Origin of the sequence: Enterococcus sp. DIV1639a (genome assembly GCF_050530445.1) — a bacterium.
Lineage (GTDB): Bacteria > Bacillota > Bacilli > Lactobacillales > Enterococcaceae > Enterococcus_B > Enterococcus_B hirae.
Window position 1 is genome coordinate 813872 of the sequence record NZ_CP172886.1, and the last position, 115343, is coordinate 929214.

The window sequence follows — 115343 nt, forward strand, 5'->3', positions numbered from 1 at the left end:
TTGATCGGTGCCGATGGGGAAGAAGATAACAAAACAGTCATGGAATTGATTTTGGAACTTATGGGACAACCCAAAGATGCTTACGACCATGTCAACGATCGTGCAGGACATGATTTACGTTATGCAATTGATTCGACAAGGTTACGTGAGGAGCTAGGTTGGCAACCTGAATTTACCAACTTCCGTGATGGTTTAGCTGATACAATCAAATGGTATGAAGAACACCAAGATTGGTGGAAGAAAGAAAAAGAAGCTGTGGAAGCAGCCTATGCCAAAAATGGTCAATAAATGATGATAAGCCGGATTTAAGGAACTCTCAAAAAATTTGGGTAAAAAAGACACGCATGAAGTTGTAAAACGTGCAGAAAAAAATTAGTATAAAAATAGGAATTGTTTATTGGCAATTGTAAGGGGAGCTGTGACAGATGTTGCAGACCCCTTTTTAAAACAAAAAAGAGGAGAGATCAGAATGTTCTTATTAACCGGAGGAAATGGTCAACTTGGAACGGAATTACGCCATTTATTAGATGAAAAAGGAATGGCTTATGTGTCAACTGATGCTGCTGAGCTGGATATTACTGATGCAGAAAAAACAATGGAGTATATTACAAACTTAAAGCCAGAAATTATTTTTCATTGTGCAGCGTATACAGCCGTTGATAAAGCAGAAGAAGAAGGCAAAGAATTAGATGAGAAGATTAACGTTGATGGAACTAAAAATGTGGCATTGGCTGCAAAAGCAGTGAATGCTAAATTAGTATATATCAGTACGGATTATGTCTTTGATGGCAAAAAGAAAGACCAAGAATACCGCGAAGACGATCCAACTAACCCATTGAATGAGTATGGTCGCACAAAATTACTAGGGGAACAAGCAGTTCAAGAAATCTTAGAAGACTATTATATTATCCGTACTTCATGGGTATTTGGTGTTTATGGACATAATTTTGTCTTTACAATGCAACGTTTAGCCGAAACGCATGATCGTTTAACTATTGTCAATGATCAATATGGTCGCCCAACTTGGACTCGAACACTTGCTGAATTTATGGTATATGTGATTGAAAAACAAGCACCTTATGGCGTATATCAGTTATCCAATGAAAATAGCTGTTCATGGTATGAATTTGCCAAAGAAATCTTAAAAGATACGGATGTCGAAGTAGCACCAGTCACTTCAGCAGAGTATCCACAAAAAGCAGTTCGCCCACAATATTCTGTGATGAGTCTAAAGAAAGCAGAAGATCTAGGCTTTGTCATTCCGACATGGCAAGAAGCATTAGCAAAAATGTTGGAAGCAGCTGAAAGTTTGAAATAGCAAACTTGTTTTTCCGTAAAAAAAGAACAAACTAGAAATTGGAGAATCGCATGGAAAAACAAACAAGACGCGCGCAACGAACAGCCGTGAAGCCTGAGCGCACAGATCATTCTGTTCTTGATGTCTTTCTAAAACTTCGTTACCTCATCGGATTGCTAGTCATTGTAGTTATTGTGACGTTTAATTTGAATGGTAGTTCATTGGGTGTATGGGATAAATATGTATCGCAACGAGATGACGGAAAGAAAACTGATGTCATCTTCGGGCAAAATAGGGAAGTTCGTTCAGATGAATGGCTCGTGCAAACACCTTTTTATCTTTCACAAGCTGAAAATGACTATCCTTTAGTAAATCCCGATTATTCCTTAAATGGACAAAATATGATCATTGCTTATAATTCTCCTGTTAAAGATATCACAGTTATTGGTAAACCATTCAATTGGGGATTCTTTTTCTTGGGAAGAGATCGTGGGCTTTCGTTTTATTGGGCAATGAAATTAGTGGTCATGGTTTTATTGGGGTATGAAGTTTTAATGATTTTGACAAAAAGAAAAAAAGCTTTATCACTCGTAGGCGCCTTTGCCTTAACTTTCTCACCAGCAGTCCAGTGGTGGTTCATGCAACACGTGGGAGATTTGATTTTCTTCACATTAGGACTAATGGTTGCTTTTTATCATTATTTTTACCAACATCAAAAAAAATGGGTACGAGCAATGATGATGAGTTTGATCGTCATATTTGGTCTAGGCTTTATCCTGGTGATTTATCCAGCCCATCAAGTTATGCTTGCTTATTTACTTGTCTTTTATTTTGTTGGGTTATTGCTCTATTATGGGAAGCGAATCACTTGGGATTGGTTTGATGCAGTACTGATCATTGGGGCAATATTATTTATAGGTGGCGTACTGATCCACTTTTGGTTAACCTCTAAAGATGCGTTACTGGCTTCTTTAAATACCTTATATCCAGGAAAACGAGTAAGTACAGGAGGAAAATGGCATTTAGGAGAGTTCTTTTATTTTCTGACAAACTGGAAAATTTCGTTTAAAGATATCAATTTTTCTAATAATTCTGAAGTTGCTCTGTTTTATCATTTCTTCCCGACCGTCTTTTTAGCAAGCCCATTTGTTTTATTCGGTAAAAAAAATAGTGAACAAAAACTGTTTGGACGGATTTTAATGCTCTTTTGTCTGTTTTCAATTTATTGGATTACTTTAGGATTACCAAAATGGCTCACTGAACTCACTTTATTATCTTACGTGCCACCTTTTAGAGCAATCTTAACCTTTAGTTTTGCAGCTTGCCTCTTAACCATATGGTTTATTGCCTATATTTGGCAAGAAGATGTGATCCCAACATGGTATAAATTTTTCCTATTGTTGGCGAACGCGGGAATCTTTACGTATGCTTTGGTCAATTCCAAAATGACAAAATACTTTACCGAATTTGAGATCACCATGATCGTGATTGTTGGTACGTTAATCCTGGCATTTATTCTGTTTCGACGTTGTCGATTGTTCTATCTTTCGTTTATCGCTTTGATTGTAGCTTCAGGTTTCTTTGTGAACCCAGTTGTAGAAGGAACTGGTGCGATCTTTGAAAAGACTCTGGCAAAAGAGATAAAAGCAATTGATCAGGCAGATCCACAACAAGTATGGTTAACAGAAGATGAGCTGTATAACTTTACACCAACATTAGGCGTAAAAGCTTTTAATTCGGTACGCTTTTATCCAGACATGAAGGCATGGGCTAAAATTGATCCAGATAAAAAATATGAAAAATATTATAATCGATATGCCCACACACGTGCCTTTATTGCTAAAGAAAAAACTTCATTTGTTTTAGATCGTCCAGATATGTTTTCTGTGACCCTCAACTTTAAAGATGCTGAAAAGCTTGGAATCAAATACGTGGTCAGCAAACGCCCGTTAACTGATTATAATCAATTGTACCAAGCACAATTCACTCAACTATACGGTCCTGATAAAGATGGTTATATGATTTTTGAAGTAACCTATCCTGAAAACGATCCATCTACAGCCAATAATGCTGTGAATAATACGGATAACCAAGTAGATGAATGGTCGTATACAGGCGGTTGAGAAAGTAATTATTAGGTATTGAGTAATTGATATGGGAGTGTAAGGAAGTAAATTTCTTTACTGCTTCTTCTGAAATTGCTCAGTACCTATTTTTAGGTTCCATGTTTTTTCTTTTAAAAAGACTGGATGAAGCACTAAAAGTGAGTTTTTTATCAATTAATCTAAAAATAGCATTGCCGTTTGTTTTTAAAAAACAGTATAATAAAACAGTATGAAAGGAGGATGGAGATTATTCAGACGGTTATTGGAAAATTAATAAATAAAATGAGTGTTGGATTACTGATTCTATTTCTTTCTGCTATTTATTTTGTATGGACAGCAGGCCTAGGCAATGCTCAAGCGCTTTTTTTATATGACAACAGTGCGCAATTTGTTACGTTTGGCATTGTCATTTTATTTATTTTAAACGTATATAAAGGACGAAGATCTGACTTTATTTTTTTAGCAGCGGCAATGCTTATTTATTTTTTGTTTGATCATTTCCGTGAAGTAAGAGCAAGTTCTATGAATGTAGATCTTTTGATCCCGCTAATCATAGTCTTTTGTTTGACGGTTAAATGGATTCAGTTTGATAAGTTAGATCGTTCGATTTTTATTTTAGTATGTTATGTCTTTCTTGGCATTACGTTATACCGCATTTTTACTGAAATAAAAATTCCTGATGGTGAAAGTATTTGGTTGCCTGATAATAAAGTTTCCGATATTTGGATCAACACGAATACGATTGGTAGTACTTTAATGACCCTCTCCTTACTGATCAGTGGGTTTGCCAGTTCATTTGAGCGCTGGTATGTTCGGGTATTCGTTGGATTTCCGAGTGTGATTGCTGGGATTATTGGTATCTGGGTCTGTCAATCAAAAGGTGCTTTAGTTGCGATGATCGTATTTGTTTTACTGGATATTTGGCCAAAACAATTGTTCAAAATAATACGAGCGCCATTTTTAGCCTACATGATTGTCACGATTTTTGCGTTGCCAGTTTCTTACTTAGCAGCTCATTCCGAGCATCTAAATCTCTTTACTGGTCGTGAAGAAATTTGGTTGAAATTCTATGAGACTATTTCAGAAAAAAGCGAACAAGTCTGGGTTGGAATGAAACCGTTCATTTTTCAACGTGGAAATCAATTTTTAGGAAATCACAATAGTTATAATTCATTTTTAAATCTATATGGATTGCTGGGTGTCATCATCGCAGGAGTACTAGTCTTAATCTATGTAGGTCGATTGACCTTAAAAGCAGATTTATCGAATGGACAAGTAACCTTTTTATGGGCATTCTTTGCAGTGATGATCCAATCCTTTATGGAAGATACTTTAACTTCTTTTCCGTGGGTACCTATCATCTATCTGTTATTGGGAATGGCAAGTCACCGATATGATGATTTAAAAAACGTTGCAAACAAGCGGAAAATAGCGAATCAACAAACGAGGGAAACGACAGACGGCTCTCTATCAAGAGTGGCACGCCGACATTAAATATTTAGATAAGAGCTAGTTGAAACAAGTTATTCTTGGGTCAGCTAGCTTTTTGCTTCATTGCAATTAAATTATTTCTTATGTAAAATAAAAATGTTAGCGTAAAGTTGCTTAATAGAAAATTAAGAAACTAAGAATATCACAGTCCGTGAGTAAAAGTGTGGTAAAATGGCACATGACTGTAATTAACAGAATTTGCTTGGAGGAACACAAATGTTTAAAGATCTGTTTTTATTTATGAAGGATATCTACCAGAATAGAAAGCTCTTGCTTCAGTTTTCAGTGAATGACTTTAAGTCTCGCTATGCGGGCTCTTTTTTGGGAATTTTATGGGCATTCATTAATCCTGTCTTTACCGTATTGATTTATTGGTTGGTCTTTGGTTTTGGATTAAAGGCAGCGATGACAGATGGAAAATATCCTTTTATTGTTTATTTGATTACGGGAATGATCCCATGGTTCTTTTTTTCTGACGCGTTTACATCAACGACGTTAGTTTTCAGAGAATACACTTATTTAGTAAAAAAAGTTGTATTTAATATCCGCATTTTACCAACTACGAAAATTTTATCGAATCTATATGCACATCTTTTCTTTATTTTCGTTGGTTTAGTGGTGGTTATTGGACATGGAATCTATCCAACTTGGATGACGCTCCAACTGATTTATTATTTATTCTGTATGTGTGCTTTTTTAACCGGCTTAACATGGTTGACAGCATCGATTCAACCATTTCTACCAGACATCATGCAATTGATCACGATTGTCCTACAGTTGGTTATGTGGACATTGCCAATCCTTTGGAGTCCAAGTCAGTTCAATCCAGTGATCGTTCAAATCTTAAAACTAAACCCACTTTATTATGTCGTGCAAGGATATCGTGAGTCTTTCTTAGGACAAGCTTGGTTCTGGGAACACGGAATGTATACTCTCTATTTCTGGGTATTTACGCTAGCTATCTTCGTTATTGGATCTGCTGTGTTCCGTAGATTGAAACCACATTTTTCAGATGTGCTGTAAGGAGTATGAATATGACTGAATATGCGATTAAATTAAAAAACATTACAAAATCTTATAATATGTACGCAAAACCATCTGACCGTTTTCGTGAAGCATTGAATCCCTTTAAAAAATCTTACCATGACGTTTTTTATGCGTTGAAAAATATCAATGTGGAAATTAAAAAAGGGGAAATGATCGGCTTTGTCGGAGAAAATGGTTCAGGAAAATCTACCATGCTCAAAATCATTACTGGCGTTTTGACGCCCACATCTGGAACAATGGAGATTGAAGGAAAAATATCTGCACTATTAGAACTAGGTTCTGGGTTCAACCCCGAATATTCTGGCTATGACAATATTTATTTGAATGGCATGGTGTTAGGTTTTTCTCGTGAAGAAATCGATGGAATGGTCGGAGACATCATTGAATTTGCTGATATCGGCGAACATATTTACCAACCAGTAAAAACATATTCCAGTGGGATGTTTGTTCGTTTAGCCTTTGCGGTAGCTATTAATGTCAATCCAGATATCTTGATTGTCGATGAGGCTTTAGCTGTAGGGGACCTTGAGTTCCAGTTGAAATGTATGGAGAAATTTACTGAAATCAAGAACTCAGGTAAAACGATCTTATTCGTCTCCCATGACATCAGTTCGATCCGCCGTTTTTGTGATCGATCCTATTGGCTAAAAAATGGTGAAGTAGTTGAATATGGGGATACCATGGATGTCACAACAAACTATGAAAACTTTTTAAAGAAAAAATCAGTCAAAACAGTTGATCGAAATAAAAATCAAATGGAACGTTTTGCAGCGCCTGACATCGTTGATGTACTGAGTGCGGAATTATTGGATAAAGAAAAAAATCCTGTTGACGTGCTTGATCAAGGCGAAACACTGTATGTCAAAGTAACCTATGAAGTAAAAGATGATTCGATCAAGAATCCTGTTTTAGGGATTGCCTTACGGACCGTCGATAATTTTTACGTTTGTGGTTTAAATACACTGTTGGACGGCATCAAAATCCCTTGGAAAAAAGGCAAAAATGTTTTCTATTTAGAATATGAAAAACTAGGCCTGCTAGCTGGTGAATATTATTTTGATGTGGCAATTTTTGAAGAAAATGCCACCGTACCTTTAGTTTACAAAACAAAATATATGAACTTATTTGTTAATGGTTCATATATTGGGGAAGGAATCGTGGTCTTAGACCATAAATGGGAAGAAGGTTATCTAGCCGATGAAGTATGATTTTGAAATGGACTTAGATGAACAAAGTAGTGTAGGGAAAATTGCTGCCCAAATTAAACCAGGCAGCAAAGTCTTGGAATTTGGACCGGGAAACGGCCGATTGACCAAACATTTAATCGGAGCCAAAAATTGTCAAGTAAGTATCGTCGAATTAGATAAAGAATTATTCGATTTTGTCAGTGAATTTTCACAAGATGGTTTTTATGGAGATATTGAAAGTTTTGAGTGGGCAAACTATTATGCAGGGCAAACCTTTGATTATATCCTTTTTGCCGATGTTTTAGAACATTTAGTGAACCCAGCTGAAACATTAAAAAAAGTGAGAGAATTTCTCAATGAAGATGGAGAAATTTTAATCACATTTCCGAATTTAGTCCATAATTCTGTGCTGATCCATTTATTCAACAATGAGTTACCATGGGCTTCTTATGGCTTATTAGATGAAACACATAATTCTTTTTACACACACGAAGGTTTTAAAAAAGTGTTTGAAAAAGCTGGTTTATCTATTAATATTGAGGATTACCTTTACTTAGCTGTCGGAGACACAGAATTAAATTCAACTTATGAAGAATTACCCGAAGCAGTTCGCTATGAGTTCAAAATGCGACCTTTCGGAGAAGTTTATCAATACTTCTTTTCTTTGAAAAAACACACTGAGAATAGTCACATCTCACAACCACAAAATTCGAATTATGTTCGAATGGTGGAAGTGATCCAAAAGACTGCAAACAAAGAAGTCTCCCAAAAATATCCTTTCAACAATTATACGGGAGAAAACCAAACATTGACTTTTCCAATTGCCGGGAATGTCGAATCGGTCATTTTTAAATTTGCTGATCAACCAAGTTTTATCGAATTTAGCGGGGAGTTGGCGGGGAACAAAATTGATTTCATCCAATCTAATGCAGTAATCAAAACACAAAATGATTGCTATTTATTTGATGGTGAAGTAACGCCACAATTTACTCTATTTGATGTCGCAGGTCAAGAATTGACGATCCATTGTCATTATCGGTTTATCGGGGAATTGACACAAACCATGAAAGAACTACTTGAGGCAGTCAAACCTTTAGCGCAGATCGAGCAACGTCTAATGGCACAAATCACTTCGCTGAAAAAAGAAAATGAACAAGTGCGATTGACAAATGAAAAATTAGATAACGAATTACAGATGACGACTGACCGTTATTGTAAACTGATAACTGAGGAAGAATTCGCGATTAAACCAAGAAACCGCAAGCTTCGATCGAAAGAAACAGCAAAGAAAATTCAAGCAAAGGCGATTTCTCTATGCGTGGATAGCAAGCATTGGGATCCAGAAACGAAAATTTTGACAATCAATGGTTGGGGAATTTCTAACGCACAACGTCAGCCGTTATCCTATAAGTTATCTGTGAACCAAGCACCATTTTTTCAAGCCTTGCAGTTTGAACGGCCAGAAGTAAATGAGGCGGAACAATTGCCAGCGGGAACAAAAGCTGGTTTTGAATTGCAAATAAGATGTGAACGAGAAAAATCTTTTTTAATTGAAGCTGTTGCTGAAAATGGCGAATCCTGGTTTATCGAGATATAAGAACGAACTTATTTTTAATAAAGGAGAACAAAAGCTCGTGCAAAAAAAAGAGATTGCTGTATTTATAGACCGAATTACTCGTGAAAGAGCAACTGGGGATTTATTGATTGTTGGCTGGGCGGTCGATGAGGTGACGAAAGAAATTCCGATCATTAAAGTCGATAAGGACAAAGTATCTGCCGAAGTCACCAATGTTGTTCGTTTGGATATCAATCATTTATACAATCTGGATGTGAAAACACCAAGTGGTTTCAACATCCGATTATCTGGAAGAATGAAAGGTAAAGCGATTTTAGATTTCCAAACAAAATCCCATCAAAATGGGATTGCGGTGAAATTGAATGGTCGTTATCCATATGACGATGGCCTTGAAACAAACTGGGAAAAGAAAAAAAGATTGCTTCAAAAAGGATTCAATTATGCACGGACACACGGAGTGAAAAAAGCGATCCGACGTGTCAAATTTGAAATGAAACCCGCTTCTGTTGATTACACCGAATGGATCAAACGTCATGAACAGTTTGATCTCCAAAAGCAACGTCAAGATGCTAAAGGATTTGAATATCGTCCCTTAATCTCAGTACTTATGCCAGTCTACAATGTCGAAATCAAATGGCTGGAAAAATGTATTGATTCTGTTTTAAAACAAACGTATGATCACTGGGAACTATGTATCAGTGATGATGCATCAACTGATCCTAAAATCAGAAAATGTTTAGAAAAGTATCAAGCTAAAGATCAACGAATCAAAGTCGTTTTTAGAGAAAAAAATGGGCATATCAGTCTAGCGACCAACTCTGCTTTGGAAATGGCAACAGGAGAGTTCATAGCGTTGTTAGATAATGATGATGAACTACCGCCTTATGCGTTGTTTGAAGTCGCAAGCGTCTTGAATCAGCGTCCTGAACTTGATGTCATTTATAGCGATGAAGATAAGATCGATGCAGAAGGTCAGCGTTTTGATCCTCATTTTAAAGCGGATTGGTCACCAGATACTTTAATGGGCAATAATTATATTTCACATTTAGGGGTTTATCGTACCAGCTTAGTTAAAGGAATCGGTGGATTTAGAAAAGGATATGAAGGTTCTCAAGATTATGACTTGGTACTACGAATAACTGAGCAGATCCCAGCTGATCACATTTATCACATTGATAAAGTACTGTATCACTGGCGCACGATTCCGGGATCTACTGCCAGCAATGGTGAAGCGAAGAGCTATATTTATGATTCTGGAGTCAAGGCATTGACTGATGCACTCGATCGTAGAGGAATTAAAGGAAAAGTTCGTCCTGGACGAATCTCTGGCTTCTACGAGGTCAATTATGAAGTGCTGCAAGAAGACTTAGTTAGTGTCATTATTCCCACTAAAAACGGATATGATGACTTAAAATTATGTATCGACTCAATTATTGACAAAACAACCTATTCCAACTATGAGATCATTGTTGCTGATAACGGTAGTACCGATCCTAAGATGCAGGAACTATTTAAGGAATACCAGCAACGACTAAACGAACGTTTTATAGTGGAATTGATCGATATACCTTTCAATTATTCTAGGATCAACAATCTAGCGGCAGAAAAAGCAAGTGGCAAATATTTATTGTTCTTAAACAATGATACGGAAGTTATTGAGCCTGAGTGGATGACCAATATGGTTGCCTATGCGCAATTTGATCGAATTGGCTGTGTCGGTGCCAAACTTTACTACCCAGATGATACGACACAACATGCTGGTGTGTTAGTTGGTATTGGTGGCGTTGCTGGTCATGCGTTGAACAACTATGACCAAACACACTGTGGTTACTTTGGTCGGTTAGTCATCGATGTCAATTACTTAGCGGTAACAGCTGCCTGTATGATGGTCAAAGCCAGTGATTTTCATGCGGTCCATGGCTTTGATGAAACATTAGCAGTCGCTTTCAATGATGTGGATTTATGCCTGAAAATTTATGAGCTAGGTCGATATAACGTTTATGCCCATCAAGTTGAACTTTATCATTTTGAATCAAAATCAAGAGGCTATGAAGATACGCCTGAGAAGCAAAAACGTTTTGCAGGTGAGATAAAGAAAATGCAAGTGAAATGGCCAGGATATATCAACCATGATCCTTTTTATAACGATAATCTGACAAAAGAAGGAATTGGAGATTTTTCATTAAGACCAGATTAATTAAGAAATGAAAATAGAAACTATCATGCAATCAGTTAAGAAAGCATGGTAGTTTTTTTTTCGTAAAATGAGATATTAAAAGCAAGCGTTATAATTGTAGAGCAGTAGTTTTTTGTAATTCTGTTACAATTTGTTTATTCACTAGGCTTTTAAACCCTGCTATGGTAAGATAATAGGTGCATTATTTTGTGATTAGGAGTGTATATATGAATAAAAATGGGGAATGGAGTGCTGCAAGACGAATATTCATTATTTTAATGGATGTTTTGATGTACAATGTAGCCATATATAGCAGTTTCTTACTGAAATTTCATGGGGAAATACCCATGCGGAATTTTGAAACTTTTCAACATTCAGCAATCTTTATTTCTGTTATATTTATTGCCTTGAATATCTTATTGGGCGTATATGTTTTTTATAATCGAACGGTCAGCGATATCGTGTTTGTCACGGTTATTGGTCAAGTCTTAATGACATTGGGGATCATGGTCGTCACCTTTGCTGGACGCTGGTTTGCTTTCCCACGAGGCGTAATTTTACTGTCATTTGTGCTAGCGACCATTTTATTGAGTCTTTACAGAATATTAATTTATAAGTTGTACTTGAAAGTCAGTCGTGATAAGAAAGTCGTGATCGTTGGATCAGAAAAAGATGTGGCACCGGCCATACAAAATTTCAGTTCTAAAAAAAATAATAAGCATAAAGTAGAAGCGGTTGTCATCGATCACTACTATGAAAATGTGAAAAAAATGATTGATCAAATGGATATCGTCTATCTGGCTTCACATATTGAAGAAGCAGAAAAAGTAAAAATCTATCAACTAGTGACAAAAAATGAGAAGAAATTATTTCTCAATACGACATTTGAAAACTTAACGATGATCAATCCAAACATCATGAACTTTGAAGATGAAAGTATTATTGAAGCTTCAGGATTCAGAATTCCACCAGAATATGAATTATTCAAGCGGTTGTTTGATATTATCGTTTCGTTGATTTTACTGATCATAGCCTCACCTTTCATGTTATTAACTGCTATTTTAGTAAAAGTTACTTCACCGGGTCCGGTTATTTATAAACAAATTCGGATCACTAAAAATCAAAAAGAATTTTCAATCTATAAATTTCGCTCGATGACTGCGACTGCAGAAGCCAAATCAGGACCTGTTTTGGCTAAGAGCAACGATGCTCGTGTCACTCCAGTGGGTAAATTTATCCGAGCAGTTCGTTTTGATGAATTACCACAAATCTTTAATGTATTAAAGGGAGACATGTCGATCGTTGGTCCTCGACCAGAACGTCCTTTCTTTGTTGATCAATTCAATGCGGAAAATCCTTATTACTATTTGAGACACAATGTACGTGCTGGGATAACGGGTTATGCGCAAGTTTATGGGAAATACGTATCAGATTACAACAGTAAATTACGGTTTGATTTACTTTACATCAAGAAATATTCTTTATTGCTCGATTTAAAAATATTATTACAAACCATTAAAATTCTTTTTGATAAGATGTCTTCTCAAGGCTTGGAAGAAGATGAGAATGTTCATTCATTGGCAGAGATTGCTTTTCCAAAAGAGAAAATCTTTCGCTAGTTGAGAGGTAGTGAAAAATGAGTAACCCAAAATTTAGTATCGTCATACCCATTTATAATGCTGAAAGCACGATTGCTCGTACGATCGCATCTTTAAAAGAATTTGATTTTACTGATTATGAAGTTTTGTTAATCAATGATGGTTCGACAGATCAAACGGAAGCAATCATTACGAGACTTATTGAGAACGACCCTAAATTTCGACTGATCACAACGGCTAATCAAGGGCCTGGTTTAGCTAGAAATGAAGGGATTATGCAAGCCCAAGGAACTTACATCTTATTTTTTGATGCGGATGATACGCCGAAAAAAGAAGTTTTATCTGATTATGACAAGCTTTTAGCTAAACATCCAGACACCGATTTGATCGTTAGTTCGTTTATCTTTCGAACGATGGACGGAGAACAGATTATTTCAGAAAAAGAAAATTTAGTGACGGAGCATCATTATCAAAGTCATGATAGTTTTATAAAAGACATGTATCGATTAATGAACGATCAGTTGATGTATGTAGTTTGGAATAAATGTTATCGAAGGGATATTTTAAAACAGAATCAGCTTCTTTTTAAAGGATACAATAGCTGTGAAGACCGTATTTTTAATTTGCATTATTATAAATATTGTCAAAATGTCCTGATGAACCCGAAAATTTCTTATATCTATGAATTTGAAGGTGGCAAAGGAATCACGAATCAGTACCGTCCCAATAAATTTAGTACCTTCAAAGAGTTCTACCAATTAGCAAATGAAGTGACGAATGAAGTCGATAAGCCAGGAATGGCAGCTCTCCATTTAAAAGGAACGACGTCGGTCATCTTTTCTATCTATGGCACTTCGACACGGACAGCAAAAGAAAAAAAAGCTGAAGCAAAGCAAATATTAACGGATCCAACTATTGTTGAGGCGAAAAAAATTGCTTGCACCGACTCTACAGTAAAAAAAGTAACGAAGCAATTGTATAACCTGCCTTGTTCATTCTTTTTAACTGCTGTACGCATCGGAAGTTTTGTTGAAATAAAGATGCCAGGATTGATGGCAACACTAAAACGAGTGTATTAAATAAGCGACCGGAATAGCAGGGTGATATCATTTGCTTTTCAATCGAAATAAAAAAGCAGTGACAGCTGTCATGGCTTTATTCTCACATTTATAAAAGTGTTAGGATAAAAGTTTCTTCTAACACACTATTTATTCGAGTTTGGGTCTTTAGGTTTTCCTTTTGACCCACACTCTTTTTTTGCAAATTTAGACAGATTCTATTTCGGATAAAAAAATAGTTATGATAAAATAAAAATAGAGGGAGCTGTAAGTATGTATAGTAATGATCCTGAATTAAGAAATGTCCAGCAGGTAGTGTTAGAAATCGCTCAATATTTTGTCGATTTTTGTAATAAACACGACCTACTTTGTTATTTTTGTGGCGGTGGCTGTATTGGCTCTATCCGTCATCAAGGTTTTATTCCTTGGGATGATGACTTGGATTTTTTTATGCCTAGACAAGATTATGAAAAAATAAAAGAACTATGGCCAAAATATGCTGATGTTGAACGCTATCCGCTATTGGTTGCTTCTGAGAATTACAATGATCATAATTCATTTATGACCATTCGAGATGCAAATACCACATTTGTCAAAACGTATCAAGAAGGAATGGCTATTCCTCATGGTATACCGATTGATATTTTTCCTTTGGACGGTGCGCCTGAAAAAAGTGCGCAACGAAAAATCCAAAAAATGTGGGCGCTCGTTTATGCATTGTTTTGTTCTCAGGTTGTGCCCGAAAAACATGGGGGAATGATGGCAACAGGTAGCAAGGTGCTTTTAAGTACGTTCTCTTCGCCCAAAATCCGCTATAAGATTTGGCGTTTTGCAGAAAAACAAATGAGTAAGTACTCATTCGGATCGACACCTTATGTCACAGAATTATGTGTCGGACCTAAATATATGGGAAATATTTACCATTTGGAAGATTTTAAATCAGCGATTGTTGTTCCCTTTGAAGAGACAAAAATGCCAATTCCTGTTGGGTATGACCGCTATTTGAAACAGGTCTTTGGTGACTACATGCAATTGCCCCCTGAAGAAGAACAACAGCCTCATCATGAAGCTGTTCTTGTTGATACTAAAAAAGCTTACAAAGTAAACGATACAGTATGAAGGAGAAAAGAGATGAAACGGATTTTTTCTGGTGTACTTTTATGTACATTATTATTAAATAGCTCTATTTCCAATACTTATGCAATTGAAAATATAGCTAAAACTTCTCAATCTAGTCAAGAACAGAAGGCTATGAATAAAGTGGGAACTGAAGAAAAGCAAATGAACGACTCGTCTGATTCAGCAACACTTACCACAACTAACGATACAAAACAATCGGATAGTTCGACAACTACGGAAACATCTACGGCTGAGACTTCTTCGACAGAATCCAGTATGACCAGCAGCTCGACAATCCCCACTCAAGAAAGTACCAGCACTTCGGGTTCCGAGACCGCCAATTCTACGAGTGATTCTACCCAGGACCAGACAGATGCCAATCAAGTTGATCCAAGAGAAGATGCTGAACTCGGGAAAAGAGGGACAAATCATAAAAAAGGTACTTATGCCATGCAACCGTCTGGAAATCAGTATGGGATTATGTCGAGAATGATGTATCCTGATAATGTATATGCAGATAATCCCAATTTACCAAGAAAAGACTTCATTGATGTCGCTAGTTGGAATGGGACAATCTCTGTTGCTGAGTATCAAAAAATTAAAAGTTACGGGGTAACGGGAGTAACCGTCAAGCTCACCGAAGGAACATCATATACTAACCCGTATGCGCAAAGCCAAATCAACAATGCTAAAGCTGCGGGGCTTAGTGTGTCTGCTTATCATTACAGCGTGTATACATCTGTTCAAACAGCTCAGGCAGAGGCAAAATATTTTGCACAAGCAGCGTCAAAATTAGGTTTGCCCAAAAATACGATCATGTTTGATGATGCAGAAGATCCCAACTTGATTTCCGAAGGACGTGATACACAAAAAAATGCTTTGGCTTTCAATCAACAACTAAAAAATCTTGGGTATTCTAATGCTGCACTATATCTTAGTAGAGGTTGGCTAGATAGTGGGTACATCAATCCTGCTCCCTTTAATAAAGAACGTATATGGGTCGCACAATATCCTTATACACCAACACAATCGATGCAGTGGAACAATGATTATGGTGCTTGGCAGTGGTCGTCTCAAATGTTTTTCCCAGGTTTGGCAAATTATCAATCTCGTCCTTTTGACATGTCGATGATTTACAGTTCTTTTTTTGGAACACCAAATACAGGAACCGGACCTGACCTAAATAAATATTATACGACAAATCCTGGAAGAGTCATCGTCAAGAAGGATGATTGTTTTTACAATGATGTGAATTTTACCAGTCCTGGAATGACTGTTAAAGAAAATACTTTAGTTACTGTGAAAAGTATTCAAACAACCGCTAGTGGGATTCCACGCTTATTTACAGATCACGGTTATTTAACAGCAAATAAATCATATGTTGTAGCGGCTCAAAGCAATATTGATTCTTATTTTACAACGAATCCTAAAAAAGTCCGTTTGAAGACCGATGATTATTTTTATGCAGATACAGCTTTTACCCAGCGTTTGAATAAAGTCACGAAAGGTACAGTGGTGGAAGTAGAAAGCTTAGCTTACACGGACTCTGGTATTTTCCGATTAAAAACAAAAAATGGCTATTTGACTGCGAATAAAAATTTGGTCGAACAGTATCGTGATATCTCTGATATGTACTATATGACAAATCCAGGACAAGTCATTGCTCAGACAAATGATCGTTTTTACCAAGATGTCGAGTTTACAAAACCAGGAGAATCAGTCTCAGCTGGTACGGTCATCAAAGTAACGGGAATTGAAAAAACAAAGAGTGGAATACCTCGATTAAAAACAAATAAAGGCTTTTATACAGCAAATAGAGATTACGTGATCGCAACTGTAGCATCAATTGATAATTACTATACGAAAAACCCTGTTCGAATCGTCATGAAAGCCAATGATACTTACTATCGAGACACAGACTTTCTCCATAAAGGAAAAGCAGTGACGAAAGGGTCGCTTGTATCTGTTACAGGTGTCGTATACCGTGAAGGTCAAGTACCGCGATTGCTTACGCCCGATGGCTATTTGACGGCTAATAAAGAGTATGTGCAAGAAGTGCCAGATAATATCTCAAACTATTATTATAGTAATCCAGGATATGTGGTCATGAAGACAAATGATACGTATTATCATGATGTCAATTTCAGTCAAAAAGGGGAGGCAGTCTCTAAAAATGAATTGATTGAAGTGCAAAATGTGGTATTTACAAGTGGTGGAATCCCACGGTTAAAAACGGCAAAAGGCTATTTGACAGCAAATAGAGGTTATGTAACACAATTAGTGAGTGACAGTGATAATTACTTTATCGAAAATCCAAGAAAAATTGTTATGTTGAGGGATGATCGCTATTATTCTGACATAGACTTTAAACAACCAAGTACCGCAATTGCGAAAGGTACGGTGATCGATGTCTTAGGTATCGAGTATACAGCTGGTGGAATCCCACGATTAAAAACCAATAAGGGATATGTTACAGCTAATAAAGGGTATGTTACAGCTGCTGCGAATGCAAATGATAATTATTTTGTGACGAATCCTAAAAGAGTTCAACTGTTGATGAATGATTACTACTATAAAGATCTCAGTTTTACGCAAAAAGGAGCAGCAATTAGCAAAGGAACGATCGTAGAGATCCAATCAATCGAATATACCCCATCAGGACCTCCACGATTAAAAACAGCTGATGGTTATGTGACTGCAAATAAAAAGTATGTTCAAAAAGTAAACTAAAAATAAATAAATCAACACATCAATCGAATGTTCTATCATTCTTTTGATGTGTTGTTTTTTTGTATAATACTTATATTTCACCGAGGCTCAGTGGAAAACATTGAAAGTTATTGGCAGTTGTGAGAAAATGTAAAAGGTTAAATATGGTTTTTATTGAACGGATAGTGAAATAATAGGTAAGTTTTCAATACCTATTTAGTATAAATACACATAAAAGAAAGGAATTTATCTCATATGATTACAGCTATAATTATTGCCGGTGGCGTTGGCAAACGAATGGGGCAGGATATACCAAAACAATTTATTAATATCGAGGGGAAGCCCATCATTATTTATACATTGGAGTCATTCCAACACCATCCACAGATTGATCGAATTCTTGTTGTATGTAAATCAGGTTGGGAAGAAACCATGTGGGCTTATATCAAAGAGTTCAATATCAGTAAAGTCCAATGGGTGATTACTGGCGGATCTAAAGGACAAGAATCAATCAATAACGGTGTACAATTTTTAAAAGATTATTCAGAGGATGATGACACAATTATCATTCATGACGGGATCCGTCCATTGGTGGATGAACTCGTCCTATCAGATGTGATTGTGAAATGTAAGGAATATGGAAATGGTGTGACTTCATTACCGTATAATGAACAGATTTTTATTAAGAAAACCGAAGAAACGACACAACAATATGTGGATCGTAATACGTTACGACGTGTTTCAACTCCACAAGCATACCAATATGGTAAATTACTTTCTGCTTATAATCGGGCGGTCAAAGAAAATATTGGAATGACAGACTCATCTTATACCAATACGATGATGGTGGACTTAGGTGAAACCTTGTATTTTGCGGCTGGTTCTGATAAAAATATCAAATTGACCACAACCGATGATTTAGAGCTTTTCAAAGCATATTTAAAAATGAAAGATTAGGTGAAGAGGATGTCTTTAATAAATAATCCACTATATAAAGATGATTTGCTGAAGGTAGTCGAACATACTCCTGATTTAAAAAGTTTGGATGGTCAATCTTTACTCATGATTGGTGCCTCAGGTATGATTGGTTCTTTTTTAGTCGATACGTTAATGTTAGCAAACCAGTATTTAGGGGTTAATATTAAAGTATATGCAATGGGAAGAAATCGTCAAAGATTGGAAGAACGATTCTCTCCGTATATCTCTGATCAAAATTTTGAGATCATCGAAGGAGACGTGACAGATCCGTTGCCTTTTTCTATTAAGGCTGACTATATCATCCACGGTGCAAGCAATACCCATCCAAAAGCTTATGCAACCGATCCAATTGGCACGATTATGACGAATCTTGCAGGTACAGAACAAGTATTGAAACATGCTGTAGCAACAGAACCGAAAAGAGTGCTTTTCCTTTCAACTGTAGAGATCTATGGCGAAAATCGTGGAGACGTTGAAAAGTTTTCGGAAGATTATTGTGGTTATATTGATTGCAATACTTTACGTGCCGGCTATCCGGAAGGTAAGAGAGTCAGTGAGTCCCTTTGTCAGGCATATATTGCGAAGCATCAATTAGATATTGTGATTCCAAGATTATGCCGTACATTTGGCCCAACGATGTTGTTATCTGACTCTAAGGCTTCTTCTCAATTTATCTTGAATGCAGTGCATGAAGAAGATATTGTATTAAAGAGTGAAGGAAACCAGTATTTTTCCTATATTTATGTAGGTGATGCTGTTTCAGCGATGCTTCATCTCCTTATTCACGGTCAGATTGGAGAAGCTTATAATATCTCTAATGACAGTTTTGATTTGCATCTAAAAGAGCTTGCTCAAAAACTTGCTGAAATTAGTGGGAAGCAAGTCATTTTTGAATTACCTGATGCAATTGAACAACAAGGCTTTTCTAAAGCAAATACGGCTATTTTAAATAATGAAAAAATTAAAGATACTGGCTGGTTCCCGATCTTTAGTCTAGAAGAATCACTGAAGCATACAGTACAGTTAGTTAAGGATGAAATACATGTGTGAAATTAGTATCATCGTACCTGTTTATAAAGTTGAAAAATATTTAAAAAAATGTGTAGATTCCATTCTCGCTCAGACTTTTTCCGATTTTGAACTGATTTTAGTGGATGACGGTTCACCTGATAATAGTGGACGTATTTGTGATGACTATGCAAAGAAGGATGCTCGTGTACGGGTCGTCCACAAACAAAATGGTGGATTGAGTAGTGCAAGAAACGCGGGAATCGAAGTAGCCAAAGGAAAATATTTGGGCTTTGTTGACAGTGACGACTATATCGCAGAAGATATGTATGAACTTTTATATAAAGCAATCATCAAAGAAGAGGCAGACTTATCGATCTGTGGTATTTATGATGTTTACGAGGGAAAAGATCCGATAATCAAACCCACAATCAAAAAAACAGTAACCGCTGAAGAAGCGTTATTATTAATTTTACAAGGAAATATCATCTCTGTTCATGCAGTGAACAAACTCTATAAGCGAGAACTGTTTTCAACTATCCGCTATCCAGAGGGAAAATATCATGAAGATTCTTTTATTATTGTAGATTTATTGAATCAATGCCACAAAGTAGCCATTGACTCTGAACAAAAGTACTATTATTATCATCGTCTTGGAAGTATCAATACAGAAAGTTTTTCAGAAAAACAATTTGAATTTATTGAAGCTTGGGAAAACAATGAAATAAAGCTCAAAGACCGAAGTCAAGAAATCAAAAAAGCAGCACATCAACGTGTTTGTTTTGCTAACTTTTTAGTTCTCGATAAGATTATAGTAGCAAACGTAACGGATCGTCCGGAAACAAAAGAAATCGTAAGTTATTTAAGACATAACTTTCGATTCATTATGGAGAATGAGATTTTTACCAAGAGTCGTAAGTTTTCTACATTACTCTTAATGATTAGCTTACATTTATATAAGTTTCCAGTAGAATTTAGAAGGAAACATATAACTAAAACTAAAGATTAACCGTTACGGTGATTGATCTTTTATACTAATGGAGGATAAAATGTTTACTAAATTTTCAAAGCAATTCCATAGTATAGGACAAAAAATAGCATTGCCCTATATTGTTTTTTTTGAGCTTGTCTTAATCTGTCGGATGGTTAGTGTTTATTCCACACTACCACCAAAAATCGATTCCATCTTTTCGATGATTATCATGTTATTATCAGGAGTCATTTTCCTTAGCCACTTTTTACCAATGATTCTCGAAAAAAAGAAAATAAAAATTGAATATTGGTTAATTGTTTTTATAGTGATTCTAGCAATCAGTACATTGTTGAATCGAGAATATGCTTTCACGGAAAACATCAAACTGATTATTTGGCAATGTATCTTTTTCTTTTGTGTATTTGAAGTGGGAAGAGAAAATAACAAAAAACTATTTACTGTGTTTGAAACGATTCTTTTAGTTGTTTGGTCTGCACTTGTCCTATTTTCTCTTTATTTGTTTTTTGCTCGTGTAAGTTTTTCTACGCCAGTTAAATCATTGTATTATGGCATGCGAATCGGTTTTTTTGAAAATCGTCTTTATGGGATTTTTGTTGATCCAAACTATGCGACAACTATTTCATTGGTTTGTATTATTTTTGCCCTTAGAAAAGCTATTTTTAATCAAAAGCTATGGGTGAAAGTTCTTTCTATTTTTGTTATGTTTGTTCAATTTAGCTATATTTCTCTCTCAGGTTCAAGATCTGGTATGATCCAATTGGTAGTTGCGGCCTTTTTTGGTGTTTTCTTCTTTTACTTATTTTATCAGTCGAAAAAAAATCAATCGTTAGTATTGAAAGTAGTAGGAGCAACAGTCCTAGCTGCGATTAGTTCAGCCGTTGTTTTTGGTGGCGTATCATTGATGAAAACAGGTTACGTCAATGTAGCAAACCGTGTGGAAATCACAAGTCCTAAGGTCGTTGACTTTTTTGAAAAAGATTCAGAGAAAAAAATTCCTGACGAAAAATTGGTCACTACCGAAAGACCGGATGTTGTTGAAAATAAAGATATTTCTAACAGTCGTTTTGCTTTATGGAAAAGTGCAACTGAATTGATGCGACTTGAACCCATTTTCGGAACAACACCAAAAGGTTTTGTGGCAATTGCCAAAGCTAAAATCCCAGAGACTCATATTGCTAAAACGGGGCAAACACCTCACAGTGCCTTTTTCTATCTATTAGCAGCAACTGGTATCTCTGGAACAGTTGTTTTTGTCCTGTTTTTACTATCAAAAATGTGGCAGTCTTTGCGGATTCTATTTGCTACAAAGCAAAAAAATTATCTGGAATTTCTGATAGATAATCAAATTGTGTTGATCATCTTAGTCTCTAGTTTATTGATTACTGAAATTATACTAACTAGACGTTCTGCAACATTTATTTTCTGGTTGTATTTAGGAAAACTTCAATATGATTTCGATCAACAAAAACAATTGAACAGACTGGAAAAATAATTAAGGTAATAGGAAAAATCCTTGCAGAGAAACAAAGGATGCAAGGATATTTTCTATTATTGGTCAATTTGATGATCAAAGGCAAATAAATATTCCCGTTCGTTAGTAAAAAATTTAATTGGATATAGGAGACTTCTTATGAGAGAATTAACAATGGCAGAGGTACAAAAAAAAGCAGTTGATATTTTAGTTTATATTGATAAAATCTGTCGTGAAAACAACCTAAAATATACCATATTTTATGGAAGTCTGATTGGTGTTGAACGCCATCAAGGTTTTATCCCTTGGGATGATGATATTGATATCGTGATGCCCCGACCAGATTATGAAGAATTGCTTTTGATCTTAAAAAATGATACAAATTACAAGTTGTTGTCCTTTGAAACAAGAGAAAATTTTAGATATCCATTTGCAAAAGTGATTGACCCAAAAACTGTAGCTAAAACAAAGCAGTTTTTTAGTGGGGAAGAACCTGATTTAGGCGTTTTTGTTGATATTTTTCCTATTGACGGCATTCCAGATTCTGCTACAGAACGTCAAGCTCTAAGAGAGACAACAGAGAATTATCGTCTAAACTTAATGGACACTTTGGGATTAGCTTATGCTCGAAGCTTTGATTTTTTGAAAGCAGTCGTAAAATTAGTAGTGCGTTATCCTCATCATAAAAAATTATTGAAAATCGGAGATAATGTCTATTGGCAAAAAAAATACCAAGAAGCTGCTAAAAAAATTCGATTTGGAGATACGGACACATGTGGTTATTTAGAATGGATTCATATTGATTGGGGTGTTTTTCCAACGCAATGGTTTACTGAATATGAAGACGTCGAATTTGAAGGACACAAAGTAATGGCTATCAAAAATAGAGGAGATTTTCTTACATTGCGTTACGGAGATTACATGACAATGCCACCGGAAAATGAACGCGTGACACACCATCCGTATAACTTTTACGAAAAATAGCCTCTCGAAATGGTTACAAAAAGTAAGACGAAACAACAAAGCAGCATCTTTAATACTATATCTTAGAAGGAGTGAAGTAAATGCGTGAAAAACTGCAAACAACTGTTGTAATGGCTACATATAATGGCGAAAAAAATATTATAGAACAGCTCAATTCTTTGAAAAATCAATCTCAAAAAATTGATGAAGTTATCATAAAAGATGATTGTTCAACTGATCAGACAGTCAATATTGTACGAAGATTCATTGAAGAAAATCAGTTACAGGCTACCTGGCAATTGATTGTTAATGAAGAAAACGTTGGATGGCGAAAAAACTTTTTTAAACTGCTGGATTTAGCAAGTAAAGATGTTGTGTTTACTTGTGACCAAGATGATATTTGGCATGAAAAAAAGATTGAAGAAATGAGTCGTACTTTTGCGAATCAACAAGTTCAAGTTTTAGTATCAGATTATCATGAATTAGTAGAGCCAGGTGGTTTAGCAGAAGAGTTAAAACGGGTTGATACAGAAAAAATAGAGGGACAATCAGAAGAACGAGTGGTTTTTAATGAAAACAACTTATTCCTAAGACGTCCAGGCTGTGTCTATGCTATTCGCCAAAGCTTTATTGCGAATGTGATGCTTTATGCTTCAAGAATGGAGAATGCAGTCCATGATATGTCCATGTGGGGAAGTGCTGTTTTAAGCAATGGGTTATTTCTCTTAAGAAAACCGTTGATTGAATGGCGTAAACATGGTCAAAGCTCTTTTAAAAAAGAAATTGACCAAGCAAACAAAGTAACAGCCTACCAAAAAAGACTAAATACGTTACGGCGAAGATTGCAACGTGTACATGCAGCCAATAACTATTTAGCTAATTTAACTGATATAGATGATTTTGAGAAGAAACAAAAAATGCTCTTGTCAATGATTGATGAACTAGAAATGCGTATTGCTATATTAGAAAAGGAACAGTTATCAACAATTCTTGCTTCTTTCTTCCGCTATAAGCGTAAATTTTATTTTGGTACTGATATCTATCATCTTATAAAATATAAGTCAGGAAAGTGAGGTATCAGCATGAACCATAAAGCAAAAGCTGTCGCAAAAAATCTATATTATACCGTAGCAGCTAACTTTGCTACATTAGGTATTTCTGTCCTTTTAAATTTATTTGTTCCAAAATTATTAGGAGTGACTGAATATAGTTATTGGCAACTCTATGTCTTTTATTCTTCTTATGTAGGATTCTTACATTTTGGTTGGATTGATGGTATTTACTTGAAAATCGGTGGAGAAGAGTACAAAGACATTGATAAACGTTCTTTAGGATCACAGTTTTGGTATTTAGCGATATTTGAATTTTTTGTTTCGATTTTCGTTATTTTATGGGCTTACTTCTTTATGCCTGGAGAATACCAAGCACTGATCTTGATTTTGACAGCTGTTGTTTCTGTAGTGACCATCGTTAAAACATTTATTCTCTATATTTTCCAATCAACAAATAGGATTAAAGAGTATGCCCAGTTATCAAGAAATGATCGCTATTTATATGTTGTCTTAATCGGTATATATTTTGCCACTGGTGGGCGGGAATTTTACTGGTTGATCATTATGGATATCATTTCAAAATTAGTGATTACAATTTGGGGAATGACCCGAATAAAAGATATGCTACAAGTTAAAATGATTGGTCTAAAAGAACTAGTACCTGAAATCTTAGATAACATTAATATTGGTAGCAAATTAATGTTGAGTAGTATTGCCAGTATGTTAATTATGGGTACGATCCGTTTCTTTGTTCAACAACAATGGTCAATCCAGACTTTTGGTAAATTATCTTTTACTTTAAGTATCTCTAATATGTTTTTGACCTTTATCAATGCGGTGGGGATCGTCATGTTCCCGCTTTTAAGAAGAACAAATCGAGATCGTCTTTCTTCTTTATTTCAAACACTAAGAGGTGTATTTGTTCCTTTGACGTATGCTATTTTGATTTTTTATATTCCAGCAAAAATCGTTTTAGGCATGTGGCTACCTGAATATGAAGTTAGTTTAAGATTCATGGGGATCTTATTTCCAATCGTTATCTATGAAGGAAGAATGTCCTTATTAATCAATACCTATTTGAAGACATTGCGTAAAGAAAAAACGATTCTAATGGTAAACGTCTTGACGTTGACCTTATCCTTACTTCTTTCTCTATTCGTCATTTTCATCATAGGGAATTTAAACTTAACTGTCGGATTAATACTTGCTAGTTTAGCATTCCGTTGTAATTTAGCTGAATTTTTCTTGTGTAGAGATATGAATATTAAAATTGGTGCTAAAATGTTTTTAGAAACCTGTCTAACTTTATTATTCATTTTTAGTAATCTTTGGTTTGATGGCACTTATATGAGTATGGTTGCCTATATTGTGATATATATCATTTATTTAGTGATTGTCCATCGTGGTTTTTTGAGCGACTTAAAAGATTTGCGATACTTAGTCAAAGATCATTAATATAAAGAAGACAGTGAGGGACTGTGACAAAAGACTTGTCACAGTCCCTTATTCTTGCAAAAGGTGATAGAGAAATACATCCTTGACCAACTTCTGCCAAGGCAATAACAAAGAAGCAGCGTTTAAATAAGAAAAATATTATCTACTATTAGAATATTTTATGCATGGTATGGTTTTCTTGTTAGACAGGAGATAACTATTGGAAAGGGAACAATTAGTCTATGATCGCTCTATTTAGGGCATATATATAAGATAGTATTCTCAGAATAAACGTGTTACACTAAACTTATCTTTTATGTAAATCAATAATTGGAGTGAAAATAGTGGAAAAAATATTGATTACCGGTGGGGCTGGTTTTATCGGTTCTACCTTAGCCAATCACTTAGGTAAAGAAAATGTAGTGATTGTTGTTGATGATTTATCAATGGGAAAAGTAGAAAATCTTGAGATGGATAGAAACATCACGTTCATCGAAGGTGATGTAGCGGATTCAGTATTGATGGAAGAAATCATCCGTGCCAATCAATTTGACTACATTTTCCATTTAGCGGCAGTTGCTAGTGTGGCAGATTCGGTTGCCCGGCCAGTAGAAACACATCGAGTTAATTTTGAAAGTGTGCTGATGCTGTTAGAATTGATCCGGAAATATCAACCAAACTTAAAACGAATCGTATTTAGTTCTTCAGCAGCAGTTTATGGGGATGAACCAACTTTACCAAAAAAAGAGGAATCCATTATTCGTCCATTAACCCCTTATGCAATCGATAAGTTTGCAGCTGAACAATATGTTTTGGATTACTGTCATTTATATGATGTTCCAGGAAGTGCAGTTCGTTTCTTCAATGTTTACGGACCAAACCAAAACCCAAATTCACCTTACAGTGGTGTGATTTCAATCTTAGTTGATCGTTATAAAAAACAATTAGCGGGAGAAAAAACGTCATTTACTTTATATGGAGACGGTAGCCAATCAAGAGACTTTGTCTATATCGATGATGTGATCCAAGCTTTACTTCTGGTAGCTAACAAAGAAGCGGCTTTAGGCGAACAATTTAATGTCGGAACGGGAAAAGCAACTACATTATTAACATTGATCCAGACGATTGATCAAATTTTAGAGACGGAATTAGCTTTAGAATATCAGCCAGAACGTTCAGGAGATATTCACGATTCATTAGCAGATATTTCTAAGATTCAGTCTATTGGTTATCTACCAAAATATGATGTATTAAGTGGTATGAAAAGCTATTTAAAAACTGAAATATAGTGAATAATAAGAGTCGACAGTTCTTATTCGTACACTTGAAAAGTGGATGGAACGAAATCTTAAACTTTGAGAAATAGAACTATGATAGTCGGCTAAATACAGTCGCCATGCAAAAGTCAGATAACATTCTAACTTTTACATGGCGATTTTTTTAATAAAAAAATTTTTGAACTATGACGTACTTAATTTTTGGGACGATAATCTTTTTCGTTTTCAGGATTAATTTTCTTCTAATATCTTGGACCCTTCAATTAAATTATAAATTCGATTTCGCAAGTCTAGAGCAGTTAATTTTATTTTTTTATCTGATTGGTCGTTGCTTTCCATGACAACCGCATCTTTCAAATCACGTTTGAAAACAGCGACTGAATGGAAACGATTGATGTTTCCTTGTGCCAAAACATAATCATTACCACAATAGACACCACCACGATATGGGTGGCCAGTAGGACTGGGTTTCCATAATGTAAAAAGTAATTTCTGTGGGATCATTTTACCTGATAAAACTTTAGTGAAAAACGTATTTAAATCAAGCACCGACATACTGATATTTCCAGTCCCTAATTCATTATGGATCGCTGTTTGCGATTCAGTTAATGGCTTCCAGTAATCATCACTAGCAGACATCTGATAGGAAACGGCATGATGCGGAGAGTTTTTGACTTGATCATAAAAAGCGGTCTGTTTCAAATCCAAAGGTTTGATAATCTCGTTCTCTACTAATTTTTCATAAGGTTGGTGAGTTAAGTTGATTAAAATACCCGCTAAAATTGTAAAGTTTAATGGTTCATAACGATAAGTATGGTAGTCAACTAATTTTAGATGTTGAACCGCAAATTGAACGACTTCTGTATCTGATAATGGGGTAGTAGGTTTAGCTGTAGGTTTCAACCCAGATCTCATATAAAGTAGATCTTCAATGGAAATCTTTTGACTATTCGGAATTTGAGGATAAAACTTAGCCAATTTCGTATTCAAAGAAAGGTGTCCTAATTCTACTTGTTTGAGAATTAACAGAGCTGTCATCGCTTTTTGAATCGAGCCAATTTGATAGTAAAGATAAGGGCGGTTTAACTGATCATTTTCTTTGTTTGCATAACCATAGCCACGCTCAAAAATCACATGATTATTTTTCTTTACATAAATTGAGCCAATGTAATCATGTTTAATTAACAGGTGGTTGATTTTTTCTGATAATTTTTTTTCTTCAGGTGTAAGCGATAATGTCTGTTTAGGTTTTAGTGAATCGGAATCATTTCTAGCTTGTTCTTTCGTATAAATACTCCATCCTATAATCATACCGGTGGAAAGTACGCTGATACTGAGCAATACTAGAATGATAGAGAAAAAAGGAAATGCCCCTTTTTTTGCATGTTTGTCTTTTTTTATCATTGTGTCATAAGGTCCTTTCATTTTCGCTCATAGTTAAAATAACTATTGTATTCATTGATATTAATTTTAATCTGTTTTCATTTGATTTACTACTTACAATTTTGATAGAATATTTAAATAAATTAATTCACGTCAATCAAAATATCATGTATAATAGATGAAGTTACGAAGTTGATAGTAAGGAGGAGTTGTTTTGTCAGAAAACAAACAACGTCCAGAAGAGAAAAAAAACAGATCAGACCAATCTGCTGAAAAGAATGCAGTCATTAATCAGAGAAAAAATTTGCGAAAAAAAGAAGAAAAAATCGTTGGTAAAATCATTTTAGTGATCGTTTTGACGTTGCTAATCATTGGAGGCGTCCTTGGATTCACCATTTACCGCTATGTGGATAGCGGGTTGAAACCATTGGATCCTAAAAATGATCAACTTGTTCAAATTGAAATACCTAGTGGTTCATCAAATAAACAAATAGGTGAGATACTCGAACAAGATCAAGTGATTAAAAGCGGCATCGTGTTCAATTACTATACTAAATTTAAAAATATGACTGGCTTTCAAGCTGGATATTATCAAATGGCACCAAATATGACTTTGGATGAGATCGGAAAACAATTGCAAGAAGGTGGCACCTCAGAGCCAACTAAAGTAGCAGATGGCAAAATCGTGATACCGGAAGGATACGACATTGAACAAATTGCTGCTAGAGTAGCGAAAGTCACTGGAAAAGATAAACAAGAATTTTTAGATTTGATGAAAGATGAAACGTTTTTCAATGAGCTTTATAAAAAATTCCCAGATTTATTGGACAGTGCGAGCAAAGCTCAAAATGTCAAATATCGCTTAGAAGGTTATTTGTTCCCGGCTACTTATGATTACTACAAAAAAATGTCGTTGAAAGATTTAGTCGTTCAAATGGTAAACAAGACAAATAGCGTGTTACAGCCTTATTTTACAACCATCAAACAAAAAAATATGACGGTTCAAGAAGTCTTGACGTTGGCTTCATTAGTTGAAAAAGAAGGGATTAAAGAAAACGATCGTAAAAACATCGCCCAAGTATTTTTCAACCGTATCAAGGCAGATATGCCTTTACAATCAGATATCTCTGTTTTATATGCCTTGGGAGAACACAAAGAAACGGTATCTTATAAGGATACGGCTGTCGACTCTCCATATAATCTATATACGAACACAGGCTATGGTCCTGGACCATTTGATAACCCTAGTGAAGCAGCTATCGAAGCCGTATTAGAGCCGTCTCAAAATGATTACTACTATTTTGTGGCAGATATCAAAAAAGGCGATGTTTATTTTGCAAAAACTTACGAAGAACATTTGGAATTAGTTGATAAATATGTCAATAATTCGTAGAATAGTATTTGTATCATCGACTATTTATTTAAAATAGAAAAACATTTACATTTTAGGAAAAGCGTGGTAATCTTTTTTGGATTATATTCCTCAAAAGATTACTTTTTGCGGTATTCCATAGATCAAGAAGGAGACGTTATACATGGTTGAGAAAGTTTACCCGATGACTCTAGAAGGCAAAGCCAAACTAGAAGAAGAATTAGAACAATTAAAAACAGTTAAACGCGGAGAAATCATTGAACGCATTAAAATCGCTCGTGGATTTGGTGATCTATCTGAAAACTCAGAGTATGAATCTGCTAAAGATGAACAAGCGTTTGTTGAAGGTCGAATCACAACAATCGAAAATATGATTCGTTTTGCTCAAATCATTGACAATGACGGTGTTGATGCAGATGAAGTATCAATTGGTAAGACAGTGACATTTATTGAATTACCGGATGGTGAAGAAGAAGAATACACAATCGTAGGAAGTGCAGAAGCTGATCCATTTTCTGGTAAAATTTCTAATGATTCACCAATTGCTCAAGCTTTGATTGGTAAATTAGTCAATGATGAAGTAACGATTGCTACCCCTGGTGGCGATATGTTAGTTAAAATCGTTAAAGTAGAGCAAGCATAAGAAATACTTGAACAAAAATGAAGTTGTGACATCTACAACTTTGAGCAATAAGCCGAAGAATCAGAAAATCGTTTCTCCGATTTTTGGGATTCTTCGGCTTATTTATTTTTCTAAGGAATGAGTGTCCAGAACCATTTGACTTAGGACAAACTTTACATCTCAAGTCCTATAGTATATTTCTAAAAAAATAGCTATGATAGAATGAGAATGTGCATGAAAGGAGAATAAAGATGAATAGTTCTTGGCGTTTTTTTATCGTAGTCGAGGCTTTATTATTACTATTTGCAGTTTGGCAAATTGTGAACAACGTAGAATTACTTCTTCTCGTATTGTTTGGTGCATTGAACATATATTTAGCATTAAGAAAATATCCACGATCTGGATTTCGAAATTTTCAATTGATTATAGGGAGTTTGATCGTTTTCTTTAGTTTAGTCAATAGCCCTGCACTATGGTTGATGGCAGTATTTGCGATCTTGTTTATCGGACTAAAAGGGGTTGAAATTTCTGGGATTGATCTAACAAAAAATACCTTTTGGCGAAAGAAACAGATGATCATGGTACAAACCGATCAATTAAAAACACATAATAATGAACGAAAAAAACAACAATTATTTGGAAATCAACGTATTGGTAATGATGTTTATGAATGGGATGACATCAATATTGCTTTAATTTCAGGGGATACGATCATTGATCTTGGCAATACATTGTTACCAAAGGATGATAATATCGTTATTGTGCGAAAAGGAATTGGCAGAACGAGAATTTTGGTACCTTTAGGGATTGCCATCAGTTTAGAGCATGCGACACTTGTTGGAAATGTTTTATTTGAAGAGGAACAATTTTCATTAAAAAATGAATCCATCAAAATTTATAGTAACGATTATGATGAAAACCCAAGACGGTTAAAAATCATCACGAATACATTACTTGGTGACGTTGAGGTGATACGTGTATGATGAGCAGATTATCAAAATTAATGATGGCAATCTATGCCTCAGCGGCTTCTTTTTTAATCATCTTGTTTTCGTTGTTCACTTATTTTTATGCAAGTAACCAAACGAATTGGTGGCGTGCCATTTTAAGTGCAAGACTATTGTATGTGCCGCTGATTTTTCATTTGTTTGCTATTGCCTTAGGTGTCGGATTAGTGGTTTTTTTGATAGTATCACTTATCCAAAAAGCAAAGTATGGTAAAATTGAAGAAAAATTAAGAGCATTATCTTCTGGTAATTATGAGTCTAGTCATTTGAATGAACCCATTCCCAGTGCAAATGATGATATTTATGTACAAGATATTGATAAAGAAATAACCAAAATAAAAGAAAAAATGATTGAAGTTTCTAGTGAACTACAAATTATCACTAGCAGACCCCAGTATGTGGATGGACAGACAAGAGAGGAAATCTTAGAACTAGAAAGGCATCGTTTAGCCCGGGAACTCCATGATTCTGTCTCACAACAATTATTTGCAGCGATGATGATGATGTCTGCTTTAACAGAACAAGCCGAAAAAACAGATAGTTCAGAAATATTTCGCAAACAATTACGTATGGTTGCTGATATCATCAATGCTTCTCAATCTGAAATGCGTGCGCTCCTACTTCATCTTCGCCCAGTGAATCTGGAGGAGAAGAGTTTGAAACAAGGAATTGAGCAATTATTAAAAGAACTACAAAATAAAATTCAAATTTCATTGAAATGGGAGATCGAAGACGTAAAATTGTCCAATTCGATTGAAGATCATCTTTTTCGTATCGTGCAAGAATTATTATCCAATACCTTACGTCACGCTAAAGCAAATGAATTAGAAGTTTATTTACACAAAATCAATAATAACTTATTGTTACGAGTGATTGATGATGGTACCGGGTTTAATATGAACGAAACGAAAACAGGTAGTTATGGATTAAATAATATTAGGGAACGAGTAGCAGGTATTGGTGGAACAGTTAAAATTATTAGTTTTAAAGGACAAGGCACCAGTATTGAGATCAAAGTTCCTTTGATCAAGGAGGCATAATTGAAAATGATACAAGTATTACTCGTAGATGATCATGAAATGGTTCGCTTAGGAGTATCCTCTTATTTATCGATTCAAGAAGACATTCAAGTGATCGGTGAAGCAGAAAATGGTCGAGAAGGCTATGAAAAAGCAATGGAATTACGACCTGATGTGATTTTGATGGATCTTGTTATGGAAGAAATGGATGGGATTGAATCAACTAAAGCTATTTTAAAAGACTGGCCTGAAGCAAAAATAATTATTGTGACCAGCTTTATCGATGATGAAAAAGTTTATCCAGCCATTGAAGCTGGTGCAGCGGGATATCTATTAAAAACTTCTACCGCTCATGAAATTGCAGATGCGATCAGAGCAACTCAAAGAGGGGAACGAGTGTTAGAACCTGAAGTAACAACAAAAATGATGGAAAAAATAAGTAAGAGAAACGAGCCAATTCTTCATGAAGAATTGACAAAACGCGAAAATGAAATCCTGATGCTGATAGCAGAAGGAAAAAGCAACCAAGAGATTGCAGATGAATTATTTATTACTTTAAAAACAGTCAAAACCCATGTCTCAAATATATTAGCAAAATTAGAAGTAGAAGACCGAACGCAAGCAGCTATTTATGCTTTCAAACATGGATTAGTTAAATAAATTGTTTATTCTACAAAAGAAAGCTTACTTTCGTTTTTAGAAAGCCTTTGCTATACTTAAATAAAATAGGTAAGGGAGGAAGCAAGTGAAACAAAATTTTGCAATTGTCGGGCTTGGACGATTTGGTGGCAGTATTTGCCGAACCTTAGTTGAAGCAGGACAAGAAGTATTAGCTATTGATAGCAATGAAGATCGAGTCAATGAATATATGAATATCGCTACTCATGCAGTTGTAGCAAATGCACAAGATGAAATGACATTGCGTTCACTAGGAATCAGAAATTTTGATCATGTGATCATTGCAATCGGTGAAGATATCCAAGCAAGTATCCTCGTTACATTAATGGTCAAAGAGATGGGAGTTCCCAACATCTTAGCTAAAGCTCAAAATGAATATCATGCAAGAGTGTTAGAAAAAATCGGAGCAGATCGTGTGGTTCACCCGGAAAGAGATATGGGGATTCGTATTGCTCATAATCTTGTTTCAAAAAATATATTGGATTACTTAGAACTATCGGATCAATTTTCTCTTGCAGAAATTCGAGTTTCTAATCCCAAATTTTTTAATAAAACATTAGCGGAGCTGAATTTTAGGCAACGTTATGATCTAACAGTTGTAGCAATTCGACGCTTTGATCGTTCGGTCGTTGTTTCACCTTCAGCAGATGAATATGTCAGAGAAAATGATAATTTATTAGTAATTGGGGAAACCGAAGATGTAGATATATTAGACGATAAAATGAATCAATAAGGAGATGCAGGAATGAAATTATCAGTAACAGATAATGCACGTAAATGGTTCGAAGAGGAAGTAACCATCCCTGAAAATTATGGGATTCGTTTTTTTGGGAAAGTCTACGGCAAGACAGAAGTACATGATGGTTTTTCTATCGGAATGTCTGTCGAACAGCCTGAACGACCAATCAAAGAAGAAACCATTGACGGGATGCTGTTTTTTATTGAAGAAGCAGATGACTGGTTTTTCAAGGGGTATAATCTTGTTGTTGATTATGATGCATCTTTAAATGAGCCAACTTATCATTTCAAAGAACAATAAAACAAAGGAGCGTTTCTTTAGCTACCATTAGCTTGGAAAACTCCTTTTTTATATTTACCTCTTTTTTCATAAGACTGAGTCACGAAACACTTGATTACAATTAGTAATAGAAGGGATGCGTAACTAAGATGGCAGAAAAAATTATTTATTTAGATCGAGGATTTAGACAAGAATTTATTGATAAAATGACTGAATTAGCGCCTAATTATGTCATAAAAACTGAGCTTGAACCTACAGATTTGATGAATGTTGAAATTAGTTTAGGGTGGAATCGCCAATACGAAAAAGAGCTATTAGCATCTCCAGGGTTAAAATGGGTACATTCGATCTCGGCAGGGGTAGACACTTTACCACTAACGGCATTTTCTGAAAAAGGGATCTTACTTTCAAATGGTAGTGGTATTCATAGTGAATCAATAGCTGAACACATCATGGGAGTGATTTTAGGCTATTCTCGAGGGCTGTTCCAAGCACAAAAAGCACAAGCAAAGAAAGAATGGTTAGGAACTCATGTCCATTATCAGCCATTAGAAAAACAAAAATTATTGATCATCGGAACGGGGCAAATCGGCAAGATGGTTGCTGATAAAGCAGACAGCTTTTCTATGGTCAGTTATGGGATAAATACTACCGGGCATCCAGTAGAAGGATTCAGTCAAACGTATTCCTTAAACGAAGTGGAAAAAGTAGTAGCTGATATGGATATCATTGTAAATATTTTGCCTCTGACAGAGCAGACTAAGGGCTTCTTTAATTATGAATTATTCAAAAAATTCGCTTCCCATGCGTTATTCATCAACGTTGGACGTGGGGCTTCTTTAAAAACAGCTGATTTAGTTCAGGCATTAAATGAAGAACAACTCGCCTTTGCAGCATTGGATGTTTTTGAAGAAGAACCATTACCTGAAAAAAGCCCATTGTGGGAAATGGATCAAGTATTGATTACGCCGCATACCGCTGGCTTAACCTCAGATTTTCAAAATAAGTTAATGACAATCTTTCTAGCCAATCTTAAAAGCTATGTCACAAATCAAGAGCTTAAGATAAATGAAGTGGCATTACAAAAAGGATATTGATCCTTACTTAGAAAAATAGTTGACATTAAAAAACGACTTTCTTTGACTAGCGTTGCCGCCTAATCGAAGAAAGTCGTTTCCTATGTTTGACATTCGTGAACTACATCATTTGGCTTTTTGGCCAGCCTTTTACCGCCTGTGCAAAAATAAAAAGTCCTGCTATTGCGATAAAAGCACTTGTGTCAAAAGCCGGTAAGAAAATCATTAAGATCGTGGCTAAGACTGTTGGTAGGGTGATTGAATAGATCATCGTTTTTAAACAATCAAGAAAAGAAGCGCCAGTCAAACGTAAACGCGCATAAATATAAGCTGCAAAATTAGCTAAAAGTAAAGTAACGATCAAATTCAAAAAGCTTGGATAAATAGAAATTAAGAAAGTCACTATCTTGATCCAAAATGGAATTGTTGCTTCACTTAAGGTTGTACGCAATTGTTTTCCTGTTAGATTTTTTAAGGCATCATTTTTATAGTCAAGTTCAAGTGAGTTATTGTTTAGAAAAGTAGTACCGGTATTAGGCAAAGCTACGACGAGTTTATTTTTTAGTAGTCCAACACTAAGAAAATTTCCGACTAAGTCAGAAGTAATATCTTTTTCAGATCGTTTGCCTTCCGGATCAAAAGTAAAGATGATAGAATTTGTTTGATAGATGAAACCTTCATGATCTGCTGCATCAATTTTCCCGTTTTTTATGGAAAAATCTGGAATCTTGGTGGCAATTTTCTGACCATCTTGTTTGATGTTTTCTAGCACTTGAAACACTTGATAGGAAATAGGCAAAGCCATGATGATGCTAAGGACCAAAAGATAAAGAACCGATTTAGCGAACGGGGTTTTTCTAGCATTTTTGAGCTCTTTAAATTGCGTGAATGAGCTGATAATTAATTGTTTTGTTGTCATAGTTACTCCTTCTATACATAATGTCATCATTAGCAATTCTAGCGAAGTCTTAGAAGAAATACAAGGGGAAATACCAATTGGCAATCTTCCTTTAAGGTTCATGTGAGAACCTGCTTTTATAAAAAATAACGATAATGTTAAAATTTGCTAGTTGCAAAGATGAATTTAAGGAATAAAGATGAAAACAAGCGACAAATAAGGTATGATGAATAAGAATTGATTAGTAAGGTAGGATGAACGATGAATTTTTATTATCGAGTGAGACAATTTTTAGAAGAAAAAGGTTACTGGGAAATATTTATTTACCTATTTTTTGGTGGTTTAGCAACAGTCGTGAATATCGTTACTTTTGCAATTGCATTACAGATGCTCCATCTAAGTATGCCGATAGCAAATACTATTTCTTGGATTTGTTCTGTTTTATTTGCTTTTGTAACGAACAAATTATGGGTATTTCATTCCAAGTCACCTAATTTTTTTCATTTAGTTATTGAATTTAGTAAATTTTTGTTCTATCGGATTCTTTCTTATGGTATGGATATGGGTTCCATGTTGCTGCTGATTCAGGTGATGCACACAAATGATTATGTGGCTAAGATTATTACCCAAGTCATCGTGGTAGTCGCCAATTATGTCTTTAGTAAATTGTTTATTTTTAAAGGGACAACCATTATTGAGGAAGAACTTCCTGAAAAAGAGAAGTAAAATCCACAGTAGGCATAATTTTTGAAGAATTCCTTGCTCTTTGTTACTCTTTGTAGTGTAGACACTATGAACAAACACATTGAGGAGGAATTTTTTTATGACTTACACATTACCAGATTTACCATATGCATTCGATGCGTTAGAACCTTATATCGATGAAGAAACGATGCACTTGCATCATGACAAACACCATAATACTTATGTAACAAATTTAAATGCAGCGATTGAAAAACATCCAGAACTAGGTGAAAAAACAATCGAAGAACTACTTTCTGATATGGATGCTGTCCCTACAGATATCAAGACTGCTGTACGTAATAATGGTGGCGGACATGCAAACCATTCTTTCTTCTGGAAAATCATGGCACCAAATGCTGGTGGCGAACCAACTGGTGCAATTAAAGAAGCGATTGATGAAGCCTTTGGTGATTTTGCAACATTTAAGGAAGAATTTAAAAAAGCTGCAGCTGGCCGTTTTGGTTCAGGTTGGGCTTGGTTAGTGATGGAAAATGGTAAATTAGCGATCACTTCAACAGCCAATCAAGATTCACCATTAATGGAAGGCAAAACACCTATTTTAGGTTTAGATGTTTGGGAACATGCGTATTATTTGAAATATAAGAATGTACGACCTGATTACATTGAAGCTTTCTGGAACGTTGTGAACTGGGAAGAAGTAAACAATCGATTATCAACTGCCAAATAATCATTTTCAAGCCTAAAAAAAAGAATGAAAAATAAATTGAGCAAGTCTTGCGAGCGTTTTCTAAATTCGGTATAATATTTATGCAAGGTTTCTTGCAAGAACTTTTTTGGAGGCTATACATTTATGGAACATGGAACAGTTAAATGGTTCAACAATGAAAAAGGATTTGGGTTTATTACAGTAGACGGCGGAGACGATGTGTTCGTACATTTTTCAGCAATTCAAGGAGACGGCTTCAAGAGCTTAGAAGAAGGTCAAGAAGTTGAATTTGCAATTGTTGAAGGCGCACGTGGCCCTCAAGCTGCTGAAGTGACTAAATTATAATAACTTGTTGAAGAAAAGCCCGCTTAGCGGTCTATTCAAATAATAAAAAGAAGATGGCGTCTGCCATCTTTTTTTTATTTTATAAAAACCCAAGTTAGTTATTCGTTGACTAGTTTCTTGATTTTTTGGCTTAATAGATAAATCTGCTCACTAGACATATCAGTCGGAGCGACTAAACACGGGATTGTTTCTTCATAGGTCAGGATCTTTAACGGCATATCGGTTGTTCGAATGATTAAGTCTGGCTCAAACAAAAGATCATTTGTAAAAACCACATTTAAGTAAACTCGTAATTGTTCTTGTAACATACTCATATAACTCAGTTCAATACTTAGTGGCAAGTCACTTTCGTACTTTATCTTTATTTCTTTATCAAAGTATGTTGGAGAAGTAATGATCATAAAAGCTTCGATCAAATGACAGGATTGTACCCAATACAGCTCTTGTTGCTGTTTTTGGAATTGGGAAGCTAATTGATTGATTTCTCGATTGAATGCTGGGTAATTTTCTTCTACAAAGACTGATAAGTCATATTTAATTAATGGTGGAAAATCGGTGGAACAACAGCCCGCTCATCCCGTTGGCAAAGATCGTACTATTTAGTAATTTTTTCTTTACGTTGATTTGTGTAGATTTAAACCCAATTTCATAAATATAGCTATAGAAACTATTTTGAAATTGTTTGATCGCTGTGGCTTTTTTTAGATGGAATTTCATGGCTCGTTCTAAGTGATCGTCTTTTAAATAAAAAGCTGGGCGTGCTTGTAACCAAAGAAATAAAAATTGGACTTCCAAAAGATCGAGCTTGGCTTTCACGCTCATTCGTTTAAGGAAATGGATAATCTCTTCAAAGCTATCCCAAATCTCTTCTGTAAAATCAGGAAGTTCTCTCTGATTCATCTGATTTCCTTGTGCTGATCGGACGAAAGTGATAGCAATAATAAAGCACCATTCAATCATTTTCAGTTTATTTGGTTTTTGTTTTGTCAGCTGAAAAGCATACTCAATCCCTGCAAAGGTTTCATGAAAATCAACGGTTGGAAAGGGCCAAACGACCCCTTGATAGTATTGCCACAAAAATAAATAAATAAGATAACGGACTTGTGGTTCACTACCTTTGAGATACACGAAGCCTTTTGAAGTCTTTAATTGTAATTGATAGGTAGTAAGCAACTGATTGATTCGAGTAAGATGTCTTCTTAAGGAGGGAATACTAATCTTTTGCTCTGTGGCAAAGGAAACCAGATCAACTCTAGGTTGAAGACAAAGGTCTTTTAACAATTGAAAGATGGCGGAATGTTCCAAGATTTTTAGTAGTAATAGTTGATACTCACTGATCGTTCCAGAAAAAGTGAAGCCTTTTGTACTTTTTGTGATGTGATCGTCAGATAAAACCTTAAGATAGTCACATTGATGAAGCACAGAACGTTTGTCACAATGAGCTGTTTTCGATAATTCCTCTAACGTACAAGTAACTTGTGAGCGATATAAGTTGTCCAAGATCGTTAATTGGACTTGGATATTCCTTTCTAACATGACAGAGAAATTCATTTATTTTTCCCTCCTATATTTTTATACTCGAAATTTTCCGAATGACAAATTATTAAATTTTGTCATTTTTTTTTACGAAAAATGAGAAAAAAATTTATTATAATCATTTTTTATAAAAATTAGCCAAAAAAATAAGTGAAAAATACGTTATTTTAATTTGGGCTGCTAGTTTTTTTCATGAATGGATATATAGAGAAATTCCTTAATGACATTATAATTTATCCAAGCATAAAAACGAAATGTTATGCAATATTTTTACATATTTGCTACAGTTCCTTTTTATTTTTAAAATAATAAAGTTATTTTAAAAAGATTAAAACTTAATAATAGATTTTTAATTTAATGATTGCTAAAATCTTTGTAACTTAAGTTAACTGAAGTTTTTTCAGAAAGATATCTTTTTGACAAAAAGAAAGGAGGCCAGTTCCTAGCGGAAATAATTGTTGTTAGTGATTGATTAAGTGGGGGATAAAGCATAAGTAAATAATGGAAGCATCTAAGGGGGAAAAAATGAAAAAGGATTATAAAAAAAGTATGGATCAAAAAGCTAGAGCTAAACGTCGATCCAAAAAATACTTATTAGTAGGAACGTCTATTGCTGCAGGGATGCTGTTGGGGACAGCACCTATTTCAATTGCTACACCGTTGTTTACTGTGGGTTCACAACAAGTATATGCTGACTTGATTAGTGGCCAGTTGTTCAATAATCTAACGACGTCTAATACCAGTGGAACAACAGCAAGTGCACCTTTTCCATTGGCTGGAACGACTCGTAATGTTGATTTTGTTATTTCAGCTAATAATGGGATTGATCTAAGTGTTCTAAATGGCTCGAGACGAGCAGTTTTAGCAATCCCAACTGAAATGCAAGGTTTAGTTAATCCAAATGGGACGGGTACTTTCCAAACAGATATTTTGTTACCAGGAGAAGAACTACAACCACTATTGTCGATTGTAGATGGGGCGGTAACTACCCTAGTGTCTGCTGTTGAAAACATTGTTAACCTTAACCCGTTGGCATCAGTCAATTTAGATGAAGTGTATGCTCAACTAGCATTATTAGAGAACCTTAGTACATTGACGTCAGCTGAAGTAGCATTGAATCTTCAAATGCAAGGGGACGAATATATCTATGGTGAATTAGATGGTTCATTAGAAACAGTTATTCGAGAAGGGCTGACTGAAATTTTAGATGGAATCAATGATGCTGTCCAAGCAATCCAAGCGACACCGAATGCAGGAAGCGGTGCTCTTGGTACGATAGCAGCAGGTACGATCAATACAGCGTTGTCCGCAACGATTAAACCAGCGTTTAATCTTACTTTTGCTACTGCAACAGGTTTAGTTGGTGTGGGGTCATCATTGATTGGAACATTAGCTGATGCGAGCGTATTAGGTGAAACGACGGTCACGATTCCGACATTGATTCAAGATCCTAATTATAGTGATTTAGCGGCAGCCGGAGTAGATATGTCTGTTCCTTATGAAGCTGGCTTCGTTGGAAATATTGTAAAAGCAGATGTTTTATCTATCGATATCGCCTCTAGCTCTGATGGCTATTCGCCAGTTTTTTATCAAGCTGCTGAAGTAACACCACCATATAATGTTGTAGTTACAGGGAACTCAACTGATGGTTATGAAGTAACTGGGATGGCAGATCCTAATGCAACAGTTCGTATTTATGATCAAGAGAATAATTTGATTGCAGAAGGACAGGCTGATGAAAATGGAAACTTTACGATTCCAATTGCAGCCACAGATGTGTCACCTTTAGAAGACATCCAATTAATCGCGTATGATGAAAATGACAATCCAAGTTTACCAGCTGCTGCTGTGATCCCAGACGATGAAGAAGCCGACGCCGATGCGGATGCTGATGCGGATGCTGATGCGGATGCTGATGCTGACGCGGATGCTGATGCTGATGCCGATGCGGATGCGGATGCTGATGCGGATGCCGATGCGGATGCTGACGCCGATGCGGATGCTGATGCGGATGCCGATGCCGACGCTGATGCGGATGCCGACGCTGATGCGGATGCGGATGCTGACGCTGATGCGGATGCCGATGCTGACGCCGACGCTGATGCTGATGCCGACGCCGACGCCGACGCTGATGCCGATGCTGACGCTGATGCGGATGCCGATGCCGATGCCGATGCCGATGCCGATGCTGACGCTGATGCAGATGCTGATGCGGATGCTGATGCCGATGCCGATGCAGATGCCGATGCTGACGCTGATGCTGATGCTGATGCTGACGCCGATGCCGATGCCGATGCTGATGCTGACGCTGATGCCGACGCTGACGCGGATGCCGATGCCGATGCTGACGCTGACGCGGATGCAGATGCAGATGCCGATGCCGATGCAGATGCCGACGCTGATGCTGACGCCGATGCGGATGCAGATGCCGATGCTGACGCTGATGCGGATGCCGACGCTGATGCTGACGCCGATGCGGATGCGGATGCCGACGCAGATGCGGATGCAGATGCTGACGCCGATGCCGACGCTGATGCAGATGCCGACGCTGATGCTGACGCCGATGCGGATGCGGATGCCGATGCCGATGCCGATGCTGATGCCGACGCCGATGCTGATGCCGACGCCGACGCCGATGCCGATGCAGATGCCGACGCCGATGCTGATGCCGACGCCGATGCCGACGCCGATGCCGATGCAGATGCCGACGCCGACGCCGATGCCGATGCCGATGCCGACGCTGATGCCGATGCTGATGCGGATGCAGATGCTGACGCGGATGCAGATGCTGACGCCGATGCGGATGCCGATGCTGATGCCGACGCCGACGCTGATGCCGACGCCGATGCCGATGCTGATGCCGACGCCGACGCCGATGCCGATGCAGATGCCGACGCTGATGCCGATGCTGATGCCGATGCTGATGCTGACGCGGATGCAGATGCTGACGCAGATGCGGATGCCGATGCTGATGCCGACGCCGATGCCGACGCTGATGCCGACGCCGATGCCGATGCTGACGCCGATGCCGATGCTGACGCTGACGCAGATGCTGATGCTGATGCCGATGCGGATGCTGATGCGGATGCCGATGCGGATGCGGATGCTGACGCTGATGCTGATGCTGATGCTGACGCCGATGCCGATGCTGATGCTGACGCCGATGCCGATGCCGATGCGGATGCCGGCATGGGAAGTGCAGGAAATGGTACAGATACGGATCAGAACGGCGACCCAGGAATGGTGCCGATCAACACTTCTGGTGGATCAGGTTCAAATCCACCACAATTACCTTTGCACTATGGTGGGACAAGTCATACAAAACCATTGAATTACCATGACGGCTCAACACTAAAAATGTATCCTAAAACCTCTGATACGGTAAGTTCATCTGTTTCTTGGCTAGGTGGCTTAGTATCGTTGATTTCGGGAATGGGTATTTGGAAAATGAAAAGAAATAAAAAGAATAACTAATAATTAACGGAGAGGTTATAACTATAGAAATAGATTTAAAAATCATAATGGATGTAGTTATAACCTCTTTATTCTTGATAGGGGTGAGTCTATGCCAGTTCAAACAGATAAAAATGATTTAGCAACCATCCAAGAAGTACTTGAAAAAGTAGTCATTCATACGGAGAAAAAATTATTAATCGTATCCGTAGGAGATTTTAGTAAGCGTGGTAAGACTTATGAATTTTACGGAAACAATCTAAAAACAATTTGGAATAATTTTCTAACAGCTTATCGAACCTATCATTTTGAGACAGAAACGTATCTGAGGTTGGATGTAGTGACGAAAGAAGAGCAAGTTGATTTTCAACAAGTCAAAGAACGGTTAAACAAAATAAAAAGGAATAATTACATCGATTTTAATTTGCGAATAGATGGAATCAGAAAAAGAAGTTTTTTAAAAGAAGAATTAGTAGCAAATGCAATCATTAAACCAAGTAAAGCACATATAGTTGGAAAAAATCATCCTGAGTTACACATTGATTCCCAAAATTACCGTGGCTATGTTAAGCGTAAATATGGACGTGAAGAAAGTGATTTGAGCTACTTAGAGCGTTCAAAGTGTTATTTTTTTGAAACAGCCTCCTTCTATTTTGAAAATGGTGAAGTATTCCCTTTGAAAGATTATGGCAATGGCAATCAAGTCAGAGAAGTGACTACAGAAAATCTTGATGATATTACGGAACTAGTGATTGAACAAGGAACGAATTATTTAACCAAACAGTTGACTCCTACTGGTAAATTCATTTATGGCTATTATCCTTGCTATGATCAGTTACTAAAAGGGTATAATTCGGTTCGCCATTTTTCATCTTTGTACGCATTAGCTGAATCGGCAGAATATTTATCCGACCAGGAATTGATGCAACGAGTCAAAGAAGGATTACTATGGGGATTGGAAAATCTTACTTCTGAAGTCAATGGTCAGCTGTTGATTAAAGATTACTTGAATAAAGAAGTAGAGTATAAGTTAGGAGCCCAGGCGACAGCAATCTTGGCTTTAGCAAAATATTCAGAAGTGACTAAAGAGACCATCTTTCATAGTTCCCTTAGTCGTTTAATCACGACTGTTTCAGAAAAATTTATCACTCCAGATGATCAGACGATCCATGTGTTGAATGCCGAATTAATGACAAAAGAGCGTTTTAGAATTATTTATTATGATGGTGAAATTCTGTTTTCCCTCTTAAGAGCACATGCGATTTTAAAACAAATTGAGATTTTTGAGATTTGTGAAGGATTGATGGAACAATTTGTCGCAAATAATTATCAAAAATACCATGACCACTGGTTAAGTTATGCAACGAATGAGATGCTTAAATATCAAGAAAAAGATACTTACTATGAATTTGGTATTAAGAATGCAATAGTCAACATCAACTTTATCGATCAACGAGATACAGCTTATCCAACCATGCTTGAGTTACTAGTAGCAGCCTCAAAAATGATCAGCAAATTAGAAAGAAGTCCTTTAAAAGATAAGCTTTTTCCGATAGAGAAAGAATTTTTTGAAACGAAAGCACGAATCAATACGGTAATGAAAAAAAGAGTGTTACATGAAATCACAACAGGAGTCATGTTTCCAGAGTTTGCACAGTTTTTCAAACAACCGCAAGTGATCAAATATGGTTTTTTTGCGCGTCATGATCGTTTCCGTATGAGAATAGATGATGCAGAGCATTTTCTATCTGGTTTGATCAATTACTTATGCCTTTAAAAAGAGAAGAGGAGTGAAGATAATGGTTGGTTATATTCGATTTGCTGCTTTAGCATTGATTGGTCTTTCCTATTTAGGGTTTCGGCTGAAAAAGAAAAAAGACCATCAATCAGAAACTTTAGAAAATGATTGGAGTCAGTATCAAAAAAATGAAGAGGGGTTGTATCCTTGGGAAGAAGACCAAGATGACTCTCCACAGAGAATTGAAAAAACAGCAACAAGGTATGTGAATCAAGCAAGACCAAGACGAGGAAAATGGTAGAGAGAATCTAGAACAAAGTAGGTGTAAAAGAATGTGGAAGATCCAAGAATTATTGGCTGATATCGATGGTGCGTATTTACAAAAGTACGACCATCTTGATCAAATAATTGACAACTTTGAGTACTTTTCTGGACATTTAAACAAAAGAACCAATTATAATACCACAGCATTTGTTTGTTTGACACCAGAAAGAAGAAGTTACATCAATCGAAAGACAGTGGCTTGGCGAGATGGGAACGAGCAAATCAAAGGAAGGGAAAATGAGTTTGGTTTAATCATTACTGAAATCCCCATTGATGACCCAGCTGTTAGAACGCCTCAATTTATTGTTAAAAATAGTTGGGAATTTTTACTACAAATTTCAGAGAAAATCCGAAGCAATTATGTACAACCAATTGTAGCAATCACTGGTTCGGCAGGAAAAACATCCACACGAATGATGATCTCACATTTATTCCAAAATGAAAAAGTGTTAGAAAATCGTGGGAACCACAATGTTCGTTTTGCGATTCCTCTATACCTAAGCAAGCTAGTAAGTGAGCCAGATATGTTGAACTTAGAAGTCTCTGTCAATGCGCTGAACTCTTATGACACTGGATCAATGTCTAATTTAGTGCAACCAGAGATTGCGATTGTAACCTCAATTGGAGAAGCACACCTTAGTTCATTAAAAGATACTATCGGAGTGGCACGACATAAGGCAAAAATTTTTGAAGGACTGAAGCAAGATGGCACTGCAATCATCAATACAGATATTGGTGAGGAAGAACTAGCGATTCTAATGACAGCAGCCAAAAAAAGAACAGCAGAGATTCTCACGTACTCTTTGTATGATCAAACAAAGGATGTCTTCTTAATTGAAACGAGACAAGAAAGAGAGTATTGTGAAATTTTATTTTCTTTTTTAGGACAAGAATTTTCGATGAACTTGTCAGTTGCTTCTGCAGGTATGATTTCTAATGCTTTTGCTGCTTTATTGACAGTCTGGAAAATAAAAGGCGACATTCGATCGTATCTGCCAGCATTTACTACATTTAAGCCATTGTCTAAGATTCTCGATAAAACGAATTATGCTTCCTTGAATGGAACGAATTTCACATTTATTGACGACACCCATAATGCTTCTTTGCCTGCGATGGAAAATGCTATCGATTATTTTGATGAAGTTCGAACCTTTTATCAAGGAAAAAGTATTTTGGTACTTGGACAGATTGCTGACTTAGGAAGTACTGCACAAGTGATCCATGAATCACTGAAAGATTCGATGGAACATTGTGGAGCAGATCATATCTTAGGTTATGGTGAGCATTTTAAAAAGATTTTTGAGGAAGAACAAATACAAGATCAACGATTCAAATGGTTCGCTACTTTACAAGAGTTAAGTGATTATCTAGAGGAATTACTAATCGAAGACAGTCTAATTTTAGCGAAGGGGTCTGTAACAGGGAGTGATTTTCATGATATAGATCGTTACATCCGTAAAATCGCTAATAAAAAACAGTTAAAAGCTGTATAAAATAGGTGGTATCAATTTGTAAAAAAGAGACAATGTCTGCTGAATGGCATCGTTTCTTTTTTTGCAAATAAAACGACAGATCCAAGATGACCATTGTAATTAAGAAAGAGAACGAGTAAGAGGCATTTCAGTGCTTAAAAATAAAAGCGTTTTGAAATACTTAGATTCAAGCTTTTCTCTGTAATGATGCTATGGTATGATAATTAAGAATTCAAAAAATTACATATTAATTAGTTTTTTATTCACGACTATTTTTTTAAAGTTTTATTATGATTAAATAGGTAGTTTGCTGATTTATTAGTTGTATGAGAAAATATTTTAAGAAAATGTGAGATAGAGGTGCATTATGAAGCGGTGGCAAAAAGTCGTAATAGCTTTACTGGGAATTCTCGTTGTTTTTATTGGCGGAGTCTCAGCTTATGGAATTAAACTCATGGGTGAAGCAAACCAAACAGTCAATCAAATATCCAAGGGATCGAATCGTCAGTCAACAAAGCGTAAAGATAAAGTGAGTATTGACGACAAAGAACCTTTTTCTGTCCTGTTGTTAGGACTGGATACTGGCGGATTAGGTAGAACCGAACAAGGAAGATCGGATACAATGATGGTGGTAACGGTGAATCCCCAACAAAAAAAATCAACGATCGTCAGCTTAGACCGTGATATCTATACCAATATCGTTGGTCATGGTACTGTTGATAAGTTGAATCACGCCTATGCTTTTGGAGGCGTTGAAATGGCCATGGACTCAATCGAACAGTTACTCGATATCCCCATTGACCATTATGTAACCATTAATTTAGATGGAATGGAAGATTTGATCAATGCTGTCGGAGGTGTGGAAGTCAATAATAAAATTGATTTTACATTAGATGGTGTTCATGTTCCTGTAGGTAAACAAGTATTAGATGGTAAGAAAGGCCTTGCTTATTCACGGATGCGTCACGAAGATCCTAAGGGGGATATCGGACGTCAAGCACGACAGCGTGAAGTCGTTACCAAAATTGTTAATAAAGTATTGAGTTTAGATGGTGTCAGCAATTATCGGAAAATTTTAAAAGCGGTCGAAAAAAATGTCACAACTGACCTAGATTGGGATGATATGCTAGATGTAGCAACTAATTACACACCAGCATTTGAAACGATCAAACAAGATCAATTGCAAGGTAAAGATGCAACCATTGATAGTATTTACTATCAAATTTTAGGTGAAAATGATTTATTAAGTATCCAAAACGAATTGAAAAAACAATTAAACATCAAACCAAGTAAGACATTACCTAATTTAAAAAATGACAATGCTTCTATCATGTTCTACAATGACTCGCAATCCGCTGAAGATTCGAACGAGACTGCGACAAGTGAGAATAATTCAACTTATTCAGGAAATTCGCAAACAACAAATCAGTACAACGAGTATAATCAAGAATACAATCAAAGCGCCGATCAAAATTATGATCAGTACGGCAATCAGAACTACAACCAGAACTACAACCAAAACTACAACCAAAACCAAAACAATGAACAAACTTACCAACAAGAAAACAATGAACAAGGATATAATTATGGAAATGGGTATTAAGTAAAAAAAGCATTCGCAACAGTCATAACCGACTGTGCGGATGCTTTTTTACTAGTTTAAAAATAAAATAGAATAGTTGAGAAGCGTAGCAAATAATACCCAGAGATAATATGGTACCAGTAACCACATCACTAAGCGATAGTGGTTCCATAGTTGATAAAGCAGTATGGAAAGAAGGATCACTAATAAAGTAATATCTAGTGCAGCAATCAAGGTGTTTTGCAAGTTGAAAAACAAAGCAGACCAGATAAAATTACATACAAATTGAATAACAAATAATGTAATTAATTTTTGTTTGACCCTTTTGTTTTTCATTACCAATAGTAAATATAACGAAATTCCCATTAAAATATATAGCACTGTCCACATAGGACCAAAGATCCAACTAGGTGGTGCAAAAGGAGGTAGCTCAAGTGAATAATAATAACTACCTGGATTACCACTTAGTATCCCCGATAAGAAACCTAAAATCACTATGCCAACAGTACAAACCCAAAAACGATAATCTTTCAGTATAGCCATATTGTTTTAACTCCTTTCTATAATTCTAGTTTACCATGAACGTTTTAAACATACTTGAATTTGATTTGGAAGGTTATACTTTTGGTTTAGTTATTTTAAATCAGTTATTATATTAGAATATTAACCCCTATCTCTTATTGGATAATGAAAATCATTGCCATTGTAATGTTGTAACTCCGAACATTATTAAAGAAAATAGTCAATTAGATTAAATAACGTTAATTGTCAAATTTATTGTTATTTTTGATGTTATTTATCTGATAAGATAATATATGTAATCGATTACAAAATAGATGATAATAGCACTGATCACGAGAGGAGAAGAAGATATGGGAAATAAAAGAATCAAAAAAATGTTAGCGGGAGCAGCTCTTTGTAGTCTGATGATTGCGCCATTATTATTGAATATGGAAGAGGCATTTGCGACAGAACAAAGTACGAACAAGCAAGCTGGTTTTGGCGTTGGTCAAGGGATCAAATGGGCGGATCAAGTAGTAGCACCATTTGTCGATATGACGGCATATGTTTCAGGCAGCAATCTATCAAATAACGGAGCGCTTAATTTAGCTGCAGTGGCAAAAAGCACTGGACAAAAATTCTTCAATTTAGGATTCATGCAATCAAGAGGTATTAAAAATGGTAAGATCGACTGGGCCTGGGGTGGATTTGGAGGCTTAAGCGAAAGTGATAGCGATCAATGGCAATATGAAGGAATCAAAAAATCCATTCGTGAATTAAGAGAAGTTGGTGGTGATGTTGCTGTATCATTTGGTGGCCTAAATTCTGGCGCATTTTGGGAAACAACACAAGATTCAACCATTTTAGCAAATGCTTATAAAGAAATTATTGATGGTTATGGATTAACTCGTGTTGATTTCGACGTAGAAGCTGGGGTAATGAATTATGCGCATAATTTAGCTAATGCTAAAGCGATTAAAAAAGTCCAAGATGAAACAGGTGTTAGTGTGACCCTTACATTACCAGTGATGGACTTTGGATTGGTATCTACAGGTTTATCTGTCTTGCAAGCCTATCTTGAGGCAGGTGTTGATCTAACTACCGTTAATATCATGACGATGTGTTACGGTAGCGTTGTTCCCGATTATGCGCAAGGTTCACTAGATGCAGTGGACAATACGAAAAAACAATTACAAGATTACTACAAACGTTATGCGAACAAAACGTTAACTGATGCTCAAGCTTATGCTAAATTAGGAACAACCCCTTCCGTTGGATTTGAAGGAGACACACATCCATACTTTACAACTGATATGTTCAATAAAATCGTCCAACATGCAAAATCAAGAAAACTCGGGATGGTTTCTTATTGGTCAATGAACCGTGATGCCATGGTCGATGGTGGTCAAGGTCAAGTCAAAAATCAATATGAGTTCTTAACTGTTGCCCAACAATTCACTGATGGAACGACTGGTGGAGAAAATGACCCAGTAGAAACGCTAACTAAACCATCAATTCCGGTAAATTTAACTAGTAGTAATGTTACGCAAAATTCAGTGACTTTAAACTGGACTAATAATGCTTCACAAGAAAAAGTCACTCATTATGAAGTTTATCGAAACAATATTCGCATCGCAACAAGTGCAACGAATACATTTAAAGATCAAAATTTACAAGCAAATACAACCTACATCTATAAAGTTAAAGCAGTTAACGCTGCAGGAACCTCTGACTTTAGCCAAGCAATCTCAGTGAAAACCACAAGTGAAAGTACGCAAGGTGATACTTGGGTTATCGGAAAATCATATAAAATAGGCGATATCGTTACCTATAAGGGACATCGTTATCGTTGTATTCAACCACATCCAGCTACTGAGGGATGGGAACCAGATATTACAGAAGCATTATGGGTAAGAATCTATTAAAAGTTATAAAAGCATAATGTTTGATTCTTTTCTTAAAAGCGCTTACAATGAACCTATCAATGAATGGGAGGTTCATCATGAAAAAGGTTAATAGCTTAATGTTTGTTGGCGTTGTTATGTTAGGTTTGTTTGGATTCGGTGCATCTGGCTATGCTCATGGCTATATTACCTCACCTGGAAGTCGTGCTTATTTCGGAACCGCAGCAGCTGGTAATTTGAACCAAAATGTTGGACGAGCAGAGTGGGAGCCACAAAGTATTGAAGCACCAAAAAATACCTTTATCGATGGGAAAATAGCAAGTGCTGGGGTTACTGGATTTGAGCCACTAGATGAGCAAACAGCAACTAGATGGCATAAAAATATCATCAATACTGGTAACTTGAATATTACTTGGTTTTTAACTGCGCAGCATAGTACAAGTACTTGGGATTACTATATCACTAAAACTGGTTGGAATCCTAATGCACCATTGAAAATCAGTGATTTTGAATTGATATCAAAAATTGATGACAAAGGTGCAAGACCGCCACAAACTGTCAAACAAACAATCAATATTCCAAAAGATCGCAAAGGCTATCACGTGATCTTGGCTGTATGGAATATTAGTGATACAACCAATGCTTTTTATCAAGTAATTGATGCGAATATTCAATAATAAAGCATAAGAATCTTTTGGGTTCAATTTCAGCGAATCTGTGCTAGAAATACCAATTATTCAAAGACAAGTGTAGGAGACTGAGGCAAAACTTGCTTCAGTCTCTTTATTTCTCAAAATGTGTAAATGGTGTTCAATCATCAGATCCTCGAAATAAGCCTGAATTTTTCAAAACGTGAGAAGCTGTTTCAAAAAATTCTTTCTTATTGTCATCAGAGCTACCCGATGTTTTCACGACCTCTGATTCACGGTGTTCAAGAAGCAACTCCTCAACAATAAGCGATGATTTTCTAAAATATGAGGAGCTATTTTAAAAAATCCTCTCTTATTTGCTCGGAGCTGATCGCTTCTTTCACGACCTCTGATTCACGGCGTTCAAAGAGCTGACCTTCGGCGATAAGTCAAAAAATCTCAAAACATGGGGGGCTGTTTCGAGATTTTCATCTTTAAATTTGAGAAGCAGTTTTCGGAAATTCGTTCTAAATTATTGATGCTAAACATTGTTGTTTCAACCTTCTTTTGTTCATGAGTGAATGATTTTGGTTAAGGAAAGGTTTAATGTATGATAGAGCTACAACAATGCTTCATTAAATGGAGTATTGGTAGTTTTTAGTAGGGGGAAAAGTATGATGAGATTTTTTAAGAAGAATACGCAAGATACAAGCGATGAAACTAATCATGTTGCACCACTTGCTAAAGAAACACTTGACCAGCAAGAGTTCGACTCTTTCTTTGCTGAAGTGTTAAAAAAAATGCCACAAAAATCAGCTAGAGTGATCCTTAATGCTTATGACCAATCGAAAATCGTAGCAGAAAAAATCCTTGCAAAAAATCAAGCAAAATTTGATCATGTATTTAAAGATTTTTTAAAAGGAGTCGATGAAACGACACGCAAAAAAAGTCATAGGATCATTCACGCGGCTTCGTTAACAGCTGCAATCATCGGTTGCTCTCCGATCCCTTTTTCAGATGCGTTTTTATTAGTTCCAGTTCAATTGACTATGGTGGCTCGGCTACATAAACTTTTTGGACAACCTTGGTCAGAAAGTTTAGGGAAAAGTGTTTCTAAAGAACTTGTAGTAGTCAGTTTAGGAAGAAGTACTGTCGGAAATATTGTCAAATTTGTACCAGCAGTTGGAACTGTTACAGGGGCAGCGATCAATGCCACTGTTGCAAGTGCCATCACCGAATCACTAGGGTGGACCACCGTAAAGATGCTGAATGATGGGGAAGATATATTTGAACAAGTCATGTCATTCAAAGGACAATCCCAGACATTGTTTCGTGCATTAAAAAGTATCAAAAAGTAAATATTTAGTGGATAAATTGAATTAGTAAGAGTTAAAAAAGTGGACAATCATGAACTATTGCATAACAAAAACATCCAAAACACAGAGCTGTGTTTTGGATGTTTTTTATTTACTTAGGTTGGGTTAAGTCAGACGAGCAGAAAAAGTACCGAAAAAAGTTCAGCTAGTTTTTGCTGGTAACACTTGATCTTCTAGTCAATTTTACAACGACTTCACATCGAGCCGTTTGGGGAAACATATCCACTGACTGCAAATATTCCACTTTGAATTTCTTACTTAATTGTCCCAGATCTCGTGCTAAGGTTGAGACGTTGCAGGAAATATACACTAATTTCGTTGGCGGATAGTTGAGGATCGATTGAATCAACTGGGGATCAAGCCCTGTACGAGGGGGATCGACAATGATCCCATCTGGTTCAAATCCTTCTTCAAGCCATTTTGGTAATAATTCTTCAGCAGTTCCAACTTCATAATGGGTATTAGTATACCCTAAACGTTGAGCGTTTTTACGTGCATCATCAATAGCCTGAGGAATTACATCCATTCCACGGATTTCTTTCGCTTGTTTTGCTACACTTAAACCAATCGTTCCCACACCACAGTAAGCATCTACGATCGTTTCATTTGGTTGGATCGCGAGTGCTTTGATTCCTTCATTATAAAGGACTTCTGTTTGTTGCGGATTCAGCTGGAAAAAAGCTCGTGGTGAGAGATCAAAAGTAACTTCATTGAGATGTTCTTCAATAGCATCTTTTCCCCAAAGGTGGATTGTTTCATCGCCCATTACGAGAGAAGTTTTAGCAGGTTGAACATTTTGCATGATTGAAACAACCTCTGGCAATTGTTGGTTAATGTCACGGATGATTGCATTTTTTTGTGGAAATTTTTGACTGCGAGTAATAAATACAACTTGTAATTCACCCGTTTTTATTCCAACACGTACCATGATTGTCCGAAAAATGCCACTGTTGCTCCGTTCATCATAGATAGGAAGGTCATACTTATTCAATAACTCGACGACCGTATTCATCACTTTCTGTGTCTGTGGTTCTTGAACTAAGCAATCGATTAATGGCACAAGTTCATGGGAATTTGCTTGATATAGCCCAGCTTCGATTTGTTGTGTTTTCTTATTTTTTCTTAATTGGAATTGTGCTTTGTTTCGGTAATGCCATGGTTCTTCCATGCCAATCGTTGGACGTAATTCGTAAGAACGAAAGCCAGCCGGTTTGAATTTTTCTAGCGCTTGCATAAGCAAATCTTTTTTGAAATCAAGTTGTGCCTGATATGCTAAATGTTGAAGCTGACAGCCACCACATTCATAATACACTGGACAAGGCGCAACCACTCGATCCTTGCTTTGCTTTTTGACTTTGAGTAACTGAGCTTCCGCATAGTGAGGTGTTGCTTTCGTGATCTTGACAAGGACTTCTTCTTTGGGCAGTGCATAAGGGACAAAGATGATCAAACGTTTGAAATAACCGATCCCTTCACCGTTGATACCCAGTCGTTTGATTTTTAAAGGGATGGTTTGGCCGTTTTTGACAATGGTTTCTGTCATAAGTATCTTCCTTTTTTCTAATAGTGTGGTTTTATTCTAACATATTATTAATAGCGATGGGGATTTTCTATGTTATGATAAGAATATACGTTCGAGGAGGTAACTCAATGATAACAGTTACTAGGATCAGTAAAGGCAAAGGTCCATTTTATCAAGTCGAATTATCTGAAGGGGATTCTTTGAAGGTTTCAGAAGATATCTTGGTGCGTTACCGCTTGTTAAAGGGACAAGAATTAACAGAAGAAACAATTGAGGAAATCAAGAAAAGTAGTGGGTTTGACTTTGGTCTCCAACAAGCGCTCAATTATCTAAGTTATCAATTGCGTTCGGAAAAAGAAATTAGAACTTATTTGAAAGAAAAAGAGATTGAACTAGCTGACCGTAATAAGATCGTGGATCGTTTAAAGGAATTAGATTTGATCAATGACCTCGTCTATGGTGAAAGCTACGTGCGGACAAATGTACGACTAAGTGACAAAGGACCAAAAAAAATAGCTCAGCAATTACAACAAAAAGGTTTGAAACCGGAAATCATAGAGCAAGCGCTGTTGCAATATCCAGAAGAAGAACAAATAGCGATAGCATCGCAAACGGCAGAAAAATTATTCAATAAAAATCATGGGAAAAGTCATAAAGAACTTTTTAGAAAAATTCAACAAAACTTGATGACAAAGGGATTCACCCAAGAGGCGATCCAACAAGCCATCGCCCATTTACCACAAGAAACGGATGAAGACGCTGAATATGAAGCATTAGTTTCACAAGGGGACAAGTTATGGCGTAAAAATGAGAGATTTGAACCGAAAAAACGTAATTTAAAAATCAAACAAAGCTTATATCAAAAAGGATTTGATTTAGAAATGATCCAACGATTTATCGTAGAAAAGGAAGAAGCAAGTGAATAAAGAATGGGAAAAATGGACGGAAGAGGAAATCGCACAGTTTCAAACGCAATTTGTTGGCTGGTACGAAAAAGAAAAACGCAATCTACCTTGGCGCTATGATCGTGATCCTTATCGTATCTGGATTTCTGAAATCATGCTTCAACAAACCCGTGTAGATACGGTAATTGCTTATTTTTATCGCTTTATGGAATGGTTTCCGACGATTGAAGCGTTAGCTGCGGCACCAGAAGAAAAACTTTTAAAGGCTTGGGAAGGATTGGGGTATTATTCTCGCGTTCGAAATATCCAAGCTGCTGCCCAACAGATCATGACAGAATTTGATGGACGTATGCCGCAAACACCAGAAGAAATCAGTTCATTGAAAGGGATTGGTCCTTATACTACAGGCGCTATTTCAAGTATTGCTTTTGGCTTGCCAGAACCAGCAATCGATGGGAATGTCATGAGAGTCGTGAGTCGCTTATTTTGTATTGAAGCTGACATCGCCAAAGCTTCTAGTCGGAAAATTTTTGATGAGGCGATGCGTAGGATCATTGATGAGAAGCATCCTGGTGAGTTTAACCAAGCAATGATGGACCTAGGATCGGCCATTTGTACACCTACTTCACCTAATTGTGAATCATGTCCGATCCAATCATTTTGCTTAGCTTACAAAAAAAATGAGCAAACCTCGTTTCCAGTAAAAACAAAGAAAGCCAAACCAAAAGATGTCTATTATGTGTGTGCAGCGATTCAAAATGAGGCGGGAGCCTATTATTTTGAGGAACGACATACGCAAAGGTTATTAGCAAACATGTGGACGTTCCCGATGGTCGAAGTCACAAAAGAGAAATACGAATGGTTGCAGGCTGAATGGGCTCAATCTCATGAACCAAGCTTATTCGATCAAGACAAAGTTGCAGAAGAAGAAACGGAGCTACCCTTTCATTTTAAAGAACAATTGATTTGGCAAAAGCGGCATTTGGGAGAGGTAACGCATATCTTTAGCCATTTGAAATGGCACGTATTACTATTTTACGGTCGAATACCTTCTCAATCAAATGACAAATTTCCTAAAACTGAAATAACACAATGGTTATTACCAGAAGACTTCGATAACGTGGCTTTTCCAAAAGTACAGGTAAAATTAAACGAACAATTAGAGAAAAATCGAAACAATAGTAATCCTTTCTAGGCAAAGCTCTTTTTTATTGATATAATAATTACGATGTCGGTGTAATGAACACCCAAACACAAAGCATGAGATGCTGCGTAAGGAAGGGTTGCTATGGGAGTCCCAAAAGAAGGTGAGTTTGTAACGATCCAAAGTTACAAACATGACGGCAAATTGCATCGAACGTGGCGTGATACCATGGTATTAAAAACAAGTGAGCATTCGATGATCGGTGTCAATGATCATACTCTAGTTACAGAGTCTGATGGACGTCGTTGGGTGACTCGAGAACCAGCAATTGTGTATTTTCACAAAAAGTACTGGTTCAATGTAATAGCAATGATTCGAGAAAAGGGGGTTTCCTATTATTGTAATCTAGCTTCACCTTTTTTGCTGGACGATGAGGCATTGAAGTATATTGATTATGATTTAGATATCAAAGTTTTTCCTGATGGAGAGAAACGATTACTAGATGTCGATGAATATGAGATGCATAGCCAAATGATGAATTATCCGAATGATATCGACTTCATCCTAAAAGAAAACGTGAAGATCTTGGTTGACTGGATCAATAATGGTGAGGGCCCTTTCTCCGAAGGCTATATTGATATTTGGTATAACCGTTACAAGCAATTGTCGCGCAAGTAAACAAAAAAAGCAGTAAGCGCAAAAGTTTTGCGCTTACTGCTTTTTTGCTATGGGTTCTTCAACATAGACACTGATGATGGAAGAAAAAGGACAAGGGATGATCCTTGCTTTGATAGCCTGTCAATAATTAAAAGACTTTTTTCATTGCGATATGAGCAATACCAGCATCTTCAAATGGTTCTCCATAAGCAGTGAATCCTAATTTTTTATAGAAATTCTCAGCTGTTGCTTGGGCGCCTAGCAAAATCGTATTGTATCCTTGACTTTTGGCGAAAGCTTCAGCTTCAGCTACTAAAATTTGACCTAATCCTTGATGACGATAATCTGCAAGAATCGCCATTCGTTGTAACTTCATTTTTCCATTTTCTAATGGTAATAGCCGAACGGTCCCACAAGGTAGATTTTGGTCTGAATAAAGAACAAAGTGGATGCAATGTGCTTCATTTTGATCAATTTCTCTAGTTATAGGAACGCCTTGTTCTTTGACAAAAACTTGGTTTCTAATACGAACGGCATCAAGGTAAATATCACTTAATGTATCTTTTGTTTGAACGACTTTCATCCGAAACCCACCTTTCATTCGTTTAGTATACTGTAAAGAAAATAAAATGAAAAGTGGATAAAAAAACAAATAGCAGTAAGAATAAAAGAAATTTTCACACAAATAATATATACTAGTAAAAAAGACGAAAGGAGGAAGTATATTGTTTGAAAAATTGAAACAATCAAAATTGATGTTTTGGTCTTGCGAATTACTCATTATCGCCACGTTGATCTTGGTTTCTTCAAAAATCAATTTTATCTTTCAACCAATTGGAACGTTTTTCTCAACATTATTCGCACCAGTCTTGATTGCTGGATTTTTGTATTATTTGTTGAATCCTATTGTCAAACTATTGATGAAGATCAAAATCAAACGCATTTGGGCGGTAGCAATCGTATTACTTTTGCTTGTCGCAGCGATCATCTGGATTTTGCTCAGCGTGATTCCTAGCTTGATCCAACAAATTTCATCCATCGCATCGAATATTCCTGACTTTATTAGTCGTGTAGAGACTTGGTTAAATAATATGGCCCAACTACCGATCTTCAAAGAGGTAGATATCAATCATTATTTGAATCAATTAGATATTTCTTATGCTAAGATTATCCAACAGTTCCTCAGCGGGATTTCAAACAGCTTAGGATCGCTTGTCGGTACGATCGCTTCTGCTACAATCGTGATCATCACAGCTCCATTTATTTTGTTTTATATGTTGAAAGATGGAGAAAAAATGGTTCCGACAGTCAAGAAATTCTTTCCTGAAAAGAGAAGAGATCAAATTGTTGAATTACTTGGTCAATTGAACAAAACATTAGCTAACTACATTAGTGGTCAAGCGATTGAATGTCTTTTTGTCGGAACATTTACTTTTTTGGGGTATCTGATTCTAGGGGTCAATTATGCCTTTTTATTTGGCGTCATCGCTGGTTTGACTAATTTGATTCCTTACCTAGGTCCTTACCTAGGCTTAGCTCCAGCATTTTTAGTGACAGTATTCAATGATCCTGTTAAAGCACTGCTTTGTTGTGTCGTTGTCTTGATCGTTCAACAATTGGATGGAAATGTGATTTATCCAAATGTCATCGGAAAATCATTAAAAATCCATCCGCTAACGATCATCATTGTGTTATTAGTAGCAGGAAACATTGCTGGTTTGATCGGGATTTTCTTAGGTGTACCGTTTTATGCCATTTGTAAGACGATTATTTCTTATGTCATCAAAATTGTTAAAGAAGACCAGCAAAATGAAAAAAAGAAAAAAATTGCAACGACATTGGAATAACGTATCAGCAATTCCGACTAATTGCTTCATAGTTGTTTTTATTGCAAAGAAAAATTCTTTGTGATAACATTTTAGCGTGGCTATCTTTATAGTCACGCTTTTTTTCTATCGTAAACAAAAAAATTAAAAAATATAAGGAGAGAATGCGATTATGAATGCTGACCCTGAGAGTCAGTCGCTGTTAGCGCAAATTTTATTACTGATCATTTTAACTTTGATCAATGCTTTTTTAGCTGCTTCCGAGATTGCTGTTGTTTCGATCAACAAAAATCGAGTCGAGCAAAAAGCGGAAGAAGGAGATGTTAAATCTCAAAAGCTTTTAAAAATATTGCAGAACCCAAATAACTTTCTGTCAACGATCCAGGTAGGAATCACGTTAGTCAATATCCTATCCGGTGCTTCGTTAGCCAATACATTATCAGAAAAATTAGCACCATTATTAGGTGGTAGTGTAGCAGCAAGAAATATTGCCAATATTATTGTTTTAGCTATTTTGACCTACGTATCGATTGTTTTTGGTGAATTGTATCCTAAACGAATCGCCTTGAACAAATCAGAAGAAGTAGCCAACTTTACTTCAGGAATCATCCGTCTGATCGGTGTGGTTGCCAAACCTTTCGTCTGGTTATTATCTGCATCGACTAGTTTATTAGCTCGTGTCACACCAATGACTTTTGACGATGAAGATTCAAAAATGACGAGAGATGAAATGCGGTATATGTTGGAAACTGAAGGTGTACTTGATAATGAAGAGTTAGAAATGCTGCAAGGTGTTTTTTCTTTAGATACCAAAGTAGCTAGGGAAGTAATGGTTCCTCGAACAGATGCTTTTATGATCGATATCAATGACTCCGTTGAAGAGAATGTCAATGAAGTTTTATCAGAAAATTATTCAAGGATTCCGGTCTATAATGAAGACAAAGACAAAGTTGTTGGGATTCTTCATACGAAAAACTTATTGAAAGCTGCTCATAAATTTGGCTTTGAACATTTAAATATTCAAAAAATCATGCAAGAACCTTTATTTGTACCAGAGACAATATTCATTGATGATCTCTTGTACGAAATGAAAAAAACTCAAAACCAGATGGCTATTTTACTGGATGAATATGGTGGAGTCGTTGGTTTAGCGACTTTAGAAGATTTACTAGAAGAAATCGTCGGTGAAATTGATGATGAATCAGATGAAGTCGAAAAATTATATGAAAAGGTTACTGAACATGAATACGTGATCCAAGGACGAATGTTGATCGATGAGTTCAACGAAGTATTTGACAGTAACTTACACATGAGCGATGTTGACACGATGGCAGGCTATTTAATCACTGCTTTGGGCATGATCCCTGATGAGGGAGAAAAATTATCGTTTGATGTAGACAACATTACCTTGACTTCTGAAGAAATGGAAGGTTCTAGAATTTTAAAAATTCGCGTGGTGTTCCATGATCCTAAAGAAGAAATTGTGGAACCAGATGAGGAACGTCGTTTATTTTATAAAGATTTTGATGAAAATGAGCCGAGAAGATAAGATATGTTTCATCCTTGCACAGAAGAGATTTTGTGCAAGGATGTTTTTTTCTTTTTTTCAAAGTTGATACGTAAATCAGTGTGGTTCCCTAAGTTGAGGGGTAGTCAGAAGCAAGAGAGGCAGAGCTTTACCCTTTTGTAAAGATTACTAAAACATACAATAAGATTCTATGCTCCCAGTTAACTTATACATAATATAACCAGTATATTTAAATGTTTTGTTGGTTGACAATAAATTTTTGCTAGAGTATTATGAAAACGCAAACACAAGTTTCATGTGACTAGGTTATACTAGGCATGGAAAACACGTACGGAGTCTTCCGTCGTTTTTTCATGCCTATTTTTTTATATGTTTAAGTGAATCAGTGAGGAGGTGGGGAAAATGTAAAGTAGTGTTTTTAGTAGAAAGACAGATTTTAAATATTTTACGAATAAGCAGATATGAGCGATTCTTCCAATGATTTATCTCAATTGAAACTAAAAAACTAAGAACAAATATTAGGTAGTTCTCTCAAGTAAAAGTAGTATGTACAAAAGTTGCAAAGAATGGATAAAAAATTGATGATCATTCATTTTGCCTCACGACTTAAAATTTTTTATCGACTATTCTATTTAACTAAAGGAGGAATTTTTTAATGAAGAAGGCAATCATTTTTGCTTTAACAGGATTGGCGCTTGTTGTTACATCTTTTTACAGTCCAATCGTTTGTGCTGAAGATACTGAAGATTTTTTGTTTCAAAAGAATGTTACCTACTCAGGAGTAGAAGGTGGGAAACAAGGAGATAATTGGAAATATCCGCAATTTGTAGGTGAAAAAGCGGTTGATGGGGATATATCGACGAGATGGTCAGCGGATAAAACAGATAATCAGTGGCTGACTGTTGATATTGGAGAAGAAAAAACAATTGGTCAGGTGGTTTTACACTTTCATGCGGAGAGTCCAGAATATGAGGTATTAGTTTCTAACGACAATCAAAATTATCAATCCATCTATAAGGAGGAGCATGGAAGTGGCGGGAAAGAAGCAAAAAAATATATTGAAGTAGCGAATGTAACAGCTCGATATATTAAATACCAACAACTAAAAATGTGGAAGCACACGAATGGTCAATATTATGGTTCGAGCATTATTTCAATGGAAGCTTATCGTCAAGCACGTTTACCTGATGGGATAAAGTTTTCGATTGATTCAGCCGAAATCAGCGAGAAAAGATCCAAACAATTAACTTACATATTAACACCAACAGGCGTCCAAGTTCCTGAAAAACAAATTGAGTGGAGCAGTAGTGATCCTAGTATTGTCAATGTAGACAGTCAAGGAAGAATGAAAGCACTCAAAACCGGAGAAGCAAAGATGACTGTGAGAATCAAAAATACGGATTTAAGTGATACGATTCCAGTTACGGTTATTCAAGAAAAAGCAGAGTATCGTGAAATGCGTGAGAGATGGAAAGCACGCTTGCTAGGATCTAAAGAAGATCATGAAGAATTTGATCAGGATTCGGACGTAAAAAAATATCGAGCGAGAATAGCCAAAGATAGTTTAGAATTATGGCAAACACTTAATAAGTCAGAAAATAGAACTTATTTGTGGGAGAAAAAAAGTTCAGACACACTATCAGCAGACTATACCACTCAATTTACCAACATCAAAAAATTGACATTAGGTTATTATGATCCTTCGAGTTCATTACATAAGAATCAAGAGGTTTTTACGCAAATTTTGAAAGCAATTGATTTTATGATTGAAACCAAAAACTACAATGGAACTTACTGGAGTGGAAATTGGTGGGATTGGCAAATTGGATCAGCACAGCCATTAACAGATACACTGATTTTATTACATGATGATTTAATCGAAAAAGATGATGCAATCTTAACTAAATTTGTTGAACCTTTAAACCACTATGCGCAAGATCCTAAAGTTCAATGGCCTAGCTATACGGCTACAGGAGCGAACTTAACAGATATATCTATTACCGTCTTAGGAACAGCCATTTTATTAGAAAATGATTCCCGAGTAGAGGCAGTTCAAAGCGCTGTTCCATCCGTTTTAAAAATGGTGACAGGAGGAGATGGCTTATATTCAGACGGCTCATTAATCCAACATAGTCATTTCCCATATAACGGAAGTTATGGAAATGAATTGCTGAAAGGCTTTGGACGGGTCCAAACGATTTTGCAAGGGACACATTGGGAAATCAAAGATGACAATATAAATAACTTGTTTCAAGTAACCGATAAAGGTTATTTACAATTGATGGTAAATGGAAAAATGCCCTCAATGGTATCAGGACGAAGTATTTCTAGAGCTCCTGGGACGAATCCCTTTACCTCTGAATTTGAATCTGGAAAGGAAACAATCGCCAATCTTACATTAGTAGCGAAATTTTCGCCAGAAATTTTACGCAAGAAAATTGATTCGTCTATTAAAGCATGGCTTGAGCATAGTAGTTATTTTTATGATTTTTTTGAAAACCCAAGAGACTTTGAAGCGTTGATTGATCTTAAGAAAATCATGAATGAGCCTTCGATAACTAGTAAAGAAGAGCAAAATCTCGTGAATATTTATGGTTCAATGGATCGGGTGTTTCAAAAAAACGAGAGTTATAGTCTCGGAATAAGTATGTACTCTAGTCGTATTGGAAATTATGAATATGGAAATACTGAAAATAAAAAAGGATGGCATACGGCTGATGGGATGGTTTATCTTTATAACGGTGACCTCGCTCAATTTGATGAAGGTTATTGGGTCACTATTGATTCTTATCGCTTACCAGGTACCACTATAGACACAAAAGTGTTAGCAGAAGGTGCTTCTACTGGTAAAAAGAGTCCTCAGTCTTGGGTGGGAGGATCGAATAATGGCAAAGTAGCTGCAGTCGGAATGTTTTTAGATAAGAAAAATGAAAATATGGATTTGGTAGCAAAGAAATCATGGTTTTTGTTAGAAGATAAATTGATTAATTTAGGCAGTGGAATCAGCGGAACAACGAATGCGACAATTGAGACGATCCTTGATAATCGAATGATGGATTCAAGTAACATGCAAATTATCCAAAAGAAAACAGCTGATTCTACTTGGATCAATCTTACTTCGACAAATCCACTCAATAATTTAGGTTACATTTTTCCAAATACCATGTCGAACGTTGACGTTCAAAAAGAAATTCGATCTGGCAAATATTTGGATATCAACGAATATTTTGTCAATAATCAATCATATACAAAAGAATTTGTAAAAATCATCAAAAATCATGGAAGTAACGCTCAAAATGATACTTATGAGTATTTGACTGTTGCTGGAAAGACAGCAGAAGAAATGGCAGAAATGGCGCAACATAAAAGCTATAATGTGTTAGCAAACACACCAGAAATCCAAGCGATTGAGACAAAAGACTATCTCATGTTGAATGCTTGGAGTGGAAATCAACAGGCAGCTTTTGTTCACGTATCTGAACCTGCATCCATTATTGCAGAAAAATTGAGTAATGATACTTATCGACTGTCAATTTCGAATCCTGTTCAAAATAATAAGGTGATTGAATTTTCGATTGAGAAAGAGATCATTGAGGTTATCGAAAAAGAGTCCGAAATTACCATGGATTCAGGAGCATTTCTATTTGATAGCAAAGGGCTAAAAGGAAGTTCGAGATCAATTACTATCAAAGTTCCTTCAGAAGTAGATAAAACGGCATTAGAAAAAATAGTCGAAGAAAATCAAAACCGAAACGAAAGCGACTATACAAAAGAAAGTTGGAAAGTCTTCACTAAGGCAATGGAATTAGCCCAAGCGGTGTTAACAGATCCAAAAGCAACGCAAGCTGAAGTAGACGAAGCAATCCAAGCAGTGAATAAAGCCATCGAGCAACTGCAAGAAGTAACTAAGGTAGACAAAACAGCATTAGAAAAATTGGTCGAAGAAAACCAAAACCGAAACGAAAGCGACTATACAAAAGAAAGTTGGAAAGTCTTCACTAAGGCAATGGAATTAGCCCAAGTGGTGTTAACAGATCCAAAAGCAACGCAAGCCGAAGTAGATGAAGCAGTTCAAGCAGTGAGAAAAGCCATCGAGCAACTGCAAGAAGTAACTAAAGTAGACAAAACAGCATTAGAAAAATTGGTCGAAGAAAACCAAAACCGAAACGAAAGCGACTATACAAAAGAAAGTTGGAAAGTCTTCACTAAGGCAATGGAATTAGCCCAAGCGGTGTTAACAGATCCAAAAGCAACGCAAGCCGAAGTAGACGATGCAGTTCAAGCAGTGAGAAAAGCCATCGAGCAACTGCAAGAAGTAACTAAAGTAGACAAAACAGCATTAAAAAAATTGGTCGAAGAAAACCAAAACCGAGTTGCAAGTGGTTATACGGCAGAAAGTTGGCAAGTGTTCCGCAAAGCGCTGGAAGCAGCGCAAGCGGTGTTAACAGATCCAAAAGCAACGCAAGCCGAAGTAGACGATGCAGTTCAAGCAGTGAGAAAAGCCATCGAGCAACTGCAAGAAGTAACTAAAGTAGACAAAACAGCATTAAAAAAATTGGTCGAAGAAAACCAAAGCCGAGTTGCAAGTGGTTATACGGCAGAAAGTTGGCAAGTGTTCCGCAAAGCGCTGGAAGCAGCGCAAGCAGTGTTAGCTGATCCAAATACTACGCAAGCCGAAGTCGAACTAGTGATGAACGATTTGGTGCAGGCCATCGAACAATTAGAGAATAAAGAAACTGCATCATCCTCTGAGGAAGATAAAAACATCAATAATAAAGCAGAGCAAGGTAAAAATACACAAGAGGGCAACAATGAAATAGGTAAATCTTCTATTAGTGAAGAGACTGGTAAGGAAGGTTTATTACCAAAAACAGGTGAAAAAAATAACCAAGTTATTCAAAAATTAGGATATACAATTTTATTAGTGGTATTCGTTAGCTTGTTCCTATTGAAAGGTCGAAAGGAATCTAAGAGGAGTCAAAATAAATTAGGCAAGTAATCTGATGAAAAACACAAGGTAAAATAAATAATCGTTTGTCTGTAGATGATTGAAATAGACAGTTGAACTTGGAACAAAAGCCTGTTCCAAGTTCAACTTTTTTCGTTTAATCTGTTTTCAGTTGTTATAGTAGCAGGAAAAGCTTTATTTTCTCTTATTGAAAAAGTCGTTTATATGATATTCAACAGAGAAAGAGAGAAGACTCATAACAAGTGTTTATTTTTTGATAGTTTCCATGATATACTTGGTAAGTTGAGATAGCTAGTTCGATCATTCCTTGAACAGGATGACGAATAAGATGATAATGATGTAACAGAAATGGAGTAAAACATGAATAACCCTAACTTAAAACAACAAGTAGATAACCGACGCACGTTTGCGATTATTTCCCATCCGGATGCTGGTAAAACAACGATTACTGAACAATTACTTTTATTTGGTGGCGCAATACGTCAGGCAGGAACTGTCAAAGGGAAAAAGACTGGTAACTTTGCAAAATCTGACTGGATGGAAATTGAGAAGCAACGTGGAATCTCAGTTACCAGTTCTGTGATGCAGTTTGATTATCATGGTAAAAGAGTCAATATCTTAGATACCCCAGGGCATGAAGATTTTTCTGAAGATACGTATCGGACATTGATGGCTGTCGATAGTGCGGTTATGGTCATCGATAGTGCCAAAGGGATTGAAGCTCAAACAAAAAAATTATTCCAAGTCGTTAAAAAAAGAGGAATCCCTATTTTTACCTTTATCAATAAGTTAGATCGAGATGGTCGCGAACCATTAGAACTTTTAGAAGAATTGGAAGAGTTGCTCGATATCGAGTCTTATCCAATGAATTGGCCGATTGGTATGGGGAAAGGCTTAGAAGGACTCTATGATATCCACCATAATCGTATTGAGTTTTATCGTCCAGAAAACTATAATGATGAGCGCCTTGTTGCCTTGGATGAAGAAGGATTGCTGCCAGAAGGCCATCCTTTGACGGAAAATTCATTGTATGAACAAGTTCTTGAAGAAGTAGAATTGTTGAAAGAAGCAGGAGATTCTTTTAATGAAGAAAAAATTGCTCGGGGAGATCAGACACCGGTCTTCTTTGGTTCAGCGTTAACAAATTTTGGTGTGCAAACATTTTTAGAAACCTTCGTGGAATTAGCCCCTTCACCTTACGGACATCAAACACAATCAGGACAAGAAGTTAGTCCTTATGAAGAAGAATTTTCAGGTTTTGTCTTTAAGATCCAAGCCAATATGAATCCAGCTCACCGAGATCGGATTGCTTTTGTGCGAATCTGTTCTGGAACTTTTGAACGTGGGATGGATGTTCAATTAGAACGAACAGGTAAAAAATTGAAGTTAAGTAATGTGACGCAGTTTATGGCTGACTCAAGAGAGAATGTCGAGAATGCTGTAGCAGGGGATATTATCGGGGTCTATGATACAGGAAATTATCAAATTGGCGATACTCTTTATGAAGGAAAATTGAAGGTGGCGTATGAAGAGTTACCATCCTTTACTCCGGAATTATTTATGAAAGTCACTGCTAAAAATGTGATGAAACAAAAATCATTCCATAAAGGTATCTATCAGTTAGTCCAAGAAGGTGCGATCCAACTCTATAAAACTTATTTGACGGAAGAATACATCATTGGTGCAGTTGGACAACTTCAATTTGAAGTATTCCAATACCGGATGCTAAATGAATACAATGCAGAAGTGATTATGTCTCCTATGGGTCATAAAATTGCCCGTTGGATCGAGCCCGAAGATTTAGATGAGAAGATGAGTTCTAGTCGTAATATCTTGGCACGTGACCGTTTTGATCAGCCATTATTCTTGTTCGAAAACCAATTTGCTGAACGTTGGTTTGCTGACAAGTACCCAAATGTCAAATTAAAAAGTTTAATGTAAAGCGCTCATCACATGGTGGTGCTTTGGGAGTACTATGAAAATAGCCGGGAGAGAATAACTAAATAATCCGGAGGAATTTAATGATGATTAAAGTAATGTCGATCTTTGGAACACGTCCAGAAGCAATAAAAATGGCACCTTTGATCAAAGCGCTGGAAAAAGATGAGCGCTTTGAATCAATCGTGACGGTTACAGGCCAGCACCGTGAAATGTTAGACCAAGTGTTAGAAGTGTTTGAAATTACTCCTGATCACGATCTAGATGTGATGAGTGTCAATCAAACACTCACCGCTATTACAACGAAAGTTCTTTTATCATTAGAACCAATCTTACAAGCAGAACAGCCTGATATCGTCTTAGTTCATGGAGATACGACCACAACATTTGCTGCAGCGACCGCAGCATTTTATCAACAAATTAAAGTCGGACATGTCGAAGCAGGATTACGAACTTGGAACAAATGGTCACCGTTTCCTGAAGAAATCAATCGGCAAGCCACAGATGTTTTAGCGGATCTCTACTTTGCGCCAACCAATGAAAGTGCTGATAATCTTAGAAGAGAGCACCACGATGAAGCAAACATCTTCGTTACTGGCAATACGGCGATCGATGCGATGAGGTACACGATCGTGGCGGATCAAAAAAGCGATCATCTTTCGAGCAGCTCCACTAAACAATTATTAGTAACAATGCATCGACGTGAGAACCTAGGCGAGCCAATGGCGAACGTTTTTCAAGCATTAGGAAGGATTGCTGAAGAATTTTCTGATGTATCCATTATTTTTCCGATGCATAAAAATCCTAAAGTACGAGAATTAGCTGATACTATTTTAGGACAATATGAGAATGTTCAGCTGATCGAACCATTAGATGTCATTGATTTTCACAATTGTGCAGCCAAAAGTTATCTTATATTAACTGATTCAGGCGGAGTTCAAGAAGAGGCACCTTCTTTAGGTGTTCCGGTTCTTGTCTTACGTGATACCACTGAACGACCGGAAGGTGTAAAAGCCGGAACTTTAAAACTCGTTGGTACAGACGAAGAGACAGTTTATGACGAGACAAAACAATTGTTAACTGATGTAAAGGCTTATGAAAAGATGGCACAAGCAAAAAATCCTTATGGAGATGGTTACGCAAGTCAACAAATCTTAGAGGCTATCGCAGCCTCATTTCATTGATTACAGGTTACCAAAAAAGCAAAAAAAAACTTTCCAACAATTTTGGTGGAAAGTTTTTTTTATTTTAAAGAAAAAATTGGTAAATTCTTTGAAATAAAATGAATTAAAATAAAGATGTGTACATATAAAAAGAAAAAAGGGGGAGTTGGATGGAAACACTGGAGCAACGAAAACAACGTAAAGCAAGAAAAAAGTTAGAAATGCAGCGTTTATGCAGGCTGTTAGATGTTGAAGGTTGGGAGCATAATGAATCGATCGTTAACGAAGTAAGAGCAATCGTTCGGCTAGGAAAAACACCAAAAAAAGAAACCAATCAATCTTAGAAGATCCAGCTCTATAAATGAGCTGGATCAAGGATAAAATCAAACATTATCCTTCGATCCTTCTAAAAAAGGTTTCTTTTTTTGTTTATTTGTAATCATCACATTGCAACCTCAGTGTGGGGATGATGTTTCGGAATCGAGATTTCAACTAAGTCATCCAATTCAATTACTTGGATTTCGTTTTCTTGATATAGGGCGTCATGGATTTTATTGAGGAAGTACGTTTTGACTTCTTCAATTTCTTTGGGTTGTATTTTTCGTTTTTCATTAATCAGTAAAATCTCGTTATGTTCCGGTGCTTCAGTGTAAACAATCATTGTATTGCCTGCAGTGTAAACCTTCACCATATGAGCATCTGTATTTTCCAATTGGTTTAAAACCAAACGTGAATGACTATTCGTTACATTGACAAATTTCATGGCGCTCACCTCTTTTATGTAGATTTTAGATACAACTTAATTTCATTATAATTTTTTTCTAATGAAAAGAACAGTATTTTGCTTTTTGTCAAAAAACAATCAAAAATCCGCTTTGAGCAATGAAGCACCCGTGAGAAAAGCTGTCGCTTTTTCATGGGTGCTTCATTTTTCATCAGTCGCAAAGCGAAGTTTTTGTCAGATGTTTAGTTTGTTGGCTCGTTTGTCGTTTCTTTGACTAAACGTTCTGGTTTAGAAGTGATCACAATTTTTTCTTCTTTATCCAATTTTGCTTTTAGTTCATGGATTGAAGGATGGTCTAAATAAAATTCAGCAATTCCATCTTCGATTTGTTCTTGGATCGTTCGACGAAGAGGGCGTGCGCCCATTGCTGGGTCATAGCCTAAGTCAACAAGTTTTTCTTTGACATTTGTCGGCACTTCGATATGCAGTTGTTGTGCTGCTAACATTTCATTGACTTCATCTAGCATCAAGGTAACGATGGTCATTAAGTTTTCTTTTGATAGCGCACTAAATTCGATGATTCCATCGAAACGGTTCAAGAATTCAGGTGTGAAGTAATTGTTTAGTTGGTTTAAAACAGAACGAGTAACACCTTCACGAGCTGCTCCAAAACCGACATTTGCTTCGACTTTACCTGTACCAGCATTACTTGTCATAATGATGATCGTATCTTTAAAGCTTACTGTCCGACCTTGTGCGTCAGTCAAACGGCCATCATCCAAAATTTGGAGGAACATGTGTAACACATCAGGATGTGCTTTTTCCACTTCATCCAATAAAATCAAGCTATAAGGATTACGACGTACTTTTTCAGTAAGTTGACCTGCCTCTTCATAGCCCACATAGCCAGGAGGAGAACCAATCAATTTAGATACACTGTGTTTTTCCATGTATTCAGACATATCAAAACGAATCATTGAATCTTCGGAACCGAATAATTCAAATGCCAGTTGCTTGGCTAATTCAGTTTTGCCGACACCAGTTGGACCTACGAATAAAAATGATCCGATAGGGCGGTTTTTCTTGCTCAAGCCAACCCGATTACGACGAATAGCTTTTGCCACACGATCTACGGCATCGTCTTGTCCAATCACATGTGCTTTTAGATCAGTCGCAAGATTCTTCAATTGTGTTTGCTCTTTTTCTTTTAGATCGCCAACGGGGATGCCCGTACGTTCTTCCACAATTTTTTCCATATCTTTTTCTGTGATAACAGGCGTTTCTTCATCTGTTAATTGACGTTCTTTCATCTTTTCTAGTTTACTGATTTGGTCACGATAATAAGCGGCTTTCTCAAAGTCTTCTTCTTTAGAAGCTTGGATTTTTTGTTCCTGTGCTTCTTCAAGTTTTTTATCGATGGTTTTAGGATCAACGATTTGAATCGTTAAGTTTTTCTTTGAGCCAGTTTCATCAAGCAAGTCAATCGCTTTATCTGGTAAGAAACGATCTTGAACATAACGATTTGAGAGAATAGCTGCAGCTTCGATTGCTTCATCGGTATATTTGACGTGATGATAGTCTTCGTAGCGTTTTTGCAATCCTTTTAAGATACTGATTGTTTCCTCAACAGAAGGTTCAACGACCCGAACCGGTTGCATCCGTCTTTCTAAAGCTGCATCTTTCTCGATGATGCGGTATTCATTTAATGTAGTGGCACCAACCATTTGTAGTTCGCCACGAGCTAGAGCTGGTTTTAAAATATTTCCCGCATCCATGTTCCCATCACCGGCAGAACCAGCACCGACAATTTCATGGACTTCATCAATGAATAATATGACATTTTCAGCCTGCTTAATTTCTTCGATCAATTTTTGCATCCGTTCTTCAAATTGTCCACGGATACCAGTTCCTTGAACCAAAGAAACCACATCTAAACGAATCACTTCTTTATCCATTAATTTTTGCGGCACATCGCCATCTACGATTTTTTGTGCAAGTCCTTCAACTACGGCAGTTTTACCAACACCAGGCTCACCGATTAATACCGGATTGTTTTTTGTTCGACGGTTTAAAATCTCGATCACACGTTTGATTTCATCATCACGGCCGATCACAGGATCAATGTCACCTTGACGAGCTTGTTCGGTGATATTGATTCCGTATTCTCCTAAAAGACCTTCGGAATTTCCTTGTTGCGGTGGTTGACCGCCGTTAAAGTTGTTGTTACCACCGAATTGGGTTGGAGGAGTTTGTTCATAGTTTCCTTGCTGTTGCATTTGGCGGGACATGGAGCGGAATAAGTCGTCCAAGCTGCCAAAACCAAAAGGATCATTTTGAGCCATACTAGTCAGACCTCCATTTTGTTGATTTTTAATTTTTTGATAGCAACTTTGGCAGTAATCAAGTTGCGTTCTCTGTCCGTTTACTGTTGCATATAAGTGGATCGTTGCTTCATTTTTCCCACAATTTTGACAAAGCATAAATGATTCACGTCCTTTCACATGATTCACATGTTTCCATTCTATTTTACAACGCGTGACTATGAAGGTAAAAGAATAACCCTCATTTACTCAAAAGTTGAAAAGGTAAAAAATGTTATTGACCATTATTGACCTTTGGCTATAATTATACTAAATTTTAGGACGCGTGCAAGTATTTAGTTTTTCAAAATAAATGAAGAAATGAATAAGTCGTTCTTCGATAAAAATGATAAATAGAAGGAGATATTTCGCTTGGCAGAGTCTAGTTTTGTTTGCTTCTTTACTGAGGGATCAGTAAAGAGAATCAAAGCTACTAAAAAAAGAAGTGAGGTAGAATGAATACGGTTGTTATCCTATGTATTCATATTTTTAAAAGTAGTGCTAATTATTTTCCACACTTTTAGTTGAATTTAAATGAAAACTGTTGTATCTATCGGGAAAAAATGGTAATCTTTACAAATGAAAGGGTACTACTTATTAGTGTTCTTAGTAAACTGCTAAAAAAGAAAACCCTCACATAAAAACAACACTCACTTAAAGGAGACCGATTAATATGGAAAAGAAAGAATTTCACGTAGTAGCAGAAACTGGAATCCACGCACGTCCAGCTACATTATTAGTACAAACAGCAAGCAAATTTAACTCTGATGTAAACTTAGAGTATAAAGGTAAATCAGTAAACTTGAAATCTATCATGGGCGTTATGTCTTTAGGTGTGGGTCAAGGTTCTGACGTTACAATCACAGCTGAAGGTGCTGACGAAGCAGACGCAATGGCAGCTATCGTTGATACAATGAAGAAAGAAGGATTATCTGAATAATGGTTGAAATGCTAAAAGGGATTGCCGCTAGTGACGGCGTTGCCGTTGCAAAAGCTTACCTGCTAGTTCAACCGGATTTAACATTCAGTAAGACAACAGTAGAAGATACAGCAGCTGAAGCATCTCGTTTAGATGATGCTTTAGCAAAATCTACTGAAGAATTGCAACAAATTCGTGAAAAAGCAGCGCAAAGCTTAGGTGAAGCAGAAGCGCAAGTATTTGACGCACACTTGATGGTTCTGTCTGATCCAGAAATGGTTGGTCAAATTAAACAAAACATTAATGATAACAGCGTAAACGCTGAATCAGCATTAAAAGAAGTAACTGATATGTATATCAGTATGTTCGAAGCTATGGAAGACAACGCTTATATGCAAGAACGTGCGGCTGATATCCGCGACGTTGCGAAACGTATTTTAGCGCATTTACTAGGTGTGACATTACCAAATCCATCAATGATTAACGAAGAAGTAGTTGTTGTTGCTCATGATTTGACACCAAGTGATACTGCTCAATTAGATCGCAATTTTGTTAAAGCGTTTGTAACTGACATCGGCGGACGTACTTCACACTCAGCGATCATGGCACGTTCTTTAGAAATCCCAGCGATCGTAGGTACAAAAGAAATCACTGCTAAAGTCAAAGAAGGCGACATGTTAGCTGTTAACGGGATTGAAGGCGATGTAATCGTTGATCCTACAGCTGAACAAAAAGCTGAATTTGAAAAAATCGGTGCTGAATACGCTGCTCAAAAAGCAGAATGGGAAAAATTAAAAAATGCTGAAACTGTTACTGCTGATGGCAAACATTTTGAATTAGCAGCAAATATTGGTACACCAAAAGATTTAGTTGGTGTTCATAATAACGGCGGGGAAGCGGTTGGTCTTTACCGTACAGAATTCTTGTACATGGATTCTCCTGATTTCCCAACTGAAGATGACCAATATGAAGCATATAAAGCAGTTCTTGAAGGTATGGAAGGTAAACCGGTTGTCGTGCGTACGATGGATATCGGTGGCGATAAAGAATTACCTTACTTACAATTGCCTCATGAAATGAACCCATTCTTAGGCTATCGTGCATTACGAATCAGCTTGTCAGAACAAGGTGACGAAATGTTCCGTACGCAAATGCGCGCATTATTACGTGCATCTGTTCATGGAAACTTACGTATCATGTTCCCAATGGTAGCGACTCTTAAAGAATTCCGTGCTGCAAAAGCAATCTTTGAAGACGAAAAACAAAAATTATTGAATGAAGGCGTGGAAGTATCTGATACGATCCAAGTCGGCATCATGATCGAAATTCCAGCAGCAGCTGTCTTAGCTGACAAGTTTGCTAAGGAAGTTGACTTCTTCTCAGTAGGAACGAATGACTTGATCCAATACACTATGGCAGCTGACCGTATGAACGAACGTGTTTCATACTTGTATCAACCTTACAACCCATCAATCCTACGTTTGATTAAAAACGTGATCGATGCAGCGCATGCTGAAGGTAAATGGGCTGGTATGTGTGGCGAAATGGCTGGGGATCAAACCGCAGTTCCGCTACTTGTAGGTATGGGATTAGATGAATTCTCAATGAGTGCAACATCAATCTTGAAAACACGTAGTTTAATGAAACGTTTAGATACAACGAAGATGGCTGAACTTGCTGATCGTGCTTTGAAAGAATGTGACACGATGGAAGAAGTCGTTGAACTTGTAAATGAATACGTAAAATAATAATACGAGTAAAAGCTGGTACAGCGATAGTAGCTGTATCAGCTTTTTACAATGGGATTTTTACATATAGGTAAAAATAAGGAATGAAAAATAGAGTTATTTTAAAATAGGGCTTAAGTTTGAGTGACAGGTTCAGCGCTATGTTATACTATATAAATGAAGGAGGACGTAAGGTGAAAGTATTATTATATTTTGAAAGTGAAAAAATACTTGCGAAATCTGGTATTGGACGAGCGCTTGACCACCAAAAACGTGCTCTAAAAGAAATGGGGATTCCCTACACGCTAGATAGTAAAGATGACTATGATATCTTACACATCAATACATATGGTATCAATAGTCACAATATGGTCAATAAAGCAAGAAAAGACGGCAAGAAGATCGTCTATCATGCTCACTCAACAGAGGAAGATTTTCGTAACTCATTTATTGGCTCTAATCAATTATCGCCATTAGTAAAAAAATATTTAGTGGGATTATATCAAAAGGCGGATTATCTCATCACACCTACGCCATATTCTAAACGATTACTGGAAAGTTACGGCATAGATTTACCGATCCAATCGATATCAAATGGGATTGATCTAAAAAAATATCAACCAGATCCAATCAAAGAACAAAAATTTCGCGACTATTTCAAATTATCACCAGATCAGAAAGTGATTATCTGTGTTGGCCTTTTTTTTGCTCGTAAAGGGATCATTGATTTTGTAGAAATTGCAAAAAAACTCCCAGAATATACATTTATTTGGTTTGGACATGTACCTATGTATTCGATCCCAAAAAATATCCGACAGATTGTGAAAGAAGAACACCCAGATAATGTGATCTTTCCAGGATATATTCGGGGAGAAATTATTGAGGGTGCATACTCAGGCGCTGACCTTTTTTTCTTCCCATCTTATGAAGAAACAGAAGGAATTGTAGTATTAGAGGCACTAGCAAGTAAGCAAAATGTTCTTGTACGAGACATTCCAGTCTATGATGGCTGGTTAGAAGATAAAAAAAATTGTTACATGGGTCGCTCTAATGAAGAATTTACCGTATTGATCAAAAAGATCGTGGAAGAAGAAGTTCCTAGTCTAGTGGCAGCTGGATATCAGACTGCCCAAGCACGAAGTATTGAGAAAATTGGTGAGCAACTGAAACTGGTGTATACACAAGTGTTAGAAGAAGCAGATTCTTCCATAAATGAAAGACAAAATAATAAAGGGTAGTTTGGAGGCAAAAAATCATGAAAATTGGCTTTTTTACCGATACCTATTTTCCGCAGGTAAGCGGAGTTGCTACATCGATCAAAACCTTAAAAAATGAACTAGAAAAACATGGACATGAAGTCTATATTTTTACGACAACCGATCCAAATGCTGATAAAATAGAAAAAGATGTCATTCGTATGCCGAGTGTTCCATTCGTTTCCTTTAAAGATCGGCGAATAGTGGTACGAGGTATGTGGTACGCTTATTTAGTAGCGAAGGAACTTGAATTAGAACTGATTCATACTCATACAGAATTTGGTGCAGGGATTTTAGGTAAAATGGTTGCTAAAAAGCTGAAAATACCATTGATCCATACGTATCATACGATGTATGAAGATTATCTACACTATATTGCTAAAGGCAAAGTGATACGTCAATCTCATGTCAGATATCTCTCCCGCTTATTTGTTAACCATACAACAGGAGTTGTCTGTCCCAGTGAACGAGTAATTGATACATTAAGAAGTTATGGTGTTGTCGCACCACTTCGAGTGATTCCTACAGGGATCGATATTGAGAAATTTAAAAGGGAAGGAATCACGCAAAAAGCTATCAAAGAAATCAGAGGATCGCTGAATATCAAAGATGATGAGTTAATGATCTTATCTTTAAGTCGTATCTCTTATGAAAAAAATATTCAAGCATTGGTCCAGGGGTTTCCCCAAGTTCTAAAAGCGTATCCCAATGCACGGATGGTGATCGTTGGCAAAGGGCCTTACCTTGAAGAGTTGCAAGAGCTAATCAACGAACTAGCATTGGATGAATTTGTCCAATTTACTGGAGAAGTCGATAACGAAGATGTGGCATTGTATTATAAAGCAGCTGATTACTTTGTTAGTGCCTCAACTTCAGAAACACAAGGTTTAACTTATACGGAAGCAATGGCTTCAGGGACACCTTGTGTAATTGAGGGAAATGCTTATCTTAATCGTTTGTTTGATCATCCCTCCCTTGGGAAAACATTTGAAACCGATGAGGATTTCGCACCAGCACTTATTGATTATATAAAAAGTGAAGTCCCTCGTGACCAAAAAGTATTGGAATCAAAATTATATGATATTTCCTCTACGCACTTTGGCGAAGCGATGATTGAATTTTATGAAGATATGATTATCTATCATGAAAAAGAAATGCAACGAAAAGAAGAAGAGGCATCCATCGAAAGAATAAAAATCAAATTAAATTCATTTAAACGATAAATTTAGGTATTTATCCTAAAAAAATCTTTGTTTCTGGCGTATACTTAGCATAGAGACAAAGATTTTTTGATTTTTAGGAGGTCACGAATATGAAATTAGGTTTTATCGGGACAGGAGTCATGGGACGCGCAATCACTGAGCATCTTATGAACGCAGGACATGAAGTAACTGTCTATAATCGAACAAAAGCAAAAACGGATGAGCTAGTCAAAAAGGGAGCCATTTGGGCTGAAACACCTAAAGATGTCACTAAAAATAGTGAGATCATCTTTTCGATGGTTGGTTATCCCAAAGATGTAGAAGAAATTTACTATGGCGAAAATGGGATCTTTGCAACGGATGTCCAAGATCGAATTTTGGTTGATCTAACAACTAGTACCCCAACGCTTGCAGAAAAAATTGCAAAAACAGCCACAGAAAAAGGCGCAGCTGCTTTAGATGCACCAGTTTCAGGTGGAGATCTGGGTGCGAAGAATGCCACTTTGACAATCATGGTTGGTGGTGAAAAAAGTGTCTATGAAAAAGTTTTACCTTTGTTTCAAGTGATGGGATCCACTTTTACTTTACATGGGACAGCTGGAAAAGGACAACATGCGAAAATGGCAAATCAAATCATGATCGCAGGGACTATGACAGGCATGACCGAGTTACTTGCTTATGCTTCAAAAGCAGGACTTGACTTTGAAAAAGTCATTGAAACAGTCTCAGGAGGCAGTGCGGCAAACTGGTCATTAAGTAATTATGCTCCTCGTATTTTAAAAGAGGATTATACGCCAGGATTTTTTGTTAAACATTTTATTAAAGATTTGAAAATTGCGTTAGATGAAGCAGATAAAATGGCATTGAAGTTACCAGCGACAACGCAAGCTTTAAAATTATATGAACAATTAGCAGATCAGGGATTTGAAAATGACGGTACTCAAGCATTGATTAAGCTTTGGTGGCCTGAAGGAAAGAACCCAGAAAAAAAATCTTAAAAAACTCGCTTTTTTTGGAGAAAATCAATGCAAGTCGTCTGTGCTTTTGTTACAATATAACAGAAATAAGAAAAGGAGGACCTCCGATGGCACATTCACAATTAGTTGCAATCATTAAACGACTGGAGGCAATGGTCGAATCAGCAGATAATGAACTGCAAGTCCGTCGTTTTGAAAAAGAGGGCGTTGAAAAATGTACAGTTACTTATGACAAAGCAACTGAAACATTTGAATTAACTGAAACAGATTCACATCAACAATATGAATTTGACAATATCGATATCGTTGCAATGGAAATTTATGACTTGATCCAATAAAAGATCATGAAAGAAGCGTTCAGCTCTGAGCAACCAAGAGTGGATTTTTTAGAAAATCTTCTCTTGGTGCTTTAGAGCTGCTTTTTTTATAGCTTAATGGATCAAGCTTCGTTCGTAAGAAGTCTTCTTGAAGTGACCAGGATGGGCGTGTTCTATCCGCAAGCGTTCGTATCAGCAAGAGATTGCTCCGATGAACAGAAGAAAAAGTGTGACGCCTATTTTTCCTTAGATTTTTTTCGGCTAGTGAGGAGATTAGAGGAATAATTGGTTAAATGGATAAAACAACGAAAAGAAACCGTGAACTGTAGACCAATGTTTGGTAGTTCAAGGTTTCTTTTTATTTTACAATTCATTTTGGGCGAGAATTTTCTTATGGTAACTCATTAGTATAAGGACGGGGTCAATTTCTTCTTTTTGCAACTGTCGCTTCAAGGACAAACCAGCTTTTGCATTTTCATAATAAAAATAGGGAGATTCATCATTAGACGTAATGGCCGTTTCAGCCAGTTGACCGTAACAAATCAAATAATGTTTTTGTTTCGTTTCGTCTGCTGCCAGAGGTAGATGGAAAGTGATTTTAGGCGTCCTTAGAAATAGTTTCTGCGCCTGTATTCTTTTAATGAAAGCTGTGGATAACTCAATATCTTGTTGGATTTGGGCAGCTTTTTCAAAATTCAATTGTTCGATAAAATGATTTTGCCTTTTCTTCAAGTAAGTGATTAGTTTTTTATTGCGCCCTTGCAACAGATTTTGAATCTCTTTTTTCTTTTGTTCAAATGACAACTGATTCATTTCCGGTAATTGTGTATTTAAAGCTAAAAGGCTGATTTCAGACAGCCACGGCATCTGATAGGTTTCTTCAATGATGCGTAAAATAGCCGGCATTTTTTTGTAAAGTCGAAAGGGACCGTAAGTACGGGCAAGTGGCATATCCGAAAGGGAAAAACCATTATTTGTAATATGTAAATAATTATAGTTACTAAAATAGTTCATTTGACGGTTGTAAAAAGGGCGGTAGTACTGGATTAATTGACATTCTAACAATAGTGCATCTAATTCAGTATCCACGACGACAAAATCAAAGTCAGCGATATGATGAATCAATCGGCGAACTTTTTTTGAATGTTGTTTACTATGACGAAAATAACTACTTACACGATTTTTTAATTGTTTCGCTTTTCCCACGTAAATCACAGTTCCGGTATGATCTTTCATCAAGTATACCCCAGGAAGCAAGGGGAGTTTTTTTACTTTTTCTTTCAACGTTCTTTCTCCTTTTTTATCAAAAAATACTATATCAAATTTACGGCAAAGGAACAACCTTTTCGTTTGCTGAGTCTTAAGTAAAAATAGTTTGATAATCAAAATATTTATTTGAGAAATATTTTTAATGCTTAAATGGGTGATTGTTGATTTAATAGGATTTTAAAATGAATTTTTTCTTAGAAAAAGTTCATAATCGAAAAAAATGAGCTTTTTAGGTTGCATTTTGAAAAAAGTTAAGATATAGTTTGAACATCAAATGATTTGATAATCAAACTAATTAGTGGATGGTGGAACATGGAACCAGATTTGAAAACAGTAAATGATTATCTTGTTAGTGTCTTCAATGATATTTTGACAATCGAAGAATCTGAATTAAAAAAATCTCAGTTCAAAGATTTGTCAATTACAGAGATGCATACGATCGAGGCAATCGGTATGTACAAGAAAAAAACGACTTCAGAAGTAGCCAAAGAACTGTCGATTACTGTTGGGACCTTGACCACTGCTATCAATAAGTTAGTAAAGAAAGACTATGTTGAACGCATTCGAAGTGAAGATGATCGACGAGTGGTGAAATTAGGACTGACAAAAAAAGGCAAACTTTTATATCGTGTCCATCAGCACTTTCATCGTGAAATGGTCAAAAATATCTTGGATGGCATGGCTACCGACGAACAGCAAGCTTTACTGGCTGCATTGAAAAACTTGCATGATTTTTTGCGAGATTACAAGTGAGGATTTTTAATGGAACAATTTGGAACGATCACAGCAACAGCTAGTGTCCTTCCCGAAAAAATCATTACCAATGATGATCTTTCCAAAATGATGGACACTTCAGATGAATGGATTTCATCGCGAACAGGTATCAAACAAAGGCGTTGCGTCACAGATCAAGAAACTTCTGATCTTTGCTATTTAGTAGCAGAAAAGCTCATCAAAAAAAAGAACATCGATCCGACAGAACTTGACTTCATTCTTGTAGCAACCATGTCTCCTGATTTTACGACACCCTCTGTGGCTGTCCAGGTTCAAGGTAAACTTGGTGCAACAAATGCAATTGCATTTGATCTTAGTGCAGCATGTTCAGGCTTTGTTTATGCTTTAAGCATGGCAGAGAAAATGATTCGGTGCGGTTCAAATAAAGGATTAGTGATTGGTGGCGAGACATTATCCAAATTAATCGATTGGTCTGATCGTTCAACGGCTGTCCTGTTTGGTGATGGTGCTGGTGGTGTGTTACTTGAAGCTGGTACAGAGCAGAAAATAATTGCAGAACATCTGGAAGCAGATGGCACTCGAGGATCGTCACTCACAGCTGGCTATCATTCGAACGGATCACCGGTGTATGTAAAGGATGCAAAAGGCTCTTTTTATTTATCAATGATAGGAAGAGATATCTTTGATTTTGCTGTAAGAGACGTTGCAAAAAACATTAAAGACATCACTCAAAATGTGTCAGTTGATTATCTGCTTTTACATCAAGCAAATCTTAGAATCATTGAGAAAATTGCACGCAAGGTAAAAATACCGCAAGAAAAATTCTTAACCAATATGGATAAATACGGAAATACCTCTGCTGCAAGTATTCCAATCCTATTAGATGAAGCGGTAGCTAGTGGGCAAATCACTTTAGGAAAAAAACAAAAAGTAGTATTTACAGGTTACGGTGGAGGTTTAACATGGGGAAGTATCCTCATGGAACTGTAAGCTGATAAAACATAAAATTGTAAACAATATCGGAGGAATATATAGTATGGTATTCGAAAAAATTCAAGAAATTATTGCAGAAGAGTTAGGAAAAGAAACAGAAGAAATCAAATTAACAACAAACATCCAAGAAGACTTAGAAGCTGATAGCTTGGATTTATTCCAAATCATTAATGAAATCGAAGACGAATTTGACGTGAAAATCGAAACAGAAGACGGCATCAAAACAGTTCAAGATTTAGTAACTTATGTTGAAAAACAAACTGCATAATCATTAAGATTAGGTTGGGGGCTGGGACATTTTCCTTAAATAGGAGTGTCTTGGTCCTTTTTAATAAATCAAGACATGAGCATATATCCTAAAAATATTGGAGAAAATACATGAAGACAGCATTTTTATTTAGCGGACAAGGCGCTCAGTATCCAGGCATGGGACAAGATCTCTATCAAGAAACTATCGTCAAAGAAACGTTTGATGAAGCAAGTGATATTCTAGGCTATGATATGGCGGAATTGTGTTTTTCAGAAAATGAACGAATCAATCAAACCGCTTATACGCAACCAGCAATCTTAACGGTCAGCATTGCTTTTTATCGTTTGTTGAAAGAAAGAGGGATTACACCTCAAGCTGCTCTAGGATTAAGTTTAGGCGAATATTCCGCTTTAGTAGCTAGTGGAGCTTTGTCGTTTAGTGAAGCAGTCGCTTTAGTGGCAAAACGAGGGGCTTTTATGACTGAGGCTGCACCACTTGGTAGTGGGAAAATGGTAGCTGTTATGAATGCACCTGTAGAAGTGATTGAAGAAAGCTGTTTGGAAGCTCAACGATTAGGAATTGTTTCGCCTGCAAATTATAATACACCCCAACAAATCGTAATTGGCGGTGAAGAACAAGCAGTGGATGAAGCAGTAAGAATCATGCAAGAAAAAGGCATTAAACGAATGATTCCACTTAATGTGAGTGGTCCGTTTCATACAGCAATCTTAGCGCCAGCAGCAAAAAAATTAGCCGTTGAGCTAAAAACGATCACTTTTAATGAGCCAGCAATTCCTGTCATCAGTAATACGACAACTGAAATCATGAACAAAGATCGGATACCGACTCTGCTTGAACAACAAGTAATGAAGCCGGTACATTTTTATGAAAGCATCCATCAATTAAAAGAACTTGGTGTGGAACGTGTGATCGAAGTTGGTCCAGGTAAAGTATTAAGTGGCTTTATGAAGAAAATCGATAAAACGATTCCGGTTTTAAGAGTAGAAAATCAACAAACTTTAGAAGAAACAATGACAAGTATCGGAGGCATGTTATGGAGCTAACAGGAAAAAACGTATTTATAACAGGTAGCACAAGAGGAATTGGTGCTGCTGTGGCGCTAGCTTTTGCAAAAGCAGGCGCAAACATCGTTTTAAATGGACGAAAAGCAATTCCAGAAGAAAAAATCAATGAGATCAAAGCTCAAGGTGTGAACTGCATCGGTGTTTCTGGCGATATCTCAGATTATGAAAAAGCTGGTTTGATGGTAGAAGAAGCAGAAAAACAATTAGGATCAATCGATATTCTAATCAATAATGCAGGAATTACGAACGATAAATTATTGATGCGCATGTCAGCAGAAGATTTTAAAGCTTGTTTAGATATCAACCTAACAGGAACATTTAATATGACACAACACGTTTTAAAGAAAATGATGAAAAAACGTGAAGGTGCAATTATCAACTTGTCAAGTGTTTCAGGCTTGATTGGTAACGTCGGACAAGCAAATTACGCAGCAAGCAAAGCAGGTGTCGTTGGTTTTACAAAATCTGTTGCTCGTGAGGCAGCTGCACGCGGTGTTACATGTAATGCCATTGCTCCTGGTTTTATCGCTACGGATATGACCGAAGTGTTATCTGATAAAGTCAAAGAGCAAGTAGTAAAACAAATTCCAATGCAACGTTTTGGCAGCGTGGAAGATGTTGCGAATGCTGCGATTTTCTTAGCAGAGAGTCCTTATATCACAGGACAGGTCATCAATGTTGATGGCGGTCTCGTGATGCACGGATAAAAAGGAGGAAAACAATAATGAATCGAGTAGTAATTACAGGCTATGGTGTCACTTCACCAATCGGTAATGATGCTGAAAGTTTTTTAGATAGTTTGCAAAAAGGAACGAATGGGATTGCCCCTATTACTAAATTTGATGCCACGGAAACTGGGATTACACTAGCAGGTGAAGTCAAGGATTTTCCATACGACAAATATTTTGTGAAAAAAGACAGCAAACGGATGGACATGTTCTCGATTTATGGGATCTATGCAGCACTAGAAGCATTAGGGATGAGCGGTCTAGATAAAGAGAAAATCGATCAAGATCGTTTTGGTGTCATTGTTGGTTCCGGTATCGGCGGATTGCCAACGATCGAAAACCAAGTGATCCGATTACACGAAAAAGGCGCGCAACGTGTCTCACCAATGTTTGTTCCAATGGCTATTGCAAATATGGCTGCCGGCAACATTGCACTACGTGTAGGTGCTAAAGGGATTTGTACAGCAATCGTTACTGCTTGTGCGAGCGGAACGAATGCTATTGGTGAAGCTTACCGCAATATCAAACATGGTTATTCAGATGTCATTCTAGCTGGTGGGGCAGAAGCAACAATTTGTGAAATGGGAATTGCTGGCTTTGCTGCACTAACAGCTCTATCGAATGCTGAAGACCCTACTCGTGGTTCGATTCCTTTTGATGAAGAACGTAACGGTTTTGTGATGGGCGAAGGAGCGGGTATCTTAGTGATCGAATCTTTAGAACATGCTCAAGCTCGTGGTGCAAAAATCTATGGAGAAATCGTTGGTTACGGCGCTAATTGTGATGCATTCCATATGACTGCCCCTACACCAGATGGTTCAGGCGCTGCCAAAGCAATGAAATTAGCCATGGATGAAGCGGGTATTAAGCCAGAAGATGTTGGCTATATCAATGCCCATGGGACAAGTACACCCGCTAATGATCAAGCAGAAGCAAAAGCGATCCAACTGGCATTAGGTGATTCATTCAAAGAAACATATGTCAGCAGTACGAAATCTATGACTGGACACTTATTAGGTGCAGCTGGAGGGATTGAAGCGTTAGCTACTTTAATGGCGCTGGAACATCAATTTATTCCACCAAACATCAATGTCCAAAAACAAGATCCGGAAATTGACTTGAACGTTGTCATCAATGAAAGCAAACCAGCGCAATTGACTTATGCAATGAGCAATTCGTTAGGCTTTGGTGGTCACAATGCGGTCTTGTGTATGAAACGCTGGGAGGAATAATCTTGAATATCAATGAGATCAAGGAATTAGTCAGTCAATTCGATCAATCTACTTTAACTGAATTTGATTTAAGAGAAGGTCAATTTGAATTATATATGAATAAAAATGAATCTAGTCGTGGAATGGGAACAATGGCTCCAATGCCAGTAGCTACAGAAGCGCCTAGAGATACGGTAGTACCTCAAACACCAATCCAACAAACGCCAGTTAGTGAAGCACCTCAAGCATCTGTCGAAGCATCACAAGAAAGTTTCGAAGGTGTCGAGGTAAAATCACCGATTGTTGGAATCGTCTACTTACAACCTGCCCCTGATAAACCACAATTTAAGTCAGTGGGAGATAGTGTCAAAAAAGGTGAAGTGATTTGTATCATTGAAGCAATGAAATTGATGAATGAAATCACAAGCGAAGTCGATGGGAAAATCGTTGAGATTCTTGTTGAAAATGAAGCGGTTGTTGAATACGATCAACCACTATTTAGAATTCAACCAAATTAAGCAAAAGAGGAAAGAGGAGCAATATGAACATTCAAGAAATTAAAGAAATCATACCACATCGTTATCCGCTATTGCTGATTGATCGTGTCGAAGAAATGGTGGAAGGCGAACGAATCATTGCAAAGAAAAATGTGACGATCAACGAACCATTTTTCCAAGGTCACTTTCCAGAAGAACCTGTGATGCCAGGTGTCTTGATCGTTGAAGCGATGGCACAAGCAGGAGCAGTTGCGTTATTATCCTTGGAACAATTTAAAGGAAAGACTGCTTATTTTGGTGGTTTAGACAAAGCAAAATTCCGTCGAAAAGTCACTCCAGGGGATACACTGTATCTTGAAGTAGAAATTACGAAAATCAAATCTTCTGCTGGTATTGGTAAAGGAATTGCAAAAGTGGATGGCAAAAAAGTTGCTGAAGCTGAATTAACTTTTATGATTGGATAGGTGAGTTATGTTTTCAAAAGTTTTGATAGCTAATCGTGGCGAAATCGCCGTACGAATTATTCGCGCTTGTCGTGAGCTTGGTATTCAGACTGTTGCTGTTTACTCACAAGCAGATGCTGACGCATTGCATACTCAATTGGCAGATGAAGCAATTTGTATTGGTCCTGCAAAAGCGACGGACTCCTATTTGAATGTTCAAGCAGTTTTGAGTGCAGCCATCGTGACCAAAGCAGAAGCGATTCACCCAGGTTTTGGGTTCTTATCTGAAAATAGCCGTTTTGCTTCTATGTGTGAAGAATGTAATATTGCTTTTATTGGTCCAAAGAGTCGAACGATCGATGCGATGGGGAATAAAATCAATGCACGTCGCTTGATGCAAGAAGCCAATGTACCTGTTATTCCAGGAAGTGATGGCGTATTATCAACAGTTGAAGAAGCACTAACAGTAGCGGATAAGATTGGTTATCCGGTCATGCTTAAAGCTGCCGCTGGCGGTGGCGGAAAAGGGATTCGTAAAGTTTTATCAAAAGAAGAATTACCGCAACATTTTTCTTCTGCGCAGCAAGAAGCAGCAGCGGCTTTTGGAAATGATGAAATGTATTTAGAAAAAATCATTTATCCAGCAAGACATATTGAAGTACAGATCCTTGGTGATCATTATGGGCATGTCCTTCATTTAGGCGAACGAGATTGTTCTCTTCAACGAAATAATCAAAAAGTATTAGAAGAATCCCCTTCAGTGGTCATCTCTCAGACTAAAAGAGATGAATTAGGAGCTGCGGCAGTTCGTGCAGCCAAAGCGGTTAATTATGAAAATGCTGGAACGATTGAATTTTTAATGGATGAAGCGGGAGAATTTTATTTCATGGAAATGAATACGCGGATCCAAGTCGAACATCCGGTAACGGAGATGGTTACAAACATTGACTTGGTAAAAAAACAAATTGAAATTGCTGCCGGACAACCGTTGGAAATCAAACAAGAAGATGTGCGATTCTCTGGTCACGCTATTGAGTGTCGAATCAATGCAGAAAATCCGGCTTTTCATTTTGCACCATCACCTGGAACAATCAAAAACCTTTTGTTACCAGCAGGAGGCATGGGCGTTCGAGTTGATAGTGCCGTTTATTCTGGCTATACGATTCCACCTTATTATGATTCAATGATCGCTAAGGTGATCGTTCATGCAGACACTCGCTTTGAGGCATTGATGAAAATGCAACGAGCGTTAAGCGAAGTGGTTACCGATGGAGTGATCACGAACGCGGAGTTCCAAATGGATTTAATCAGTCATCCAGCAGTTATCGCAGGGGACTATAGTACCGCCTTTTTACAAGAAGATTTTTTACCGAACTGGACACCTGAAACAGAGATAGGAGAAGAGTAGATGGCTTTATTCAAAAAGAAAAAATACATTCGAATTAATCCTAATCGAGCAGAACAACCAACGAATGCGCCGTCTATTCCAGATAATATGTGGGCTAAATGCCCTAATTGTAAACACATCATTTATACAAAAGATATTGGTGATGAGAAGGTTTGCCCTCATTGTAGTTATAACTTTCGTATTGGTGCTTGGCAACGATTAGCATTGATCATCGATGAAAAAAGTTTAGAAGAATGGGACACGGATTTAGTAACAAAAGATCCCTTGAACTTCCCTGATTATCAAGAAAAGATCCAAACTATGCAAGAAAAAACAGGATTGCATGAAGCGGTATTGACAGGAAAAGCAACGATTCACGGTCTGCCATTTGCGATTGGTGTCATGGATTCTAATTTCATCATGGGCAGTATGGGAACTGTTGTAGGTGAGAAAATCACCCGTTTGTTTGAACGGGCTGAAAAAGCTGGCTTACCCGTTGTCTTGTTCACTGCTTCTGGAGGAGCCAGAATGCAAGAAGGTATTTTTTCTTTGATGCAGATGGCAAAAATCTCAGCAGCTGTCAAACGTCATAGCAATGCCGGTTTGTTTTATCTAACAGTATTGACCGATCCAACTACAGGCGGCGTAACAGCGAGTTTTGCAATGGAAGGCGACGTGATCCTGGCTGAACCCCAAAGCTTGATTGGTTTTGCCGGTAGACGAGTGATCGAACAAACGATCAAACAAGAATTACCGGAAGATTTCCAAAAAGCAGAATTTCTACTTACCCATGGATTTGTTGATCAAATCGTTCCGAGAAAAGAACTAAAAGAAACGATCCATCATTTGTTGGAAATGCATACGCAGAAAGGTTGGATAAATCATGGATAAAACAGCACATGAGATCGTTCAACTGGCGCGTGAAAAGGATCGTTGGACGAGTCTTGATTTTTTTGAAGATATCTTTGAGGGGTTTCAAGAATTTCATGGCGATCGTTTGTTTGGAGACGACGAAGCAGTCGTTGGTGGGGTTGCCAAATTAGATGGAAAACCTGTCACAGTTATTGGGATCCAAAAAGGACGAGACCTTCAAGAAAATATTCGCAGAAATTTTGGTTCGCCTCATCCAGAAGGCTATCGTAAAGCACTTCGTCTGATGAAACAGGCAGAAAAATTCCATCGTCCTATTATCACACTGATTAATACTGCTGGTGCCTATTGTGGTGTCGGTGCAGAAGAACGTGGTGAAGGAGAAGCGATTGCCAGAAACCTATTAGAGATGTCTGATCTAAAAGTACCGATCATTGCAATCATCATTGGTGAAGGTGGAAGCGGAGGAGCATTGGCTCTTGGCTTAGCTGATGAAGTTTGGATGCTTGAACAGACGATTTATGCTGTCTTATCTCCTGAAGGTTTTGCATCGATTTTGTGGAAAGATGGTAGTCGAGCAGCTGAAGCGGCTGAATTAATGAAAGTTGCGGCAGCTGAATTATTAGAATTAGATGTCATCGATCGTGTGATACCGGAAACAGTAAATGGGCAAGCTTTAAGTAAAGAAAAAGTCAGTCGAATGTTACAAAAATCATTGATTGAAAAATTGACCGAACTATGTCAAACTTCCACTGAAGAGTTGCTTGAACGACGTTATCAAAGATTCCGTAAATTTTAAACAGTTATAAAGAATAAAACAAACAGTTATGCACCAAATTGAATGAATAAAGCAATCGACCTACCCACCGTTTCCTGTTAGATGACAGGAGTAGCTTTGGAGGTCGATTGCTTTTTGAGTTTTTCGACTCTTTGTCATTAAGGACTGATGAATGGTGTGAAATCAAATCTGGGTCAGAATGAATCTCATTCTGTCTCAGATTTTTTTGTTAGTTCACGTTGATAGTTTTTTTATTAACCTGTCTGCTTTTTTAAAAAACATTGGAATACAAGGATTGGAGATTATCCTCTATCATTCATCAGAGATTTTATAAATGGGAATGCGATAATCGCTCTGTTGAATATAATCATGTGTCTACCATTTGGTTGGCATGAATATGGGCTCTATAATTTTTCAAGGAGACTGGGACAGAACTTGTCTCAGTCTCATCTAGTATCTCTAAAAAACAAATAAACATGAGACAAAAGCAGCGTCTTCGGAAAATCTGCTGAAATTTATCAAAAATTTGAGAAGCACCAAGTAGGTAACAATCAACAGCAAAAAACTAGTTTTTGTGTTTCTTGTCAATTTTTGGGAATCTCTTCTTATTTCTTGATGCTAACTACTTTTGTCTCCACTTCCTTTTTTGATATATTTAAATCTTTCTCCTGTCTAAAAGGTTGCAGGTTATTCTGCCACTTATGAACCTTTACATAAATCGTAACATGTAGATGAAAAATTTTTTCAGATGATAAGTAGTAGAGAAAGCTTGATTGATTTCCTCAATCAATGAAAAAAATACATACAACAAAACAGTTATGGTAAACGATCAAGATTCAAGAATATTAATTAGTTATATTGAGCGTTTACTCTTGATTAGAACAAGTAAAATAAAAGCTACAGGGGAGATGATCCATACGATTTTGTCAGCTTCGGTAACAAAATGGACATTGGAAAGAGATATCAATTGAAAACAGAGAAAACACCTAAAGCTGATGAAGTGGTATTGACGAGAAAGTAATGATCAAAAATAAGAGAAAAAAAGGAGTAAATATGAGTAAGAAAAAATTAACAGCAAAACGTAAAAAACAGCTATTAACGATGTTTGCGGTGGCTGGTGTGATGGGAAATGCTGGGATCGCACCAACGATGGCATTAGCGGATACTTTGTCACCAACAGCTGAAACTGCTACTGAACAAACACAGGCGAATGAAGCAAAAGAAGTCATCGATCAAACGATACAAAACGTCACAGATCCGTTAGTAAACCCAACGGATTCAACCACTACAACTAGTGATTCATTAGCACAAACTGATGAAACAACGGATGACACCCAAGACCAAGCAACAGAACAAGAACAAGCAACAGCAGCGAATGCCGAAAGTGAAGGGGATGCAACTAATCCAACAGCTGAAGCGCCAAAAGTAGCGCAAAAAGCGAACGTGGCAGCTACCTCCGAGATAACAGGTACGTGGGGTACCAGTCCGTATACTTTTGATGAAAATACAGGGGTATTGACGATCGGAGCAGGTGATTTAAGTGGCTATAAAGAATCACCATGGAACAGCAAAAAAGTAGATGCTAAATCCATCAAGAAAATTGTCTTGTCTGGAAAAGTAGTTGCTCCGGAAGATTCTAGACGCCTATTTTCTTATTCGTACCTTGCAAATGTAACTGAAATTGAAGGATTGAGTCAACTGGATACCAGTAACGTAACAAATATGGAGTATATGTTTCACGGTATGCGCAGCGTAACAAGTCTAGATGTAAGTGGCTTTGATACCAGTAACGTAACAAATATGGATGCTATGTTTTACAGTATGAGCAACGTAACAAGTCTAGATGTAAGTGGCTTCGATACCAGTAAAGTAACAGAAATGGCGTTTATGTTTGACAGTATGAGTAGATTAACAAGTCTAGATTTAAATAGCTTTGATACCAGTAAAGTAACAGTTATGGATTCTATGTTTTTCGGTATGCAAAGTTTAACCAGTCTAGATATAAGTGGCTTTGATACCAGTAACGTAGCATATATGGGTGATATGTTTCGCCGTATGAGCAGTTTAACTAGTCTAGATTTAAGCAACTTTGACACTAGCAAAGTGACAGATATGGGTGCTATGTTTGCTGATACTCCACTTAAGAAATTAATTCTAGGAGATACCTTTAAATTTGTAGAATCAGGCTCCGAAAATGCAAAACTTACTTCTGCCTGGAAGCGAGCAGATGGTAAAGGGAAGGTTTATACAGCAGCAGATTTCATGAAAAACTATGGCACCGGTGACTTGACTGCTGGCACGTACGTTTCTGCTACAGGATGGTGGGGTACCAGTCCGTATAATTTTGATGAAAACACAGGGACATTGACGATCGAAGCAGGTGAGTTAAGTGGCTATGAAAAATCACCATGGAACAGCGGAACAGTGGATTATGAAGCAATCAAAAAAATTGTCTTGTCTGGGAAAGTAGTGGCTCCAAAATATTCTGGCTATTTGTTTAGTTCAACTTACACTGGTAAGCAACTTAAGAATGTAACTGAAATCGAAGGGTTGAGTCAACTAGATACCAGTAACGTAACAGATATGCGTTGTATGTTTTCCGATATGCGTAGCGTAATAAATCTAGATGTAAGTGGGTTTGATACTAGTAACGTAACATCTATGAATTATATGTTTAAAAATATGAATAGCATAACAAGCCTAGATGTAAGTGGGTTTGATACCAGTAATGTAACAGGTATGTATACGATGTTTCAAGGTTTAAGTCGCGTAACAAGTCTAGATTTAAGCAACTTTGACACTCACAAAGTGACAGATATGCGTGATATGTTTGCTGATACTCCACTTAAGAAATTAATTCTAGGAGATACCTTTAAATTTGTAGAATCAGGCTCCGAAAATGCAAAACTTACTTCTGCCTGGAAGCGAGAAGATGGCACAGGGAAGGTTTATACAGCAGAAGATTTCATGAAAAACTATGGCACCGGTGATCTGACTGCTGGCACGTATGTTTCCGTTGAAACAGGCACGTGGGGCACTAGTCCGTATATGTTTGATGAAAATACAGGGGTATTGACGATCGAAGCAGGTGAATTAAGTAGCTCTGCAGAATCACCTTGGAACAGCGACAAAGTAGATAGTGAAGCCATCAAGAAAATTGTCTTGGCTGGAAAAGTAGTGGCGCCAGAAGATTCTAGCAACCTATTTTCTTATTCGTACCTTAAAAATGTAACTGAAATCGATGGGCTGAGTCAGCTGGATACCAGTAACGTAACAGATATGCGTGAAATGTTTCGTGGTATGAACAGCATAACAAGTTTAGATTTAAGTGGGTTTGATACCAGTAACGTGACAAATATGAAGTGGATGTTTGGCGGAGGACTAAGGAGCGTAACAAGTTTAGATTTAAGTGGGTTTGATACCAGTAATGTAACAGATATGTATGCTATGTTTTACGATATGAGTAACTTAACAAGTCTAGATTTAAGCAACTTTGACACCAGCAAAGTAACAGATATGAGTTATATGTTTGAAGGTATGAGTAGCGTAACAAGTTTAGATTTAAGTGGGTTTGATACCAGCAAAGTAACAGATATGAGTGATATGTTTCTTATAGTTCCGCTTAAGAAATTAATTCTAGGTGATCACTTTAAAGCGGTTGAAGACACTAAGTTATCAGCACCGAAAGCACTGAACGAAGGAGATCAGCTGACAGGAAATTGGATTCGTGAAGATGGTCAGTCCAAAGGCTATTCACCTGCTGACTTTATGGCAAATTACGGAACTGGGGATTTAACGGCAGGAACTTATGTGGCAGAACTAGTGAAAAGTGAGTTGAAACCACAAGAATATCATGTAGGAGATGTCAATATTACTGGAACCTACACAGGGGATATGTCTCTCGGACGATTAACCGTTAATGGCAAAGTTGTCAGCTGGGGTGGTAGCTTCAAAGATGGTCAATTCAGCTATTATGTCGGTGCTGGAAAATTAAAAGTCGGCGACAAAGTCGTATTAGATGGCTACAACAAAGAGAAGAAATTGATAGATTCAAAAGAGATTGAAGTGATTTCCGAATCTTCAGGATCAATCGATCAAGTGGACGAGTATCAGTTGGGGGATTCAACGATTACTGGAACTTACACGGGGGATATCCATAAAGGAAAACTAGTAGTGAACGGAGAAGTCGTTAGCTGGGGCGGAACCTATAAAGATGGTAAGTTTAGCTATTATGTGAACTCTCAAGTCATCAAAGCAGGGGATCAAGCAACGATTCAAGGCTATGATAAATTCGATACACCACTAGGGGACCCACAACCGGTAACTATAGGAGAACAACTGGGTCAATTAACAGAAGCCCATCGTGTGGGAATCAGTACAGTGATCGAAGGAAACTATACAGGCGACGTTTACCAAGGAATCTTGTTGGTCAATGGCGAAAAAGTTAGTCAAGGTGGTAGCTTCAAAGATGGCAAGTTCAGTTATTATGTAGGAAACCTCAAAGTGTCAGAAGATGATCAGGTAGTCTTGATGGGTGCCAACAATCGAGGACAACAAATTCCAGGATCAGAGATTGATGTCACTATTCAAACACCAACAGCTGAAATCAACGAATTGACTTATAAAATCGGCACACAAACGATCAAAGGAGCCTATGGCTCTGATACCCAAGTCCACCAAGGACACTTGTTTGTCAATGGCAAACTGATCAGTAAAGGTGGGAGCTTTAAGGATGGGGCAATCAGTTATTATGTGAAGCCAGATCTAATCAAAGCTGATGATCAAGTAACAATGAATTTCTATGATGGAAGTGGCAACTTATTGGCTGAAAACCAAACAGTTTCTGTTAATTAAGGAAAAAACAAATTCATGTAAGTCTAAAAACTGGGGCATTGATTAGAAAAAATCTGATCAATGTCTCAGTTTTCTTGATTTAAGATACGCTCAAAATTCAAACAGGTTGAGCTAAATGAGGAATACCGGAATGTGTACAGAGGTTTATATTTAGTAAAATAAGATCTGTTTAGAGACCATACGATGATTCTAAGATTATTTAGAATTAATCAGTTGCATAATTAGTTGGTCAAACAAGCTGATTGAGAATTACTTAGAATAGGAAACTTAGTTGAGCACAGAAGGGGTTGAAACAAACATGTTTAGTATCAATTAATTCCGACTAATTTTCCGAAGATGCTGCTTTTGTCTTCGTTTCTTTTCTTTGGATAAGTGCAAGGTTCTACTAGCATTCCTATAGTGTGAATGAATTTTGCGCAAACAATCCAACTGCAGACTAGAATACACTCAGAGTGAACGGCGGTTATAACGGACTAGATTCCCGTTATTTTTATTATCAAAATAAGGATTCTAATGTGAGTGTAGATAGGATCTAGAAGACAATAATCTAACTGATTTTAATCCTATTATCAGTAGAACAATGAAAAATACTAGTAATCAGACATGGAATTTGATTCCCAAATCTAATTGAACTCTGATAAATATTATTTGCACATAAAGAGTGTTTCGCATCAAGAAGTAGAATTTCCAAAATTTTCTTCTTGAATGTTTGATGACTTTTATCTTCTTGCGGGAGATTAACTAACCTTATCTGTGGTTACACCTGTAAAAGAGCTAAGATGACTTTTTCGTTCTTAGCTCTTTTTCATTTTATTGAAAACTATTCTAAAATAATTATTCTTTTATTTGTTTTATATACAATATATCCGCCTTAAAATACATTTTTTTAAATAAATATACAAAAAATGCTTTTTTTTTGAAAGTTTCATGCTATAATTACTTCACTTAATACAAAAGTTTTAACGTAGGAGGAAAATGACATGAAAAAATTCTTTGGGATGTTAACGGTACTGTTTGCACTAGCGACTTTAGGTGCATGTGGCAGCAGCAATACGACTGCTCAAGGTCAGGAAAAGGATCAGTTAGCAGCGATTAAAAAAAGCGGGGTACTAAAAGTAGCTACGTCGGCTGATTACGCGCCGTTTGAGTTTCATACGATGGTTGACGGGAAAGATAAAATCGTAGGATCTGATATTGACTTAGCTAAAGCAATCGCGAAAGAACTAGGAGTAAAAGCTGAAGTATCAGATATGAATTTCAATACCGTTTTAGCTTCCTTAAAAGAAGGTAAAGCAGATCTTGCTATTTCTGCGATTTCTGCCACAGATGAAAGAAAACAACAATTTGACTTCACAGACAATTATTACAACCCACCACAAGTTGTGATCATCAACAAAAAAAATAAAGAAATCTATCGCAATGCGAATGACCTAAAAGATAAAAATGTGGGTGCTCAAAAGGGATCCATTCAAGAGGAATTAGTTAAGACGCAACTGAAAGGTGCGAAGCTTGTGACAATCGACAAAGTTCCCAACATGATCGTTGAAGTTAACCAAGGCTCATTAGCTGCGACAGTCGTTGAAAAAACGATCGCCGAATCATATATCGCCCAAAATCCTGATCTGATGATCGCTGATATTTCACTTGAGCCAGCTCCTGATGAAGCCTTTGCTATTGCGTTACCTAAAGAAAGCAGTCAACTACAAAAAGAATTAAACCAAATCATCAAAAAGTTGAATGATGAAGGAAAAATTGAGGAATTTATTCAACAAAATAACGAATTAGCTGAAAAAACAGCGGCAGAATAGAGGTCAGGCAGAGTGGATTTTTCTTTTTTAGATAAATATTTCCCTTATTTTTTATCAGGTACAGGAATAACAATCATGATTTCGATCGTCACAGTAATCTTGGGAACGGGTATCGGTTTACTGATGGCGTTACTAAAATTGTCCAAAAAGAAACCGTTGAATGTTTTAGCTAATGTCTATATCGAAGTGTTACGAGGAACACCGATGCTTCTACAAATCATGATCGGCTTTTTATTGCTTCAAGGATTTTTTCCTTCAAAAGATCTAGAAGTAGGTGTTTTAACTGTTGATCTTGGCCGCCTGCTTCCAGGAATGATCGTGTTATCATTAAATTCCGGTGCCTATGTGGCAGAGATCATCCGTGGGGGGATCCTGGCAGTGAACAACGGTCAAGCAGAAGCCTCCTATTCATTAGGGTTGCGTCCAGCACAAACGATGCGTTACGTGATTTTACCACAAGCATTAAGAAATATTTTGCCTCCTTTAGGCAATGAATTTATTACGTTGATTAAAGATTCTTCCCTGTTGACTGCGATCGGGATCAATGAACTGATGGGAGCGGCGCAAATCGTCATATCCAATTCGTATGTTCCATTAGAGCCTTATTTTATAGCAGCAGCCGTTTATTTCATCATGACGTTTGCTACTTCTCGGTTACTAAATCGCTGGGAGAAAAAATTAGGTAAAGGATACCAAGGATGAAGGGTGAAAATAAATGGCCAAATCATTGATCAAAATTACACATTTAAATAAAAAATTCGGTGAACAAGAAGTACTGAAAGACGTTTCCGCTGAAATTTATCCAGGAGAAGTCGTGGTACTTTTAGGACCATCAGGCTCGGGAAAAAGCACTTTACTAAGATGCATCAACTTATTAGAGATACCAACTTCTGGTGAAATCAAGTTTGAAGGAATGACAATTACCGACAAGCAAAATGATATTTTTAAAACAAGAGAAAAAATGGGAATGGTTTTCCAACAGTTTAATCTATTCCCTAATATGACGGTTTTAGAAAACATCACTTTGTCACCAATCAAAGTCAAAAAGCAATCAAAAGAAGAAGCAACAAAGATTGCTAGAGATCTGCTAAAGAAAGTAGGTCTGCTAGAAAAAGCCGATACTTATCCTCAGTCTTTATCTGGGGGACAACAACAACGGGTCGCCATTGCGAGAGCTTTAGCCATGCAACCCGACGTCATGCTATTTGATGAGCCGACTTCAGCTCTTGATCCGGAAATGGTCGGAGAAGTGTTAGAAATCATGTTGCAATTAGCTCGTGAAGGGATGACTATGATCATTGTGACTCACGAAATAGGCTTTGCAAAAGAAGTCAGTGATCGAGTTCTATTTATGGATGGAGGAACCATTCTTGAAGAAGGTACACCGACGGCTATTTTTGAACAAACCAGTCATCCACGAACAGTCGCATTTTTATCCAAAATATTATAAAAGTCAGTAACATCCAAAGAATAAAAAATCGAATGAAAACTCTCGAAACAGTTTCTCGTGTTTGGAGAGTTTTTATTTTATCAGTGTAGTCAGACGGATGATTTCTTCTCTTTTAAAAGTGTTTGGTGACTTCGGTCTGTTCATCATTTCAGGTTAATAGTTGTTTATTCAGAAGGATTCAGGTGTAGAGGTAGTTTTTTTGGAAAGAATGAAGTATAATATAGGGCTGAGGAGTACATTTCGTGCTCCTTCATTTTTTGCAGATGAGGAGACAAAATGTTTTCAAAATATAAACCAACATGGATGGTCGATGCCATCTACAAGATAACCCCTGCACAATTAAAAAACTTAGGGATTAAAGCAGTTTTGACTGACTTGGACAATACGTTGATCGCTTGGAACAATCCTGATGGAACAGAGGAATTACTCGACTGGATCTTAGAAATGAGAAATGCTGGTATTCCAGTAGTGGTTGTTTCAAACAATAGCTCTGAACGAGTAGCACGAGCGATCGATAAATTTGAATTAACGTATGTTGCTCGGGCATTAAAACCTTTAGCCGTAGGAATGAATCGAGCAAAAAAAATGTTGAATCTTTCAGATGATGAAATTGTGATGATCGGTGACCAAATCATGACAGATATCCGAGCAGCTAATCGTTCGGGTATCAGAAGTATCTTGGTTAAACCAATTATTGAAACGGATAGTTGGAAAACACGATTCAATCGTTTTTGGGAACGCAAAATCATGGCCTATTTATTAGCACACAATCCTGATATGGGCTGGCGAGGTGGAATTGAATGAACGAAGAACTACAGTGTATTGGGTGTGGAGCAACGATCCAAACCGACCATCCTAATGAATTAGGGTATACACCAAAAGCAGCATTAGAAAAAGGACTAGAATCAGGTGAGGTCTATTGCCAACGTTGTTTCCGGTTAAGACATTATAATGAGATCCAAGATGTTTCACTGACAGATGATGATTTTTTGCGCCTGCTGAATGAACTAGGACAAGAAGATGCCTTGATCGTCAATGTTGTCGATATCTTTGATTTTAATGGTTCTTTGATCCCTGGACTACATCGCTTTGTAGGTAATAACCCGGTGCTCTTGGTCGGAAACAAAGTGGATATTTTACCTAAATCACTGAAGAAACCAAAAATGATCCAATGGATGAAAGAGCGTGCACATGAAGCTGGATTGCGTCCGGTTGAAGTATTATTGACAAGCGCAAAAAAAGCGAATGAAATGGAAAATCTACTCAAAAAAATCGAAGAGTATCGTGAAGGTCGTGACGTCTATATCGTTGGTGTGACAAATGTCGGTAAATCGACATTGATCAATCAAATCATCAAGAACACAGCAGGTGTCAAAGATGTTATTACGACTTCGCAATTTCCAGGGACAACTTTAGATAAGATCGAGATTCCTTTAGATGATGGTCACTTCTTGATTGATACTCCTGGGATTATCCATCGACATCAAATGGCGCATTATCTTGGAAAAAAAGATTTAAGGATCATTGCACCAACGAAAGAAATCAAGCCTAAAGGATACCAATTGAATGAAGGACAGACACTCTTTCTCGGTGGTTTAGCAAGGTTTGATTTTATCAGTGGGCAACGCGGTTCATTTATTGCTTATGTTTCAAATGATGTCACTATTCATCGAACGAAATTAGCAAAAGCCGATGAATTTTATGTGAAACACGTCGGTGGATTATTACAACCACCTCGTCCCGATGAAGTAAATGAATTTCCCGAATTGGTTCGTTTTGAATTTTCGGTAAAAGAAAAAACAGATATCGTATTTGCTGGCTTAGGATGGATCACAGTGACACAACCGGCAGTCGTAGCAGGTTGGGCGCCAAAAGGTGTGAATGTGATGAAACGAAAGGCCTTGATTTAAGGAAGAAGGAAGAATATGACTTTAAGAGGAAAACAAAAAAGATTTTTACGAAGCCAGGCACACCACTTACAACCGATTTTTCAAATTGGTAAAGGTGGAATCAATTCTGCCATGATGGTTCAGATTGAAGAAGCGCTGGAAAAACGTGAGTTAATCAAAGTAACGTTATTACAAAATACCGATGAGATTCCTGAAGAGGTAGCTGGTATTTTAGAAGAAACAGTCAGATGTCAAGTTGTTCAAATCATTGGACGAGTTCTTGTATTATATAAACCCTCTTCAAAGGAAAAATATCAACGTATCTCTAAAGAAGTAAACGCAATTTAAGGAGTGGTTAATATGAAATCGCAAGCGGAAGCTTTTGTCGAATCTCAAGTATTTCCTCAAGAGATGCCTCAAATTTTTGAAAAACGCAAACAGGTGGGGATTTTAGGTGGTACTTTTAATCCAGTTCACCTGGCACACTTAGTTATGGCAGAACAGGCAGGGAAAAATTTAGGGTTGGATGAGGTCTATCTAATGCCCTCTTATCAACCACCACATGTGGATGAAAAAACGACAATCGCTGCCAATCATCGCTTAAACATGCTTGAACTTGCGATAGCAGATAATCCTTTTTTAGCTATTGAACCGATCGAGTTATCTCGAAAAGGCAAAAGCTATACTTATGATACGATGAAAGCTCTGACACAAAACAACCCTAATACCGATTACTATTTTATTATCGGTGGCGACATGGTAGAATATCTACCAAAATGGTATAAAATCGATGAACTAGTGACAATGGTCAATTTTGTTGGTATTCGTCGAGCAGGTTACTCAACCGAAACGCCTTACCCAGTGATTTGGGTCGATGTGCCAACCATTGATATCAGCTCAACTAAAATACGGCAGAAGATCCAGCAAGGTTGTTCCGTTCGTTATCTAGTACCTGATAAGGTCATTGAGTATATCGAGAAAGAAGGGCTATATCAAGATGGACTATAGTAATAAATACACAACTTACTCAAGAGAAGAGTTGATGCAAAAAGTCCAAATGCGAATGAGTGAACGACGTTTCAAGCATGTTCTTGGGGTGGAAGAGACGGCGATTGCCCTTGCCGGCAAATACGGCTGTTCATTAGAAAAAGCTAGTATTGCTGCTTTGACACATGATTATGCGAAAGAACGGCCTGATGATGAATTTATTTTAGTTATCAAGCGAGATGGCTATGACCCAGCGCTTCTTCATTATGGAAATGCGATTTGGCATGGTTTAGTTGGCGCCTCTTTTGTTGAAAGAGAGCTTGGTATCACAGATGAAGAGATCCTTCATGCCATTCGAGTTCATACCACTGGTGCGGCTGAAATGTCTTTATTAGATAAAATCATCTATGTAGCAGATTATATTGAACCTGGTCGCTCGTTTCCTGGAGTCCAAGATGCGCGTGAAATAGCGTTGCTTGATTTAGACGAAGCGGTAGCTTTTGAGACAAAGCACACATTAGCTCACTTGATTGAACAAGAACAACAGATTTATCCAAAAACAATTGAAACATATAATCATTGGGTAGCTAAAAAATAATCTCTACCCATTAGGAGGAAATTACTATAAATAGCAAAGAACAACTACAAATTGCAGTGCAAGCTGCCGATTCAAAACGTGCAGAAGATATCGTTGCTTTAGATGTGAGAGAAGTATCTTTACTAGCAGATTACTTCATGATTTGTTCGGCAAACAGTGAACGACAACTAAATGCAATTACAGAAGAAATCATTGAAAAAGAAGAAGAAAACAATTACGAAGTAAAACGTATCGAAGGAAAAGAAGGCGGAAAATGGATCCTGATCGACTTAGGAGATCTGATCATCCATGTTTTCCATGCGCCAGAAAGAAGTTTCTATAATTTAGAAAAATTATGGTCAGATGCACCACTTGTTGACCTAAATGAATGGATCGATTAATATGGCTTACGAAACATTTGCTTTCGTTTATGATGAGGTAATGGATGAAACCTTATATCAACAATGGTTAGATTTCTCAAAACGACACTTACCAAGTGAAACATGTAATATTTTAGAATTAGCTTGCGGAACAGGTGCTCTAGCTGTTGCCTTTGCTAAAGCTGGGTACCATGTCACAGGGTTAGATCTTTCAGAAGAGATGTTGATGATTGCTAGCCAACGTGCCTTTGAAGAGGAAACACCAATCCAATTTGTTGAAGGAAACATGCTTGATCTGTCAGAAATTGGTCAATACCAAGCAATCACATGTTTCTCAGATTCTTTGTGCTATATGAAGAATGAACAAGAAGTGCAGCAAGTATTTGACGAAGTGTATCAAGCGTTGGAAGAAAATGGACGATTTATATTCGATGTTCATTCTATCTATCAAATCGACACGGTTTTTCCTGAATATAGTTACCATTATCAAAATGATCAGTTTGCCTTTTTATGGGATAGCTACCCAGGTAAGGAAAAGCATAGTATTGAACATTTCTTGACTTTCTTCGTGGAAGATCCCGAAGAAGCAGGTAAGTTCATTCGAGAAGACGAACTGCATCAAGAGCAAACTTATTCTTTGGATAATTATTTAAGAATGTTAGAAAATAGTGGTTTTTCTAAGGTAGAAGCGTTTGGTGATTTCACCGATGAACAACCAAAAGAAGATACAAAACGTCTCTTTTTTGTGGCATATAAGGAATAGGACACGAAAAAAGTCTTTTGTTGAATACGAAACATTACCTTATCGCGAGGTGTAATCGCAAAAAAACTGTCGTGAATCGCGTTGTTTCAGATAGTATTATAATAGTATAAAAGTAACGAATAATGGCCAAGACGAGTAAATCATCAACAAAGTCTACGCCAAATAGTGACGTTTTTCTGCTAAAAAAATGAAAAAAATACTTTAGAAATATCTTGATGAAAAATAAGCTGAAGCGTCATTTGAAAAGCAGGAGAAACGATTTTTCGATTTCTCCTGCTTATTTTTTTACAGTTAAAAACCAAATTGATCATTTTAGGATTGACCGAAAGAATGAACTGTTTGTTTTATTCCTATTAAGAAACGGAGGGAATGTGATGAAAATTTGTGGCATTATTGTTGAGTATAATCCTTTCCATAATGGGCATCGCTACCATGCGGAAATGGCTCGTGAACAAACGGGCGCAGATATCGTGATAGCAGTGATGAGTGGAAATTTTTTACAGCGTGGTGAGCCTGCAATTATCGACAAATGGTCCAGAGCAACTGCTGCCCTCCAAAACGGAGTGGATTTGGTCATTGAACTACCGATAGAATGGTCTGTGCAATCAGCAGATTACTTTGCCAAAGGAGCTGTGCGATTATTACAGATGCTCGGCTGTACACATCTTTGTTTTGGTACAGAAGAAGAGTCGACATTTAATTACGAAGCTTTTGGGAAATTTGTACAGCAAAACCAATTAAGGATTGACCGTGAATTTCAACGTTTATCTGATCAAGGAATGAGCTATCCGCAGAAGATGACAGCAGTGTTCAACACACTTTATCCAGAAATCGCTCTCGATTTTTCTTCTCCTAATCACATTTTAGGGTTAAGCTATGCGAAAGAAAATGCCCAGTATGCCCAGCCAATGAAATTAGTACCGATTACCAGAAAAAGTGCTGGTTATCACGATGAAGAATGGAGCAGTTCCTCCATCGCAAGTGCGACCGCTATTCGCAAAGCGCTCAGTGAACAACGCTCCGTAACGGATTTTATACCTGCTGCCACCGCAGCGATGATCGAAGCAGGTTCGCAACAAACATGGGCGAATTACTGGCCCTTGTTACGTTATCGTTTGCTTTCTACGGAGCTAGCCAATTTGAAAACTATCTATCAGATGACGGAAGGACTTGAAGTGAGAATGCAATCGGCTGCGAAGAAAGCCACTTCTTTCGAGGAATTTGTCACTTTAGTCAAGACGAAAAGATATACTTGGACGAGAATCCAACGTTTAGCTTGTTACGTATTATTGAACATCCATCATGAGGAAATCCATGACCAACAAGCCAAATGTTACTTGAATATTTTAGGATTCACCAAGGCAGGACAACAGTTTTTAAAAGAAAAGAAAGAGATACCCTTAATCTCAAAAATCGGCAAAAAAGAAGCAGAATTGGCACACCTTTTGGTTCGGAGTGATCAAATCTATCAACTCGGTGGGGCGATACCTGAACAAAATTTTGGAAGAAGACCTTATGTTTCGAAATAAACCTGGTTGGTGGGAACAAAGTGAAATGACTAATCTGAATGAAAGTTTAGTTCAATATTTTGAACATGTCGCTTTGTAAAAAATTCTTTGTCTAGCTTGTTGAGTAGCTATTCCAAAAGACGACTATAATCGATCATAAAAGGAAACACCTCCCTAAAAAATGACTAGATTTAGAAAAAATACTTCACAGAATCCAGATTCACAAGTATAATGGAACAGGACGTTTTTGTGCTTAACCACTATCAGAAATGAACGATCAAAATTAGAAAGCGAAGTGAGAATATGGGACGTAAATGGGCAAACATCGTAGCGAAAAAAACCGCAAAAGATGCAAATAATAGCCGAGTTTATGCAAAATTCGGGATTGAAATCTATGCAGCAGCAAAATCAGGTGATCCAGACCCACACGCTAACCAAAAACTACGTTTCGTCATTGAACGCGCGAAAACTTATAATGTACCTAAACATATTATTGACCGTGCAATTGAAAAAGCAAAAGGTGCAGGAGATGAAACTTATTCTGAATTACGTTATGAGGGATTCGGACCAAATGGCTCAATGGTCATCGTTGATACCTTAACAAACAACGTGAACCGTACAGCTGCTGATGTACGTGCTGCTTTTGGTAAAAACGGCGGAAATATGGGTGTTTCTGGAGCTGTTTCTTACATGTTCGACAATACAGCGATTTTTGGTTTTGCCGGCGAAGATGCAGATGAGATCCTTGAATATTTGATGGATAAAGAGATTGATGTACGTGATGTCATGGAAGAAGATGGACAAATCATCGTTTATGGTGAAGTTGCTGATTTCCATAGTATCCAAGAAGCATTGAAAGAAAAAGGAATCACTGATTTTTCAATTGCTGAGATCCAAATGATTCCTCAAAATGAAGTGACACTTTCACCAGAAGACCAAGAAACATTTGAAAAAATGATTGATGCGTTGGAAGAGTTGGAAGATGTTCAACATGTTTTCCATAATGTAGCATTGGAAGACTAAACGATAAAAACGAATGAAGGTTGTGAAAGCATCGGATAGCTTTCGACTTGCGATTTATCCGTTTTTCGTTTTTACACCTGCTAATAGTCTGGGACGATTCGTCTCTCAGACTATTTTTTTACGCTTAAAAGAAGATCATTCGTTCTGAAAAAACAGTAGTTTATGACGAATCAATGATTTTATCTTTTTTTCGTATGTTTTATTTTTTATTCTGTTTCGTCCTGTGTTATTATTGATATAGACGTATTATTGGAAAAATGATACATAGGAATGTGGATGTAGGCGGGGAAATTTTATGGAAGCAAAAATTAGTTTAGAGCCTTTTGAACGTATTTTAAGCGGTTACCAAAAGATCGAAGAGTTAGCTGTGAATATCACAGACTGTTCAAAATTAGCAAAAAAATATGCCCATTATGGTGTAGAAGGTTATCGTTTAGGAAATTACGTAGGTACTGGTTACCTTAATCGCTATCTGGAATGTATGGTTGATCGCGTCCCCATGTTGATTTACAAAAGAAATTATTTAATCCCTTTACTTTTTAGACGTTCAGATTCAACCTTTCGATTATTTGAAGAAAATTATCGTATGGAAGCTTTCTTTCGTTTGTTAGAATGGAGCTTAAAACATCAACCAACAAAAATCTTAATTGAAAAAAATGAAAAATATGATTCTAAAAAAGTAAAAGTGATCGATAGTGCTTATCTAGCTTTTCGTTTATCAGAAATCCTTGATAGTGGAGGCTATCCGATCAGTAACTTCCGATCAATCGAACAGTTTATTGATTGGAATCGAATTTATCGGCTGATAGATAACGGGGGGATTGGGCGTCATAGTAAAGTCTTTGATCCTGAGTATCCTGAAAATATAGAAGAATTGCGAATGATTATTTCATTAGTTAAATTAAAGTATCCAGATACTGAATCATTTGTTTAAAAGGCGAGGTTGTGACTAAGTGGTTAGCTTCTTATTCTTGAAGCTACTTCTTTAACACCGTTTATTAAGAATAAAGGGCTGTGACAAAAATTTTGTCACAACCCTTTATTTTTATATATTGATAGTGGTATATAATGCTGGGTCCATGGATTCAATCAAAGGACTTTCAGATTCAGAAGTAACTAAAACGAGTTCGTGCATGGCTCTTGTACACATGGTGTAAAGAACTAATTGATCTTGGTTAGTGGCAAAGTTTGTATCATCGATTCCCCATAAGAAAACGCGATCAAACTCGAGCCCTTTTGCCAAGAATGCTGGTAGTAGGACGATTTGTCGTTTCATAAAATCTGTTTCATCAGAAATCAATTGGACACGATCTTTTAAGTATTCGGGCAACTGTTCATAGAGTTGTTCACACTCAGTCTGTGTTTTACCAATGATTGCGGTACGCCAGTAACGGGTATTTTCTTGAGTCGTTTCAAGCGTAGTTTTTAACCAATTTAATCGTTCTTCTAAGGAGGAACCTTTCACGATAGAAGGAAGCGTACCTTTGCGAGCCGTCGTTTCTACTTGATTTTCCTCAGTAAGAAAATGATTCGCAAAATCCGTGATCTCTTTTGTTGAACGATAGCTGGTCGTTAACTGGAAGTGTGTGATTTCTTGGTCTTTAAATAGTTGATCCAAAGAGCCAGTAATCGTTTCATTGCCGAAAACATTTTGATTTAGATCGCCACAAAAAGTGAGATTAGCTTTTGGATAGATCGCTTGTAAAAGAGCTACCTGAGCGGGAGCGAAATCTTGCATTTCATCGATAAAGATATAGCGAGCTTTTTGCATCACAGACACTGGATGGATGCGACGCATCAGCAAGAAGAATAATACTGCATCTTCTTGTCGTAGTTCTCGTTGACGAAGCTTCTCTTTTAATAAGGCTGAATGATCGTTCCACCTCGTTGCGCTAATGTCATTTTTAGCCAACAGCGCCTGAGGTACGGTTTGTAAAAAGTGAAGGTATTGTTTGGTCAAATTGACAAATTGAAACTGATTGATTCCGCGGTAGATTCGACGGAATCTTTTCTTCACGATTTGATTCGCTAGTTTTTTCCGTAAAGACTGTTCTTTTTGCTCCGTATACTCAAGGTTCGGATCATTCGCATATAAGTCTTGCAATTGTTCTTCTGCTAATTCTTTGACCCATTTTTGACGCATTTCATCTTTTTGGAGTCCACCCAATTTTTTTAATAATTTTGTTTGCAACAAGGAGAGACGTTGATGTAACGGTAAGAGTTCATTGGTTTCTTGATACCATTTGCGGATCGATTCTTTTGCTAAAATCGTCCGACCGTTAATTTTCATATCTCTAAACAAGGGACCAAAACCAGTAATATGATCGATATAACGATCAATCTGATGGATTAGTTGAAGACCGCTTTTGAAGGTTTGGATCGGGTCCTTGTCTCCAGATAAAAAACCAACTTCTTGTTGCTCTTCTTCTAACAATGAAAATTCAGGTAATAACTGTTCCAAATAAGACTTGAAGGTTTGCGTAGGTACACCACTTTCACCTAAAGAAGGCAAAACAGTCGAAATATAGTCAGAGAAAAGATGATTGGGAGAAAAAAGTAAAACGTTCTCGGCATCTAACCATTTTCGATTGTGATAAAGTAAAAAGGCGATCCGTTGTAATAAAGCGGATGTTTTTCCACTACCAGCGATTCCTTCGATCAACATCACTTGACTTGTTGTATCACGAATAATGGCATTTTGGGCTTTTTGGATCGTAGAGACGATATTTTTCATATGCGCACTTGAGGCATCGTCTAGGATCTCTAGTAAGAAATCATCGTTGATCACTTCAGAAGTATCCACCATCGAAATAATTTTTCCATCTAAGATTTTAAACTGACGTTTCAGCAGTAATTCAACATTGATTTTTTCAGTATCTGTTTCATAGAAGGCTGGTCCAATTTCCCCTTCGTAATAAAGGTTAGCAATTGGGGCACGCCAGTCGATTACGATTGTTTCTTCAGAGAGATCTCTTAAAGAAGCGATTCCTAGATAAAGTGTCTCTGCATCTGTTTCTTCTTTAAAATCGATTCGGGCAAAGTAAGGGTTGTCTTCCATAACTGTTAACGTTTGGAGCCTTTTTTGCTGCGATTCAAGCGTATGGTATTTTAAAAGCAATTCTTGCTCATGTTGGCGGTATTCGACAGCTGATTCATAAAAGGATTCATTAGACCCACCTCTGATTTTATGGCTGGCGGTGTCTTTCGTAGAATCTTGCATCTCTTGGGTAAGAGATTGTTGTTTAGTGTTTAATAGCTTTTGCTCAAGCTGGATCAACTGAATGGTTTCATCCACGTGTTGTTGTTCTAGTTGTCTTTCATTCATTGCGTATATTACTCCTTCCGCCGTAAATAACGAATTAAAAGTATAGCACAAAAAGTGAGAAAAAGGTATCTTTGACTATTTGTTCGAAAGAAAGTGAAAGAAGAAAATCAATGAGAGTGAGAGTTGTTTTCAGTTAAGTGTAAATAGTTTTCATTCTAGTTCTAAGTCAGTATCCTAAAATTGTAGGGAGTGAACAATATGACACATTTTAAAAAATTTTCAATCACCGTTTTGATTGGAATGACGGCACTTATTTGCGAATTTATTTTTAAACGACCCACACTTGCATTTCTGATTATCGCGATCACGGGTGGCATTTTGGCTTTCTTTATGTTTATTGAGATGATTAAAACATTACGTTCAGGTAAATATGGTGTGGACATTCTTGCTATCACAGCGATTGTTGCGACATTAGTGGTAGGAGAGTACTGGGCCAGTTTGATGATCCTGATCATGTTGACTGGCGGAGACAGTTTGGAAGACTATGCCAATAAAAAAGCTAGTCGAGAATTGCAAACGTTATTGGACAATACACCACGCACAGCGCATCAATTGATGAATGACCAATTGAAAGATATTCCAGTAGAAGCTGTTGAGATTAATGATTTATTAGTGGTGAAACCAGGAGAATTAGTGCCCGTTGACGGAAAAGTAGTAAAAGGTGAGTCGCAATTTGATGAGTCTTCATTAACGGGTGAAGCCAAACTTGTATTAAAAAAAGCAGGCGATGAACTGATGTCTGGCTCAGTCAATGGGGACGGTTCCGTTCAAATGATCGTTGAAAGAAGAGCAGCTGATAGTCAATACCAACAAATTATTAAATTGGTCGAAGAATCAAAAGAAAAACCAGCTCATTTTGTACGCTTAGCGGATCGTTATGCGGTGCCTTTTACATTGATCGCTTATTTGATCGGAGGTATTTCTTGGTGGGTCACGAAGAATCCTGTTCGTTTCGCAGAAGTTCTCGTTGTTGCTTCACCTTGTCCTTTGATTTTAGCTGCACCGATTGCTTTAGTGGCTGGAATGAGTCGTTCAAGTAAAAACGGAATCGTCATCAAAACAGGAACTGCTGTGGAAAAATTAGCACGAACCAAGACAGTTGCATTTGATAAAACGGGTACCATCACTAAAGGGGTCCTCGAAGTAGCAAGTATTCATCCAGAAGCTGGTGTAACATCAGAAATGCTCTTGGTCTATGCGGCAAGTGCCGAACAAGAATCAAGTCATATATTAGCCCGATCACTAGTCCATGAAGTCGATAGCGAAAAATTATTGCCAGTGAATGAATTAAAAGAGATCACGGGGCAAGGAATACAAGCTAGAGTAGATGGACATTTCGTTAAAGTTGGCAGAGCTTCATTTGTCGGTGCCAAAGAAAGCCAATCTACTAAAACAGCTATCTATGTTGCAATTGATGACCATTTTTCGGGTACGATCTTATTTTCAGACGTGCTGCGTCCAGAAGCACAAGCAACGATTGAACAATTGAAAACAATGGGTGTAGCGGATTTGATGATGATCACAGGGGATGGACCGGCTATCGCTGAATCAATTGCAAAGGAGGTTGGGCTCACGGCTGTTCATGCTCGTTGTTTGCCGCAGGACAAATTGAATATCCTTGAGAGTATTCCCGAAAGTGAACGTCCCGTAACGATGGTGGGCGATGGGGTCAACGATGCTCCAGCTTTGACGATCGCAGATGTTGGAATAGCCATGGGCGCACACGGGTCAACGGCAGCTAGTGAAAGTGCTGATGCGGTGATACTAAAAGATGATTTGACAAAAGTTGCTACTGCTATAACGATTTCCAGAGATACGATGAAAGTAGCGAAACAATCTGTTTTAATCGGTATTTTTATTTGTGTTTTTTTAATGCTGGTTGCTAGTACGGGTGTAATCCCCGCTTTGTTTGGAGCGGTTCTCCAAGAAGTGGTAGACACTGTTTCGATTTTAAGTGCGTTGCGGGCTAAAAATGAGCGATCCCACACGTAACATCAGAAAAGACCTTTTCTCTTTGCTTTTTTTGCGGTATGATCATAGCATAGAAGAAGGTTTGAAAAGACCACTTACATTTAAGATAGCAATCATTAAAAGGAGACGAGACAATGCCATTTGTACACGTAGAACTAGTTGAAGGACGTAGTCCAGAACAATTAGAAAATATGATGAAAGATATTACAGAAGCTGTTCATAAAAATACCCAAGCACCAAAAGAACATATCCATGTGATTATCAATGAAATGAAAAAAGGCACTTATGGTGTAAATGGTGAATGGAAAAAATAAGTCACACCCACACTTGATTTTTCTTTTTATTAGTGGTTAAATAAACACATAGTTGATTGATGAGAAAGACAACTGAATTTGAGAGTCTTCGATAAGAGAGGAAAAGCTAGGCTGAAACTTTTCCAGAAGAAAACCAAAGGATGACCACTTTCGAAACCTTTGTTGAAACAAAGGCGGTCGTACCGTTATAACGCTCAAGGAACGTGTAAACGTTCGAAATTAGGTGGAACCACGAATCTTTCGTCCTAGTATCTCTTTTATGAGGTGCTGGGACTTTTTTATTGGTGTCAACTCATTCAATCAAAAAATCAAAGGAGGCTATTTTAATGATAAAAATTACTTTTCCAGATGGCGCAGTGAAAGAGTTTGATGCGGGAATCACGACTGCTGAGATTGCTGCAGATATTTCTAAAAGTTTAGCTAAAAAAGCATTAGCCGGTAAAGTGAACGGTCAATTGATTGACTTGAATCGTGGCATCGAAGAAGATGCATCAATCGAGATCGTTACACCTGACCACGAAGATGCATTAGCATTGGTACGTCACTCAACCGCACACTTGATGGCACAAGCTATGAGACGCTTGTACCCAAATATCCTTTTCGGTGTCGGACCAGCAATCGATTCAGGATTTTACTATGACACAGACAACGGTGAAAACCAAATCAGTGCCGAAGATCTTCCAGCAATCGAAGCAGAAATGATGAAAATCGTGAAAGAAAACTTACCGATCGAACGTAAAGTTCTTTCTAAAGAAGAAGCTCTGGAAATCTTTGCAAGTGATCCTTATAAAGTAGAATTGATCAGTGAATTACCAGATGAGGAAGTAATCACTGCTTATCAACAAGGAGAATTTATTGATTTATGCCGTGGACCACATGTCCCATCAACCGGTCGTATCCAAGTCTTCAAACTATTATCTGTAGCTGGAGCTTACTGGCGTGGAAATTCAAACAATCAAATGATGCAACGTGTCTATGGGACAGCATTCTTTGATAAAAAAGACTTAAAAGAATTTATTCGTCTACGTGAAGAAGCAAAAGAAAGAGACCACCGTAAATTAGGAAAAGAACTAGATCTATTTATGGTATCACCACAAGTTGGCTCAGGCTTACCATTCTGGTTACCTAAAGGTGCAACGATTCGTCGAACAATTGAACGTTATATCGTTGATAAAGAAATCAGCTTAGGTTACCAACATGTCTACACACCAATCATGGGAGATGTAGAATTGTATAAAACATCAGGTCACTGGGATCATTACCAAGAAGACATGTTCCCACCAATGGATATGGGTGATGGTGAAATGTTAGTTCTTCGTCCGATGAACTGCCCGCATCATATGATGGTCTATAAAAATGCGATCCATTCCTACCGTGAATTACCAATCCGTATCGCTGAACTAGGCATGATGCACCGTTACGAAAAATCAGGTGCGCTATCAGGTTTACAGCGTGTTCGTGAAATGACATTGAACGATGGGCATACCTTTGTACGTCCTGATCAAATCAAAGATGAGTTTAAACGTACGTTGGAATTGATGGTCGCAGTTTACGCTGACTTCAATATTACAGACTATCGTTTCCGTTTGAGCTATCGCGATCCGAACAACACGGATAAATATTTTGATGATGATGCTATGTGGGAAAAAGCGCAAGTGATGTTAAAAGCCGCAATGGATGAATTGGAATTGGATTACTTCGAAGCAGAAGGAGAAGCTGCTTTCTATGGTCCAAAATTGGATGTTCAGGTCAAAACAGCTTTAGGAACAGAAGAAACATTATCAACGATCCAATTAGACTTCTTGCTTCCAGAACGCTTTGATTTAACTTATGTTGGTGAAGATGGCGAAAATACACATCGTCCAGTAGTTATCCACCGTGGGATCGTTTCAACGATGGAACGTTTTGTTGCTTATTTAACTGAAGTTTACAAAGGAGCTTTCCCAACTTGGTTAGCACCGATCCAAGCAACAATCATTCCTGTTTCAGTTGAAGCGCATAGTGACTATGCTTATGAAATCAAGGAACGTCTACAAATGAAAGGTCTACGTGTCGAAGTAGATGACCGCAATGAAAAAATGGGTTATAAGATTCGTGCATCACAAACACAAAAAATACCATATCAACTAGTCGTTGGTGATAAAGAAGTAGCTGATGCAACGGTCAATATTCGCCGATATGGAAGCAAAGAAACTTCAGTAGAAGATCTCAACATGTTCGTTGATGCGATGGTTGCTGAAGTCCAAAATTATAGTAGACAAGGTTAATTTCAATAGTCGAAAAAGTGACCTGACTACCCTAGAATGTAAGATCAAACCGATGGTATCGAAAATCGAAAACGATTTTTGATACCATCGGTTTTTTACTAAGTGAATTGTTACGCTTCTCCCATATCTTTTTAAGAGTTAAAGCTAAATCGTGCAATTTGAAACAACAAAGCGATAATGAGAATCTTTTTTTCTGAAATTACGAAAAGATGAATAAGCAAGCCTTTCATCTTATGCTATTATTAGGTTGAAAAGGAAAAAAGGAGGGCTGAAAATGGGAACTTTTTTTACAAATAAAAGGCTAAATAAAAAAGGAAATAACGTAGCTCAAAATGAGTTAAGCGAGCAAACAAACGAAATGCAGTCAAAACAAGCCAATCGTAAAAAAAAGAACTTAGCAGTAAATTTAATCGTAAAAATTGAACATGCGATTAAACAAAGGAGTCAACATAAATCCACGAATCAAAAAAATTCGAAGTCCGTTGGTCCCGCTAAACGAATGTTGGAATTGATTAGGCGAGATTTTTCTACGCTTGAGAAAGTACTAAATAATACTTACCAGGAAATCCATAAGCTTGACCGCTCTTTCAGAACAAAAATGATCAGTTACATAAGAAACGATCGGAAAAGAATGGCAACAAAAATTCGTGCGTTCAAAACAACTTTGATTCCTCATAAAAGTAATTTTACGAATCAAATCGAAATAGCTCCTCGTGCTAAGAATGAAATGGAGAATATTTTACCTATAACGAAAATCAAAATGAAACAAAGAAATGAAGAGCAGACTAAACTTGGTCTCAGAAAAAATTTGTTTAAGCAGTTTTTCAACCGACTGTTATATTCCAATAGCCAAAAAATGAGGAATCAAGACCTAAACAAAATAGTAGTAGAAAAAATACAGCAAGAAAAATATGAAGAAAAACAAGTGTTGTTAACAATGGAACAAATATTAGCAAGATCGTCAAATAGAAATAATATGCCAGAACAACTTTTCAGTCGATCAATACAACCATTCGAGAATACTAAGGAAGAAAGACTAGCACAAATAAGTGAGAAAATCCAACATGCTATGAACTTCTCAACTTCTAGGAATCAATTAGGAGCAGCACATGCGGAACACCAACTCTAAAAGTTCTGTCATGACATCATTTATAAATTGGAGTTAAATACTCGTGACTTCTATCAAGAGTATTCAACGTGAGACGACAAAATTTTCATGATAAAGGGTGCAACAATCATATGAATGATAGGATAACCAGGAGCTGCAATCGTCCATTCTTCTTGAAAAATTAATCTTTTATCTAAGAGTCCAAGGCTTGCCTTGGGCTCTATTGCTGTAGCCGAACCTCATCAATTATTTTTTAGCTTCATACTTTTTCTCCAACATTTATTTACAGATGATGACAAAATTTCTTGTCAGACGTCACGATCTTATTAGTGGGATATGGTATACTTAGCTAGACTGGAAGAGAAAAAGGAAGTGAGACAAATGAGCGTTATTAGCCGTATTGAGAGCATGATGGAGGAGTATTCTTCAACTGAAAAAAAGCTCGCTGATTATATCATCAAAAATGTAGAAAAAATTCCCACGATGACTGCGAACGAGTTAGCAGAAGCTGCTGGGTTAAGTGCGCCCACAGTTGTCCGATTTTCCAAAAAAATTGGGTTTCAAAGTTTGACTGACTTCAAAATAAATATTTCGACCGAGTTACAAACCGGTATCGTTGAAGGCTTCAGTGATATTCACCCAAACGAATCATTTTATTCGATCAAACACATTTTGGGAAATAATGCGCAAGTGGCAATCAAAGAAACGGTGGACATTTTAAATGAAGAAAAAATTCAAGAAGTGGTTGAGACCCTGGAAAGTGCTGAAACAGTCTTTTTATATGGCGTGGGCGCTTCATCTTTAGTGGTGGAAGACATTTTGCAAAAATGGTCTAGAGTAGGCAAACCCATTATTTTTGAAAAAGATATCCATGTTTTACTTCCTCAATTAGTAAGCAATGAAACCAAAAAAGTATTATGGTTAGTCTCCAATTCTGGTAGTAGCGCGGATGTCGTAGCAGTTGGAGAAATCGCAAAAGATTTAGGCATTGAGGTAATTGCTTTAACGCAATTTGGAAATAATCCTTTAAGTAAGTTGGCGGATGTTGTTGTACAAACCTCACGTCCAAAGGAAATAACCAATCGAAGCGCTGCTACAAATTCTTTGCTGGCTCAGTTTGTTACTATCGATATTATTTTTTATTTATATATGACAAAGAATGAACAGTTGAAGGAAAAAGTTCGTGAAACCAGACAAGTAATTAAAGGATACTTTGGTTCAAAACGGTAAGAGCATTATAAAAAGTTTTCCACAGTAAAAATATCATTTGTTGTGTTTCACGATAAGAAAATGATAAATTAAATAAAAAACTTTATTTTTTAAAGGTTTGAATTGTTTGAAAACTTGACACGATTTTATCCTGTGAAACAAAAAAAGAATATCAACTTGAAATAAGTTAAAGAATTTATTAGTGATTTTCGTTTCTTCTTTTTTATTTCAAGAAATTTAGGTACAATGAAACATAACAGTAAGTAGGAAAAAGATAGGAATGATGAGAGAGTTTATGAAAAAACTATTAAACAATTCATGGATGGATAAATTGAAAAAAGGTACACAAGAGCCGAAAAACAAAACATTTCGACGTTCACATGTCCCTTTTCGGTTGAATTTTCTTTTTTTCATCATATTTACATTATTCGTCGCATTGATTGCACGATTAGGTTATCTACAAATCGTTAATGGCGAAGCAATGGAAGCCAAAGTGAAATCATCATCGACACTAACGATCCAAACCAGTTCTCCGAGGGGGATGATTTACGATTCGACAGGTAAACCATTGGTGACGAACCAAGCGAATCAAGCAATTACTTTCACCAGAGGAACAAAAATGACGGCAGAGGATCTGCTTAAAGTAGCGACAAGACTAAATCAATTAATCAATGTGCCAGTTGATGAAAATTTAACTGAACGAGATAAAAAAGACTTTTGGTTAGCTGATCCTAAGCATTTGAAAGAAGCAACGGAACGCTTAACAGCAAAGGAAAAACAACTTGATTCCAGCGATCAATACAAAGCGTTAGTTGACAAAGTAACTGATAGTGAAATCAACTTCAATGAAGAACAATTAAAAATCGCGACGATTTTTAAACGCATGAATAGTGCGTATGAATTGAACACGGTATTTATCAAAAATTCAGGTGTGACTGATCAAGAATTAGCGGTTGTTTCCGAACATGCTTCAGAACTACCTGGAGTATCCACAGGAACCGACTGGACACGTCAATACACGGCTGCTGACTCAATCAAAAGTATTTTAGGTAGTGTGACAACAGAAAAACAAGGTTTACCAGCTGATGAAGTAGATGAATACTTAGCTAAAGGCTATTCTCGTAATGATCGTGTGGGACAAAGTTACCTTGAAAAGCAATATGAAGATGTTTTACAAGGAACAAAAACCCAATATGAAGTAACCCTCGATAGTAATGGGAATGTAACGAATCAAAAAGAAATCTTTGCTGGTGAAAAAGGGTCCAACCTCATGTTGTCTCTTAACGCTGATTTCCAAGCCAAAGTCGAAAATATCTTAAAGACAAACTACCAAAAATTAGTGGATAGTGGAAAAGCAACTTATTCGCCAGGGGCGTATGCAGTAGCGATGAATCCACAAACCGGTGAGATATTGGCTATGACAGGATTTAGCCACCAAGAAGGGTCCAAAGAGTTGACAGAAAATGCTTTGGGGAATATTACTAGCGCCTTTACTCCAGGGTCAGTAGTCAAAGCAGGTACGTTAACTGCTGGTTGGCAAACGAATGTGATCTCAGGTAACCAAGTGTTAGTCGATGAGCCAATCAAATTACAAGGCTCTTCTGAAAAGAGTTCGGTCTTTAATCGAAGCGGGCGTATTGCAATCAATGCAGTCAAAGCACTTGAACTATCATCGAATACGTATATGATCAAAGTTGCGTTGAAAATGCTGGGATTGGAATATACACCAAATATGGGACTTCCTTCACTAAATGAAGAGTCAAAAGCCTATGAAGAATTACGTAAAGCGTTCAAACAGTTTGGTTTAGGAACAAAAACTGGGATTGATCTACCAAATGAATCACCAGGGATTTCTCGTTCTGTTGATTTTATGAAGAAATTTAATGCAGATAATGGTGCTCAATGGTACACACCAGGTAACTTTACTGACTTAGCTTTTGGTCAGTTTGATACCTATACACCGATCCAATTAGCGCAATATGCTTCAACTGTAGCCAATGGTGGTAAGAGAATCCAACCTCGTTTAGTCAAGGGAATCTATGGAAATGATGAAAATGGGAACCTTGGTCCGGTGAAAAAAGAGCTGGAAACAAAAGTCGAAGATACCGTTGATATTTCTCCAGCTGATATGTCGATCCTTCGTGAAGGATTCCATCAAGTTGTTCATGGAACAGATGCGTATACGACAGCTAAACCTTTAGCTAGTGCAAAAATGGATTTGTCTGCTAAGACTGGTACAGCCGAAACTGTAGCTGAAGGTCATCCAGATATTACCACAGTAAATAGTAATATCGTGGCCTATGGTCCGAGTGATAACCCACAAATTGCAATTAGTGTCGTTCTACCGAACTTATTAGATGAAAAAGATCATATGAATCTAGTCATTGCAAAAGAAATCATGGACACTTACTACGATATGTTCATGGCAAAATAAAAAGACCAACAACTAAAAAGACCGTTCCAGAGAAATACAATTTGTTTTCTCTGGAACGGTATTTTTTTGATTTTAAAGGGCTAATAAGTCTTCTAAATACGTAGCTAGGCCATCTTCTTGGTTGGTGTGTTCAGTGACATCGTTAGCAACGCCTTTTAATTGATCGGTACCATTTTTCATTGCAACTCCCCAGCCAGCATATTCTAATAGTT

The 115343-nt window shown here is 37.1% G+C and carries 98 protein-coding genes (2 of these 98 running past the window's edge); 86 read left to right on the top strand and 12 right to left on the bottom strand.

Features of this window, described 5'->3' with window-relative positions:
* From rfbB to IGJ32_RS03860, 20 genes are all read left to right on the top strand, one after another.
* Window positions 1-288: the 3' portion of a dTDP-glucose 4,6-dehydratase gene (gene rfbB / locus IGJ32_RS03765; RefSeq protein ID WP_010719743.1), read on the top strand. 741 nt of this gene lie to the left of the window's left edge; the window shows 288 of its 1029 coding nt (coding positions 742-1029); its start codon lies beyond the left edge, outside the window; the stop codon is at window positions 286-288.
* Window positions 289-469: 181 nt separating this feature from the next.
* Window positions 470-1318 (top strand): dTDP-4-dehydrorhamnose reductase, encoded by an 849-nt coding sequence (gene rfbD, locus IGJ32_RS03770; protein ID WP_014834184.1) that lies wholly within the window; start codon window positions 470-472, stop codon window positions 1316-1318.
* 50 nt (window positions 1319-1368) lie between these two features.
* On the top strand, window positions 1369-3420 hold the full coding sequence (locus tag IGJ32_RS03775) for a DUF7657 domain-containing protein (RefSeq protein WP_342081558.1): 2052 nt from the start codon (window positions 1369-1371) through the stop codon (window positions 3418-3420).
* A gap of 222 nt (window positions 3421-3642) precedes the next feature.
* Window positions 3643-4896: an EpaQ family protein gene (locus IGJ32_RS03780; RefSeq protein ID WP_088775038.1), complete on the top strand. Its 1254-nt coding sequence runs from the start codon at window positions 3643-3645 to the stop codon at window positions 4894-4896.
* Between the two features lie 213 nt (window positions 4897-5109).
* A complete protein-coding gene (locus tag IGJ32_RS03785) occupies window positions 5110-5916 on the top strand; it encodes an ABC transporter permease (protein WP_010719739.1) in 807 nt (268 codons plus the stop codon).
* A gap of 11 nt (window positions 5917-5927) precedes the next feature.
* A complete protein-coding gene (locus IGJ32_RS03790; RefSeq protein ID WP_010719738.1) occupies window positions 5928-7148 on the top strand; it encodes an ABC transporter ATP-binding protein in 1221 nt (406 codons plus the stop codon).
* Window positions 7138-8724, top strand: coding sequence for a class I SAM-dependent methyltransferase (locus IGJ32_RS03795; RefSeq protein ID WP_178306104.1), 1587 nt, complete (start codon window positions 7138-7140; stop codon window positions 8722-8724). The genes IGJ32_RS03790 and IGJ32_RS03795 overlap by 11 nt, the downstream gene beginning before the upstream one ends.
* 37 nt (window positions 8725-8761) lie before the next feature.
* Window positions 8762-10900 (top strand): glycosyltransferase family 2 protein, encoded by a 2139-nt coding sequence (locus tag IGJ32_RS03800; protein ID WP_205216617.1) that lies wholly within the window; start codon window positions 8762-8764, stop codon window positions 10898-10900.
* 206 nt (window positions 10901-11106) lie between these two features.
* Window positions 11107-12498 carry a sugar transferase gene (locus IGJ32_RS03805; RefSeq protein ID WP_010738174.1) on the top strand — a complete coding sequence of 464 codons (1392 nt, stop codon included), beginning with the start codon at window positions 11107-11109 and terminating at the stop codon, window positions 12496-12498.
* A gap of 17 nt (window positions 12499-12515) precedes the next feature.
* Window positions 12516-13556, top strand: coding sequence for a glycosyltransferase family 2 protein (locus IGJ32_RS03810; protein WP_010738173.1), 1041 nt, complete (start codon window positions 12516-12518; stop codon window positions 13554-13556).
* A gap of 252 nt (window positions 13557-13808) precedes the next feature.
* The gene (locus IGJ32_RS03815) at window positions 13809-14654 is read left to right on the top strand and encodes a LicD family protein (protein ID WP_010719733.1); all 846 of its coding nucleotides are present in this window, start codon (window positions 13809-13811) and stop codon (window positions 14652-14654) included.
* 12 nt (window positions 14655-14666) lie between these two features.
* Window positions 14667-17384, top strand: a complete 2718-nt coding sequence (locus IGJ32_RS03820) for a DUF5776 domain-containing protein (protein ID WP_342081557.1) — start codon at window positions 14667-14669, stop codon at window positions 17382-17384.
* Between the two features lie 234 nt (window positions 17385-17618).
* Window positions 17619-18320 carry an IspD/TarI family cytidylyltransferase gene (locus tag IGJ32_RS03825; RefSeq protein ID WP_010719731.1) on the top strand — a complete coding sequence of 234 codons (702 nt, stop codon included), beginning with the start codon at window positions 17619-17621 and terminating at the stop codon, window positions 18318-18320.
* A gap of 9 nt (window positions 18321-18329) precedes the next feature.
* Window positions 18330-19391 carry an NAD-dependent epimerase/dehydratase family protein gene (locus IGJ32_RS03830; RefSeq protein WP_010719730.1) on the top strand — a complete coding sequence of 354 codons (1062 nt, stop codon included), beginning with the start codon at window positions 18330-18332 and terminating at the stop codon, window positions 19389-19391.
* The gene (locus IGJ32_RS03835; protein ID WP_010719729.1) at window positions 19384-20358 is read left to right on the top strand and encodes a glycosyltransferase family 2 protein; all 975 of its coding nucleotides are present in this window, start codon (window positions 19384-19386) and stop codon (window positions 20356-20358) included. The genes IGJ32_RS03830 and IGJ32_RS03835 overlap by 8 nt, the downstream gene beginning before the upstream one ends.
* Before the next feature lie 40 nt (window positions 20359-20398).
* The gene (locus tag IGJ32_RS03840; RefSeq protein WP_197725796.1) at window positions 20399-21835 is read left to right on the top strand and encodes an O-antigen ligase family protein; all 1437 of its coding nucleotides are present in this window, start codon (window positions 20399-20401) and stop codon (window positions 21833-21835) included.
* Between the two features lie 138 nt (window positions 21836-21973).
* Window positions 21974-22798: a LicD family protein gene (locus tag IGJ32_RS03845; protein ID WP_034698873.1), complete on the top strand. Its 825-nt coding sequence runs from the start codon at window positions 21974-21976 to the stop codon at window positions 22796-22798.
* An 80-nt stretch (window positions 22799-22878) separates the two neighbouring features.
* Window positions 22879-23850, top strand: coding sequence for a glycosyltransferase (locus IGJ32_RS03850; protein ID WP_010738168.1), 972 nt, complete (start codon window positions 22879-22881; stop codon window positions 23848-23850).
* Between the two features lie 9 nt (window positions 23851-23859).
* On the top strand, window positions 23860-25284 hold the full coding sequence (locus tag IGJ32_RS03855) for a lipopolysaccharide biosynthesis protein (RefSeq protein WP_010738167.1): 1425 nt from the start codon (window positions 23860-23862) through the stop codon (window positions 25282-25284).
* A gap of 323 nt (window positions 25285-25607) precedes the next feature.
* On the top strand, window positions 25608-26552 hold the full coding sequence (locus IGJ32_RS03860) for an NAD-dependent epimerase/dehydratase family protein (RefSeq protein ID WP_034698875.1): 945 nt from the start codon (window positions 25608-25610) through the stop codon (window positions 26550-26552).
* Between the two features lie 219 nt (window positions 26553-26771).
* Here the strand turns inward: IGJ32_RS03860 and IGJ32_RS03865 are convergent, their stop codons facing one another.
* Window positions 26772-27941 (bottom strand): serine hydrolase domain-containing protein, encoded by a 1170-nt coding sequence (locus tag IGJ32_RS03865; protein ID WP_373169058.1) that lies wholly within the window; start codon window positions 27939-27941, stop codon window positions 26772-26774.
* 196 nt (window positions 27942-28137) lie between these two features.
* On the opposite strand from IGJ32_RS03865, the gene mltG reads away from it, so the two are divergent.
* The 8 genes from mltG to IGJ32_RS03905 all read left to right on the top strand — a co-directional run bounded on the left by mltG (window position 28138) and on the right by IGJ32_RS03905 (window position 34736).
* Complete coding sequence (mltG, locus tag IGJ32_RS03870; protein WP_342081556.1) at window positions 28138-29316, top strand: endolytic transglycosylase MltG; 1179 nt, start codon at window positions 28138-28140, stop codon at window positions 29314-29316.
* Window positions 29317-29458: 142 nt separating this feature from the next.
* Entirely contained in the window at window positions 29459-29938 is a 480-nt protein-coding gene (gene greA, locus IGJ32_RS03875) for a transcription elongation factor GreA (protein ID WP_010719721.1), read from the top strand.
* Window positions 29939-30168: 230 nt separating this feature from the next.
* A complete protein-coding gene (gene liaF / locus IGJ32_RS03880; protein ID WP_010719720.1) occupies window positions 30169-30900 on the top strand; it encodes a cell wall-active antibiotics response protein LiaF in 732 nt (243 codons plus the stop codon).
* Entirely contained in the window at window positions 30897-31964 is a 1068-nt protein-coding gene (gene liaS, locus IGJ32_RS03885) for a two-component system sensor histidine kinase LiaS (RefSeq protein ID WP_010719719.1), read from the top strand. The genes liaF and liaS overlap by 4 nt, the downstream gene beginning before the upstream one ends.
* Window positions 31965-31970: 6 nt before the next feature.
* Window positions 31971-32603: a response regulator transcription factor gene (locus IGJ32_RS03890; protein WP_010719718.1), complete on the top strand. Its 633-nt coding sequence runs from the start codon at window positions 31971-31973 to the stop codon at window positions 32601-32603.
* An 85-nt stretch (window positions 32604-32688) separates the two neighbouring features.
* Window positions 32689-33354, top strand: coding sequence for a potassium channel family protein (locus IGJ32_RS03895; RefSeq protein ID WP_010719717.1), 666 nt, complete (start codon window positions 32689-32691; stop codon window positions 33352-33354).
* A gap of 12 nt (window positions 33355-33366) precedes the next feature.
* The gene (locus IGJ32_RS03900) at window positions 33367-33660 is read left to right on the top strand and encodes a HesB/YadR/YfhF family protein (protein ID WP_181914865.1); all 294 of its coding nucleotides are present in this window, start codon (window positions 33367-33369) and stop codon (window positions 33658-33660) included.
* Window positions 33661-33788: 128 nt separating this feature from the next.
* On the top strand, window positions 33789-34736 hold the full coding sequence (locus IGJ32_RS03905) for a phosphoglycerate dehydrogenase (RefSeq protein ID WP_373168999.1): 948 nt from the start codon (window positions 33789-33791) through the stop codon (window positions 34734-34736).
* 100 nt (window positions 34737-34836) lie between these two features.
* Here the strand turns inward: IGJ32_RS03905 and IGJ32_RS03910 are convergent, their stop codons facing one another.
* A complete protein-coding gene (locus IGJ32_RS03910) occupies window positions 34837-35634 on the bottom strand; it encodes a DUF1189 domain-containing protein (RefSeq protein WP_025480226.1) in 798 nt (265 codons plus the stop codon).
* A 240-nt stretch (window positions 35635-35874) separates the two neighbouring features.
* Between IGJ32_RS03910 and IGJ32_RS03915 the strand changes: the two genes are divergently transcribed.
* The 3 genes from IGJ32_RS03915 to IGJ32_RS03925 all read left to right on the top strand — a co-directional run bounded on the left by IGJ32_RS03915 (window position 35875) and on the right by IGJ32_RS03925 (window position 37369).
* Window positions 35875-36339 (top strand): GtrA family protein, encoded by a 465-nt coding sequence (locus IGJ32_RS03915; protein ID WP_010719713.1) that lies wholly within the window; start codon window positions 35875-35877, stop codon window positions 36337-36339.
* 97 nt (window positions 36340-36436) lie between these two features.
* Window positions 36437-37045, top strand: a complete 609-nt coding sequence (locus IGJ32_RS03920) for a superoxide dismutase (protein ID WP_010719712.1) — start codon at window positions 36437-36439, stop codon at window positions 37043-37045.
* 123 nt (window positions 37046-37168) lie between these two features.
* A complete protein-coding gene (locus tag IGJ32_RS03925) occupies window positions 37169-37369 on the top strand; it encodes a cold-shock protein (protein ID WP_010719711.1) in 201 nt (66 codons plus the stop codon).
* 98 nt (window positions 37370-37467) lie between these two features.
* Here the strand turns inward: IGJ32_RS03925 and IGJ32_RS03930 are convergent, their stop codons facing one another.
* Window positions 37468-37770, bottom strand: a complete 303-nt coding sequence (locus IGJ32_RS03930; protein WP_368020077.1) for a hypothetical protein — start codon at window positions 37768-37770, stop codon at window positions 37468-37470.
* A 133-nt stretch (window positions 37771-37903) separates the two neighbouring features.
* Complete coding sequence (locus IGJ32_RS03935; protein WP_373168997.1) at window positions 37904-38920, bottom strand: helix-turn-helix domain-containing protein; 1017 nt, start codon at window positions 38918-38920, stop codon at window positions 37904-37906.
* A 510-nt stretch (window positions 38921-39430) separates the two neighbouring features.
* On the opposite strand from IGJ32_RS03935, the gene IGJ32_RS03940 reads away from it, so the two are divergent.
* From IGJ32_RS03940 to IGJ32_RS03960, 5 genes are all read left to right on the top strand, one after another.
* Window positions 39431-42379, top strand: coding sequence for an adhesive domain-containing protein (locus IGJ32_RS03940; RefSeq protein WP_430610815.1), 2949 nt, complete (start codon window positions 39431-39433; stop codon window positions 42377-42379).
* A 91-nt stretch (window positions 42380-42470) separates the two neighbouring features.
* Window positions 42471-44135, top strand: coding sequence for a hypothetical protein (locus tag IGJ32_RS03945; RefSeq protein ID WP_342081553.1), 1665 nt, complete (start codon window positions 42471-42473; stop codon window positions 44133-44135).
* 22 nt (window positions 44136-44157) lie between these two features.
* Complete coding sequence (locus tag IGJ32_RS03950) at window positions 44158-44397, top strand: hypothetical protein (protein ID WP_034698894.1); 240 nt, start codon at window positions 44158-44160, stop codon at window positions 44395-44397.
* A 31-nt stretch (window positions 44398-44428) separates the two neighbouring features.
* Window positions 44429-45913, top strand: a complete 1485-nt coding sequence (locus IGJ32_RS03955) for a Mur ligase family protein (RefSeq protein ID WP_342081552.1) — start codon at window positions 44429-44431, stop codon at window positions 45911-45913.
* A gap of 346 nt (window positions 45914-46259) precedes the next feature.
* Window positions 46260-47495, top strand: coding sequence for an LCP family protein (locus tag IGJ32_RS03960; protein ID WP_113820817.1), 1236 nt, complete (start codon window positions 46260-46262; stop codon window positions 47493-47495).
* Window positions 47496-47546: 51 nt separating this feature from the next.
* On the opposite strand, the gene IGJ32_RS03965 is transcribed toward IGJ32_RS03960, so the two are convergent.
* On the bottom strand, window positions 47547-48017 hold the full coding sequence (locus IGJ32_RS03965) for a TspO/MBR family protein (protein WP_010719703.1): 471 nt from the start codon (window positions 48015-48017) through the stop codon (window positions 47547-47549).
* A 329-nt stretch (window positions 48018-48346) separates the two neighbouring features.
* On the opposite strand from IGJ32_RS03965, the gene IGJ32_RS03970 reads away from it, so the two are divergent.
* From IGJ32_RS03970 to IGJ32_RS03980, 3 genes are all read left to right on the top strand, one after another.
* Window positions 48347-49900, top strand: a complete 1554-nt coding sequence (locus IGJ32_RS03970; protein WP_373168994.1) for a carbohydrate-binding protein — start codon at window positions 48347-48349, stop codon at window positions 49898-49900.
* A gap of 77 nt (window positions 49901-49977) precedes the next feature.
* Entirely contained in the window at window positions 49978-50556 is a 579-nt protein-coding gene (locus IGJ32_RS03975) for a lytic polysaccharide monooxygenase auxiliary activity family 9 protein (RefSeq protein ID WP_342081550.1), read from the top strand.
* A 629-nt stretch (window positions 50557-51185) separates the two neighbouring features.
* A complete protein-coding gene (locus IGJ32_RS03980; protein ID WP_342081676.1) occupies window positions 51186-51866 on the top strand; it encodes a YcjF family protein in 681 nt (226 codons plus the stop codon).
* Between the two features lie 163 nt (window positions 51867-52029).
* On the opposite strand, the gene rlmD is transcribed toward IGJ32_RS03980, so the two are convergent.
* On the bottom strand, window positions 52030-53427 hold the full coding sequence (gene rlmD, locus IGJ32_RS03985; protein ID WP_342081549.1) for a 23S rRNA (uracil(1939)-C(5))-methyltransferase RlmD: 1398 nt from the start codon (window positions 53425-53427) through the stop codon (window positions 52030-52032).
* Window positions 53428-53534: 107 nt separating this feature from the next.
* Between rlmD and recX the strand changes: the two genes are divergently transcribed.
* From recX to ntdP, 3 genes are all read left to right on the top strand, one after another.
* Entirely contained in the window at window positions 53535-54332 is a 798-nt protein-coding gene (recX, locus tag IGJ32_RS03990) for a recombination regulator RecX (protein WP_010738148.1), read from the top strand.
* Window positions 54325-55506, top strand: coding sequence for an A/G-specific adenine glycosylase (mutY, locus tag IGJ32_RS03995; RefSeq protein WP_081128626.1), 1182 nt, complete (start codon window positions 54325-54327; stop codon window positions 55504-55506). Before recX ends, mutY begins: the two co-directional genes overlap by 8 nt.
* 93 nt (window positions 55507-55599) lie before the next feature.
* Window positions 55600-56133: a nucleoside tri-diphosphate phosphatase gene (gene ntdP / locus IGJ32_RS04000; protein ID WP_010719696.1), complete on the top strand. Its 534-nt coding sequence runs from the start codon at window positions 55600-55602 to the stop codon at window positions 56131-56133.
* 127 nt (window positions 56134-56260) lie between these two features.
* Here ntdP and IGJ32_RS04005 read toward each other — a convergent pair whose 3' ends face one another.
* Window positions 56261-56695: a GNAT family N-acetyltransferase gene (locus IGJ32_RS04005; protein ID WP_010719695.1), complete on the bottom strand. Its 435-nt coding sequence runs from the start codon at window positions 56693-56695 to the stop codon at window positions 56261-56263.
* A gap of 142 nt (window positions 56696-56837) precedes the next feature.
* Between IGJ32_RS04005 and IGJ32_RS04010 the strand changes: the two genes are divergently transcribed.
* From IGJ32_RS04010 to IGJ32_RS04035, 6 genes are all read left to right on the top strand, one after another.
* Window positions 56838-57959, top strand: coding sequence for an AI-2E family transporter (locus tag IGJ32_RS04010; RefSeq protein ID WP_010719694.1), 1122 nt, complete (start codon window positions 56838-56840; stop codon window positions 57957-57959).
* Window positions 57960-58110: 151 nt separating this feature from the next.
* Window positions 58111-59487: a hemolysin family protein gene (locus IGJ32_RS04015; RefSeq protein WP_342081548.1), complete on the top strand. Its 1377-nt coding sequence runs from the start codon at window positions 58111-58113 to the stop codon at window positions 59485-59487.
* Window positions 59488-60121: 634 nt separating this feature from the next.
* Entirely contained in the window at window positions 60122-64465 is a 4344-nt protein-coding gene (locus tag IGJ32_RS04020) for a polysaccharide lyase family 8 super-sandwich domain-containing protein (protein ID WP_430610822.1), read from the top strand.
* Between the two features lie 330 nt (window positions 64466-64795).
* The gene (locus tag IGJ32_RS04025; protein WP_010738143.1) at window positions 64796-66376 is read left to right on the top strand and encodes a peptide chain release factor 3; all 1581 of its coding nucleotides are present in this window, start codon (window positions 64796-64798) and stop codon (window positions 66374-66376) included.
* A gap of 80 nt (window positions 66377-66456) precedes the next feature.
* A complete protein-coding gene (wecB, locus tag IGJ32_RS04030) occupies window positions 66457-67557 on the top strand; it encodes a non-hydrolyzing UDP-N-acetylglucosamine 2-epimerase (RefSeq protein ID WP_342082149.1) in 1101 nt (366 codons plus the stop codon).
* A 149-nt stretch (window positions 67558-67706) separates the two neighbouring features.
* Window positions 67707-67880: a hypothetical protein gene (locus IGJ32_RS04035; RefSeq protein ID WP_010719688.1), complete on the top strand. Its 174-nt coding sequence runs from the start codon at window positions 67707-67709 to the stop codon at window positions 67878-67880.
* A 98-nt stretch (window positions 67881-67978) separates the two neighbouring features.
* Here IGJ32_RS04035 and IGJ32_RS04040 read toward each other — a convergent pair whose 3' ends face one another.
* Both IGJ32_RS04040 and IGJ32_RS04045 read right to left on the bottom strand, forming a co-directional pair.
* A complete protein-coding gene (locus IGJ32_RS04040) occupies window positions 67979-68299 on the bottom strand; it encodes a DUF1827 family protein (RefSeq protein WP_010719687.1) in 321 nt (106 codons plus the stop codon).
* A 203-nt stretch (window positions 68300-68502) separates the two neighbouring features.
* Window positions 68503-70740 (bottom strand): ATP-dependent Clp protease ATP-binding subunit, encoded by a 2238-nt coding sequence (locus IGJ32_RS04045; RefSeq protein ID WP_034867873.1) that lies wholly within the window; start codon window positions 70738-70740, stop codon window positions 68503-68505.
* 553 nt (window positions 70741-71293) lie between these two features.
* Between IGJ32_RS04045 and IGJ32_RS04050 the strand changes: the two genes are divergently transcribed.
* From IGJ32_RS04050 to IGJ32_RS04075, 6 genes are all read left to right on the top strand, one after another.
* Window positions 71294-71560 (top strand): phosphocarrier protein HPr, encoded by a 267-nt coding sequence (locus IGJ32_RS04050; RefSeq protein ID WP_010719685.1) that lies wholly within the window; start codon window positions 71294-71296, stop codon window positions 71558-71560.
* A complete protein-coding gene (gene ptsP, locus IGJ32_RS04055; RefSeq protein ID WP_010719684.1) occupies window positions 71560-73287 on the top strand; it encodes a phosphoenolpyruvate--protein phosphotransferase in 1728 nt (575 codons plus the stop codon). Before IGJ32_RS04050 ends, ptsP begins: the two co-directional genes overlap by 1 nt.
* Window positions 73288-73460: 173 nt before the next feature.
* On the top strand, window positions 73461-74504 hold the full coding sequence (locus IGJ32_RS04060) for a glycosyltransferase (protein ID WP_014834761.1): 1044 nt from the start codon (window positions 73461-73463) through the stop codon (window positions 74502-74504).
* 17 nt (window positions 74505-74521) lie between these two features.
* Window positions 74522-75745 (top strand): glycosyltransferase family 4 protein, encoded by a 1224-nt coding sequence (locus tag IGJ32_RS04065; protein WP_010719682.1) that lies wholly within the window; start codon window positions 74522-74524, stop codon window positions 75743-75745.
* A gap of 89 nt (window positions 75746-75834) precedes the next feature.
* The gene (locus IGJ32_RS04070) at window positions 75835-76722 is read left to right on the top strand and encodes an NAD(P)-dependent oxidoreductase (RefSeq protein ID WP_088775583.1); all 888 of its coding nucleotides are present in this window, start codon (window positions 75835-75837) and stop codon (window positions 76720-76722) included.
* 86 nt (window positions 76723-76808) lie between these two features.
* On the top strand, window positions 76809-77039 hold the full coding sequence (locus IGJ32_RS04075; RefSeq protein ID WP_010719680.1) for a YkuJ family protein: 231 nt from the start codon (window positions 76809-76811) through the stop codon (window positions 77037-77039).
* Window positions 77040-77381: 342 nt separating this feature from the next.
* On the opposite strand, the gene IGJ32_RS04080 is transcribed toward IGJ32_RS04075, so the two are convergent.
* Entirely contained in the window at window positions 77382-78254 is an 873-nt protein-coding gene (locus IGJ32_RS04080; protein WP_088766128.1) for a GIY-YIG nuclease family protein, read from the bottom strand.
* A 345-nt stretch (window positions 78255-78599) separates the two neighbouring features.
* Here IGJ32_RS04080 and fabT point away from each other — a divergent pair, with 345 nt between their 5' ends.
* From fabT to IGJ32_RS04210, 26 genes are all read left to right on the top strand, one after another.
* Window positions 78600-79040, top strand: a complete 441-nt coding sequence (gene fabT / locus IGJ32_RS04085; RefSeq protein ID WP_010719678.1) for a fatty acid biosynthesis transcriptional regulator FabT — start codon at window positions 78600-78602, stop codon at window positions 79038-79040.
* A gap of 9 nt (window positions 79041-79049) precedes the next feature.
* On the top strand, window positions 79050-80012 hold the full coding sequence (locus IGJ32_RS04090; protein WP_010738138.1) for a beta-ketoacyl-ACP synthase III: 963 nt from the start codon (window positions 79050-79052) through the stop codon (window positions 80010-80012).
* Window positions 80013-80058: 46 nt separating this feature from the next.
* A complete protein-coding gene (locus tag IGJ32_RS04095; protein WP_005876288.1) occupies window positions 80059-80283 on the top strand; it encodes an acyl carrier protein in 225 nt (74 codons plus the stop codon).
* A gap of 110 nt (window positions 80284-80393) precedes the next feature.
* Complete coding sequence (fabD, locus tag IGJ32_RS04100) at window positions 80394-81329, top strand: ACP S-malonyltransferase (protein ID WP_096709282.1); 936 nt, start codon at window positions 80394-80396, stop codon at window positions 81327-81329.
* On the top strand, window positions 81320-82057 hold the full coding sequence (gene fabG / locus IGJ32_RS04105; RefSeq protein ID WP_010719675.1) for a 3-oxoacyl-[acyl-carrier-protein] reductase: 738 nt from the start codon (window positions 81320-81322) through the stop codon (window positions 82055-82057). Before fabD ends, fabG begins: the two co-directional genes overlap by 10 nt.
* Before the next feature lie 17 nt (window positions 82058-82074).
* Window positions 82075-83310, top strand: coding sequence for a beta-ketoacyl-ACP synthase II (fabF, locus tag IGJ32_RS04110; RefSeq protein ID WP_010719674.1), 1236 nt, complete (start codon window positions 82075-82077; stop codon window positions 83308-83310).
* Between the two features lie 2 nt (window positions 83311-83312).
* A complete protein-coding gene (gene accB / locus IGJ32_RS04115; protein WP_010738136.1) occupies window positions 83313-83807 on the top strand; it encodes an acetyl-CoA carboxylase biotin carboxyl carrier protein in 495 nt (164 codons plus the stop codon).
* A 23-nt stretch (window positions 83808-83830) separates the two neighbouring features.
* On the top strand, window positions 83831-84250 hold the full coding sequence (gene fabZ / locus IGJ32_RS04120; RefSeq protein WP_010719672.1) for a 3-hydroxyacyl-ACP dehydratase FabZ: 420 nt from the start codon (window positions 83831-83833) through the stop codon (window positions 84248-84250).
* 7 nt (window positions 84251-84257) lie between these two features.
* Entirely contained in the window at window positions 84258-85637 is a 1380-nt protein-coding gene (locus tag IGJ32_RS04125; RefSeq protein WP_373168984.1) for an acetyl-CoA carboxylase biotin carboxylase subunit, read from the top strand.
* Complete coding sequence (accD, locus tag IGJ32_RS04130) at window positions 85638-86507, top strand: acetyl-CoA carboxylase, carboxyltransferase subunit beta (protein WP_010719670.1); 870 nt, start codon at window positions 85638-85640, stop codon at window positions 86505-86507.
* Window positions 86500-87285, top strand: coding sequence for an acetyl-CoA carboxylase carboxyl transferase subunit alpha (locus tag IGJ32_RS04135; RefSeq protein WP_010738133.1), 786 nt, complete (start codon window positions 86500-86502; stop codon window positions 87283-87285). The genes accD and IGJ32_RS04135 overlap by 8 nt, the downstream gene beginning before the upstream one ends.
* A gap of 752 nt (window positions 87286-88037) precedes the next feature.
* A complete protein-coding gene (locus IGJ32_RS04140) occupies window positions 88038-88235 on the top strand; it encodes a hypothetical protein (RefSeq protein ID WP_014834757.1) in 198 nt (65 codons plus the stop codon).
* A gap of 82 nt (window positions 88236-88317) precedes the next feature.
* Window positions 88318-92118, top strand: coding sequence for a BspA family leucine-rich repeat surface protein (locus tag IGJ32_RS04145; RefSeq protein ID WP_373168982.1), 3801 nt, complete (start codon window positions 88318-88320; stop codon window positions 92116-92118).
* A gap of 980 nt (window positions 92119-93098) precedes the next feature.
* Entirely contained in the window at window positions 93099-93926 is an 828-nt protein-coding gene (locus tag IGJ32_RS04150) for a transporter substrate-binding domain-containing protein (RefSeq protein WP_010719665.1), read from the top strand.
* A gap of 12 nt (window positions 93927-93938) precedes the next feature.
* On the top strand, window positions 93939-94628 hold the full coding sequence (locus IGJ32_RS04155) for an amino acid ABC transporter permease (protein WP_342082142.1): 690 nt from the start codon (window positions 93939-93941) through the stop codon (window positions 94626-94628).
* Window positions 94629-94641: 13 nt separating this feature from the next.
* The gene (locus IGJ32_RS04160; RefSeq protein WP_010738129.1) at window positions 94642-95376 is read left to right on the top strand and encodes an amino acid ABC transporter ATP-binding protein; all 735 of its coding nucleotides are present in this window, start codon (window positions 94642-94644) and stop codon (window positions 95374-95376) included.
* Window positions 95377-95652: 276 nt separating this feature from the next.
* A complete protein-coding gene (locus IGJ32_RS04165; RefSeq protein WP_010719662.1) occupies window positions 95653-96180 on the top strand; it encodes a YqeG family HAD IIIA-type phosphatase in 528 nt (175 codons plus the stop codon).
* Window positions 96177-97286, top strand: coding sequence for a ribosome biogenesis GTPase YqeH (gene yqeH, locus IGJ32_RS04170; protein ID WP_010738128.1), 1110 nt, complete (start codon window positions 96177-96179; stop codon window positions 97284-97286). Before IGJ32_RS04165 ends, yqeH begins: the two co-directional genes overlap by 4 nt.
* A 15-nt stretch (window positions 97287-97301) precedes the next feature.
* On the top strand, window positions 97302-97613 hold the full coding sequence (gene yhbY, locus IGJ32_RS04175) for a ribosome assembly RNA-binding protein YhbY (protein ID WP_010719660.1): 312 nt from the start codon (window positions 97302-97304) through the stop codon (window positions 97611-97613).
* A 12-nt stretch (window positions 97614-97625) separates the two neighbouring features.
* Entirely contained in the window at window positions 97626-98273 is a 648-nt protein-coding gene (locus tag IGJ32_RS04180) for a nicotinate-nucleotide adenylyltransferase (protein ID WP_010738127.1), read from the top strand.
* Window positions 98263-98850, top strand: a complete 588-nt coding sequence (gene yqeK, locus IGJ32_RS04185; protein WP_010719658.1) for a bis(5'-nucleosyl)-tetraphosphatase (symmetrical) YqeK — start codon at window positions 98263-98265, stop codon at window positions 98848-98850. Before IGJ32_RS04180 ends, yqeK begins: the two co-directional genes overlap by 11 nt.
* Before the next feature lie 56 nt (window positions 98851-98906).
* Entirely contained in the window at window positions 98907-99230 is a 324-nt protein-coding gene (rsfS, locus tag IGJ32_RS04190) for a ribosome silencing factor (RefSeq protein WP_010719657.1), read from the top strand.
* A 1-nt stretch (window position 99231) separates the two neighbouring features.
* Complete coding sequence (locus IGJ32_RS04195) at window positions 99232-99972, top strand: class I SAM-dependent DNA methyltransferase (protein ID WP_010719656.1); 741 nt, start codon at window positions 99232-99234, stop codon at window positions 99970-99972.
* Window positions 99973-100346: 374 nt separating this feature from the next.
* Entirely contained in the window at window positions 100347-101501 is a 1155-nt protein-coding gene (locus IGJ32_RS04200; protein ID WP_342082141.1) for a nucleotidyltransferase, read from the top strand.
* Window positions 101502-101783: 282 nt separating this feature from the next.
* Window positions 101784-102503: a YebC/PmpR family DNA-binding transcriptional regulator gene (locus IGJ32_RS04205; RefSeq protein ID WP_063626840.1), complete on the top strand. Its 720-nt coding sequence runs from the start codon at window positions 101784-101786 to the stop codon at window positions 102501-102503.
* 295 nt (window positions 102504-102798) lie between these two features.
* Window positions 102799-103437: a hypothetical protein gene (locus IGJ32_RS04210; RefSeq protein ID WP_010719653.1), complete on the top strand. Its 639-nt coding sequence runs from the start codon at window positions 102799-102801 to the stop codon at window positions 103435-103437.
* Window positions 103438-103548: 111 nt separating this feature from the next.
* Here IGJ32_RS04210 and helD read toward each other — a convergent pair whose 3' ends face one another.
* The gene (gene helD / locus IGJ32_RS04215) at window positions 103549-105828 is read right to left on the bottom strand and encodes an RNA polymerase recycling motor HelD (protein WP_342082140.1); all 2280 of its coding nucleotides are present in this window, start codon (window positions 105826-105828) and stop codon (window positions 103549-103551) included.
* 198 nt (window positions 105829-106026) lie between these two features.
* Between helD and IGJ32_RS04220 the strand changes: the two genes are divergently transcribed.
* From IGJ32_RS04220 to IGJ32_RS04245, 6 genes are all read left to right on the top strand, one after another.
* Window positions 106027-107820 (top strand): heavy metal translocating P-type ATPase, encoded by a 1794-nt coding sequence (locus tag IGJ32_RS04220; protein WP_181914880.1) that lies wholly within the window; start codon window positions 106027-106029, stop codon window positions 107818-107820.
* 113 nt (window positions 107821-107933) lie between these two features.
* The gene (locus IGJ32_RS04225) at window positions 107934-108113 is read left to right on the top strand and encodes a 2-hydroxymuconate tautomerase (protein WP_002287649.1); all 180 of its coding nucleotides are present in this window, start codon (window positions 107934-107936) and stop codon (window positions 108111-108113) included.
* 326 nt (window positions 108114-108439) lie between these two features.
* Window positions 108440-110380 (top strand): threonine--tRNA ligase, encoded by a 1941-nt coding sequence (thrS, locus tag IGJ32_RS04230; RefSeq protein WP_342082139.1) that lies wholly within the window; start codon window positions 108440-108442, stop codon window positions 110378-110380.
* Between the two features lie 274 nt (window positions 110381-110654).
* Window positions 110655-111509 carry a hypothetical protein gene (locus IGJ32_RS04235; RefSeq protein WP_342082138.1) on the top strand — a complete coding sequence of 285 codons (855 nt, stop codon included), beginning with the start codon at window positions 110655-110657 and terminating at the stop codon, window positions 111507-111509.
* Window positions 111510-111869: 360 nt separating this feature from the next.
* The gene (locus IGJ32_RS04240; protein ID WP_010719648.1) at window positions 111870-112718 is read left to right on the top strand and encodes a MurR/RpiR family transcriptional regulator; all 849 of its coding nucleotides are present in this window, start codon (window positions 111870-111872) and stop codon (window positions 112716-112718) included.
* Window positions 112719-112977: 259 nt separating this feature from the next.
* Window positions 112978-115131, top strand: a complete 2154-nt coding sequence (locus IGJ32_RS04245; RefSeq protein ID WP_207428678.1) for a peptidoglycan D,D-transpeptidase FtsI family protein — start codon at window positions 112978-112980, stop codon at window positions 115129-115131.
* A 72-nt stretch (window positions 115132-115203) separates the two neighbouring features.
* Here the strand turns inward: IGJ32_RS04245 and IGJ32_RS04250 are convergent, their stop codons facing one another.
* Window positions 115204-115343 carry the final stretch of a Cof-type HAD-IIB family hydrolase gene (locus IGJ32_RS04250; RefSeq protein ID WP_301554821.1) on the bottom strand. The gene runs 670 nt beyond the window's last position, so 140 of the gene's 810 nt are visible here — the last part of the coding sequence; its start codon lies beyond the right edge, outside the window — the gene reads right to left on this strand; its stop codon occupies window positions 115204-115206.

Excerpts from the sequence above, each read along its gene's own strand:
- rfbD (WP_014834184.1), top strand. The coding sequence starts at position 470 with ATGTTCTTATTAACCGGAGGAAATGGTCAACTTGGAACGGAATTACGC.
- IGJ32_RS03775 (WP_342081558.1), top strand. The coding sequence starts at position 1,369 with ATGGAAAAACAAACAAGACGCGCGCAACGAACAGCCGTGAAGCCTGAG.
- IGJ32_RS03780 (WP_088775038.1), top strand. The coding sequence starts at position 3,643 with ATGGAGATTATTCAGACGGTTATTGGAAAATTAATAAATAAAATGAGT.
- IGJ32_RS03785 (WP_010719739.1), top strand. The coding sequence starts at position 5,110 with ATGTTTAAAGATCTGTTTTTATTTATGAAGGATATCTACCAGAATAGA.
- IGJ32_RS03790 (WP_010719738.1), top strand. The coding sequence starts at position 5,928 with ATGACTGAATATGCGATTAAATTAAAAAACATTACAAAATCTTATAAT.
- IGJ32_RS03795 (WP_178306104.1), top strand. The coding sequence starts at position 7,138 with ATGAAGTATGATTTTGAAATGGACTTAGATGAACAAAGTAGTGTAGGG.
- IGJ32_RS03805 (WP_010738174.1), top strand. The coding sequence starts at position 11,107 with ATGAATAAAAATGGGGAATGGAGTGCTGCAAGACGAATATTCATTATT.
- IGJ32_RS03810 (WP_010738173.1), top strand. The coding sequence starts at position 12,516 with ATGAGTAACCCAAAATTTAGTATCGTCATACCCATTTATAATGCTGAA.
- IGJ32_RS03815 (WP_010719733.1), top strand. The coding sequence starts at position 13,809 with ATGTATAGTAATGATCCTGAATTAAGAAATGTCCAGCAGGTAGTGTTA.
- IGJ32_RS03820 (WP_342081557.1), top strand. The coding sequence starts at position 14,667 with ATGAAACGGATTTTTTCTGGTGTACTTTTATGTACATTATTATTAAAT.
- IGJ32_RS03825 (WP_010719731.1), top strand. The coding sequence starts at position 17,619 with ATGATTACAGCTATAATTATTGCCGGTGGCGTTGGCAAACGAATGGGG.
- IGJ32_RS03830 (WP_010719730.1), top strand. The coding sequence starts at position 18,330 with ATGTCTTTAATAAATAATCCACTATATAAAGATGATTTGCTGAAGGTA.
- IGJ32_RS03835 (WP_010719729.1), top strand. The coding sequence starts at position 19,384 with ATGTGTGAAATTAGTATCATCGTACCTGTTTATAAAGTTGAAAAATAT.
- IGJ32_RS03840 (WP_197725796.1), top strand. The coding sequence starts at position 20,399 with ATGTTTACTAAATTTTCAAAGCAATTCCATAGTATAGGACAAAAAATA.
- IGJ32_RS03845 (WP_034698873.1), top strand. The coding sequence starts at position 21,974 with ATGAGAGAATTAACAATGGCAGAGGTACAAAAAAAAGCAGTTGATATT.
- IGJ32_RS03850 (WP_010738168.1), top strand. The coding sequence starts at position 22,879 with ATGCGTGAAAAACTGCAAACAACTGTTGTAATGGCTACATATAATGGC.
- IGJ32_RS03855 (WP_010738167.1), top strand. The coding sequence starts at position 23,860 with ATGAACCATAAAGCAAAAGCTGTCGCAAAAAATCTATATTATACCGTA.
- greA (WP_010719721.1), top strand. The coding sequence starts at position 29,459 with ATGGTTGAGAAAGTTTACCCGATGACTCTAGAAGGCAAAGCCAAACTA.
- liaF (WP_010719720.1), top strand. The coding sequence starts at position 30,169 with ATGAATAGTTCTTGGCGTTTTTTTATCGTAGTCGAGGCTTTATTATTA.
- liaS (WP_010719719.1), top strand. The coding sequence starts at position 30,897 with ATGATGAGCAGATTATCAAAATTAATGATGGCAATCTATGCCTCAGCG.
- IGJ32_RS03890 (WP_010719718.1), top strand. The coding sequence starts at position 31,971 with ATGATACAAGTATTACTCGTAGATGATCATGAAATGGTTCGCTTAGGA.
- IGJ32_RS03900 (WP_181914865.1), top strand. The coding sequence starts at position 33,367 with ATGAAATTATCAGTAACAGATAATGCACGTAAATGGTTCGAAGAGGAA.
- IGJ32_RS03905 (WP_373168999.1), top strand. The coding sequence starts at position 33,789 with ATGGCAGAAAAAATTATTTATTTAGATCGAGGATTTAGACAAGAATTT.
- IGJ32_RS03910 (WP_025480226.1), bottom strand. The coding sequence starts at position 35,634 with ATGACAACAAAACAATTAATTATCAGCTCATTCACGCAATTTAAAGAG.
- IGJ32_RS03915 (WP_010719713.1), top strand. The coding sequence starts at position 35,875 with ATGAATTTTTATTATCGAGTGAGACAATTTTTAGAAGAAAAAGGTTAC.
- IGJ32_RS03920 (WP_010719712.1), top strand. The coding sequence starts at position 36,437 with ATGACTTACACATTACCAGATTTACCATATGCATTCGATGCGTTAGAA.
- IGJ32_RS03925 (WP_010719711.1), top strand. The coding sequence starts at position 37,169 with ATGGAACATGGAACAGTTAAATGGTTCAACAATGAAAAAGGATTTGGG.
- IGJ32_RS03930 (WP_368020077.1), bottom strand. The coding sequence starts at position 37,770 with ATGATCATTACTTCTCCAACATACTTTGATAAAGAAATAAAGATAAAG.
- IGJ32_RS03935 (WP_373168997.1), bottom strand. The coding sequence starts at position 38,920 with ATGAATTTCTCTGTCATGTTAGAAAGGAATATCCAAGTCCAATTAACG.
- IGJ32_RS03940 (WP_430610815.1), top strand. The coding sequence starts at position 39,431 with ATGAAAAAGGATTATAAAAAAAGTATGGATCAAAAAGCTAGAGCTAAA.
- IGJ32_RS03945 (WP_342081553.1), top strand. The coding sequence starts at position 42,471 with ATGCCAGTTCAAACAGATAAAAATGATTTAGCAACCATCCAAGAAGTA.
- IGJ32_RS03950 (WP_034698894.1), top strand. The coding sequence starts at position 44,158 with ATGGTTGGTTATATTCGATTTGCTGCTTTAGCATTGATTGGTCTTTCC.
- IGJ32_RS03955 (WP_342081552.1), top strand. The coding sequence starts at position 44,429 with ATGTGGAAGATCCAAGAATTATTGGCTGATATCGATGGTGCGTATTTA.
- IGJ32_RS03960 (WP_113820817.1), top strand. The coding sequence starts at position 46,260 with ATGAAGCGGTGGCAAAAAGTCGTAATAGCTTTACTGGGAATTCTCGTT.
- IGJ32_RS03965 (WP_010719703.1), bottom strand. The coding sequence starts at position 48,017 with ATGGCTATACTGAAAGATTATCGTTTTTGGGTTTGTACTGTTGGCATA.
- IGJ32_RS03970 (WP_373168994.1), top strand. The coding sequence starts at position 48,347 with ATGGGAAATAAAAGAATCAAAAAAATGTTAGCGGGAGCAGCTCTTTGT.
- IGJ32_RS03975 (WP_342081550.1), top strand. The coding sequence starts at position 49,978 with ATGAAAAAGGTTAATAGCTTAATGTTTGTTGGCGTTGTTATGTTAGGT.
- IGJ32_RS03980 (WP_342081676.1), top strand. The coding sequence starts at position 51,186 with ATGAGATTTTTTAAGAAGAATACGCAAGATACAAGCGATGAAACTAAT.
- rlmD (WP_342081549.1), bottom strand. The coding sequence starts at position 53,427 with ATGACAGAAACCATTGTCAAAAACGGCCAAACCATCCCTTTAAAAATC.
- recX (WP_010738148.1), top strand. The coding sequence starts at position 53,535 with ATGATAACAGTTACTAGGATCAGTAAAGGCAAAGGTCCATTTTATCAA.
- ntdP (WP_010719696.1), top strand. The coding sequence starts at position 55,600 with ATGGGAGTCCCAAAAGAAGGTGAGTTTGTAACGATCCAAAGTTACAAA.
- IGJ32_RS04005 (WP_010719695.1), bottom strand. The coding sequence starts at position 56,695 with ATGAAAGTCGTTCAAACAAAAGATACATTAAGTGATATTTACCTTGAT.
- IGJ32_RS04015 (WP_342081548.1), top strand. The coding sequence starts at position 58,111 with ATGAATGCTGACCCTGAGAGTCAGTCGCTGTTAGCGCAAATTTTATTA.
- IGJ32_RS04020 (WP_430610822.1), top strand. The coding sequence starts at position 60,122 with ATGAAGAAGGCAATCATTTTTGCTTTAACAGGATTGGCGCTTGTTGTT.
- IGJ32_RS04025 (WP_010738143.1), top strand. The coding sequence starts at position 64,796 with ATGAATAACCCTAACTTAAAACAACAAGTAGATAACCGACGCACGTTT.
- wecB (WP_342082149.1), top strand. The coding sequence starts at position 66,457 with ATGATGATTAAAGTAATGTCGATCTTTGGAACACGTCCAGAAGCAATA.
- IGJ32_RS04035 (WP_010719688.1), top strand. The coding sequence starts at position 67,707 with ATGGAAACACTGGAGCAACGAAAACAACGTAAAGCAAGAAAAAAGTTA.
- IGJ32_RS04040 (WP_010719687.1), bottom strand. The coding sequence starts at position 68,299 with ATGAAATTTGTCAATGTAACGAATAGTCATTCACGTTTGGTTTTAAAC.
- IGJ32_RS04045 (WP_034867873.1), bottom strand. The coding sequence starts at position 70,740 with ATGCTTTGTCAAAATTGTGGGAAAAATGAAGCAACGATCCACTTATAT.
- IGJ32_RS04050 (WP_010719685.1), top strand. The coding sequence starts at position 71,294 with ATGGAAAAGAAAGAATTTCACGTAGTAGCAGAAACTGGAATCCACGCA.
- ptsP (WP_010719684.1), top strand. The coding sequence starts at position 71,560 with ATGGTTGAAATGCTAAAAGGGATTGCCGCTAGTGACGGCGTTGCCGTT.
- IGJ32_RS04065 (WP_010719682.1), top strand. The coding sequence starts at position 74,522 with ATGAAAATTGGCTTTTTTACCGATACCTATTTTCCGCAGGTAAGCGGA.
- IGJ32_RS04070 (WP_088775583.1), top strand. The coding sequence starts at position 75,835 with ATGAAATTAGGTTTTATCGGGACAGGAGTCATGGGACGCGCAATCACT.
- IGJ32_RS04075 (WP_010719680.1), top strand. The coding sequence starts at position 76,809 with ATGGCACATTCACAATTAGTTGCAATCATTAAACGACTGGAGGCAATG.
- IGJ32_RS04080 (WP_088766128.1), bottom strand. The coding sequence starts at position 78,254 with ATGAAAGATCATACCGGAACTGTGATTTACGTGGGAAAAGCGAAACAA.
- fabT (WP_010719678.1), top strand. The coding sequence starts at position 78,600 with ATGGAACCAGATTTGAAAACAGTAAATGATTATCTTGTTAGTGTCTTC.
- IGJ32_RS04090 (WP_010738138.1), top strand. The coding sequence starts at position 79,050 with ATGGAACAATTTGGAACGATCACAGCAACAGCTAGTGTCCTTCCCGAA.
- IGJ32_RS04095 (WP_005876288.1), top strand. The coding sequence starts at position 80,059 with ATGGTATTCGAAAAAATTCAAGAAATTATTGCAGAAGAGTTAGGAAAA.
- fabD (WP_096709282.1), top strand. The coding sequence starts at position 80,394 with ATGAAGACAGCATTTTTATTTAGCGGACAAGGCGCTCAGTATCCAGGC.
- fabG (WP_010719675.1), top strand. The coding sequence starts at position 81,320 with ATGGAGCTAACAGGAAAAAACGTATTTATAACAGGTAGCACAAGAGGA.
- fabF (WP_010719674.1), top strand. The coding sequence starts at position 82,075 with ATGAATCGAGTAGTAATTACAGGCTATGGTGTCACTTCACCAATCGGT.
- fabZ (WP_010719672.1), top strand. The coding sequence starts at position 83,831 with ATGAACATTCAAGAAATTAAAGAAATCATACCACATCGTTATCCGCTA.
- IGJ32_RS04125 (WP_373168984.1), top strand. The coding sequence starts at position 84,258 with ATGTTTTCAAAAGTTTTGATAGCTAATCGTGGCGAAATCGCCGTACGA.
- accD (WP_010719670.1), top strand. The coding sequence starts at position 85,638 with ATGGCTTTATTCAAAAAGAAAAAATACATTCGAATTAATCCTAATCGA.
- IGJ32_RS04135 (WP_010738133.1), top strand. The coding sequence starts at position 86,500 with ATGGATAAAACAGCACATGAGATCGTTCAACTGGCGCGTGAAAAGGAT.
- IGJ32_RS04145 (WP_373168982.1), top strand. The coding sequence starts at position 88,318 with ATGAGTAAGAAAAAATTAACAGCAAAACGTAAAAAACAGCTATTAACG.
- IGJ32_RS04150 (WP_010719665.1), top strand. The coding sequence starts at position 93,099 with ATGAAAAAATTCTTTGGGATGTTAACGGTACTGTTTGCACTAGCGACT.
- IGJ32_RS04160 (WP_010738129.1), top strand. The coding sequence starts at position 94,642 with ATGGCCAAATCATTGATCAAAATTACACATTTAAATAAAAAATTCGGT.
- IGJ32_RS04165 (WP_010719662.1), top strand. The coding sequence starts at position 95,653 with ATGTTTTCAAAATATAAACCAACATGGATGGTCGATGCCATCTACAAG.
- yqeH (WP_010738128.1), top strand. The coding sequence starts at position 96,177 with ATGAACGAAGAACTACAGTGTATTGGGTGTGGAGCAACGATCCAAACC.
- yhbY (WP_010719660.1), top strand. The coding sequence starts at position 97,302 with ATGACTTTAAGAGGAAAACAAAAAAGATTTTTACGAAGCCAGGCACAC.
- IGJ32_RS04180 (WP_010738127.1), top strand. The coding sequence starts at position 97,626 with ATGAAATCGCAAGCGGAAGCTTTTGTCGAATCTCAAGTATTTCCTCAA.
- yqeK (WP_010719658.1), top strand. The coding sequence starts at position 98,263 with ATGGACTATAGTAATAAATACACAACTTACTCAAGAGAAGAGTTGATG.
- IGJ32_RS04195 (WP_010719656.1), top strand. The coding sequence starts at position 99,232 with ATGGCTTACGAAACATTTGCTTTCGTTTATGATGAGGTAATGGATGAA.
- IGJ32_RS04200 (WP_342082141.1), top strand. The coding sequence starts at position 100,347 with ATGAAAATTTGTGGCATTATTGTTGAGTATAATCCTTTCCATAATGGG.
- IGJ32_RS04205 (WP_063626840.1), top strand. The coding sequence starts at position 101,784 with ATGGGACGTAAATGGGCAAACATCGTAGCGAAAAAAACCGCAAAAGAT.
- IGJ32_RS04210 (WP_010719653.1), top strand. The coding sequence starts at position 102,799 with ATGGAAGCAAAAATTAGTTTAGAGCCTTTTGAACGTATTTTAAGCGGT.
- helD (WP_342082140.1), bottom strand. The coding sequence starts at position 105,828 with ATGAATGAAAGACAACTAGAACAACAACACGTGGATGAAACCATTCAG.
- IGJ32_RS04220 (WP_181914880.1), top strand. The coding sequence starts at position 106,027 with ATGACACATTTTAAAAAATTTTCAATCACCGTTTTGATTGGAATGACG.
- IGJ32_RS04225 (WP_002287649.1), top strand. The coding sequence starts at position 107,934 with ATGCCATTTGTACACGTAGAACTAGTTGAAGGACGTAGTCCAGAACAA.
- thrS (WP_342082139.1), top strand. The coding sequence starts at position 108,440 with ATGATAAAAATTACTTTTCCAGATGGCGCAGTGAAAGAGTTTGATGCG.
- IGJ32_RS04235 (WP_342082138.1), top strand. The coding sequence starts at position 110,655 with ATGGGAACTTTTTTTACAAATAAAAGGCTAAATAAAAAAGGAAATAAC.
- IGJ32_RS04240 (WP_010719648.1), top strand. The coding sequence starts at position 111,870 with ATGAGCGTTATTAGCCGTATTGAGAGCATGATGGAGGAGTATTCTTCA.
- IGJ32_RS04245 (WP_207428678.1), top strand. The coding sequence starts at position 112,978 with ATGATGAGAGAGTTTATGAAAAAACTATTAAACAATTCATGGATGGAT.